A 115,343-nucleotide genomic window follows, 5' to 3' on the forward strand; every position below is an offset into this window, starting at 1 on the left:
TTGCTAATCCTTTTTCCTTTGCAGCTTCTGGACCTTGTTGTTTATAGATGGTACCAACCTCTGCTCTTTCTTGATCAGAAAAGAGCGGAATATTAATACTGCCAGGGATTGTAGCTTCCTGAAATTCCTGTGGAGAACGTACGTCTACAATCACCTGCTTGTTAGTTTTCTTTAATTGATACAGGTCTTCTGCCTGAATATCTTTCACCATATTATGACAATCCTTCCTATGTTGATCCTAAACGACGGAAATAAATCCTGCTTTACCTTCTGTAACCTCACCAATGATAGCTGCTTCCACCTTTTGATTTTGTAAATCTGCTAGCAGCTTGTCAGCTTGCTCTTTGTCAACGGCAATAAGAAGACCACCTGATGTTACAGCATCTGCTAAGATCCACTGGTCAATCTGATCTAACTGTTCTGCAAAAGTTACCTTGTCTTTTATATGATTAAAGTTATTCTTGGTTCCGCCTGGGATCGCACCATGCTCCGCTAATTCCCTTACTCTCGGTAAAATCGGAACCTGTTCCTTTGTAATACGAATTTCGACATTACTTTCTTTAGCCATTTCCACGGCATGTCCCAGCAGTCCGAACCCTGTCACATCTGTACAGGCATGCACCTGATAGTTATTCATCGTTTCTGCTGCTGTTTTATTTAAAGTGGCCATCACTTTTGACACACGATCGATTTCTTCTTTAGTTAAAAGTTCACGTTTAATTGAAGTTGTCGATATCCCAACGCCAATCGGTTTGGTTAAAATTAACCGGTCACCTGGTTTTGCACCTGCATTTGTTTTGATATGATCTGGATGAACTGTACCTGTTACAGCTAAACCAAATTTAGGCTCCTGATCATCAATTGAGTGTCCACCGACTAACGTTACACCAGCTTCAGTCAGCTTATCACTGGCCCCCCCACGCAAGATATCAGCAAGAATTGATTTATCCAGTGAAGAAATAGGGAAAGCTACAATATTTAAAGCTGTAATTGGCGTGCCACCCATTGCATAGACGTCACTAATTGCATTTGCAGCAGCAATCTGACCAAAACTATATGGATCATCCACAATTGGTGTAAAAAAGTCCAATGTCTGCACTAATGCAGTGGTCTCATTTAACTTATATACCCCCCCAGCGTCATCTCCAGTTTCCAATCCTACCAATAAATTAGGATCAGCCTGAACAGGAGGAAGCATTTTTAACACCTGATCTAAATCGCAGGGCCAATCTTACAGCCACAGCCACCTTTAGTAGTTAAAGAAGTTAATTTTACTGAATTCGTCATTTTATCCAACACGTCCTTTCGAAAATAACCTTATATAAATAGTGTATCATAGCCAATTGGATTAGTGGATTCTTTTCATTGGATGAATAAATTTGTATTTTTCAATAATAGGGAGTTAAGGAGGGCTTTGAGGATAAGTTCTTTGGCTCAATAAAATAGAACTATGAAAATCGACAGGCGACTACTAGCACCTGTCGAAGAATAAAGCTAATAATTCTGATTCTCATTTACACTTTGGTATTGGGATTTAATTTTGTAAATAGCTTCATCATGCTTAAATACCATTTCTTTAAGTTAATTAAAATCATCTTTCGTTGCCTTGTTGTTTAATTTTTCGATAATTTCTGCATGAAATTCACTTATTTTAGCTGTTTGCTCTTGGATTGCATCTGTTTTTTGTTCTAAACGGTTAAAATGATCAATGAAAGTATTATTTTGCTGCTCAAATCGTTGATCCATTGCATCTATACGATGATCTGTAGAATCTAGCTGTTTATTCATTATGTCTAGCCGTTGATCTGTAGAATCTAGCTGTTTATTCATTATGTCTAGCCGTTGATCCGTAGAATCTAGCCGTCTATTCATTGTGTCTAGTCGTTGATCTGTAGAATCTAGCCGTTTATTCATTATGTCTAGCCGTTGATCCGTAGAATCAAACCGTTTATTCATTGTGTCTAGCCGTTGATCCGTAGAATTTAGCTGTTTATTTATTATCTCTAGTCGTTGATCTGTAGAATCAAACCGATGATCCATTTCACCTAGACGTTGGTTTGTTTTTGTCTGTTCACCTTTCATCACTTTGATCTCATCTAAAATCTGCAATAAAAGTTTTTCCGTCATATTACAGCATCTCCTTCAAATGATATTTTTAATTATAGCATACTAAATATATGTTTGGACACAGGGCTGGAAAGTGAGTACTTGCTAAATTGTACTGTTTAGTAGGAAACAAAGGAGTCTTTTAGAGGATGATTTAAAGGGAATATATGTTCTTATATAAGGATAATATAATAGACAAATTAAATCAAGTATTTTGCAAGGAATTATTCAAAAAAATGTTCACTTGGCATGTTTTGTAAAAAAAGGAATTTCGATAAGTGACAGACCCCTGTCTTCAAGTAAACCATTTGAGTATGCTATAATTCATTTATTATTCATCAATAAAAAATGGTCATAGGTAGGCCTCATTATTTAAGATATAGGAGTGACTAAAATGGGTGCAAAAGTAAAATTAAATGCAATTATAGATGGAATAGAGATGCAAACAGAAGAATTTGAGTCTTATTTAAACAAGGAAAAAGGTGAGGTTGTTTTCGTTTCAAGTAAGGCATTGTTAGCGGCAGAAGATGGAGAGGATTTTGATCGCCTCGTTGATTGGGAGCAGGAAGAAGAAGATATAGCCAATGACATTGTGGAACATGATGATAAGTATGCTAATCTACCATCAGAAGATGATATAGATGAGTATGATATGATCGAGAGGTTTTGTTACAGTCTGGAGGATGATGCAATACAATCAGCCTTGCTAAATGCCATCAGAGGAAGAGGTGCGTTTAGAAGATTTAAGGACAAGATTATAACCCTTGGAGTGAGGGACGAATGGTTTGCATTCAGGGATAATTGTTACAAGCAAATAGCGATTGATTTTTGTGAAGAGGAACAGATCGACTATGTAGAATAGGGAGTCCATCAAGGAATCTGAACAATTTTGAAAAAAATATTAATGAGATAATTGTAGCTCGAGGCAAGGATTATTATGAATGGCAGCACGTAAACGACATTCATGAAAGAAAACAAGGACATTTTACCACTATCGTCAGAGATTCTGAGGACTATCTATATAAGGATATGAATGATATGGCAAAAAAGAATAAAATACTGGTACCAGCAGAACAACACGTCTCACTTAATCAAAGGTATAATGGGAATATAAAAGCTAAAGATGCTGGAAAAATAGGTGGACACATAGGTGGTAAGATGGTCCGGGAATTAGTGAAGGTGGGGCAACAACAGCTTCAGCAAAGTCATAACGATACTAATTAATCACGAAGTAATAAAAAGGAGTACAAAAATCGCATAGCGTTTTGCACTCCTTTTGTTATTGATTAGCAACGCTTATCTGTTTTTAACACCAAGTTTTACATAGTAAATAGTAACCTTTTTAACAACTGTATATAAATTTATGTACAGTTGTGCATTTAAAGTGTGATATGTGATGCAGCTAATGATGAGTTGATTTATTTTTAGAAAGGATTTATGGGATTTTATGTTAAAATAAATATGTGAGAAACGAAAATGCATGTTCAACGAAGAAGCAGATTACCACAATCAGTATTTTTGATTCGTTACATCAATGATTTGATATGATATGATAGAAACAAGAAAATCAATGGTGGTGAATTATTACTATGGGAAAAATTCAATCTTCAGAAGAGCTTATGAAATATATTTCGAATATGAATAGTGATAACTCTGTATTCCAGTTTTCTATTCCTGGCAAAGGAAAATTTACACTTGTTCTACAAGAAGAAGATGAAAAATCCATACAATTTGAAGCAGAAGAAAACCCTGAACTTAAACAGATGTTAAAGGAAAGTCAGGAGCAGTATGAAAATAAACTTGGTATGAGTACCTCAGAATTATTAAATTCCTTATCCAAGAAGGACTTTACGTAATGTATGACCGAAATGTTATTTGGTCACCAGTTGTTAGAGAAAAACTAATTCATTTTAGGACTGAAAGGTATACTCCTGAAGAGACTCTCGACTTTATCTCTAATTTCATCATCGAAACTGAAGATCTTTTAAAAAATCGTATAATTGGAAAAACGTACACTGAAGAGTTTGGCAAATACAAAGGGATCACAAGGGTGGTTATTAAAAGGTTTAGAGTCTATTATAAAGTAATTGAGAATGATGTTGTTATCTTAGCTATCCTTTTTCCAGGTGAAAAATAAACCAAACTTATGCATGAAATCATATGACTATATTAAAATTGATATGGTCTTTTTTTATTTATATTTATTGTTCAACCTTAGCAGATGAATGTTTGTGAAACTAAACACTTAAACTATTGGATGGCAAAAGTGGAACAAGGAGTTGTTGATGATTCCGCCCATCATTGCTGACATGGTTGAACAAAGTAAAAAGGAAAACACAATTAATGCCGTGTTTTCTTTTTACGCTCACAACAGAGTTACTATATTTTGATGTAATAATAACAACAGTTTTTATTTAAAAAAGTGACTGACCATTAATAAAATAATATCATATCATTACTACATATCACCTTTATTTAATACCCCCCCAATCACTTTCCCATTTATCAACACATCATCAGCATTCATCTGTATCGGTTCATAATTCGTATTTGCTGGCAGCAGGAGAATTGTACTACCCATTGGTGTATACTTTTTCATTGTTGCTTCCTCGTCAATTACAGCAATAACAATATCACCATTATTTGCCGTTTGTTGTCGATGAACTAAAACTAAATCACCCGGTTGTATTCCCTCATCGATCATACTATCACCTGTCACTTGCAATGCGAAGGTATCCCGTGCTTGAATCAACCAATCTTCAGGAATAGATAGTGTATCACGATAGTCTTCTACAGCCATTGTTGGGATGCCAGCTGCCACATTCCCGACGATCGGTACTTGAATGGCATTATTCATGTCTTTTATTAAACCTGTAGATTGATCGACAACTTCAATCGAATTAAGGTCATCTTTATCCTGTAAATAATCGTACTCTTTAAGGTTTCTGAAGTCCTTATAATTACTTTTATATTTTGTTTCTGGCAAAAAGTGTGGCTGACATTTCGGTATATCGCTAACTTCCTCACCATTTCTATCAATGATAGATATATCGACTCCATCGGTTGCTACACCATATCGAACATGATTCGATGTATTCATATAGCTTTTCACTTGTTCCTTCGCGTCGATAATTCCACTTCCATAGCTTTTTGTCTCTATAAAAATATACGGTAATTTCTCCCCCCCGTTTACATGGATCATCACAGCTAGGTCCACATATCCATACTTGGAAAATTGTTGTACTTCATATTCGACTTCAATTAAATCTAAAGGATAGTGGAACGTATTCATCAGCTGTTGAATCATCCATTGGCGGACCATTTCTTCTTTGGCGTTCACATCGATAATCTGCTCGACAAATCTATATTCAGATATGGCTACTCTTTGAAACGGCCTTAAGGATGTATCACGCTTGAAACGCAATTGATTCGGATCTATTTCTTTTAAGAATTTGGAAGGTTTTTTCACAGAACTCATATACAATAGTTCATTTGAACGAGTCATCCCAACATATAATAATTTTCGTTCCTCAGTATTCACGGTTTCTTCATCTTCGACATCTACTTGTGCGATATTGGGCAAGACACCGTCATCTAAATGTGCTAAGAAAATCACTTTGAATTCTAATCCTTTAATGGAGTGCATCGTCACCAAATTAACTGCTTCTTTACCGAAGTCAGGTTTATTTTGATGCAAAATTTCAGTTGGAATACCTTCCTTCTCAAGGTTCATCGCAATATCCTCAATTAATCGTTTTTCCTTTGCTACAATACAGATGTCTTCCAAACGGTACTCTTGCCTTAATTGATTTATTTCATCTGTAAAAAATTGCAACTGTAGCTGATTATTTAAGAAGAAACGATAAATAGGAGCATGTCCATGTCGATCAATTAATGATGGTTTGACAAAATCGACGTTCCCCCCCATGATTTCTTCATCATGCTCAATTAAACCATAAGCTGCTTTTGAAATTTCCGTTGTCGTTCGATAATTCTTCGTTAAGACTCGTGCCTTCCCGCTCATATCGTACCCAATGGTTGTATACGGTCTACCTTTACCTAACCATGAATGTGAGTAAATGCTTTGGGTATTATCTGCTACAAAAGTAATCGAACCGTATGACTTGTCAGCATGAATCGCTTTGAGAAAATGCAACTGGACTTTTGTTAGATCTTGACTTTCGTCAATTAAAATATGTGTATATTTTGTTTTTCCTACTTCCTGCGCTTGCTGTAATGCGAGTAGATTCATTGTTTTAAAATCTACCAATCCTTTTTTCTCCAAAAGTAGATCATACTGTTCTTTTAATTGATAGATTGCTTTTCTCGTCTTTGAATTTTTCGTTAATTTTTGTGGTGTGTTTCGACTACCAGTAGAACGTCCGATCCGATCAATTTGTTGATAGGTCTCTTCATCGGGAATTCCACACGATTTGATCCAAGCTATTTCATCTAATAAAAAGCGACTATATTTAGGAGAAAGTAACTTGATTTCAACAAATTCCTCTTTTAATTTCATTATCGCTTGTTGAATGGTTTTGAATGTTGCAGGTCGATCTGCAATTTGAAGCTTTAGCTTATGCCGATTCAAATAGCTCATAAAATAGTTGTACATCAGTTTATCGATCGTTTTGATGACGACATCACTATCGCCACTTAACCAATTTTCGATGTCTCCTTTTTCTTCATCTTCAAGTTTTGAATATTGGTAATGGATATAATTAAGCAAAGTTTTATTAAACGTAACGAGTAAAATATGATCGTCTTCTTCTAAACAATAATGCATTTGTAGAAATGAAACCCTACGTATCGCAACAGTTGTCTTTCCAGAACCTGCTACACCTTTAATCAACATATGACCATTCGGTTCCAACTCCACCATTTTTCGTTGTTCGACATTTAATTTCATAAAAATGTACCTCCGGCTACAAGATCCAATACTTAATAAACATTTTACCATAAATAGGATGAGTAGAAAGAGGGAATGTGTAGATTATTGGAGTGGGTGTTTGTTTCTATATGTAGAAGGTTGAATTAAAGGACACGGGGGGGACAAGCACCGTGTCCCGTTCTGATATAGATAGGGTGGGACAAAGAACCTGTCTCTCTGTCCCATGATTACAACAGTGTTACTTTATTTTACATTTAGAAACAATAGAGGGAAAATAAACTCATTATGATTTTATAATAAACCTATCAAAATCGAAGAAAGCAGGTGCGCTCATGCCAAATAAAAACAAAACCTTGGACGAATTACTAGAAGAAGAACAAACACTTCTAACAGCAAAAGAAGAAGACATAGATGGTGTGTTTCCCAAGCTGATTAAGGTCTATGAAATGCTATATAATCAAATAGTCAAAGATCCAGCAAATGAATATTATGATAGCCTGGAAAAAATCAAAGAAAGCCTCATTTTCTACTTAGTAGAGTATGGAACCTATTTAAAAACGGTTTATCGAAAAGAAGAAGGTCCTGAAGCAGAACGAATGTTGACAAAGGCAATAAGTAAAAACGAGCATTTACCTATTGCCCATTATCGATTAGGTTTTCTCGCTTATCAAAAGGAAAATTATGCAATGGCATTAGCTTATTTACAAGATGCTCTTCATCAACAACAAATTGCCACAGAACCACGGTATAGAATGAATCAGCAACAACTTTATAACTGTCATTTATATCTGTCAAACTGTGGTCTATTTATTGCAACCAATGCCAATGAGTCGTTAGAAAAAATGAAAGCTGATGTTGATGAAGAAGCTGTACCCAACTATAAGCTTTCACCTCTTTACCATATGATTTATGAAAATAATCATCAATTAGCTGCTCATGCCTATCAAATGATTACGCCAGAAAAGAATCAACTGTGTAGCAAAGAAGAATGCGAAGAAGCATTGGATCAACCGAATATGCTCATCCTTCATTTAAGCAATCGGGAGAATCAACTTCTTTTTCATTCGAATGACATCTATTTATCAAAAGATGAAGTAGAAATGCTTCGGTACTTCCTTCTGAAAAGTGAACAAAATTATCCTCTCACAAAAGATCACTTTTTAGACATCATCTCTAGAAAAGATGCAAACAATGATGACACTTTGAAAAATACATACTCTCAAAAGGTGAGAAGGTTAAGAGTAAAATTAAAGAAAGTCGGAATGGACTCTGTCATTGAAAATAAACCAGGACATTATCAGACAGCGTATTATTATAACCACCGTTATCCTTATCTAATCATCCAAAGAAGTGACGAGAGTTTTATTTTAGGTGAATGACAGGGGGGGTGTCATCGCCAATTTGAGATACTAGCATCATCAAACAAAAGGGAGATGATGTTAGATGAAAACATGGAATCAATTATTTATCCGTCATGGCTGGTTTCTGACAATGAAAGAGGAGAACATTTTTGATTATACAGAAGAAACAGAGGGAAATATGCAGTTTCTGTTACAATGTCTGGAAAAAGCAAATGTGATTTATCGAATTGAAAATGGATTATTGTATGTACCAACTGGAACATTTATCGAAAAGAAATGGATCGCAGCTATCGATTATCAGACGAGAGGCAGAGGTGGCGACTTATGGTTTGATGCTTACACAGATGCCGCTAAAGTATATGAACTGGATACTTATATCTGCGGGATCGTACGGCAATTAAACAGAATCGGTATTCGCACATTCGGTTCCTGTGATGGTCATGGCAGACGCGTTGCACATGTACTTATTAGAAAGGATTATAACAAAGAAGATCTCTCCGTATTATTGCAAGCACTTTGTCCGAAGCGGATATATTTAAGAGAAAACCGCAACAGCTATCAACTTCAGCTCCCTCTCAATCGAAGTGAGCTGCTCGACTTTGCAGAAAACGTAAGTAAGGCAAAAGAAAGCTGGTTAGGTCAAAGCTTTAACGTTATAAAGGAACAACTTTTTTACTCACTATTGGAGGAACTGTTAAGTATTCCGGGTGCAAGTGAAAACGAAGGATTAGTTAAGGAATTGGTTATTGAAAAAATGAAACCATACGTCGATCATCTAACTATCGATCGAGCTGGAAATGTTATAGCTGAAAAAACGTATCGAAGTGGTAATGGACCAACTATTCTACTCAATGCACACTTAGACATAGTACAGGAATTAAAAAGCGGACGTAAAATTATCAAACAAGGTAATACATGGTCTAGTACCAAAGGTATTTTAGGAGCTGACGACCGTGCTGGTGTAGCTGTTTTGCTTCATATGGCAGAATACCTGTATCAAAATAAACGATTTAATGGAAAAGTTAAATTTATTTTTACGGTGGAAGAAGAATGTGGTCTAGTCGGAGCCAGTCAGGTGGATGACCATTTTCTATGGGGAACCGATGCAGCTATCGTAGTAGACAGACATGGAACCGGTGATGTTGTAACGTCCTGTAGAGGGTATATTCCATTTTGTCATCCATCATACGGTAGTTTTTTTGAAAAAGTTGCAAGCGAGGCAGGTCTAAATGGTTGGGCTACAACAGACGGTGGAAGCAGTGACACCAGAATTTGGGCAGAATATGGCATTCAAAGTGTGAATTTGTCTGTTGGATATGACCATGAGCACACACATCAAGAAAGTTTAGATGTAAAGGCTTGCTATCGAACAGCGAAGTTATTGGAAGCTGTATTTTGTAATAACGGAGAGTTAAGGAAAGTATTGCGTGAGATAAAGAGGGAAAAGAGAATACCGGTTATTGAATAACTGTACTTTGTTTGTTCCCTCTGACATTTGATGCAAATGAATATAGGCTCTATGATATCCTAACGGTAATATATGTGGAAATTGTACAGGATGAGGGATTTAACGCTTTAAAAAGTGAATTGATAAAGATCGTTTACATTATCCATCTGACGAAAAAATTAAGGAATTAAATGAGAAATACAATGCTGAACAATTTTTCGACAAGTGACCACTATGTTCTAATCGCTTCGTCCTGTCACAGAAAGAATCCTCTACATGTAAACATAGTAGATTCTTTCTTAAATATATATATACTATTGATTATTTTTCTTAATAAAAACTTTCATCAAACGATCAGTTTCTTCTCTCTCTTCCTGTGACTCATGAGGATAGGCATATATACCATTATGGTTTTCAACAATACAGCGAGTTGTTTCCTCTAATGTCTGCTCTTTATAAGGGTAGTCATGCTTCAACATAGTATCACTTCCCTTTCCTATAGTATACGTAACTAGCTTATAAAAGCCAAAGTTATCGTTCCAGAAAAGTTAAAAAATGAAATAAAAAATGAAATAGAACAAATGTTAGAACGATATAATGGAACTAAAAACTAATAAAAGGATCAGTTCAACCATAATTCTTGTATACACATTCGTCTAAAAAAGGAGAGAGATTCATGTTTGAACAAATCATTTTCTTTAGATCTATTTGTTATGGAAATTGTCCTGAATTTGAATTGATGGTACAAAGAGATGGTAATGTAAAATGGCTTGGTGGCATGCATGTTAAGCGGTAGGGAGAAATAGGATTCACACTGGATATTGACAAAATAAAGCAATTAGACCAGTTGCTACAATCATTTAACTTTAGTAATTTCAAATATCCTACACCTACGATATTTGCTACCGATCTACCATTTTGTACAATCTTGGTAACCTATCAAGACGGAGTTGTGAAAGAAGTGAAACATTATTTAGGAGATTTCGCAGAAGAAGGGTCACAAGCATACGAACATTTCAGGCGTTAGAAGAGCTTGAAAATAAGATGGAAGAAATAATTGGATTAGAACGTTTCATTGAGGCGGAATAATGTTGTAGAACAGAAAATCTGAGTAAGTAATATACATCAGAAACCGCATAATATACCGCTAAATATGTTGTAACACGATAGACTTGCGGTGAAAGATTTGCAATTATACAATTATACTAGCAGAATGATTATTGAACAGAGATGGAGGATTATCTTCATCTTTTTTAGTTTGTTTTAGCATGGAATGAATAGTCAGCTAGGTGATTATTGTGTAGAGACAGGTATCAAATATAGAAATCTATTTTCGAGGTATATAGTATAAGTTCCTCGACCTCCCTGGTTAAGAAAATTATTCGATAATATGAACAGCGGTTTTACAGAAACAGTTTAGCATCATTATTATATATAATATAAAAATATTCCAAAAATAGTGTTTATTTGGTTGGAATGGGTCGATTGATGCGGTATAATTTTATTAAAATATTAATGGTTTATTTTGTGATTTTTCGTAAAACTTATTGTTAACAAAAAGCATATTTTTACTTTATATATCGTTACATTTAGAGAGAAATAAATGAAGGAGAAAATATGATAAACTATTTTTTTATCACGCATTAATGCAAAGTGAAGTGGAAAGTGAATTTAATGATGGAGAGCTTAAAATGAATGTAAGAATCGACTAAGAAACACTGTTACCAGATCGAGAACTTAAAATTTCTCTGTGAGTCAAAATATAAATGATAGATTAAATATGTACAGAACTATAAATATAAATTAATAGGAGAGAGTATAAACGCTACGTAAGGAATTTTAAATTAATTTATTAAATAATATTTAAAAAAGAGTCCCTTAATGTTCTTCAAAAAATACTATTGGTTTAAAGGCATCTTAATTTGTTTCTTAAGAATTTAAATTCTAATTTGCATAATGATAAAAAATTTTAAATTATACATAAGAAGTACGACAATAATTAAACATCATTATAAACATTTGGAAGGAAGGGGGGGAATAAATGTATAAATATACCCTTTTTGAATTTATGAAAAGTGTGTCTAACGACTATTATGAATTAGCAGTCCAAATTGAAAGTCAATTGTATGAACATCCGGAGACAACGCTAATTAAAATTCGACTATATTTTGAGCAGCTGGTGAAACGCATTAGTGAGCAGGAAGGTATTGAAGAAGTATACCCATTAAAAAATTCGGAGAGAATACATAAGCTTTATCGCCAAAATGCCATGGAAGAAGAAATATACTTGAAACTGGAATGGGTCAGGAAGAAAGGTAATAAGGCTGCCCATAATATAAATACAGTGGACATACAAGAAGCTTTAAAAGCGCATCGGTTTTTATTTGATGTTAGTGTTTGGTATATGCAAGTGTATATTAGTTATGATTTTGAGACTCCAATTTATCGATTACCTAGAAAGGTATTTAACCAAACTGCAATCGATTCTAAAGATGTGGATAATTTAATCAAGCCATATATCGATCAAGCACTTAGCAAAATAGATAATATACGGGCAGAAATGAACCAGGAACTGGAAAGACTGAAAAAGGAAAAGGAGCAAGAGCAAACTTCAGATAATACTAAACCAGAAAAAGCTTCTCAGAAGCCTTTTCCTATAATCGATTACTTGGGAAAAGCAGAGCTGAATTACATAGATAAGAGGGATAAAAAAGGTGCGTTGTGGGTTCTAGGTGACTGGTCTCTCAATGAGAAATTAATGCCACTTAAAAAACACAAAATTTATTTTCGCTTTACAAAAAAAGGTGGAAGAGCAACAAATTATGAACCAGCATGGTTTTTATTGAATAAAAACTTGCCTTTATTAGCTGAGTTTGACGAAACAACTAACGGCAAAGATACTGATGTAATGTCTGAGATTAATAGAAGCGTTGTTCAAAATAACGAATCACATAAAGAACAAAATAATCCGCCAATTCTATTAGAAAAAGTATCTAGTAATTATTGGGCGGAAAAAGGACAGATTCTTCGCCCACAACATCTAGTGCAGAAATCCATGAATGACAGCCAGCTAAAGGGGGGGATTATATTTTACAGGAGGGATTGGGCTACATTATTACGGGGGGGAAATAACTGAAGAAATTTTGAGGGATGTGTATAAACAATCGCTTTCGTTATTTTACCAGGTAATGGAAGACTTATATTTACTGGGATTCCGATTTACCGATAAATTATCTTCATTGCAGTTAGGTCCAACGATTATGAACGATATTCAAATTATAGTAGCAAATAATGTACAGGAAACGCTGGATCAATTATTCCCATATCATAGCATCCAACGTTTAAAAATGTTTCAAATTAATTCAGTAAATGTTCTTGACAAGATGTTAATTAGTTCGATTGCATGGTTGTTAAGAGAAGATTATGAACAAATATTCACGCTTTTTAAGGAACGGGGTGCAAAGAAAGAAAATGAATCAGAAAATCTCTTGCAGCTTGTACAGGAGAATTCATTTATTAATGATGAAGTATCACAGAGTTTAAATGAAAATTCCATATCTAAAAGTTCATCTTCTAAAGAGGATAGCGACGTACTGCTGGAACCGCGAAAGGTACCAATAATCAATGATGATAAGGATGAACAAATCACATTAAATTTTAAAGAACAGAACTTGAGTATTAACATTGGTTTGGCAGGTCAAGCAATTACAACGCTCAACATTGAGGGGTGCAACCATTTGATTAGAAGCTTGAACCAAATTGGAATTAAAACATTAAACGACTTATCTAGGCAATTATTTGGGTTACATGAACAATTAATTGGTGTTGGACCAAAAGCAGTTGAAAAATTTTGGAACAGCTAGTGGAGCTGGGAGAAACAAGAGAGAATAGAATATACAGCGAAAATGAACTTGAACATGTAATTGTCTACCAAGATAAAGAAGTAATCGTACCACAAGAAATTTTTCATATGGAATTTGGTCAAGAAGATTTTTTTGGAAATATGAAAACGATTGAGGAAATGAGAAATTATGGATATCGAACATTTGGTGAACTGCCGATAGATTTCCAGCAGCTTGAACAATTAAAAGGGGGGGTTGGCACAGTAAAAGTTGAACAGATCTTCGCCACATTGGAAACAGTTGTTGAGTCTATGTTAGAAGATAATAAGCTAAATCAAATGGCAGATGATGAACGGTTAACTTATAAGTTAAATCAGTTTGTTAATTGGTATCACGACGTAAGTAATTTGGATCAACCGTTAATAAGTCAAAGAATATCGGCAAAATATTTTAAATTTGTTAAGAAACGCTATTCGGCTTATTTAAATGGTAATCATTTGACTTTGGAACAGTTAGGAAATAAGGAAGGAGTTACAAGAGAACGGATAAGGCAAATTCTAAAAAAAGGTGATGGACAATTAATAGAGAAATGGAGAAAAATACATTCACTTCTCCAAAATAAATTGCGCGAAAACGGTGGAATTATCCTTGCGGAATGTCTAAACAAAGAAAGTGAAGCATTCTTTATGCTGCTGCATGCATTTGAGACAGAAGGAATTTATTTCGATGTAATCAATCATACAGCCATACTTACAGTTAAGGATAAACATGAATTAGAGAGTTATGTAGAAACGATCCAGCAAGAAGTCCAACGGGCATTTTCACTTCATGTCATTACAAACGAAGAACTTAAAACATATAGCAAGGAACGTTCAATCGTAGATCATGTCAACGTTAAGATTATTTTTGAAATTGCTTTAGATGCTGTCAATTGGCTATCGGATGACCAAGGGGTATTGAAAAATATGACGAAATCAGATGCCGTTGAAATGGTCATGCTTCAGTATCCAAATGGGGTTGAAGTGTATAAGCGGGAAGATGAGTTAATAAACAAAGCAAACGATTTAATGCCTAACAGTTTCCATGGGGAGCGTTCTTTTAATGCCATTATTGGTAGGGAAGATAATCAAGATCGGTTTGCTTTATGGGGGGCGTGGTGAATATATTCATCGGAAATTTATAACACACGACAAAGAATGGATTCATACTGTTCAAGATATTGCTGCATCTTGGATTGAGGAAGAAGAATATATTCACGTGGCTAAATTGTATAAAGAGGTCAAAGACGAGGCTGAAAAACGAAATGTACCTAATGAGTATGCTTTGTATACACTTATGCGTCAATATGACAAAGGACTATTAGCCTTTCCACGTTTTCCGGCAATTCTACCTTATGGAAGCGATCGCATTGAAAACCATGAGTGGATCAGGGAATACATTTCCGGTAAAGGAGGTCCTGTTTCGATCAAAGAATTGAGCGATGAATTTGTGAATAAAAAAGGGTGGAAACGATTTACGCTAGAGTTTAATTTATCCAATTCAGATGAAATTATTCCCTATAGTCATGGCTATTATACGATGCTATCGCGCTATAAATTGTTGCCAGAAAGACATCTTGCGTTTATAAGCTCAAAAATCATTCCAATACTTACCGAAAATTCAGTTGTTCACATTCAAACATTTTTTGAACAGAATAAAATGTATTTTAAAAGTGATGGGATTGATACAGAATACGTGTTGTATTACCTGCTAAAGAAAGAAGGCATACCTGGAGGGGAATTTCCTCGATTCCCATATATTGTATCAGAAAACTTTTCCGGTGAGTCATTAGCAGCACGTCATCTTGTTGAAGAATTTATTCGGGAGAAAGGGCGTATCGTTGCACGTGAAGAACCATTAAACTGGCTAAAAGAATGGCTTGGTAAAGAAAATCGCATCCTGGATTTGGCACTTATTCATTCCAATGACATTATGTATTATTCACGCGGCCGATATGGAGAATACGTCCATCGGGATACAATCGATATGGATGAAGCAAACGAAAATTATATTCATGATATTGTAAGCAAACGTTATAATGAAGTGAAATCCGGATATGGAAGGGACTATGTTTTGCTTGAGGAGCTTTATCAGCCGGATCAATTGCCGATATTACCTAATCATATTCCATGGAGCATGGAACTATTGGGAGATATTCTGAAAAAGTCGGATAGATGGGTCATGGTTGGTTCCTATGACAAAATTGTTGTCAAGCGAGGTGAATTAATAACAAATGAGGTTGATCTAGTTGATTATATTTTACGGCATCAATTTAATGGAGCGATAAAGCTTACGAAAATGGAACAATACCTTAATAATATTCACTACTCAAAAGACGGCAGTTTGTTGAAGGACGTATTAGATGCTATAGAAAAGAATATAGCACCATTTATTATTGAAGGAGATGAACTTATTCATAATCAGTTGAATGGAGGAATGCGAAATGAATGATAATATGCTTCTTGCAAAATTATCATCACTGCTGGAGGATGAAAATCCATTTGTTAGCGAGTTGATTTTGGAAACAGTAAAAGAAGTAGAATTGAGAGCAATTTCAGTAGATGCACACGCTAAAAAGATCGAGCGTATTCTTGATATGAAATTACAGCGGGTGGGGGGGGATGAAGAGGAATGATTATCCAAAAGTTGACAATGGAAAACTTTCGGCAATATTATGGCCGTCAAACCATTGAATTTGCCAAATCTGACGGCAACCAGATCGTAACAGTAATTTGCGGTGAAAATGGACGCGGAAAAACAGGTATTTACCGGGCTATCATGTTGGCTCTGTTCGGAGATGTAAAACTGGATCAAGATGCTAAGGAAGCTGACATATACCTTGCGAATGTTAAAGCAGTTGAAGAACAAAATTGTGATGGTCATGGTGCCTTCTGTTCGGTTAAGCTTTGTTTTACATATCATGGTGACACTCATACTATTGAACGGAAATATTTTGCAATGAAGGATGCGGCTGGCAAGCAAAAAGAACAATTGCACGAGGTGAGATTAGTAAATGAAACATCAGAAGAGGAGTGGCGTTCTGAAAAAGATATTCGGGAAATTATTCAACAAATAGTTGATGAGCGTGTAAAGCATTATTTCTTTTTTGATGGGGGGGAAAGAATCGAGCGGCTCACCCGGGTATCCGCACAGCAAAAACAAGAAGTTACACTCGGCATAAAAAACTTATTAAAGATTGATCAAGTTTTAAAATCACGGGATGTACTTAAAAAGGTTTTGTCAAAGGTAAATAAGGAACTTGAAAAGAATTCGACAGGTGATTATAAGAAAGCACATAGGGAAATGGTGAATCTTCAAGAGCGTTTGGATAAAATGGAACATAGTGAAGAAGTATTGGAACAGAAGAAAATAGAGAATAATGCCCGGCTTGCACAAATAGATGAAGCATTAAGTGCATTTGATTCCATGAAAGCGGATATGAAAGATCGGGAGGTTCTAGAAATGAAATTGGGGGCAGATTGAACAGGGAATCGAAGCAAAATTTGAGCAATCACAACGTCTCAGTAAATATCTGCCATTAATGGTTGGAGAGGATGTTTTTCAGCAAGGGCTGGTAAGATTATCTACGGAGCTTTCTGAAAGATTGGAAACCGGTATTACCTTGGAATTTATCAAAGGGCTGCTAACAAATCTCCGATGTATTTGCGGTACAACAATTGATCAGGATTCGATTGAATACAGGAAATTGGATTCGCTCGCTGATTCGGTAAAACGATATGAGGAAAATCAAGAACTATATACGCTCAAAAATGAATTAAATCAACTCGTTTCTTATCTTGATGGACGCAACGAACAAATAAGCCAAGTATGGAATGAAACAAAACAGTTAAACTCCCAAAAAGATCATGTTCAATATATGCTAGAAGAAATCAATAAACGTCTGGGGGGGCAATCAAGGGAGCACGAAGTCAAAGAATTAAGTCAAGAACGTAAACATATCGTTACGAACAACGTTAAGATAGATTATGAAAAGAAAAACAATAAAGACGAACAAGAGGAATACTTGGAAAAAATTAAAAAAGTGCTCGATCGAATTAAAGGAACTAGAAAAAATGAGTGGGTTACATAAACAGCTACTTAAAAAGCATCAGTTATTAAACCAATCCATTGAATTATTGAGCAATGTGATAAAAAAATTTGAAGCAGATGTCATGGATGAATTGGAGCTTGCCACAAAGCAAAATTTCTTTTATCTACTTGACGCCTCAGGGCTAGCTATCCTAAAGGATGTGAAGATTGCAAGGGACTATACGATCGAAGTGTTAAATAATTATAGTCAGCCATTTCTTGCCAATATTTCACAAGGCCAGCGCCAAGTATTATCACTTAGTTTTATCACTGCGCTTGCACAAGTAGCAGGCGGAACAAAAGCTTTGGAAATACCGTTGTTTATGGATACTCCATTTGGGCGATTATCAGATCAACATCAAGAAAATCTAATAAAATATCTTCCGCAAATATGCTCGCAATGGGTCCTGCTAGTAACCGATAAGGAATTTGGTCCGTCCGAACAAAATCAGTTTCTCGAGTCTGGCGCAATAGGAAGGTTTTATGAATTGATTTCTAAAGAAGCAGGTGTAACAGAAATTCACGAAGTTCCTGAGTATGAATATAAGAGTGGGGGGGTGGAGCATTATGGTTGAAGCAGGCCAGCTAAGGGTCTATGTATCAAAAAAATACTTTCCGATTTTTCAAGAGATCAGCGGAAACAATCTGTTTTCACAGAACAGTCAATTTTTTATTTTAAGTGTTTTTGTGGGGGGGGAAAAGCACAATCTTTTAATACCATTGGAGAAAAAAAATGAATTATGTAGAGCTGCAACATTGTCAGAGTACGATAAAACATCACTTAGAGCACTATATTTAAAGAAACACATGGAAATGTCAACTTTAAAGGAAATAGTGGAATATGCTGAAAAATATGCGAATGGAGGCATTAAATATTTGCTAGAGAATATCCTGCAAGATATGGTGTTGGAAGATACAGAAGGGAATTGGCAGTTTAAGCAGAAATCGAGTAAAGAATTGCAGATGAAATTATTCGAATATGTTTTGGCAATGACGGAAGAGGTTCCTTTTTAGCTAATAAGATCAGCCCTCTTTTGCTGAAAAAAAATGGATATATTCAATCTATTCTCATCGATAAATTATTGTTTTCTTAAGGTTCAACAGTAAGATAATAACCCTTTTTTTATCTTTTCATGTTGATCCTTTGCGTAGTGTATAAATACTTCAAATAGATACCAAAGGTTTGGAATCTAGCTTTATTTTATTTTTAATCAAATAGTCATGGATTCATACTGCTTGAAAGAGATACCATTTGTGATGTCCCTTTCAAGTATAGCTATTTTTATATGATTTTGCCTAATTGAATGTAGATGGAAAAATAACAATCATTGCCTAGGATCGTCACAATTCGTTATACTATGAATGGAAAACGAAAAGAACAACAATATATAGTGCAAAAATCAAAGGAGAATAATACATGGTGAACTTTCAAGATAAAATTAATTTTTTATGGACAATTGCAGAAATCTTACGTGGACCTTTTAAACCTGAGGACTATGGGAAAGTGATTCTACCAATGGCGGTCTTACGTCGTTTTGATAATGTCTTAGAAGATACCAAAGAGGATGTTTTAAAAGGCTACGAGCAATACAAAAACTTGCCAGAGGAAGCGCGGGACGAAATCTTAAACCGCAAATCACAACAACGCTTCAACAACACGAGTAATTATGATTTTAATAAGCTCTTGAATGACTCCGATAATATTGCGGAAAACCTTCGAGATTACATAAATGGTTTTTCAAAAGTTGCACGTGAAATTATTGAGTATTTTGATTTTGATAAGCAAATTGAAAAGTTGGACCGTAATGATCTGCTTTACCTGACAGTGAAACGATTTGCAGAAGTCAATCTACACCCAAATGTCGTCTCCAATCTTGAAATGGGTTATATTTTTGAAGAATTAATCCGTCGTTATTCTGAACACGCTGAAGCTGGTGACCACTATACGCCTCGAGAAGTGATTCGTCTCATGGTTGGCCTGATGTTTAATGATGCGGATGATATCTTAACCAAACCTGGCATTACCCAAACCCTTTATGACGGGTGTGCCGGTACAGGAGGCATGGGATCCATTGCCCAAGAATATTTACAAGAACTGAATGACTCAGCTGAATTAGAGTTTTTTGCTCAAGAAATTAACGAAGAATCGTTTGCGATGTGTAAAGCAGATACGCTCATTAAAGGCCAAGAAGCCCAAAATATACGCTTTGGAAATACATTAACAAAAGATGCTTTTCCTACAGAGAAATTCGATTACCTAATTTCTAATCCACCATATGGTGTCGAGTGGAAACCGGCTGAAAAAGTAGTACGGGAAGAACACGAAGATTTAGGGATGAACGGTCGTTTTGGTGCAGGATTACCTCGTATCGGTGATGGTCAATTGCTGTTCTTGCAACATCTTGTATCAAAAATGAAGCATGTTAGTAACGAAAATCCGAAAGGCTCGCGCTTGGCAATTATTATGAATGGATCGCCATTGTTTACAGGTGATGCGGGAAGTGGGGGGGAAAGTGAAATTCGTCGCTATATGATTGAAAATGACCTTGTGGAAGGCATTATCGCGATGCCTACAAGTCTTTTCTATAATACGGGTATATCGACATACATTTGGATTTTGACCAATCATAAAGCAGAGTGGCGTAAAGGAAAAATACAGCTCGTCAATGCGGTGGATTACTATCAAAAAATGCGAAAGAGTTTGGGAGAAAAGCGCCATGAAATTACGTTCGATCAAATCAATGAGATTATTCGAATCTATGGTGAGTATAAAGAAACAGACAATGTAAAGATCTTTGATAATGAAGACTTCGGTTACCAAAAAATCGTTGTCGAAAGACCATTGAAATTGAATTTCAAAGTGGACGATGAACGGATCCAACGTTTGTATGACCAAAAAACCTTTCAAAACCTTGTGAAGTCCAGGAAAAAGGGTGAAGCAGGACTGAAAGAAGAAGAGGCTGGTAAGCAGCAGCAACAAGTAATCCTTGATGCATTAGAAATGTTGAATGATGGTACGCTTTATCAAAATCGAGAAACATTTACAGAGAAACTAAAGGAAGCATTGAAGAATGCAGGAATTGATCTGAAAGCTCCTTTGCAAAAAGCGATTCTCGCAGCGTTATCGGAGAAAGACGAAACAGCCGACATATGTGTGAAAAATAAAAAAGGTGACATGGAACCCGATCCAGATTTACGTGATACCGAAAATGTACCATTAAAAGAGAATATACATGATTACTTTAAACGGGAAGTCTTACCACACGTGCCTGATGCATGGATTGATGAAGAAAAAACAAAGATCGGTTATGAAATTCCATTTACAAGACACTTCTACAAGTATCAAGAACTTCGACCGTCAGGAGTAATTAAAGCAGAAATTCAGGAGCTTGAGGAAAGTATTTTAAAGAAGTTAAAGAAGGTGATGGTCTGAAAAAACTTGCTGAAAACTATGCTTGGATAACTAATAAACCCCCCCATAATTGGAATTTAATTAAATTGAAATATTTAGTTAACATAGCAACCGGGAAATTTGATACACAAGATAAAAAAGAAAATGGAATATATCCTTTCTTTGTAAGATCACCACAGATAGAAAAGATTGATAAATATTCTCATACTGGTGAAGCAGTAATGACCGCAGGAGATGGAGTTGGTGTAGGCAAGGTGTTTCATTACTATAATGGTAAATTCGCGGCTCATCAAAGATTATATGTATTTAATGACTTTAAAAAAGATGTTTTTGGAAAATATATTTACTATTCAGTAATGTCAAATCTAAAATTTGAGGTATTACAAGGCAATGCAAAATCAACAGTAGATTCATTAAGATATTCTATGCTAGCACATTTTCCGATTTTACTACCAAATTATGATATTCAAATTAAGGTGGTTAATTTCCTTGACCAAAAAACCACTGAAATCGACGACTTGATTGCTGACAAGGAAAAGCTTATTGAGCTGCTCGAAGAAAAGCGCCAGGCGATTATTACGGAAGCGGTCACGAAAGGACTTGATCCGAACGTGAAGATGAAAGACTCTGGCGTGGAATGGATTGGGGAAATTCCTGAGCATTGGAAAGTTAAGAGGTTAAAATACTTGTTTCAAATTAAAAAGCGCATAGAAGGCTTGAAGAATCCTAACATATTATCTGTTACTCAAAAAGGGATTAAAGTAAAGGATATTACTACAAATGAAGGACAACTCGCTGCAAATTATGACAAGTACCAGACTGTGAACGTAGGGGATTATGTTATGAACCATATGGATTTATTGACAGGGTTTATTGATGTTTCTAAATACAAAGGCGTTACAAGTCCAGATTATAGAGTATTTGCCATTAAAGATGAAAAGTTTGATAGACAGTATTTTCTTTACTATTTTCAAATGAGTTACTATAGGAAAATATTTTATAAATTTGGGCAAGGCGTTTCCAGTTTTGGAAGGTGGAGACTACCAGCTGATGAATTCTATAATTTTTGTGTTCCTGTACCTACTATAGAAGAACAAAAAGAAGTGGTTAAATACATTTCTAGTCACGTAGAGGATAGTGAAAATGTTATCGAACAAACAAAATGTATAATTAAAAAACTCAAAGAATACCGCCAATCCCTCATATACGAAGCTGTAACAGGCAAAATCGATGTTCAAGAAATAGTGAATGAAACTGAACCGGAGGGGGGGTGACTTCGTCGTGAGTATAGACACGAGTGAAAAAGGTTTTGAAGAGAACATTGAACAAGAGTTGATGCAATCGGGATATCGTCAACGAGTGCTGACTGGACCTTCTCTTGTGACCTTTCAGAAGTGGGCGATCGATCAAGAAATACTCTTTAACTTTTTAGAAACAACCCAACCGAAATCGATGGAACGGTTAAGAAAAGCTTATAAAGACGAGATTCAGTATAAAGTGATGACCCGGATTGATACAGAACTTAAACGCCGAGGTATGATTGACTGCTTACGTCATGGTGTGAAAGATTATGGCGTGACACTACAACTTGCCTATAACAAGCCACCGACAGACATGAATCGAACGCTTATTGAAAATTATCAACAAAACATTTTTACCGTAAGTCGTCAAGTCTATTATAAGGTTGGAAGTCACAAGTCGATAGATATGATGCTTTCCATCAATGGGTTGCCGCTAATCGTGATGGAGTTAAAAAACCAATTAACAGGGCAAACTGTCGAACATTCGATCAAGCAGTTTATGAAAGATCGTGACCCTAATGAGTTACTTTTTCAATTTAAAAAGCGTGCGGTCGTCTTTTTTGGTGTCGATACCGATCAAGTGTATATGACGACAGAGCTAAAGAAAGAGAAAACGTTCTTTCTTCCGTTCAATCGAGGTAACAATGGAGGGAAAGGCAATCCCGTTGTGGAAGGAGATTATCGCACATCATACCTCTGGCAGGAGATTTTACAGCCCGATAGCTTAATCGATATTCTTTTTCGTTTTGTTTATATTCAGAAAGAGAGTATTCGTGATAGCAACGGTGATCTCATTGACGAGAAAGAGATTGTGATTTTTCCTCGTTATCATCAGCTTGATGCGGTACGAAAAATTGAAACCGATGTGACGAAACACCGAGCAGGAAAGAATTATTTAATTCAACACTCAGCAGGCAGTGGTAAAACCAACAGCATTTCCTGGTTGTCCCATCGCTTAGCTAAACTTCATGACAAAGAAGAACAGCCTGTCTTTGATAGCATTATCGTTATTACCGATCGACGAGTGTTAGATAAACAACTGCAAGATGCTGTATATCAATTAGAACATAAAGCAGGTATGGTAGAGAAAATTGATGAAGATTCCAACCAATTGGCGAACGCGATCCAAAACAAAACAAAGATCATCATTACAACACTGCAAAAGTTCCCGTTTATTCTTGATAAAGTAGGAGAATTTAACCGTGGAACATATGGCATTATCATTGATGAAGCACACAGCTCACAGGGTGGGAAGGCTTCATCAGCGATGACTGCGTTACTCTCTGATAAAACATTAGAGGAAGCCTATGAACTGAGCATGATGGAGGAAGGCGAAGCAACCGATGCGGAAGAACGGATGATTGAGGAAATAGCCAAAAGTGGCGACCAGTCGAATATTTCCTTTTTTGCCTTCACCGCCACACCGAAATCTAAAACCGTTGAACGCTTTGGAACACAAAGAGACGATGGTACCTATGAGCCATTCCACCTCTATTCCATGCGCCAAGCGATTGAAGAAGGATTTATTCATGATGTCTTGAAGAACTATGTCACCTATCAAACGTTCTATCAAATTGAAAAAAGCATTGATGATGATCCAGAATTAGCAAAAAGTAAAGCGAGCAAGCAAATAGCACGTTACGTATCTCTACACCCGCATAACATCGCTCAAAAAGCCGAAATTATGGTGGAACACTTTCGAAGCGTTACACGACATAAAATCAATGGACGAGCAAAAGCAATGGTCGTTACAGGGAGTCGACTTCATGCAGTTCGCTATAAACACGCCTTTGATAAATACCTGAAAGCGAAAGGCTATACTGATTTAAGGACTCTCGTAGCATTTTCAGGAACTGTCGAAGATTATGGATTATCCTATACGGAAGCAGGCATGAACGACATTAGTGAAAAAGAATTGCCAGAGAAATTTCATTCTGATGATTACCAGGTCTTAATTGTTGCTGAGAAATATCAAACTGGTTTTGATGAGCCTTTGCTTCATACGATGTATGTCGATAAGCCACTCGATGGGATCAAGGCGGTTCAAACTCTGTCACGGTTAAATCGAACGTGTAAAGGAAAAGATGACACATTTATATTAGATTTCGTTAACGATCCAGAAACAATTCAGGCTGCCTTTCAAACGTACTATGAGGTAACAGGCCTAGGTGAAACAACGGATCCAAATATTCTTTATGATGTTCAACATGAACTTGACGCGATGCAAGTGTATACCGAAGAGGAAGTAGATACTGTTGCAAATCTCGAATATAGTGATCAACCGTCAAAAAGTGCACGTTTCCAAGGGAAATTAAATGCAGCCCTTGATCCAGCAGTACAAAGGTTTACGAAAGAATTGGATGAAGAGATACAAGCTCATTTTAAATCATCTGCCATGAAGTTTGTTAGAACGTATGCATTTATCTTACAGATTGGACCTTTTTCTGATGTGGATCTTCATAAGCGGTTTATTTATTTAAGTTCATTATTGAAGAAACTCCCAAGAAAGGCTGAGGACCCAGTCTATCTCTCAGATGATGTTGCCTTAGAATATTATCGTAACGAAAAGACATTCGAAGGGAATATTTCACTAAACGAAACGGGTGGTGAGTATCTTACACCTGGTCAATACGGGAGCGCAGCAGGAGGCGAAGAAGAAAAGGAACGTCTTTCCTCCATTATCGAACGGATGAACGATCGCTTTGGTACCAACTTTTCAGAAGCGGATAAATTATCGAGAGATCAAATAGTTGAAGATATGAAAGCAGATCAAGATCTCGCCCAAAAAGCCCAGAGCAATACAAAGGATAATTTTAAATTCAGTTTTAATCGCACTTTCATGGATTTTGTCGTGAACCGCATGCAAAATAACGAGCAATTCTTCATGAAAATCCTAGAAGACTCCGAATTCAAAGAGTTCTTAATGGAAGATATGGTAGATGAGGTTTATGAAGAGTTGAGAGTGCGGAATTGAAAAATAATCTTTTGAAATTTTTTTATTGATGGTGAGGTATGGATTTGTCCCTTAGATACGTTCGTAGGAACCATTTGAAGTATAATGAAATATTTTTTAAAGAGTACTTGTTTAAGCGTCTAGCACTAGTGGATAAATATATATATTAATTCTATCCAGTTGATGGTTTCGAGAAATAATCTTAATTTTGGAATTCATCTATTAATTAGGATTGAAGGAGAGTGAATTTTAGATGAAAGCAAGCGAGACAAACTTACTAGAAATAATAGAGGGAAGTAAACAATATATAATTCCAATGTTCCAAAGAACATATACGTGGAGAGAAAAACATTGGAAACAACTATGGGATGACATAAATGAATTATTTGAAGATGATATAGATATGACACATTTTATAGGGTCTATTGTTACTATCCCCTATAATATGACGAACCATGGTGTACAGCCATTTTTAGTTATTGATGGTCAACAAAGGTTAACAACGCTTTTATTAATGCTAGTAGTTATTAGAGATATTGCAGAAGAAAGAAATGAAATGAATTTACATGGAGAAATACATAATACACTTCTTATTAATATGTATAAATCTGGTGAAGATCAGTACAAACTTTTACCTACTCAAATTGATAAAGAATGTTTTAAAAAAATAATGAATAAAGAATTAGCAGATGAACATGAGGAAGCTTTAATTTTAAAAGCTTATAATTTTTATTATAAACTCATTAAGAAAATTGAAAACTTAAATGAAATAAAGAAATTAGTTACTTCAAAACTATCAATTGTAAGTATTATATTGGACTCTGATGATAATCCATATGTTGTCTTTGAAAGCTTAAATGCAAAAGGTGAACCATTAACAGAGGCTGATTTGATCCGAAACTATATATTTATGAGAATTCAACCAGATGAACAGGAAGATTTTTATTCAAGGTATTGGCTTCCAATGCAAAAAGAATTGGATGATGATCTTACTGAATTTTTAAGACACTTTCTTTTAGGGATAAATATAAATGTGAAAACAAATAATATCTACATGAATTTTAAACACTTAATAAGTAATGGAAACGTGAAAGAAATGTTAGTAAAGCTATCAAATTTTGCCTCTTATTATAAAAAGTTTTTAGATCCATTAAAGGAACAAGATATAAAAATAAGGATGTCTTTGCAGAGAATTAAAGAGTTTGAAGCTAAGACTGCTTATCCTTTTTTATTATATATTTATAATGATTACAAAGAGGGTAAGTACAGTCAAAAACAAATGTATAGGAGTATTTCTTTTATAGAAAATTACTTAGTAAGGAGATATGTTTGTGGGATTGATTCAAAACCTTTAAATAAAATATTTGCAGCAATGTACAATCAAATTAGCACATATTCTAGCTCTGATTCAATCGAAGAAATCATAGCATATCTTCAAAATAGAGGATACCCTAAAGACTATGAAGTTAAAACAGCTTTAATTTCGAATAATTTATATGGACAAAGTGATCGCAGAAAAAAAGTGCTGTTTTTGCTGAAATGTATAGAGTATTCATTTTCTCATAAAGAAATGGCCGATCTTTCTAATGTTACACTTGAACACATAATGCCTCAAACTCTAACAGAAAAATGGATAGATGAACTAGGAGAAAATTATGAAGAAATACATTTAAAATATCTTGATACTTTAGGGAATCTAACATTAACAGCTTATAATTCAGAATTATCAAACGAGCCTTTTATTGTGAAGAAGAAATACTATAAAGATAGTAATATATTATTAAATAAAGAGCTTACCAAAGTATCTGATTGGAATGAAGATAGTATTGTACATAGATCAGAAGAACTAACAAAAATATTTTTGAGTATTTGGCCGTATTTTGGTAAGGCAGAAAATGAAGAAACAAAAATTACTGGTACTTCTCCAAGACTTTTATACATTTTAGAAGATACTTTCTCCGTGAAAACGTGGAGAGAAGTTATGAAGCAAACTGTTATATATATTTATGAAAATTTTCCTCAAGAATATCAAAATATATTAGTAAATAATCAAAGAATAATTAGTGAAAGTGATAAAAATTTAAGAAGGCCGTTAAAATTAGTGAATTCACATTATATAGAGGGAAATTTAAATGCAAAAGCAATTAATAAATTCTGCATTCAAATAATTAAAGATGTTGGATACAGTGAAAATGAATGGGGAGTTGAACTAGAAGTAAAATAAACATTTACAGTTGTATTTTTTGAAATGCAAGTACAAACTAAGAGTTTTGCAATCTAATTTTTTTTACTGCAAAGTAAGTTATTTTAAAATTCAAACGAAAATGGTGATTAAAATTCATAAAAAAATTTATTCCGCCATCGAAGAAGTTTGGTTAAATGATATTAGTAAAGATTATAAAAATAATCATCTTCTCAAAGAAGATTCGCTAAAGAATGCTTTTTATTATCATGTTAGAAATAGGTTAGGTGAAGATTTTCTTGAAAAATATAACTTAAGAATTTTTACGGAGTATTTTGTTGATGGTGAAAGAATTGACTTAGTAATTGTTCAAATTGACCCCTTTAGAGCCAAAGAATCATATTTAGGAGATTGTATAACAGAGATAATTGTAGCGGTAGAAATGAAATATAAAAATTCATATACTAGTGATAAAGTATTTCTTCAAGATGTAGATAAAGTATTATCTTTTATTAGAAATTGGAAAAGTAATACAACAACATTTTATCTTGCATTTATACATGAAAAATATATGAATTCTCAAGAAAAAATGAGTTGGATCCATGATAAGCATATAGAGATAGTCAAGGGAAAGGTAACTGAGTTAAATGCATATTGGGATGAAGTCAGTGATGAAACAAGATGGATAATATATGATCATTAGTAAAGAAATAGTGTGGTACATGTAGCAAAAAAAGACTGGCTAATAAGATTGTTGAACAAGTGCTAGGTACTATCAAATCCTAATAAATATAGACGTGATATCTCTTTTTCAAAAAAATGAAAATCCGCTTAGGCTAAAATTATATGAACAGTTAATCTATATAAAACTAAGAACATCATAAGAAGCAAATCCCATGATAAGAAGGTTTTAACTAAATGAGATTATATAATGTACAATCTAAAGGAGGCCATTACATGAATCTAATCGAAAAAGCTATCATTGTTGCAACAAAAGCCCATCAACATCAAAAAAGAAAAGGAACCGATATACCCTATATTACCCATCCATTTGCGGTTGGGATGCTTCTGCAGCAAGCAAAATGTTCAGAAGAAGTTATTGCTGCTGGAATCTTACATGATACTTTGGAAGATACAGAAGTAACCTATGAAAATTTAGTAGAATCATTTGGAGAAGGTGTAGCAAATTTGGTTCGAGCAGCATCTGAACAGGATAAAAGCCTGCCATGGGAAGAGAGAAAACAGCATACAATCGATATGTTGGAGTCTACATCGATAGAGGAAGTTCAGGTGATTGTTGCTGATAAATTACATAACTTGAGATCAATTCATCATGATCTGGATGCAAACGGTGATATGATTTGGCAACGCTTTAAACATGGGAAAAACGCTCAGCATTGGTATTATGCTAGTATTGTGAAAGTTTTATCACCTCGAAAAGAAGAGTTTGAACTGATTAATCAATTAGAACAGGAAGTGAATGCTGTATTCGGCTCAATATATTATAATAAATAGTAAAAAGGATGAGGATAAATGACGGTTTGTACCGTATGTAATGAAAAGGAAGCAAAAATTCACATGACGATAGATGATAAACAAATAGCAATTTGTGAAACTTGCAATAATCTTGAGATGTCTCAACTTTTGGGACACAATTTTGAAAAAGAAATAGAAGAAATTACTTTACCTGATATTTCAGGTAAGTACCATCACTTCACCATTGAACAGCTAGTGTTACCAGTGGGAGTAAGACTAGAAGCAATCGAATCAAAAAATGATGGTTATCGTATTGTGGTAGATGGAGCATTCGACACTGATTTGCCAGCTCTATATCAAAAATTAGTAGAAAAGACTAAACAAACTCTTTCTAAACTATATGTCGAAAAGGGTATATTCCCAAATGGACAATCTTATGTAACGCTTCGAGATTACGAACTTGTCGGTCAGGTTCAGTCAAGTGAAGATTTAAATGAACCAATGTTGGTTATTGATGGAGAACCTATACATGGGAACAAGTAGGAAAAATGGTTAGTTCATTTGAAGGGTTTGATATCAAAATAAAAATGAAGGATTCAACAGATGATGATTTTTGACGAAATGTACAATACTATTATGGCGAAAGTACATAAATATAATTGCTAATGAGCAGAGAGATAGTGGAGATTGAATTTATCAGATTAAAGAACGTTACGGCGCTATATGTTTCACATTGATCATCAGCTTACAAAAAGTGATTTTCATGATATGATAAAGTATATTGAAAGTTCTTATTCTTAAAGGAGTTAAATGGTAGAAGTACTTGAAATAACAAGCCACAAATGCTGTGGTTTTTCTTTTTATTGTGAAAAGCAATAGGTTTCCTGTGATATTAGGGTAAACATACTAGTATGAAGTTACTTTTATCAAAATCATTTCCATCATTTAACCATAACTCATGGACGATGGTAAGACGGGATATTTAAATTTTGCCCCCCCAATATTAGCTTGGTGTAGCACAATTTTTCAAGGAGGTATTAGATATGGAACAGTTAAGTGGGAAAACAGCTATTGTAACTGGAGCTAGTAGTGGAATTGGTGCAGCTATCGCTCGAGAAATCGTGAAAGAGGGTGGGAATGTAGTTCTCGCCGCTAGACGTACAGAAAAATTAGCCGAATTGGAAAGGGAATTAGTCAAGTACGGGAATAGCAAAGTACTTTCGGTTCAGACAGATGTTACGAAAAACCATGAGGTTGAAGCATTAGTAAAGCAAGCGGAACAGAAATTCCAACAAATCGATTTTTTCATAAATAACGCTGGACAAATGCTAACAGCTCCAATCCGATCAGGCAAAGTAGAGGAATGGGAAACGATGATAGATGTTAATATTAAAGGCGTGATTTTTGGTATAAACGCTGTATTACCAACTATGATTGAACGTTCAAATGGTCATATTATTAATGTTTGCTCTGTGGCAGGATTTGAAGTAACAAAGGCAAGTACAGTCTATAGTGCTACAAAATATGCAGTAAGAGCCATTTCTGCTGGGCTTGAAAAAGAGTTAGCGAGAACAGGAGTTCGAGTTACCAATATATCCCCTGGGATGGTCGACACATCGTTAACTTCCAATAGCGGAGGGCACAATGAAAGAAAAAAATTAGAAACAAAAGACATCGCAAAAGCAGTTATCTATGCAGTAACACAGCCTTCATATGTAAATGTAAACGAAATAACGGTTCGACCAGTTTAAACAAAAAAGATTTAGGTAAAATAATAAATAAGCTATTTTAATTGTGATCAAAAAAATTTCTTGAACTGATTAGTCCTCACTAAACTTACTGGTGACTGTATAATCTGACTATTCAAGATGATCATTAAACATAGCTGATATTAGTACAGAGATTCAAAAAAAGCTTTCTATAAGATTTCAATCTTTAGTAAAACAATCAAATGTAAAACCTGAAATGACGAGTACCTCACACTCAAATGACTCGGTTAAAAATCATAGAAATCTGATATTTTATTAAAATGTACAAATACTACTTCCATAATTCTTTTATGGAGGTATTTTTTTATGGACATAAATAACCCATCTCAAACAGAAGAAATAAATATGCAGCAAATAAAAGAACATCAGAAAAACAAAAAGTTAGCAGCATCTGAGATTGGTGATTTGTTCGCCAATTATCTAGGAGATTCTATGTTCCACTGTGTATTTAAGCATCATCTTCAAGTGGTGGAAGATGATGAAATCCGTGATTTTATCATGTTTGCTTCAGATATTTCAAAGAAACACTTAGATAGGATGAAAGAGATTTATACAAAGGAAGATATTCCAATTCCTGTTGGATTTGGTGAACAGGATGTTAGAAACGATGCACCGCGACTCTTTAGTGATATGTATATGGTATTTTATATAACAGAAATGGCCAGAGCAGGGTTAATTACTTTTGGAAGTGCTTTATCTTCCTCAGGCAGACACGACATTGTTAGTTATTTTGAGATGTGTATTCAAGATACAATTAATATCTATAAAAAAGGAATATATTTATTACTCTCTAAAGGAATGAATATTATTCCTCCTAGCATTCCTTATCCTAAAAAAAATGACTTTGTTGAGAATCAGTCCTTTATATCTTTAATTGCAGGGAAATCGCGACCAGTAACTGCGTTAGAAATTAAACATTTACAGATTAATATAAACACAAATACGTTAGGGAAAGCTTTAATGATCGCCTTTAGCCAGGTTGCGTCATCGGATAAATTACGGAAATATTTTCAGGAAGGAGCAACATTAGCAGGGAGTCAAATAAAACAGTTAGGAGAACTTTCATGAATGAAAACCTACCAACACCAAAACTAATGGATGCCCATATCACCGATTCTACAATTTCTCCTTTTTCAGATAAGTTGATGCTCTATCATACTGTAATGTCTAACGGCATTGGCATACAAAATTATGGTTCCGCTGTTTCTAAAATCATGAGACATGATATACATCTTCAGTTTGGAAGGTTAACAGCAGGGATTTCTAAATTTGCTAATGATGGAATGAACATGCTAATAAATAAAGGATGGTTAGAAGAACCTCCTACAGCTGCTGATCGTAAGCAGCTTTCTAATCAGTCAGCTGGTAATAATAATCAGTAACGGATATAAATAAATTATTCTTATCAGTTACTGCCAATAATGACGGTTAATTTTGGCTTGGATGTAGCACTAATTCCTGTGGTTTTTATGATTTTGTATCAGTGGATACTGAAGCATAATAAGAACTATTATTTATACTTTGCTGTGTTATGTCTGTTTCTTTCTTTTGTGTTTAAACCAATATTAGTTTGGTTAAATCTATTTGAGTTATCAAAAGGTGCAAACTATTTTCATTTGTTTTTAGGATACATGGTCATAATGCTTGTATCGAGATGGATTACTAATTTATTTGTATATTTCGAAAAGAAATAAACTTACTTTTTGCGGTAGTCCTGTTTTTACTTTTGTGATCTTCCTTGTTAAGAATGAATGAGCACAGATTTAAAATGGAATATAAATATAAATTTTACGGAATAATAAAAAATAAACAGGGTATTTCTGAAGGTGACTCTTTATGGACAATTATACCAATGACAACACAGCAAGACGATATAAAGCACATGTCAGTATATTGGGAACAACTCAAATACATTTGAGAAACCCATATATTATTGCATGGTGGAGTGCAGCCTTTCCTGGATTTGGACATCTGCTTCTTTCAAAATATCTTCGTGGTTTTGTTTTATTCGTTTGGGAAGTGGTCGTGAATGTTCATGCTAATGTAAATTTAGCAATGGTTTATTCCTTTCAAGGTGAGATCGAAATGGCAAAGAATATATTAGATACGAGATGGCTGCTGATTTATATTCCAGTCTACATCTTTGCGATTTGGGACAGTTATCGTACAACGGTTGATTTGAACAAAATCTATCTTTTAGCAGAACGAGAAGAACATCCGTTTAATACATTTAGCATAAGTCCACTCGAAATAAACTATCTTGATAAACGCAATCCAATATTGGCTGTTATTTGGTCCTTATTTGTCCCAGGACTCGGACAGCTATATATTCATAGAATTGTCACGGCCTTTTTTGTAATTGTTTGGATCGTTGCATTTTCGTATTACTCCTATGGATTACAGGCAATTTCCCTTCTTTTTTTAGGTGAGATTCAGAAAGCTACATCAGTTTTAAAGCCGGAATGGCTCTTATTCTTTCCTTCCATATATGGTTTCGCCATTTATGATTCTTATGTCAACACAGTAGAAAATAATAAACTGTATGAAAAGGTTCAGCGGAAATATCTTAAAGTGAATTACCAGGACCCGACATTTAAAATCCTAAAAGGACAAAAAGTGAAGTGATTATATGCAACTAATATCAACGTTTGAAAATACTGTTTTTTTGGAAATTGCTGTTTCAATGCTTGAGAAAGAAGGAATAAACAAAGAAAATATTTTTGCTGTGCCGTTGGATAATCGTATGGAAGAACGAAAGGTGTTTGATACCCTGCACCGTTCTGATGGCATATCTCTGATTGATATTGGAATGGCACTCGCAACCGCTTTTTCAGTTGTTGGTGCAAGTGTCGGGTTTAAATTGGCCTGGGGTCCGATTTACTGGGGACTTATTGGAGCAATTGTTGGTTTTATGCTCGGATTCGCTATTCGGCTTTTTACAGAGATCGTTTTAAAAAAGAAGAGAAGATTATTAAAAGGAAAGCAAGCGGAGGTCGTTTTAATTATCGACTGCGCTGTAGAAAAATCAGAACTGGTTGAAAATATTTTATGGAATCACTTTGCACTTGGAGTGGCTAAAGTAAAATAATCTGTAGGAAGGTCAATATTTTGATTAAAAGTCTGATATCTACCCGTGAGCATGATTGAATTATTAGAAGCAGAAGGGATTTTGCGAACAGTTTACTCTCTGATCAATGATAAAGTATTGACATTATTTTGGAATACATACAAGATAGATTTATAGATGTTAGATAGCATTCGTTTTTATAGAACTCACAAGTTAAATATATGTAGTAACGAATGGTATAGGGAGGGAAAAATTTGTCTTTTTCATTTATTCATGCAGCTGATATTCACTTAGATAGTCCATTAAAAGGCTTAGAAAAGTATGAAGGAGCGCCTGTAGAAGAGATTCGAAATGCTACAAGAGTGGCATTTAAAAACTTAGTGAATCTAGCGATCGAAAAGCATGTTGCCTTTCTTGTAATTGCGGGCGATCTCTATGACGGAGATTGGAAAGACTATTATACTGGTTTATTTTTTATAAGTCAGATGACGCGTCTGCAAAAAGCAGGAATAAACGTATATCTAATTCGAGGTAACCATGATGCCCAAAGTTTAATCACGAAAGAACTAAAGTTACCGGATAATGTCAGGGAATTTTCTGTACATCAACCTGAGACAGAGGTGGACGAGCAATGGAAAGTTGCCGTTCATGGACAAGGATTTGTCTCGAGGTCTGTGACAGATAACCTCGCAAAAGACTATCCAGAACGACTTGATGGATATTTGAATATTGGAATATTACATACAAGTGCAACAGGTCGAGAAGGACACGAGAATTATGCGCCATGTTCCATAGAGGAGCTTGTTTCAAAAAGATATGATTATTGGGCATTGGGCCATGTCCATTTACGTGAAGTGTTGCATGAACACAATCCTGCGATTGTATTTCCCGGTAATATACAAGGTAGACATATTCGTGAAACAGGTGATAAAGGCTGTACGATTGTACATGTGAAGGACGGTCAGATTGAATCCTTTGAACACCGATCATTAGATGTACTTCGATGGGAAATTTGTGATGTTGATGCATCACTGTCTGAGACGATGGATGATGTGATGGAGGAGGCCCGCCTGCAACTGGAACAACTTCAGCAAACAGCGGATGGAAGATTGTTGGCGGTAAGATTTCATATTATAGGCGCGAGCCCGGCACACCAATCATTAACCGTTGAGAAAGATCATGTCATTAACAATCTTCGTTCGTTGGCATTAGAAATTGGCAACGTCTGGGTTGAAAAGGTAAAGATCAAAACGACTCGTTTAATTGGTATCGATCATTTACAGGAGCAGCATACTCCCGTAGCAACGATCTTATCCTTTTTAGAAAGTGTGAAGGAGGACGAAGATACGTTAGAGTTGTTACTTGATGAATTTAAAGACATCCAAAACGCATTGCCTTATGAATTAAAGAATGGTGAAGACGGTTTTGATTTTACAGAATCGGAAACGATAAAAGCTAGATTAAAAGAAGTAGAGAATCTCATTTTGCATCATATTCAAACGAAAGCAGGTGTCTAATAGCATGAGATTTGATTATTTACACTTAGAAGCGTTCGGTCATTTTACCAATTATGAATTATTATTTGAAGAAGACAAAAATTTTCATATTCTCTATGGACCAAATGAAGCGGGAAAAAGTACGATTCTGCGTTCTGTGTCTAACCTGTTATATGGGTTTCCACAACAAACAACGGATTCTTTTCTTCATAGCAATCAGAAATTACGTGTTGGCGGTCGTTTGACGAATAAACATGGTGAAACACTATCATTCTATCGGAGGAAAGGTCGTAAGAATACCGTACTTGATTGGGAGAATCAGCCCTTAGATGAAAAACGAGTTCAAACGTTTTTGGATGGAATGTCTGAGCAGCAATTTGTAAATATGTTTGCGCTCGATCATGTTCGTTTACGTGAGGGTGGCGCAAGTCTGCTGCAGAGTGATGGACATGTAGGAGAAAGCTTATTTTCTGCTGCATCTGGCATTAGTGTGCTTCGGCGGGTATTAGACGAGTTAGAAAACAATTCTCGGGACCTTTATTTAAAAAGCGGATCAAAGCCTGTGATCAATCAGGCGATTAAAGAAGAAAAAGAACTCACCAAGCAAATATCGGACAATCAATTAAAAGTTCAGACCTGGAAAGATTTAGAACAAAGCTACTTAGATGGTGAAAGAAAAATAGCTGAGTTGAAACAGGAATTAAAAATGTTAAGTACCGAAGAAACGAAATACCGTCGCTTAAAACAGACATTGCCTAAGATTGCTCTACGTAACGAAATGATTGATAAACGAAAAGAATTAGAAAATGTACCTGAGCTGTCTGAAAATGCAGAAGAGAAAAGAAAAGAATGCGTGCAAAAATCTCAGCAGGCAGAGGACAAGCTTACAGATCTAACGAAAAGAATCTCACAAATAGATAATGAGTTAGCGAAAGTGACGATTCCAGACGGGTTAGTGGAACAAGAAGTTCAGATCGAAGGCTTAAATCGAGAAGTTGAGGGTTATCGTAATCATCGCGAGCAAATTCCCGTATTAGAAGGAAGACACCGGCAGTTAGCACAACAGGTTCATACTGCATTGAAAGAACTCGATGTCAGCGAAAATAGCATGGAGCAGATTGAACGCTATCGAATGACTGCTGCCAAAAAGAAATCAATTCGTGAGCTATGTGATCAATATCCGCTGTTAGAACAGGAAAGAAAAACAGCTAACAAGGAATTTGATACAACTGGGAAGGATGTTGATAAGCAATCTGTTTTATTAGATCAGCTCGGTGAATCAATCGATGTCGATACCCTTGAACAAGTAATCAATCAGGTGAAAGAAGAAGGCAAGCTGGAAGCACGGATTTATGAAACACAAATCAAGAACGAACAGTTAAAGGAAGAAATTGCTGAGGCTATTAACCGTCTTCCCTTATTCAGTGGTACAAGTGAAGAATTGATGCAATTACAGGTGCCAAGCTTAACGAATACCGTTAAAAAATATGACAAGAAACAACAAGAGCTAACTAAAGAGTTGCGTGAAATACAGGAAAAAATTGATGGTGAAAGGGAATCGAAAGCATTAAATAATAAGCGGATTCGTGAGCTTGAATCAGTTGCGGATATTCCTACTGAAGACCTTTTACAAACATTAAGACAGCATCGCGATACAGGATGGTTGGTAATTCGAGACAAATTAAATGATAAAGTAGTTGATGATCAAACACTTCAAGCATTCACGCAAGGACTTCCTCTTGATTTAGCGTTTGAAAAGAGTATCAGCGAATCAGATGATACAGCAGACACGATGCGCAGAGAAGCTGAAAAATTAGGAGAGAAGAATAAACTCATCTCTGATATTGAAGTAAGTGAACAGTCTCTGGTTACACTTGAAAACAAATATACGGATATTGAAGCAGAGCTTACGAGATGGAAGGAAGAGTGGGTGAACGAGTGGAGCCCTGCCAGGATAAATCCCTTAACACCTGAAGAAATGATCGAATGGCTCGAGGAATTTAAGCAGATTCGAGCACTAATTTTAGAAGAACGTGAGATAGTAGAAGAACGAAACAGACTCATAAAAACACGCGATCAATTATATCATCTATTAAAAAATACCTTAACAGATTTAATTACTATTTCACCAGCTGACAGTCTGGCAGAACTTGTCGATCAGGCAGAAAAAACCAGAAAAGAGTTATCCGCAAACGAAAGTCACAGACATCATTTGCAGGCAGTAATGAACGACTTACAAGAAAAACTCAAAAAAACATCAGACCGTAAAGAAGAAGCAGATAAGCAAATGGAACAATGGAACGAAAAGTGGGAAAAAGCATCCCGGGAACTTTCCCTGCCTGTTGATACATCTCCGGCTGTTGCCAAGGAACTGATCGAGATGTATGAAGATTGTGTTCGTACGTATGATGAGATGAAACAAGTGGAAAATGAGATAAAATCGATAAATGAACGAATAGATTTTTTCCATGACAAAGTAAACAGTCTGGATCAATCGTTTGTTCAGGCAACTGAAAATATGGCTGTGGATGTGGTTGTAACGCAACTGTATCAAGCGTTGAATCAGGCTAAGCAAGATAAGGTGAAGCTTGAAAATCTGAAACAACAAAGACAGCAATTACAACAGGAGAAAGAATTAGCTAGACAGACAGGTATGGATGCTAAAGAAGAACTTAACGAGTTATTGAAGCAAGCAAACTGTGATACGTTAGAGGAACTGGAAAAAGTAGAAATAGCGTCGAATCAAAAAAGATCCTATAAAGAGAAAATCAGCCAAATAGAAGAAGATATAGTAGGAGTGGGGAATGGACTGACATTGGAACAATTGCTCGTGGAAGCGGAAGAGACAGATATCGATTTAGTTGATCATGAACTAGATGAGTTAACCCATAAGCGTGATGAATTAGATGGATTCCGTTCTGAGTTTGAGCAGGAACATGGGTCGTAAAAAGAGAATATAAAGAAAAAATTGAAGGAACCAACTTCGTGTCTGTTCAAGCTGCAGAAGAAAAGCAAAGTGTACTAGCAAAAATCACTGATTTAACAGATCAATATGTTAATCATAAGTTAGCCGCACTATTACTGAAAAAAGGAATTGAATACTACCGTGAACAAAATCAAAGTCCAATTATTAATCGCGCCAGTGAAATATTCCATCGCCTCACCTTGTCATCGTTTGACGGTATTACAGTAGATTTTGATGAAAAAGATCAACCAGTCATCATGGCTACTCGTAACGAAGATGAAAAATTAACTGTGTCTGGTATGAGTGACGGGTCAACAGACCAGCTATACTTGGCATTACGGATTGCAAGTATAGAAAAATATGTGTCTGAAAATGAACCAATCCCGTTTATTGTTGATGATATTCTTGTTCATTTTGACGACGAACGATCTAAAGAAACGTTACAAGTCTTAATGGAGTTATCCAAGCAGACCCAAGTCATCTTCTTTACACACCATAGCCGACTCATCGAACTGATGAACGAAATAGCAACCGAAAAAAACTACCAACAAACAGAAATCCAATCAGGATGGGACATGGAGACAGACTCTTTGTCCCAATCATTACCGCAGATGATAGGAAGTGTGTAACAACAAATGAATAAGCCGTCAAATCGTATTTACTTTATATTATTATTGGTACCTTTGTTTTGGGGGAGGTGCCTTTGGTGCAGCGAAACACGTTATCACAGAAATATCCCCCCCAATCACTGCAGCTACGATAAGGTTCGGCTTAGCTGGAATTATCCTATTAGGCTTAGTCTTCCTTAAATCTGCATGGAAATGGCAAGTAATTAAACAAAAATGGCGTAGGGTTAGGCGGGATGGCTTTGACTGGTATTTTTGGCTATAATGCCTTGTTCTTTATTGCCTTAGAACATACCTCAGCTATTAACGGCTCTTTAATCATGGCCACAACTCCCGTATTTCTTACATTAGGCACTGTGTTATTTTTTAAAGAAAGTTGGAATGCTAGAATTGCTATCGGACTTTTTCTTTCATGGTTTGGTGTTTTTCTGGTAATTATTAAAGGGTCATGGCATATATTAATATCTTTATCTTTTAATTTAGGTGATTTATTATTTCTTGCGGCCCTTTTTTGTTGGGTTATTCACGGATTAATTGGCAAAGTGGTCATGAAGGATATAACCCCCCCATTGCTAACAACTACAGTAACCACCATCATTGGTTCTGTACTTTTGTTGGTTTTATCGATGACAGAAAATTCATGGGGAAAGGTTGGAGATATGTCCACTCAATCCTGGCGCGAGATGTTTTTTATGATTATTTTTGCATCAGTGATTGGTTTTGTATTATGGAATAAAGGAGTATCTCATATTGGTCCGAGTAAAACAGGTCTGTATATGAATTTAGTTCCAATCAATGCAACATGGATTGCGTTGGTATTATATGGCGAAAGGATAACCTGGCAACAGATAGTAGGGATGTTGTTTGTAATTATTGGTGTTTATACCGTTACCGCGAGACAAAAGCGGAAAATAACTACAAACCAAACAAAAACAGCCTAGATTAAGAGGTAATGAGTAGATTATGGTAATTAATGATAATTTTGAAAGTTAATTTATAGTACTTTTTTCATTTGAGGTTTTTTATGAATTCAATACTTAAAAAAAGAAAAGACTAATGTGAGTGAAACTATTATTCCTTCATAAACGTAATTAGTTTTAGTACAAGATATTAAGGAGGAAATATACATATGAGCCAAAAACGGTGGATTGCATTAGTTGTTGCCGCAGCGTTATTTTTAGCATCTATAACCCTTCAGTTTTTCTCAAGTATAGCAACAGCTGATTTTGAAAACTTATTTAATTTTGAAGATCCGAACCAAAACTTCAATGAAAAAGTTGTAGAAACTGGTTCTGGCAACAATAAAATCGCTGTCCTTCATTTAAATGGTGTTATTCAGGATACAGCACCAAGCTCGTTAATTAATACGAATTCATACCACCATAAACGTTTTTTAGATATGCTGGATCAAGCTGGTGAAGATCGGCAGGTTGATGGCATTATCTTACGTGTGAACACACCTGGTGGTGGAGTTGTAGAAAGTGCAGAAATCCATGATAAAATTTTGGAGATTCAAGAACAATACGAAAAACCAATTTATATCTCAATGGGTAATACAGCAGCTTCAGGTGGCTATTATATTGCAGCGCCAGCAGATAAAATTGTTGCGCATCATGGAACTCTTACAGGATCTATTGGTGTCATTATGGAAAGCTTTAACTTTGCAGAATTTGCTGATGAACATGGGATTGATTTCAACACAATTAAAAGTGGAGAATATAAAGATATTATGTCGATGTCTCGGGAAATGACAGATGATGAACGTGCAATTTTGCAAACCATGATAGATGATATGTATACAGAGTTTGTGCAGGTTATTGTAAATGGCAGAGATATGACGGAAGAGCGTGTCCGCGAGTTAGGCGATGGTCGTATCTATACAGGAGCTCAAGCACAAGAAGTAGATCTCGTTGATGAACTTGGTTCGTTAGATGATACAATTGAAATGATGCGAACAGAACATGAGTTGACAAAAGCACAAGTTATTGAATACGAACCTGGCTTGAATTTCAATCAATGGATTGGTGGTTCGGTACAAATTATGTTAGGTGCAGAGTCAGATTTAATTGGAATTAAAGACTTATTACGAGAAAATAATGCTCCACGTGCAATGTATCTTTATTCACATTAGGGAGGTATAGGTATGACTAACGAAATAAACACTGCTCTTACTCCAACATCAAGCATTCAGTATGCAGGATTTTGGATGCGTTTCTGGGCATACTTAGTCGATTTAATTATTGTATTAAGTATTAATGGTATCTTGCTTGTACCTTTTCATTTTATGGAAAATGGTTTTAATATGGATATTGGGTTTTGGACGGTCACAGGAGCAATAAGCTCGATTGTTTTTTATCTTTATTTTCTGCTGATGACAAAATTTTATAATCAAACCTAGGTAAAATGATTTTTGGTTTAAGGGTAATTCGTGAGGATAGTCAATCTCTTAGTTGGAGTGATCTACTCTTTCGTGAGGTGATCGGCAGGTTCATTCATCGTGTGTTCTTTATTGCTGTCTTATTGTACCTGTTTGTTGCGTTTACTACTGAAAAACAAGGGATTCATGACATGATTGGAAATACCCGAGTTGTGATAGAAAAATAGTGAAAAAGTCTTTGGAATTCCATAGCACTGGAGTGTCCGGGGGGGAATTATATATTCAGAATAGTTTTAATTATTTTTGGCAAATCTAATCATGCAGCTTGTTCTTAAAATGAACGCTGACACTATTCTGAAGCGGAGGTTTTCTCATGACAAAGGATTCCTATGCCCCCAAAAGAAAAACTTCATGGAAAAGACAAGAAGCCAGATGAGCAAAGACGAGGCAAAGCATCTTCATCCGCAAGAAATGTAGATAATTAAACGTAATTGGGACACGATAGCTGTGTCCCTTTAAAATTAGGATTATCTGTACATCTTTCGCTTGATCATCTCTCATGAGTTTTTAGAACATATGCAATCTTTATTTTCATCTTTTACTATCTCTAAAATTTAGTGCGAACATACTTGCTTATGTCTTCATATGTATTATAATTTAAATGACATAAGTAGTTGAAATTACATGGCGGGACACAGAGCGTGTAACCATGTCCATGTAGGACAGGCTCTGTGTTCCTAGAGAGAAGGGATGTTTATGACTTTACAGCAGTTGAGGTATGTGATTGAGGTGGTGAGGAGTCGCTCGATTAATAAGGCGGCTCAGCGTTTGTTTATTAGTCAGCCTAGTCTTTCGAATGCGTTAAAGGAGTTAGAAGAAGAGATTGGTATCAAGATTTTTTCGCGAACAAATAAGGGGGGATTGTTGTTACGCAGGAAGGTTCAGAGTTTTTAGGTTACGCACGACAGGTGGTCGAGCAAGCAGAGTTGTTAGAAAACCGCTATAATAAAAGTCGTTCGCCACAGCAAAATTTTTCCGTTTCTACACAGCATTATGCGTTTGCGGTTAGTGCTTTTGTCCGACTTTTAAAAGAATATGATCGGGAAGAATATGAATTTACATTACGGGAAACAAGGACCTACGAAATTATTGATGATGTAAAAAATTTGCGTAGTGAAATTGGCATATTGTATGTAAATGACTTCAATGAAAAAGTGATACATAAGTTTTTACGTGAAGAGAAACTCACCTTTCATTCGTTATTTGTAGCAAAACCGCATGTGTTTATTAGTTCTACGAATCCATTGGCAAACAGACAATCGGTTACATTAGCGGATCTAAATCCGTTTCCATATCTGTCCTATGAACAAGGTGATTTTAATTCGTTTTATTTTTCTGAGGAAATATTAAGTACCTTATCACGACCAAAAAATATTCGGGTAAGTGATCGTGCAACATTGTTTAACTTGTTAATTGGTCTGAATGGTTATACGATTTCTACTGGTGTGATTAGCCATAAATTAAACAGTAAAGAAATTATAGCGGTGCCGTTGGAAGTAAACGAGAATATTCATGTGGGTTATATTACACATAAAAATGTTACTAATAGTACATTGGCGAATATATATATCCAGTATTTAAAGGAAAATATTGAAGAAGAGCTAACTTTGTTATAGTTTTAAACTATAACAAAAGATAGATTATATGTGTTACCTTATAAGGATTTACAATGTTACACTAAAAATAGATTAATAAACTAATCATTCAACAAAAGGAGCATATTTATGACAAACACAAATGTACAGGCACCATTTAGAGCAGATCATGTAGGAAGTTTATTACGCACGGAGCGGATTCATAATGCAAGAAAAGATTTTCAGGAAGGAAATCTTTCAGCAGAAGAACTTCATGAGATAGAAACGGAAGAAATTACTAAAATAGTAGACAAGCAGATTGAAGTAGGTCTTCAGGCTGTAACGGATGGAGAATTCCGTCGTCGCTTTTGGCACACCGATTTCCTTGAGCATTTAAATGGCGTGGAAGGGTATATTCCTGATCATGGCTATGCGTTTAAAGGAGAAGAAACAGAGCGATATGATATACGTGCGATCGGCAAAATTTCGTTTAACCAGGATCATCCACATGTTAAAGAATTTATTCAATTCAAGGAAATTGTTGGTGACCGAGCTGTAGCGAAACAGACGATTCCAAGTCCAAATCAATTATTTAATGCAGGTATCCGTAATGAAGATATTTACCCAGATATTGAAGAATATGCAGACGATGTTATCCAAGCATATCAAGATGCTGTTCAAGCATTTTATGAAGCTGGTTGCCGATATCTTCAGTTCGATGATGTATACATAGCGGCACTAAATTCGCCAGACATTACATTTACAGATAGTGAATTTCCACGTGAGAAGTTGATTGATTTAGCGTTACGGGTAGTAAACGGTGTATTAGAAGTGAAGCCGGATGATATGATAATTACCACTCATCTTTGTCGAGGAAACTATCGCTCAAAATGGGCATTTGAAGGAAGCTATGCTACAATTGCACCCACTCTATTCGCAAAAGAAAAAGTTGATGGCTTCTTCTTAGAATATGATGATGACCGTTCCGGAGATTTTACGCCTCTTGACCATATCCCTAATGGTGGCGCACGAGTAGTACTAGGTGTCTTCACATCTAAACATGGAGAGCTTGAAGATAAAAACAATATCTTAGCACGTGTGGAGGAAGCAACAAAATATGTTCCATTAGATCAATTATGTATCAGCCCACAATGTGGATTCGCATCAACCCATCACGGAAACATTCTAACTGAAGAAGACCAATGGGCAAAACTTAAATATATAGTAGATATTTCAAAAGAAATCTGGAAATAAGACAAAGGGACAGGCTCACTGTCCCTTTTTTGTTTATAGATTTTTATTACTTCAAACTTGTAAAATAATGATATAATGGTAGAAATTGATAGTTGTAATTTCGATTGACATGAAGGATGTGGTCTTCATTTTAAAATCTGAACGATAAAAGATTGTCGTACAGAAATGGTAAACTTATATTATAAAGGATATCTCAGTGAAAAAGAGTTCATGCAAATTAGGGAGTGCGGGTATTTATTAGTGGCAGGTATTATCTTCATTACCATTGCAAGCTATAATGAATGGAGCAAGCAAAGGGAATCAGAAGGAAAATTAATTAGCAAAATGAAACAGCTAGTGAAACGCTTGAAAGAATGGAACTAAGAAAGAAAAGGGGACAGAAACTTTGTTCCAAAAGGGGGGGGACATTACAGATGAAATTGTCATCCTTAAGCCTAGTTTTAAAAAAAGGATTGCTGCTCGGACAAGTGTGAAGCGCCAATTGGTACATAGAACAGGGCTAAAAATGCCAAGAGGATATGGTTGGATTCGAAACCCAAAGAAATATACTTATAACAAAGTCTACCAAAAAACTTCCTTTGATATTTTTAAACTTAGAAAGAAATTGTTAAAATAAGTCAGCGTCTGATCGAGAAATAGCTTCCATCTTGAAAGATTCAGCAAAAAAACGTTTATTTTAGTTTTTTCTCTGTTGCATACTAGTTATCTTTTTTTGTCTCAATCACTTGAAAAATGGTTTGATAGAAAGCATAACTTCTTGTTACTAATAGACCGGCATCTGTAATTAATTGTTCTGTATCGCGATTAAGATGACAGCCTCCTGCAATACGTTTCCAAACTGGTGTTAATATATCCTGGATTGGTCCAATCACAGGATGACCCACGCGCACGTGTTCGAAAAAAAGAGCCTTTCCGCCTGGCTTTAATACACGCAATATTTCTGTTAACGCTTGTTCAGGGTCAGAAATGGTACAGAATACTAGGGTGGCAACCACTGTATCAAAGGACTGATCTTCAAAAGGTAAGGATTGCGCTTTTTCATTATGAATGGTAATTTGCCGATCGCCAATTCGTTTAAAAGCTAGTTGTCGCATTGCTTGATCAGGTTCAATGGCTGTGATTATACAATCTTTTTTGTAATATTGAAAATTAATGCCTGTTCCTGCTCCAATTTCCAGTATATCGCCTGTTGCCTGTCGAATGAGGTTCTCTCTTACCTTTTTAAATCGATTCTTTTCAAACGGTTGCATGATGGTGTCATATGCGTTGGCCATCCATTTCGACATAAAATCGTCTCCCTTTCTTAGAGTACATCAGAATGATAAGGTTCTGTTAGTTTTAAATAAAATGATAAAAAGAAGACTCTCGATCACTATAAAACCTTCTTAAATTAGAAGAGATCTTATTAGAGAGGCTGAGTAATCTTATCATTCCTTCTGACAGTCATGATAAAAATAATTAAAAACAAAGCACTAACTAAATAAAAGAAACTTATCTGTGATAGCAATTGAATGTATAAGCCACCAATGGATGGACCTATCAGACTCCCTAAACTAAAGAACACACCGCAGAGTAAATTACCTGTGGGTAGTAATTCTCTTGGCATCAGGTCAGTCATATAAGTAATACCTAATGAGAACATCGATCCCACGAACATTCCAGCGATAAATAAACAAGCAAACAAGGCAATAAACGTTCCTTCTATAAACCCAGCTATCAAAAAACAAACGAATCCAAGAAAAAGAACAGCCGTTAAAATCTTTCTCCTGCCTAATTTATCACTTAACATTCCGAGTGGTAGTTGAAATACAATTGCACCAATTGCAAATGCGAATAACAAGGCTGATACATTTCCAACTTCCATTCCTATTCTTAGTGCATAAACCGGAAAATTTCCATTTAAAGAGGTTTCCAGAAAGCCATAGGCAAATGGAGGTAAAAAAGCTATCCATGCATATTTCCATGCCTTTGCAAAACGCTGAAAGGTATTACGAAATGAGCTCATTTGCAAATTTTGCTCGGGCCACTCATTTTTCAAAGTAAATAGAAATAGCCATCCTAACAGGGTAAGACATGCTGAAATAATAAACGGCAAGCTTTCGTTTATTTCCACCAGCGAAACCATTAAAGGGCCAACCGCGAATCCAATCCCGAAAAACAATCCATATACTGCAATGTTACGTCCTCGTTTATGATCTGGCGAAAAGGCAGTAATCCATGTTTGTGCCCCCCCGAAGTTTAAGGCGTGATCTCCCATTCCTACCAGCAATCTTAAACAGAACCAAAACCAGAATGATTGCCATAGGGGGGGAAATAAAGCAAGAGAAACTAAAACTAGAAATCCTCCAGTAATAATAAGCGGTTTATAGCCATATCTACGTAAAGGCAGTTCCATAAAAGGTGAAGCTAATAAAATTCCGATATATAGAGCAGTTGCGTTTACTCCATTTAAAAAGGAAGATACGCCACTATTTTCAAATATAACAGCGATTAAAGGTAGCAACATCCCCTGGCTAAAGCCAGAAACAGCTACAATACTCACTAAAATCCAAAAACGAAATCGATTTGCACTCATGATTGATCTTCTCTTTCTGTCTGTAATCTAAGTTGCCATTCCTGTGTTCTTTGCAACAGAAGATATTATAAACGATTGCGAAAGGAAAGAGAAGAAATGTGATATATTGAATTTTCTAACTTGCTGGAAAGGCTCTTGAATCTAAGCTCTATAATTTTAAATACTAGCATCCGCTGCTTTTTTTGTTGTATCATATAATTATTGTAATAAACAGGAAGCAATGAGGGATATGATGAAAGATATTGGATTAGTATTAGAAGGTGGCGGAAGCAGAGGCGTTTATACGGCAGGCGTCCTCAGATATTTGATGGAAAACGACACTTTTTTTCCATATGTAATAGGTGTATCTGCAGGTGCCTGTAATGGTTCCTCCTACATTTCAAAACAGATAGATCGTAATCGTATTACGACGATAGAGTATGTAAACCATCCTGAGTATTTGTCGTTTAGAAATTGGCTAACCAAACGGCAATTATTTGGAATGGATTTTATTTTTGATACACTACCTAATCAATTGGTGCCATTTGATTATGAAACATTCAACAGTGCACCTGAAGAATTTGTAGTTGGCGTAACCGATTGTACCACTGGTGAATCATTATTTTACCGGAAATCAGAATTTGCTGATGATATGATTACTTTATTACGAGCGTCGAGTTCATTACCATTGGTTGCTCCAATTGTCCATTTTGACGAAAAAGCGTTGATGGATGGTGGAATTTCTGCGCCAATTCCAATTAAACAAGCTATCAGGGATGGATACGAGAAAAACGTAGTAGTTTTGACTAGGAATAGAGGTTATTATAAAAAACCACAGTCCATTAATTGGTATATGCAGAAGAAGTATCAACAATATCCAGGCTTATTAGCAGCATTAAAGAAACGTCATCAGGAATATAATGAAACCATTAATTTCTTGTACGAAGAAGAAAAGAAAGGGAACGTGTTTATTATTTCGCCTACAGAAAAACTAAAGGTAGGACGGGTAGAAAGAAATAAGAATAAGTTAAAGGATCTATACCATCGTGGTTATCAGGATCTGGAGCAATTAAATGATGCATTAAACGAATTTTTACAAACATAAGGAGGGGGGGAGAACATCATGCAAACTATCGTATTTGATGTCGATGATACACTGTATGATCAGGCACAGTCTTTTCATCAAACAGTTCGTGAACAGATTAGTCAAGACTTTACACCTGAGGAACTTGACAACCTATACAAAAAAAGCAGAAAATACTCAGAACTTTTATTTGACGAAAGTGAACGGGGGGGTGAAATTACTACTTTTGAATGGCAAACCGGCAGATTTATTAAGGCATTTGAAAATTTTGGCATTTCGATGAACCAGGAACAAGCAGCAGATTTTCATTATTCATATAAAGATGCCCAGGCAAATATCACGCTATTTCCTGAAATAGTAGAATTATTGGAGCTGCTAAAGAATCAAGGGAAACAACTAGCTATTTTAACAAACGGGGAAGAAGGCCATCAATCGATGAAGATTGAACAACTTGGCTTAACACAGTGGATTTCTGAAGATCACATTTTTATATCTGGAACACACGGTGTAGCAAAACCAAAAAAAGTAATATTTGATATTGTCGAAAAGAAATTAAATCTTAATCCAACTGAAACCGTCTATATTGGCGACTCCTATGAAAAAGATATCATAGGTGCCAAGCAAGCGGGATGGAAAGCAATTTGGGTTAATTATCGCAACAAGGAAATACCAGAAGACTCCAAGATACGTCCTGATCAAGAATTACATCATCCAAGCCAGCTGCTAACATATTTCGCTAGCACTAGCTAAGAAAGTTATCTGAGCATAGCGCAAAAAAAATCATGCATACTTATTAGCACCGAAGGGTATGCCAGTAACAGGAGGTGTGCGGCATGAAATATGTTATCATAGGCGGGGGTTGCTGCTGGTATGAGTGCAGCAATGGAAATTGTGAGAACAGATAGAACAGCAGATATCACTGTTTTAGAGAAAGGAAAAGATTACTCTTATGGTCAATGCGGTCTACCATACGTTATTGGTGGGTTAGTGCCATCAACAAATGATGTAATTGCGCGTTCTGTTAACACTTTTCGAGAAAAATATGGAATAGATGCTAGAATACATACTAACGTAACGAAAGTTGATCCGGATCTACAGCAAGTGAGTGGGATAAATCTGGAGGATGGAAGTTCCTTTATGATAGAATATGATCGATTACTAATTGCGACAGGTGTAGATTCACTTGCTCCTGATTGGCAGGGTATCCATTTAAGCGGTATCCATTCTTTAAAAACATTACAGGATACGAAACAAATAAAAGAAGATTTAACCAAAGAAATAAATGAAGTAACTGTTGTTGGTGGAGGTTATATTGGACTTGAAATGGCTGAAAATTTCGTCCATCTTGATAAGAAGGTCCGATTGATCCAACGTGGCAAACAACTTGCTCCGATTTTCGATAAAGATATGGCAACAATTATTGAACAAAAAGCGAAAGAAAAAGGTATAGAAATTATTTTAGAAGAAGAAGTTCAATCATTTAGGGGTAACCATCGAGTAGAAGCAGTTGAAACAGATAAACAAACATATACAACAGATCTAGTATTATTAAGTATCGGGGTGACGCCTAATACTTCTTTCTTAAAGAATACCGGAATTCATAGGAATGATAAAGGTGCATTAGTGGTCAATCGTTACATGCAAACGTCTATTCCAAATGTGTATGCTGCTGGAGATTGTGCAACACAATACCATATTGTAAAACAATTAGATGATCATTTCCCGCTTGGAACAACAGCGAATAAGCAAGGGCGTATTGCGGGTGCAAATATGGCTGATCATCGTTTAACTTTTAAAGGAATTGTGGGGGACTTCTATTATTAAATTTTTTGATTTAACTCTAGGTCGGACTGGCTTAACAGAACAAGAAGCCAAAAATCTACAAATTGCATATGCTGTAGAAACGATCACAGCCTCTGATCATGCGGGATATTATCCAGGAACTGAAAAAATGGACATCAAACTTGTATATCATAAGGAAAACAATCTATTATTAGGTGCACAGATCATTGGTAAAGCCGGCGTAGATAAACGAATTGATGTGTTGGCAACGGCTTTATATAATAACATGACAGTAGAACAATTGACAGATTTAGATCTTGCATATGCACCTCCTTATAACGGAGTTTGGGATCCAATTCAACAAATGGCAAGAAAAATATAAAATGTTAAAAAACCTCTCCGATCCAATATGGATGGAAGAGGTTTTTTTATACTTTTAAATAATCAAGAAACAATTCGACAAACTCTTCATCCCATTGTGTACCTTTTCCATCTTTTAAAATGGCGATTGCCTTCTCTTGTGTAAAGCCTTTTCGATATGGCCGATCTGATGTCATAGCATCAAAAGCGTCTGCTACTGCCATAATTCTTCCAAACAAGGGAATATCGTTACCTTTTAACTGATCAGGATATCCTTTTCCGTCATAACGTTCATGATGATGGCGCACTCCATTTAAATATGGTTTAATACTAGAAATCGGGGTAACCTGTTTTAAAATTTCATACCCATAAATCGGATGTTTCTTAATTTCTGCAAACTCTTCATCCGTTAATTTCCCATCTTTTAATAAAATCTTATCTGGAATACCGATCTTCCCAATATCATGTAGCAGCGCAGATTTGCGTAAATTCGATATTTGCAGTTCATCAAGATTTGCTCGTTTTGCAATTTCCACTGAGAACATTGCGACACGTTCGGTATGACCAGCTGTGTAGGAGTCTTTGGCATCTAAAGCTGCTGCAAGAGTGGTGATCAGACTCTCTGATAAATTAATATTTAATTGATCTCTTTCCTTAATTCCATCTACCATTTGATTAAAGCCTAATGTTAATCTGGAAAATTCATCTGAATAGATTTCATCCGTTTTCTTTAAGCTACCGGATTGTACGGAACGCATATCATCTTTTAATTGTTCGATTGGTTGCTCTATTCCTTTGTATAATAAGTAAGAGGCAACAATTGCAAAGACAATATTAATCACCATAACCACAATTGCCCATTCCCAATATTCACCCAAGGTACCATTGGAGATTTCCTGAAATCGGATTTGAGATGCTAAGCCAAATAAAAGTAATGGAAAGATGCCAATGAAAATGCTACTTATTTGAAACTTTCTTTTTAATGAAATAACTATTCTGCCTTCTAAAGAAAGTTTCTTATTATATTTTTCTTCTGCCAGCTTCACTATTTCCTTCATCACAGATTGAACTGCAGTTGTCGTAAGGAAAAATTCGATTAATGCATGCATTCCCGCTACTAAAATGGCGCCAATTACAGCCAATAAAATATAGTAAGCTGGAATCGTTAAGTCACCTGTATAAATAAGTATGTTTGTAAGCAAGATTGCCGGAATGCTAAGTCCTAAAAGATGAGGACCAAAAATACGCTTCATCGCAAAGATCGGAAATTTATTAGCAGTTTCGAATCCTTCCTGAATAGTGGAATAGGATAGTTGTGATTGCGAGAATATTGCTTTTATCGGTTGAATATCTTTAGTGAATTGTCGATATTCCACTGTAAACATAATAATTAATGAAAAAAGTAAAATTGCTGTCAGTATAATAATATCCTTTTGACTTAAGGATAATGTGTGAAAAATAAAAACACCGCCAACACCTAAAACAGCAAGCAATGAACCTATTATATAATTTCTCAGTAGGATTTTAATGAAAGATTGATAGATTATCAATGATGATACCCCCCTTTTGTAAAAATGATCAATTCTTGTTGTACTAAAAAGATACCATATTATGATTAAAAGTAATAGAACTATTTATCTAATTTATCAAAATATATTGAAATGAAGTATAATTTCATAGTCAATATACCTATTTAAATCATACCTTTAGCGATAGCTGCAAACTGGAGTTTTTCTATCGATTGACAATACTGTCTGGTCATGTCAGTCTGTAAATCTTTTTCATGCTTTTTCAAATAGCCGATTACTTGCCATTTAGAAAACCAATCGCCATTTTCAGCAGCAACTTGAGTGGAATTAGGCCACGAGCTGGATAGTACTGGACTATAAATACGTGCTGAAGCAGATATTACTTTACAGTTCTCGATCATAGGGTTTTGAAGTTTTCCTGGTAAATTTTCATTGATTGGATGAAATAATTGAGGCCAAAAGTCAGATCTTGAACCAGTATGTGTGTGATTTTTTGCCCAATCAAAGATGGTTAAATAGTACATGTTATCGAAGACTATTTGGTATAATCGTTTTCCTAACAAAATTCGTTCCTCTAAAGATGCAAAGTGATGGACCGATTGACCTAAAAGTTTTATTTTTTGCTTATCATGATATGGAAAAAGGATCTGATTTAACTGCAGGAAATCCTGTATTTTAAATTCAGCTGATTTTAAAATCGATTTTTGATATGTTGTATGCTGAATCACTCTTTTTTCGATATAGCTTTGCTCATTAATAATTAGAGCAGTCGATAATAAATATTTATTTCGATAGTGATAAAAATGATTCCACAATACTTCCATAAAATAAGAAACACCACATGAAGTCAACAAATGAAAAAGATTAGTTTGTTGTTGTATGCTTTCTTTGTATAATAAAAGTTGCGGGTAAGCATCTTGAAATATTAACCAATTAGCACGTTCTAAGAAATTGAAAAATGTTTCTTTCTCTTTATCTGTAATTAAAGCAGATAAAAAACTTCCTTGTAAATCTGTCATATTCCAGCCGGCATTTCTAGATACTAAATGTGCTAAAAAAGCCCATTCAATCTCGGGAAATTCTTTGTAAAATTCGAGATATGCCTTTGTCCTTGTAATATTGTTAAGGTTTAATCTACTTGTTTTTCTTTTTGTTTCTTGAATGATTTCGCGCTCTTTGCTATTAATAAACACCTTTTGAGGAGTTTGTTTAAGCTTTTCTTTTATTTCTAATAATGCAGGGTCTCTATTTATAAATGTAAAAATATTCAGCACCTCCTAAACCGGATAGAAATACGCTATAGTGTTTGTTTCTTTTATGCGGAATATTCTATTTTTCCTATAGTAGTGTAGGAATAAGTTAAGTTGCGAGCATCGTTATTTACATCGGTTGTAGAACTATAGTATAATTTTATAGTGCGTAAATCATCATTTATTGTATTATTTTGTCGAAAAAGTTTATTTTAAAAACAAGAAAATTCATGTTTCTTTGAATTAGAGAAAGAATAGGTGAGTATTATGTACAGGCAGGGAAGAATGGCAGCAGTAATAATTACTTTACTATGCATAGTGCTTCTTCTTTACAACTATTTTATGTTTAACAGTGTGGAAATATCATCGGTTGTTGTATATGTATTGATCATTATGATTGTTTGGTGGATAGGCGGCAAATTTGATGACACGATAAATAATAATCTAGTTCTGGAAAGTAGTAAAGCAGATCTTACACGTGAAATGAAGCAGGTTACAAAAGAGCTACAGGTATATGAGCATTATTTTAAGTCATTTGAAGGTGGCGCCTTGTTTACCTATGATTTAATTGAACGGGATACTAGATGTTCTATAAGGATCGAACAGTTATTTGGCTTTACCCAAAATCAATTTAATTCTAATGTAGAATTATGGAAAGATCTTGTGCATCCTGATGATATGGATTGCGTTCAGGAAAAAGAGTCATTGTTGTATAAGGGAAATAGTGTCGAAATGGAGTTTAGAGTAGTACATCCTTCTCAAGGGGAAAAATGGATTAGAAAAATTTCAAATCCAGTGACCAACCCTTCTGGAGAAGTTACTAGAATTAACGGTCAATTTATGGATGTAACTAAGCACAAGCAACTTGAAATTGAACTACGACGAATGGCATATTTTGATGATTTAACAGACTTGCCTAATCGGAAGATGTTAGATCGTCATATTCAAAAAGCATTAGCAAGATCCAAACGTCATAACTATAGTCTTTCAATAATGTTTATTGACATAGACGACTTTAAAAAAGTGAATGATACCCTTGGACACAGTGCGGGTGATCATTTATTAAAGGATGTTGTACAACGATTTAGTCAAAGTACGAGGGAAGAAGATTTAATTGCCCGAATAGGTGGAGATGAGTTTATTGTCGTACTCGAAGAAACGAGTAAGGATGAGATAGAAGATATAGCAAATAGACTAATAGCAAATATCATTAAACCTTATACTATAGATGGCAAAGAAGTACAAATCTCGGTAAGTATAGGGGTTAGCATGTATCCTGAAAACGGTGATCATAAAGAAGAGCTCATTCAACGTGCAGATAAGGCGATGTATTATGCAAAAAATAATGGTAAAAATAACTATAAGCTGTATACAGTAGATTTGCAGGATGTCACATTGAGTGATGAAAGTATTTTTTCGAGATGGTTTAATAGAATCCAACATTCCTTAAAATCATAAATAGACGAACACTCAGTGGAAACATTTTCACTTATTTGTTTAGTTTGCTCACTGACCATAATAGGGTCAGTGAGTTTTTAATGTTTATACATATTTTCATTTAACATAGAATTATTTCTCGGGTATGCTTGTTCTGATTTTTTAACACACTTCTATATTTTACGAAAATTGTAAAAATAAAAAACAATTTTAAATGAATGTGGTAGGATGGTAGTAGAAGTCTACAAGAATGAGGTTGAATATATGAAAAGAGGAATAAAATATATGATCTGGATTGGTTTTATCATCTTATTATTAAGTTTACTATTAAAAATTTATCACGATACCAATTATTTTAAAGTGAAAACTCTCATGATCACATCTGATCAAATACAAGAAAATCAATCAATTTCTATTTTACATCTGACAGATTTACATAATAAGCAATTTGATGAGCAAAATCAACGATTATTGAATAAAATTAAATCGTTACAGACTGATATTATTGTAATAACAGGAGATGTCATAGATCGAGATACAGAACAGATGGATGATGTCTTATCTTTCATAGAGAAAGTAGCAGCTTTCAATCCAGATACGTATTATGTCACAGGAAACCATGAATGGGGTAATCCTTTAAGAGAGAAATTCTTTGAAGGAATTTTAAAAAGTGGCGTTCATTACTTAGATAATAAAAACGCAGCCATTGAAATAAACAATGTTCTCTTTCAATTAGCAGGTATAGGGGGGGATTCTTCTACAGGGCACTCAGATATGGAAGCAGCGTTAAGAGGCTTAGATGATCGCTACTTTACCATTCTTTTAGCACATGCACCAGAAGTAATCGTGAACCATTACCCACAAAAGGTTGATTTGACTTTAAGCGGCCACACACACGGTGGCCAGATTCGCTTGCCGTTTATCGGTGCAGTCATTGCGCCTGGTCAGGGACTCTTTCCTGAATATGATCAAGGATTATTCCAAATAAATGAGCAACAGCAACTATATATTGATAGTGGATTGGGTACCAGTACGCTTGATATACGCTTATTTAATCAAAGTCAAATGACCTTGATTACCGTTAAGGGTGAAAATGGATGAAACGTTTAATAATATTAGTAATTTTGGCTTGTATAACAATGGCGTGTGTCGAATTATACTTAACTCCTAATTATATGTTAAAGTCACTAATTAAACTCGTTATTTTTTTAGTGCTGCCTTTTGTGTTTATTCGATTTGTAGTAAAAATTTCCTTTAAAGAATTATTCTCATTAAAATTCAATGATTTAAAAGTAGCTAGTCTATTAGCAACTGGGGTATTCCTCCTTATTTTAACAGCATATTTTTCATTTAATGGTTTTTTTGATTTTTCTAAAGTTACCGTTATGTTAGAAAATAATATTGGAGTCGATAAAACAAATTTTATATTTGTCGCTATCTATATTGCCATCGTTAACTCTTTATTAGAGGAATTTTTCTTTAGAGGCTTTGCATTTTTAACATTATTACGATTTTCCACAAGACGAATAGCGTACCTGTTTAGTGCAGGTATGTTCGCCATTTATCATATTGCGATGATGACGGACTGGTTTTCCATTTGGTTATTTGTGTTGATTTTGATCAGTTTATTTATTGCAGGCTTATTATTCAATCGTTTAGACGAAAAAGCGGATAGTATACTGCCTTCCTGGATCGTACATATCAGTGCTAATATATCCATTAACCTGATTGGTATGATGCTTTTCGGCATCATATAATTGATCAATGAAATTAATGACTAAGAATTTATTATTTTGAAAAAAGTAAACTGACATTTGCTTATATTTCAATACGTCTTTAAACCTTTAAATAAAAACTTTAAAAAAATTAGTAGATAATGCAGGAAAATAGGGATATATATCGAATATTACTTTTAAGAAGATTATTTATAATTCCCGTAAATTCATGAAATTTATATCTGCTCATGAGAAGCAACATTTAACTAAATGAATCAGCTGGATAAGATGAAATCTTTTTTCACTATAATACTCTTAGGGTAGAATAACGCCTGCCTAAAGTAATTTTTAAGGTTTGTTCTTTTTTGACGAAAGTAGGTCGTTTTATGCGGTTTCCCGGGTAATATTTGTTCTGAAGAAAGTATAATAACTGAAATAACAGATGAAAGATCACAGCTGTTATTTCAGTTTTCAAGTCATTAATGATTAATTTTGGCAGCGATCATTTCCTTATCTTCTTTAAATTTATGATGTGTTTGTTGAATTAATTCTTTAAATAAGCCATCCATATTCTTTTCCATAGAAGCAATACCAACTCCGGTAACTCCACCTTTAACACAGACCTTATCAATCAATTCATTTAAGGTGAAATGATTTTCGGCAAGTAATTTCCCAAACCCGATAAACATCTTTTCCATAAGTAATGTTGCTTGCTCTGGGGGGGAAACCTCTGTTAAATTAATTGCTTCCTGAATGTAGTTTTCAGCTAAAAACGCAAAAAAAGCTGGACCACATGACACGATATCAGAGGCTATTCTCATAATATTTTCCTCAATTTCAAGCGGCTCTGAAAAGTAATGACACCTCTTTAAAAATAGTTCTTTTTGATATGAATCGATTGTTTGACCAAATGTTACTAAGGTAACACCTGCTAATGCATAGTTTGTAATGCTTGGAACCATTCGTGCCACCTGGCAATTTACGATTGATTCGATATCACATATCGATAATGCACTAGTAATGGATACTAATAAATGCTCATCTTCTAAAATAGGCTTTAATTCATTTAAAACATCGATCATATCAGCTGGTTTTACACATAAGAAAATGGTATCAACCTCGTTAATTAATTCAAATATATTTTCTTTGACATGAATGCTTGGATATTTCTCTTGGATCGCATACGCTTTAGCTATCGTTCGATTGGTAATATAAAGGTCTTCTTGCTTCAATAATTCAGATTCTAAAAAAGCGGTGATTAAGACTTCCCCCCCCATGTTCCCCCCCGTACCGATTAAACCCCCCCATTTCATTTTGTTCGCCTCCTTCGATAATTTCTTACCAATATCCTATGAACAACTTTACTATTCTATGATAAAGGAATGATTTTGATGTCTTGGTTAATTAAAAACTGGTATATTCTCTTAATAGCAATTGCCATTGTAATTTGGCTTACGGTGGAACCGACAGCTGAGAATCTCGAGCAGTCATCGATAGATTTAACCGAAGAAACTGATTTAGGAAATACTATAGAGGAAGAAATAGAAGAACCAAAAAAATTAATATATATGGTTGATATTAAAGGAGCAATCAAAAATCCTGGGGGTATATCAAGTAAATGAGTCAGATCGGGTCAAAGATGTAATCGAAACTGCAGGTGGTTTCCTTGAAAATGCTGAAGCGGAAGCGATTAATTTAGCGGAACGAATATATGATGAAATGGTAATTTACGTTCCGACTGCAGGTGAAGATAAAGCTAATATAGAGCTTAACAGTACAAGTAATGATACTAATAAAATAAAAATTAATACGGCAACTGCTGAAGAAATCCAAACCATACCAGGGATAGGGGAGGTTAAAGCAAATGAGATCGTGACATATCGAGAAACATATGGACGATTTGAAAAAATGGAAGACTTAACAAATGTCTCCGGGATAGGTGAAAAAACGGTGGAAAAAATCGAAGCTTATGTGAGGATTCCGTAATTTATTGACGCAAAGCTTATCTATCGGTACAATTTCACTATATTGTTTGAAATAGAAAGGTTGAGGATATATGGAAAGAATTTCTTGGCACCAGTATTTTATGGCTCAGAGTCACTTGTTAGCTTTACGGAGTACGTGCCAACGACTAATGGTAGGTGCGACAATTGTGCGCGATAAAAGGATAATTGCGGGTGGGTATAATGGAAGTGTATCTGGAAGTGTTCATTGTATTGATGAAGGCTGTTATATTATTGATGGTCATTGTGTGAGAACCATTCACGCAGAGATGAATGCATTGTTACAATGTGCTAAATTTGGAGCGTCTACAGATAAGGCAGAGATTTATGTTACCCATTTTCCTTGTCTTAATTGCTGCAAAGCCATCATACAAAGTGGCATTAAGACAGTCTATTATGCAGAGGACTATAAAAATCATCCCTATGCGATAGATTTGTTTAAAGAAGCAAATGTGCAAGTAGAGAAAGTTGAATTAGATCAACATTATATAAGTTTAAAACCATAAGAATTCTCTAAGAAAAGAGGAGGTGATTCATTTTTGTATCAACAATTACATTGGTTTGTAATCATGTATATGTTAGCATTTCTATTCAAAGACATAGAACCAATTATATTTGCAGTAATAATGTTTGGAACTGCTCTTTATTTTTATCTAATTCGACAATATTCGATAAGAATAATTACCTCTCTTCTTCTCTTTAGTTGCCTCTCATTCCATTTTATACCTTCCCTGTCAACCGAAGAAAACCAGCATGATACAGATCAAAGGATAATTTCAGGTGAAATAGTCTCCGCTATAGATCATAATGATAGTTATATCCGTTTTACCTTAAAATCGCAGAATCATCAGCGGCTTGAAGTAACCTACTTCTTCGATGATACGAAATATAATCTTTCCTCTTTCCGAACGGGCGCAATTTGTGAATTAAATGGTTCATTTCAAGATATTCCCACCTCACGTAATCCAGGCCAATTTGATTATAAACATTATTTGTTAACGCAAAACATTCAAGCGCAATTTATGATAAACTCAATAACTGAAAGTAAATGTGAAGGGCAATCATCACTGCATAAAATACATCAATTGCGAACTCAATTAATAGATAAAATAGAAAATATAGTAAGTCCTCTTACCTCAGCATGGTTAACCGCATTATTATTTGGAGATCGAGATTTATTAGATGAAGATGTAATCAAGCTGTTTCAAACGTGGAATTTGTCTCACTTATTAGCTATTTCAGGATTACATGTAGGATTATTGCTGGGGATTATTTATTTTGTGCTTTTGTTTATTTTTCGTATAACAATTGAAAGAGCTCAATTACTATTAGTAATAACATTACCACTCTATCCATTATTGGCTGGAGGAGCACCGTCCGTGTGGCGGGCAAGCTTGTTAGGATTACTCGTCATCATTCTTGCTAAAGTACCGATTCGGTTTGCAGGCACCGATATATTAAGTATTGTATTTGTGTTAATGGTGCTGTTACATCCATATGTGATTTATTCGCTCGCTTTTCAATTTAGTTTTGCCGTAACCTATGCAATTTTGTTGTCTCGAAATATAATCAATCAGTCAAAGCTAGGTTATAGTTGGATACTTTTGAGAATTTCGTTAATCAGCATGCTTGTCATTCTACCCATTCAATTGCATCATTTTTATCAGTTTCAGCCATTATCAATTTTACTCAATCTTATCATAATTCCTTATTTTACCTTATTTGTGCTACCGATATTATTATTAATTTTGGTCATTTCATTTTCAACTTCGATCGTGACCGTATTAGATACGCTATTTATTAATGTACAGACATATATGCTTACATTTATTCAGGAAATTGATGCGATAATGCCGTCTGCCTGGTTGATAGGATCCTTTCCTGTTAAATTTTATTTACCCTATTATCTCATGTTATTTTTGTTTCTTTATTTTTTTGATATAAACCATATTAGAAAAGCATTTCTGTATGGTATATCTATTGTTTTAATCCTTTTTTTGGTTAGCATTAAGCCATATTTAACTCCACATGGTTACATTACTGTTTTAGATATAGGACAAGGTGATGCTATTGTGATTGAATTGCCTTTTCGGCAAGCTGTTTATATGATAGATGCTGGAGGAACTATGTCATCGGATTTCACTTCTGGATCTGACAAAATTTTCGAGCAAGTGATCGACCCTTTTTTGAAATCAAGAGGAATCGGCGAGATTGATGCTATTATATTGTCACATGCTGATCACGATCATATTGGTAGTGTGCCCTATTTGCTTGAAGCATATCAAATAAATCATATTATTACCAGTCCATATTTTGATGATCGTATGTTAAAGGATTATAGAAAAATTAATCAAAATTTTTCTCACATAACATGGCGAGCTGGTCAATCTTTTCAACTTCATAATCAGGAATTTTATGTACACCTTCCAAATCGTAAGCATGACAGTAAAAATGAGAATTCACTTGTTTTAAGTAGTAAGTTTGGGAATAAAACATGGCTTTTTACTGGTGATATTGGAGTAGTGGGGGGGGAAGAAGAGCTGCTAAAACAGTTTCCATCACAAAAGATAAATATCCTTAAAATTTCCCATCATGGAAGTAACACATCAACCTCTGCTGAATTCTTAAAAATAATAAACCCTCAACTCGGACTCATTTCAGTTGGTCAAAAAAATCGTTATAATCATCCGCATCCAGATGTGTTAAAGCGTCTTGAAGATCATAAGACGAAAATCTTGAGAACAGATCAAAATGGAGCAATTATTTACAAATTTTCTAAAGGGAGTGGAACAGTCTCACCTTACTTACCATATGATGTAGTACCATAATCATTCTCATTCAGCAGTTATATAAAAAACAACGAGACTAATCTGGTTAGCCCCCGTTGTTCTTTATGAACCAATCGCATCGAAAATGACACCAATAAAGAAAATAATCATAAAAAATACAAATGAAAAAATAAAACCAAAACCAGCATCAAATAAGTCGTGTCGTTTGGATTGAACTTCCTTTTCAAATTCATTCATAGCTACTACCTCCTTATTAAGTTAGGTAAAACCTTCTAAATAAAAGAATGATGTAATAACGTTTCTCAGGATTCCCTTACTTAGCAAGAGTTAACACCTATATTATTTGTGTAAACAGGTCAATCTATATATAAGAAAATATCGCAGCATAATTAGTTACCTAGGCTGATGAAGTTGCGTTGATATAGATTGCGGAGGGAAGTGATAGACTGCTTCCCTCTTTCTTATTGCTTAGGAAATTATAAAATGTTCTACTGTGGATTATTCGGATTCCTTTGTTTAGCCACGTCCAGCTCCGAGCGCCAAAAACTATGCAACTTCACGAATCGCCCTACGATAAGTCATCATCGGTTCGTAAACTCACCGTGATTCCTTTATCTCAGGTGATTCGCTCCAGTCGCTACGTTTTTTAACGGCGCTCTGCGCTTTTGTTCTGTAACATACATGTTAAAAAAGTATTTTGAATACTTTTCAAAAAGTGAATCTTACTATACAATAAAACATAATTGATTTTTTTTCAACTTTTTATTGTGATCTGTATTATTTATTTAAATTTTGCATAAAAAACGATGTTAAAAATTAGTAAATGTGTATTAATACATAAGGTTACGGAGTGAAATACATGAGCTATATAACCATAATAGAAGAGATGAAAAAGAAAAAGTTTGCACCGGTTTATTATTTTCATGGTTCAGAGACATATATGGTCGAAGCTTTAAAGCAAGCGTTAATAACGAATGGGATCGAGCAGGATGAGCGAGAAACTAACTTATCAATTTATGATTTGGAAGAAACTGCGATACAGGAAATAATTTCAGATGCGGAAACATTTCCTTTTTAGGTGATCGCAAACTTATTTTTGCTTCGAATGCAGATTTTCTTCGAGCAAAACCTGCTAAAACTGAGATTATACATCACCCTGAAGTGTTAGTGAATTATTTAGATAATCCTGCACCCTATTCTATATTAATTGTAATTGCACCATATGATAAAGTAGACGAAAGAAAAAAAGTCGTGAAAAAGTTAAAAAAAGTTGCTAAAACAGTAGCATGTGAACCACTTAAAGAATGGAATATTAAAGAAGTTATTCAAAAAGTTGCAGAGGAGCATGGAGTTCGCATTTCTGATGAAGTTATCGATTATTTCATAAGTGAAATTGGTACTAACTTAATGATTATCCATTCAGAAATGAAAAAACTTGCATTATATGTCGGTGAGGGCAATACCATTCGAATGCAGGATGCTGAGATATTGCTGTCCAGCCAAGAGAATAGTTCTGCGCTAAAGCTGGTTGATGCGATTATGGCAAATAACTTAGCAAAAGCAATTGATATTACCAAGGATTTAGAAAAAATGAACGAAGATCCAATTGCTTTAATTTCCTTAGTTGCTTCCCAATTTCGATCCTTATTACATGTAAAGTTACTGAAAGAACAAGGCTACACCCAACAACAGATGGCAGGACAGCTTAAAATCCATCCATATGTTGCTAAACTGGCAATGACTAGACAGACCAAGTTCTCAACTAACGAATTAAAAGAAGCAATTAACTTGCTTACGGAAACAGATGTGCAAATTAAAACAGGTAAAATGGAAAAATCACTCGCATTTGAATTATTACTTTATCAATTAATTAAAAAAAGGCAAACACTTATATAATGAAATACTTAAAAAAACCGCAACTGCGTTATCACAGTTGCGGTTTTTTACTATTATGCACTAAGTCCGTTAACTTTTTTTGCTAAACGAGATTTTTGACGATCACCTTTGTTTTGGTGAACAAGTCCTTTTTGCACAGCTTTATCAATTTTCTTTGTGGCAGTTTGAAGTGCAGCTTTTGCATTTTCTACCTCTTTGTTTGCTACTAATGCTTCCACTTTCTTAATATGGGAACGCATATCTGTTTTTACAGATTGGTTTTGTAAACGGTGATCTTCGTTTGTACGTACACGTTTAATTGCTGATTTGATATTTGCCAATTCTTTCACCTCCATCATACATCATAGCCCTATCTTTATATTAGGTCAAATGACATTGTACCAAAGCTTGCGTGACTTTTCAATAAAAAATGATCCGGTGGCAGATTTAACATCCGCGTATCATTTTAAAACACAGGGAAATGCTAAGAAAAATTAGGTGAGGAGTGATATAGTGGGAAAAAATCATTTGATGTTCGAACAGATTTAGCAGTTGAGGCAAAAGAAATGTATGTGGAACAAGAAGAAAGAAAAGACACAAAAATTGAAGGCGTCACAATTCACGAGACGCGTATTGGAAATATTGAAGTAACTACTGTTGAAGTGGATCAAAAAGGTGCAGAACATATCGGTAAAAATCCTGGATCCTACCGAACGATTTATTCAAATGCGATTAAAAGGCAAGATACAAAATCACAGGAAGAAACTGCAAAAGTTGTAACAAAACAATTGCTGGAATTAATGAAAAAAAATAAAATTCCAAAAGATGCTTCTGGATTAATAGTGGGTCTCGGAAATCGAAATGTTACACCAGATGCCTTGGGCCCACTTGTAATAGATAAAGTACTTGTCACGAATCACCTGTTTGTTCACGAACCACAGTATGTAAAAGAAGGTTATCGGAGGGTAGCCACAATAATTCCGGGCGTGATGGGTTTAACAGGCATTGAAACAAGCGACATTATTAAAGGAGTTATCGATAAGTATCAACCGGGATTTTTGATTGCAATTGATGCTTTAGCTTCTCGTTCAATGGAGAGAGTGAATGCAACGATTCAGCTTTCTGATTCTGGTATCCATCCTGGTTCAGGTGTAGGTAACAATAGAAAAGAACTTAGTGAAAAGACGTTAGGGGTACCCGTTTTTGCGATAGGGGTACCAACCGTTGTTGATGCGGTCACTATAACAAGTGACGCCATCGATTATGTACTGAAGCATATTGGAAAGGAATGGAAGGAAAAAGATAGACCTTCAAAATCTTTAACACCAGCTGGTTTAAATTTCGGCGATCGTTCCTTATCTGAAGATGACTTACCACCCATTGAGAAAAGAGAGAAAATTTTTGGAATGATTGGTGCATTAGACGAACAGGAAAAAAGAGCATTAATGCAAGAAGTATTGACGCCACTTGGACATAACTTAATGGTTACTCCTAAAGAAATTGATGGATATATTAAAGATCTCGCTCACTTATTAGCAGAGTCACTAAATGCTGCCTTACATGAAAATGTAACGATTAAAAACTTCAGTCAATATACACGATAAAATATGTTCTACTTTCTATCGATTCCTCATAACTATTAATAGAGCTAATAGAGGAGATAGAAGGGAGAACATTATGAGACGTACCAATCATAGACAAAAAAGAGTCTTTTTATTCACCCAGTATAAATTAGTAATGATTATATCCATTTTTTTAAGCGGATTTTTTGCGATGTTTATATTAATAGGTGTTTTAACAAGTTTGGATCCAAATTATAGAGTTTCTTCAAATACAGTAAAAAAGTGGACGACAAATATTAATGAAGTTCATTTTTTGTCTTTAATGATGATGGAAAATCGGATGTTTAAAGAAGCATTACCGGAGGATAAACCTCCGATCGATATATGGAAAGTTGTATTTGAATTAGGAACAAATGTGAGAATGCATGATGTTCGCAGTTTATTAGGCAGAGAATTACCTGGTTTTGAAATGTATGATCGTCAAATTCTTATCGCTGGAGAAGGAACAGATTACACCAATTTAACGATGGAATCGACGCCACCACTAGATATTGTCTTAGAAGAAAGAGAAGCGACGACTCCTGAGGAAAAAGAAGATAAGGGTCCTGTCAAAGAAGAACAAAAGCAAACGACAGGCAATCGTAACATTGTATTTTTATATAACACACATAATCGAGAGTCCTTTTTGCCTTATTTACCTAACACAAATGACCCAAATGATGCTTTCCATAATAAAGTCAATATTACCAATGTCAGTGATCAATTGGCTAAAGACTTAAAGCAATTTGGTATTGGTGCAGAAGTTGATCATACGGATATTGGTTCGATACTGAATGATAAGGGCTGGGATTATTCCGCAGATTCCTATACTGCCTCAAAAGAAGTTGTCGAAGCTGCTTTAACTAAGAATAAGGATCTGAACTACGTTTTTGACTTGCATCGTGACAGTGTAAGAAAAGATATTACTACGATTAAACTTGGTGAAAAATCGTATGCAAAGATTATGTTCGTAATTGGTGGAGACAATCCTAATTATGAACGAAATTATGCTTTAGCGAAAGCTTTACACGAACAACTTGAAAAGAAATATGCCGGTCTGAGTCGTGGGGGTTGAAAAATATGGAGGAGCGGGACGCAATGGTGTATACAATCAGGACGTTTCCAATAATGCTTTAACGATTGAATTCGGTGGCGTTGACAATACGATGGAAGAGCTATATAACACCTCAGAAGTGTTTGCAGAAATATTTAGTGAATATTATTGGGATGCCCAAAAAGTTTCTGGATCAAATTAGGAGGTAATTATAGTGAAATATTTCTTTTATTTATTATTGTTAAGCTTTATTTTTTCGTTGGGAATGTATATTGGTATTGATCGCAGCAGCACTGAAATGATTAAAGAAATCTCAGAAGATTTGCCCGCAGAAGAAACAGTTATTAATCGAGATAAAATTATAGAGGAGATAGAAGAGAATCAACAGCAAGTAGTGGCAGCAGCGGACATTGAGCCTTCTATTCTGCATTCGGTGGCGAATGGTGGAGAAAAGGTGGTCAAAAAAATCTGTGATCAAGTGATTGAAGTTACGTATTCACTTGTAGATGGCATTTTTTAGAGATTACATTGGTATCAAAGCAATCGCAGCAGAACCTTCTTTCTTGATCTCGTTATCTTTCTGTTGAACATACACGTGTTCACTGCTATAATCAATGCTAGGATTGTGGTCAAATATAGGAGTTGAAGGACATTGACGAATACTAGAGATCAGAATAAAGTAAGAAATTTTTCGATTATTGCACATATTGATCACGGTAAATCAACGCTGGCAGACCGAATATTGGAAAAAACCAAAGCGTTAACGGCACGTGAAATGAAAGAACAATTTTTGGATGGTATGGACCTGGAACGTGAGCGTGGAATTACAATTAAATTGAATGCGGTTCAGTTAAAATATGACCGAGGCGATGGGATGAGTATCTTTTTCATTTAATTGATACACCAGGACATGTCGATTTTACATATGAAGTCTCTCGAAGTCTGGCAGCCTGTGAAGGCGCTATTCTGGTAGTAGATGCTGCTCAAGGGATTGAAGCACAAACGTTGGCAAATGTTTATTTAGCAATGGATAATGAACTGGAAATTATTCCTGTTATTAATAAGATTGACTTACCAAGTGCTGATCCTGAGCGGGTCAAGCAAGAAATTACAGATGTTATAGGTATTGATGGAGAAGAAGCTATATTGGCAAGTGGAAAATCAGGAATTGGCATTGAAGATATTCTCGAACAAATTGTTGAAAGAATTCCGGCACCTGCGGAGATCCTGATGCCCCCCCATTAAAGGCACTGATTTTTGACTCTTTATATGATCAATATCGTGGGGTCGTGGCATATGTGTGTGTAAAGGAAGGCACTGTAAAATTAGGCGATAAGATTAAAATGATGGCGACGGGTAAAGAATTTGAAGTGAATGAAGTGGGTGTCTTCAACCCAAAACCTACCAAACTTCAAGAGCTAACAGTTGGTGATGTCGGCTATTTGACTGCTTCCATTAAGAATGTGGGAGATACACGTGTAGGGGGGGATACGGTTACATTAGTAGATAATCCTGCATCAAATCCATTACCAGGGTATCGAAAATTAAACCCGATGGTATTCTGTGGGTTATATCCAGTTAATGCAGATAATTATAATGATCTGCGTGAAGCGTTGGAAAGATTAGAATTGAATGATTCTTCGTTACAATATGAGGCAGAAACTTCTCAAGCATTGGGTTTTGGTTTTCGCTGCGGCTTTTTAGGACTTTTACATATGGAAATTGTTCAGGAGCGAATTGAGCGGGAATTCTCAATAGATTTAATTACGACAGCCCCTAGTGTTATTTACAGTGTGATTAAGACTGACGGTGAGAAGGTTACCATTGATAATCCATCTTTTATGCCTGACAATCAATCGATCCAGGAAGTGCAGGAACCATATGTTCGTGCAACGGTAATGGTGCCGAATGATTTTGTAGGTCCGGTGATGGAAATTTGCCAAAAAAAACGTGGTGATTTCTTAGACATGCAGTATTTAGCTGATAACCGCGTGAATATTGTCTATGAAATACCGTTATCAGAAATTGTGTATGATTTCTTTGATCAATTAAAATCGCAGACGAAAGGCTATGCTTCCTTCGATTATGAAATGATTGGATATAAAACCTCTAATTTAGTTAAAATGGATATTTTATTAAATGGTGATACCATTGATGCTTTATCATTCATTGTTCATCGGGATTTCGCTTTTGACCGTGGCAAACAAATAGCTGATAAATTAAAAACATTAATACCAAGACAGCAATTTGAAGTACCAATACAAGCAGCGATCGGTAATAAAATTGTTGCAAGAACTACCATCAAAGCAATGCGTAAAAACGTCTTAAGCAAATGTTACGGCGGCGATATTACTCGAAAGCGTAAGTTGTTGGAGAAACAAAAAGAAGGTAAAAAACGAATGAAAATGGTTGGTTCTGTGGAAGTTCCGCAAGAGGCCTTTATGGCAGTATTGAAAATGGATGACGAATAGAACTATTTAAACCCTTGTCTATTGGCAAGGGTTTTGCCATACGATGAAGGAGGAAACTAAATGGTATCATCAGTTTATATACACATCCCTTTCTGTGAGAAAATTTGTCATTATTGTGATTTCACTAAGTTTTTTTATGAGGAAAAAATGGCAGATGATTATTTAATTGCATTAGAAAATGAAATAAAGACAAATATTGTTTCACCAAATCAAAAAATGAAAACAATTTTCGTTGGGGGGGGAGGTACCCCCCCAACAGCTTTAAACAATCGTCAATTAACAAAATTAGTGAAAATAATTGACTATTATTTCGATGTTGCTGGAGTATCTGAATACACTTTTGAAGCGAATCCTGGAGACTTAACAAAAGAAAAAATAAAAATACTTCGAGATAATGGGGTCAGTCGTATTTCAATGGGTGTTCAAGTATTTGATGATGATATGTTAGAGCAACTTGGAAGGTTACACCGGATTAAAGATGTGTATCAAAACATCAATGATCTTATAAATGCTGGCATTACTAATATCAGTATCGATTTGATGTACAGTTTGCCGAATCAAACAATTGCTCACTTTGAAAAAACACTACACGAAGCATTACAATTTCAATTGCCACATTATTCGGCATACTCTCTGCAAATTGAACCAAAAACAATATTTTACCAACGTTATAAAAAAGGAACGCTGACCAAGCCACCAGAAGAAATTGAAGCAGATATGTATGAAATATTAAGAAAAGAAATGAATGGCAAGGGAGTTTTCCAATATGAAATTAGCAACTTTGCAAAACCAGGGTTCGAAAGTCAACATAATTTAACTTATTGGAATAACGACTATTATTATGGCTTCGGTGCAGGCGCACATGGTTATTTGCCAGGAGAACGTATTGTTAACATTCGACCTTTTCCGGCGTATGTAGAAGAGGCAAACAGATCTGGTAAACCAATATTGCATGTTGAAAAAATCAGAAAAAAAGAACAAGTGGAAGAGGAAATGTTTTTAGGCTTGCGCAAATCAGAAGGAGTATCTATTGATGATTTTGAAGCAAAATATCAATTGAAGCTTAAGAAATTATATAAAGAGGAACTACGAAATCTAGCACAACGTGGCTGGATTGAATATGATCAGCGATTCGTCAGGCTTACAGAAGCGGGTAAACCATTCGGTAATGAAGTATTCCAATCCTTCTTACTTGATCATGACCTATAAATTTTACTGAACATTAATTGGTAAATATGCTACAGACAAAATTATAAATTTCTATGTTTCTTTGTTGACATTTTCTTATCTATTTGATAATTTATTATTAGATTTAGCACTCAAGATCCCAGAGTGCTAACAGAGGTGATCATCGATGCTTACAGAAAGACAAATATTAGTGTTGGTAGTTATAATTGATGAATTCATTCAAACGGCACAACCGATTGGATCAAGAGCCATTGCGAAAAAGGCAGAAATTACATTTAGTCCTGCTACGATTCGTAATGAAATGGCAGATTTAGAAGAGTTAGGATATATTGAAAAAACACATACTTCTTCAGGTCGAGTACCATCTGAAAAAGGCTATCGTTTTTATGTGGATCATTTAATGTCTCCATTCCGATTATCAAAGCAGGATATGTTGACCATTCAACAAACGTTTCAAAAGGAAATGATTGAGTTCGAGTTATTGGTGCAAAAATCTGCCAGAGTTCTGTCAGATATAACGAACTATACCTCGATTATTTTAGGACCTGAAGTGTTTGAAACGACGCTTAAACAAATTCAAATTATTAGTTTGAGTGATCATACCGCTGTAGCTATTTTAGTTACAAGCACAGGACATGTTGAACATCGACACTTCAATGTGCCACCAACGATGCAGACGTCAGATTTGGAGAAGTTAATTAATATCTTGAATGATCGATTAGTTGGAGTGCCTATTGTTCAATTGCAACAAAAGCTGTATGGAGAAGTTTCTCAACTGTTACAACGATACAGTTCAGATTTTCAAACAACCTATTCTTTTCTGAAAGATGCTTTGTTAGATAAGCAACCTGTAAAGCTCTATATGGATGGCAAAACAAATATCATGTTACAACCAGAGTTTAATGATATTCATAAAATTCAATCTCTCTATACTGTGATGGAAAAAGAAGATAAGATGGCCAATATATTGAGAACTTCTGGTAAAGGTATCAAAGTATCAATTGGACAGGAAAACGAATTAGATGAAATGCAGGATTGCAGTTTAATTACAGCGACTTATACGTTGGGGGGGGAAAAACAATTAGGTACCATTGCTCTTCTTGGTCCAACACGCATGGAGTATTCTAAAGTTGTAACTTTATTAAACATTTTATCACAACGATTAACAGATACGTTTCATTCGTGGCGTTAAATCGCATAACTTCTATCCTTTTAGTTGTATAACATTTGATCTTTTATAGAAAGTATGTTTAGCTATACATTGGTTTTACTGCCATTAAATAGGTTTATAAGCATGTTAATAGGGGGGGGTGACAGGAATGGAAGAAAAAGACTTAGAAAAAAATGAGCAAGAGGAAATAACTGAAGAAATTGTAAATGATGCAGAACAAGAACTTGTCACAGAAGAAGAGAAGGAAGAACAACAATCAGATAACAAGGAAGTACAACAATTAAAAGATGAAAATGATGAATTGCAAAATCGTTTGCTACGAGTGCAAGCGGAATATGACAACTTTAGAAAAAGAACAAAAAAAGAAAAAGAAGCAGATTTAAAATATAAATCACAATCGATTGTAACAGAACTATTGCCGGTTTTAGATAACTTTGAGCGTGCTCTTCAAGTAGAAATTGAAGATAAGGCTGCCAAAGGTGTTGTAGAAGGATTAGAGATAGTTTACCGTCAGTTAAAAACTGTGCTTGAAAGTGAAGGTGTCGAGGCAATTGAGACAGATGGTCAAATCTTTGATCCAACTTTACACCAAGCTGTTATTCAAGTAGAAGAAGAAGGTTATGAATCAAATCAAATTGTTGAAACAATGCAAAAAGGTTATCAATTAAAAGGTCGAGTAATTAGACCAGCAATGGTAAAAGTAAATCAATAATTACATATGTTAAGAAGGAGGAAGTTATAATGGGTAAAATTATAGGTATTGACTTAGGTACAACAAATTCTTGTGTAGCCGTAATGGAAGGTGGCGAAGCAAAAGTAATTCCGAATCCTGAAGGGAATCGTACAACACCTTCTGTGGTTTCATTTAAAAATGGTGAACGTCAAATTGGTGAAGTTGCAAAGCGTCAAGCAATAACCAATCCAAATACCATCCAATCAATCAAACGTCATATGGGAACAGATTACAAAGTGGATATTGAAGGTAAGGAACACACACCTCAGGAAATTTCTGCAATTATTTTACAGCACTTAAAAGCTTATGCTGAAGATTATTTAGGGGAAAAAGTAGAAAAGGCCGTTATCACTGTTCCTGCCTATTTTAATGATGCAGAACGTCAGGCGACAAAGGATGCAGGTAAGATTGCAGGCCTTGAAGTAGATCGTATTATCAATGAACCAACAGCAGCAGCGCTTGCTTATGGAATTGATAAAGCTGATCAAGATCAAACAATTCTTGTTTATGACCTTGGTGGTGGTACTTTTGACGTATCGATCCTGGATATCGGTGAAGGTACATTTGAAGTAGTTGCAACGGCTGGTGATAATCGCCTTGGTGGTGATGACTTTGATGAAGTATTAATCGACCACATGGTAGCTGAATTCAAAAAAGAAAATGGTATTGATCTTTCTAAAGATAAAATGGCGCTTCAACGTCTCAAAGACGCAGCTGAAAAGGCGAAAAAAGACTTATCAGGTGTAACACAAACTCAAGTATCTCTTCCATTTATTACAGCAGGAGATGCAGGTCCATTACACTTAGAGATGAATATCACTCGCGCTAAATTTGATGAATTATCTGCAGGTCTTGTAGAAAAAACAATGGGACCTACTCGCCAGGCATTAAAAGATGCTGATCTAAGTGCAAGTGATATTGATAAAGTAATACTTGTTGGTGGGTCTACCCGTATTCCGGCCGTACAAGAAGCAATTAAAAAAGAAATTGGTAAAGAACCTTCGAAAGGTGTAAACCTGATGAAGTTGTAGCTTTAGGTGCAGCGATCCAAGGTGGGGTACTTCAGGGTGATGTGAAAGATGTTGTATTATTAGATGTTACACCACTTTCATTAGGTATTGAAACAATGGGTGGCGTAACAACTAAACTTATTGAACGTAACACAACAATTCCAACAAGTGCTCAGCAAGTGTTTTCAACCGCTGCCGACAATCAGACAGCAGTGGATATTCATGTGTTGCAAGGAGAGCGGGAAATGGCACAAGACAACAAAACACTTGGTCGTTTCCAATTAACAGATATTCCATCTGCACCAAGAGGTATTCCACAAATTGAAGTATCTTTTGATATTGATGCGAATGGTATCGTAAATGTTCGTGCGAAGGATCTTGGTACTAATAAAGAACAATCGATTACCATTAAGTCTTCTTCTGGTTTATCTGATGAGGAAGTTGAAAAAATGGTAAAAGACGCAGAAGAAAATGCTGAAGAAGATAAAAAACGCCGAGAAGAAATTGAACTTCGTAATGAAGCAGATCAACTTGTCTTCCAAACAGATAAAACCTTGAAAGACCTCGGTGATAAAGTAACAGATGAAGAAAAACAAAAAGCAGAGGCAGCAAAAGAAGATTTGAAAAAAGCACTAGAAGATAATGATCAAGAACAAATTAAAGCGAAGAAAGAAGCATTAGAAGAACAAGTTCAGGCATTATCAGTGAAGCTTTATGAACAGGCTCAACAACAAGCACAAGCTGAAGGTGAAGCAGCTGGTTCAGAAGCTCAACAAGGTGATGACGACGTAGTTGATGCTGATTACGAAGAAGTTGATGATGAAGACAAGAAAGACGAAGATAAGAAATAGTAAGAGTTAGATAGGCAAAAGAAAAAGTCAAAGTCAGAACCAAATGGCTTTGGCTTTTTCCATGAATAACGAACTATTACAATCATCATACATTGAACAAGGGACACGAACTGTGAATTACTTCGCAGTTTAGATGTTTTGTCCATGTGGTGTTAACCATTTATAATGTTTGCTTATCTTTAATGAACAATGTTATGATAAATGTTATGCAATAAACGAGCGGGAGTGTGTATATTCAGTGAGTAAAAGAGACTATTATGAAATTCTTGGGATATCGAAAGATGCATCAAAAGATGAGATAAAAAAAGCTTATCGAAAACTAGCCAGAAAGTATCATCCAGATGTGAATAAAGAAGAAGGTACAGATCAAAAATTTAAAGAAGTAAAAGAAGCTTATGAAGTATTAGGAAATGAACAGAAAAGATCCCAATACGATCAATTTGGTCATGCAAATCCACAGGGTCAGGGTGGATTCGGCGGAGCAGAAGATTTTGGAGGATTTGGAGATATTTTCGATATGTTCTTTGGTGGTGGACGTCGAAGAGATCCAAATGCCCCCTCGTCAGGGTAATGATCTACAATATACGATGACATTGGATTTTGAAGATGCTGTTTTTGGTAAAGAAACAGACATTCAAATTCCTAAAGAAGAAGAATGTTCTACATGTAATGGTTCAGGAGCAAAGCCGGGCACATCACCTGAAACATGTAGCCATTGTAAAGGTAGTGGTCAATTAAACGTTGAGCAAAATACCCCCCCATTTGGCAGAGTGGTAAATCGAAGAGTATGTCATTATTGTCAGGGAACAGGTAAAATAATAAAAGATAAATGTACTACTTGTGGTGGACAAGGAAAAGTACAGTCACGCAAGAAAATTCACGTTAGTATCCCGGCAGGTATTGATAACGGTCAACAGATACGAGTAGCTGGACAAGGTGAGCCAGGTGCGAATGGTGGACCAGCAGGTGATTTATATGTGGTCATTCAAGTTAAATCTCACGAGTTCTATGAACGTGAGGGTGATCATATATTTTGTGAGATGCCAATCACCTTTACACAAGCTGCATTAGGTGATGAAATTGAAGTGCCGACTTTACACGGAAAAGTTAAATTGAAAGTACCAGCAGGTACGCAAACCGGGAAAACATTCCGACTGAAAGGTAAAGGCGCTCCAAATGTTCGAGGATATGGTCAAGGAGACCAGCATATTAAAATCCGAGTGATTACACCAACGAGCCTGAATGATCGTCAAAAAGAGCTGCTTAGAGAATTTAATGATATTAGTGGAAACCAACCTACAGATGAACATGAAAATTCATTCTTTCAACGAGTTAAAAGAGCCTTTAAAGGTGAGTAGTCCATAATTTAAATCTATAACAAAGTGAGTTGATCTGGTTGAAGTGGACAGAGCTAAGTATCTTTACAACAAATGAAGCAATTGAACCTATATCTAATATTATTCATGAAGCAGGTGCTGGTGGAGTAGTCATTGAAGATCGGCAAGAGCTAGAGAAAGATAGAGACACACCATATGGTGAAATCTATGATCTCAATCCAGAAAATTATTCCGAAGAAGGCGTTCGGTTAAAAGCGTATCTTCCTGTGAATAGTTTTTTAGGTGAAACGGTATCTGAAATTAAACAAGCGATTAATAATTTATTAATTTATGATATTGATATTGGTGCGAATCGCATTACGCTAAGTGAAGTAAATGAAGAAGAATGGGCAACAGCTTGGAAGAAATATTATAAACCAGTGAAAATCTCTGAACGTATTACGATCACACCGACCTGGGAAGATTATCAGCCTGTTTCCACAGATGAACTTATTATTGAATTGGATCCGGGAATGGCGTTTGGTACTGGAACACATCCAACCACCGTTCTTAGTATTCAAGCATTAGAACGATTCATAGAAAAGGGTCAAATAGTTATGGATGTTGGTTGTGGATCTGGTGTATTAAGTATTGCATCGATATTACTAGGTGCAAATAAGTATTAGCCTATGATTTAGATGAAGTAGCTATTCAAAGCACTAAACTTAATGTGAAGGTAAATAAAGTTAATCAACAAGTTGTTGTTAAACAAAATAATTTGTTGGAAAATGTAGAAGAAGAAGCGAATGTTATTGTGGCAAACATCTTAGCTGAAATTATTTTGCGTTTTGAGCACGATGCCTTCAAGTTATTAACGCCAGGCGGTTATTTTATTACTTCAGGTATCATTCAAAAGAAAAAAGATGCTGTAAAACAAGGTTTGGAAAATGCTGGTTTTCATATATTGGAAGTGAATCAAATGGAAGATTGGATCTCGATAATCGCACAAAAGCCTGAAGAGGATAGATAATCATATGCAACGATACTTTATCAGTAAAGATAACTGGCAGGACCACTCACTTCAGGTTTTAGAAGATGACTATCATCATATCGTTCATGTCATGAGAATGACAATTGATGATCAGTTTATTGGCAATCGCTATGATGGTCAGTCTGCTGTTTGTAAAATAATTGCTATTTCAGATGATGCAGTGGAAGCTATCGTGATAGAATGGCTAACAGAAACGACAGAATTACCTATTTCTATTACTATTGCACAAGGGTTACCTAAAGGAGATAAATGGGAATTTATTCTTCAAAAAGGAACAGAATTGGGAGCTAAACATTTTATTCCTTTTCAATCTAGCCGTAGTGTTGTAAAATGGGATTCGAAAAAATTGAAAAATAAATTACCGAGATGGCAAAAGATTGTTAAAGAAGCTAGTGAACAAGCTCATCGAACGAAAGTACCCACTGTTGACTCTGTTCTTTCTATCACTGATATAATCAATGCCAGCTGTGATTATGATTGGAAATTCTTCGCATATGAAGAAACCACACGTGCGTATCATGCATCTAAGCTTTATGATTATATATCTAAAGTAAATAAAGGTCAGTCGGTACTGGTTTGTATAGGACCTGAAGGGGGCTTTAGTGAGAACGAAGCCTCGCAATTAAAACACGCAGGATTTGATGCAATCCGACTTGGTCCTAGAATATTAAGAACAGAAACAGCACCTCTATATGTGCTAGCTAATTTATCTTTTTACTTTGAAGAAATGAGGTGATGAAATGCCTTTAGTGGCTTTTCATACATTAGGATGTAAAGTTAATCATTATGAAACAGAAGGTATCTGGCAAAAGTTTCAATCTGCTGGATACGATCGTGTTGAATTCGATCATCATGCAGATGTCTATGTCATTAATACATGTACCGTTACGAATACAGGAGATAAAAAAGTCGTCAGGTTATTCGTCGTGCCATTCGAAGTAACCCAGATGCAGTAGTTTGTGTAACAGGTTGTTATGCACAGACATCACCTGGAGAAATAATGGAAATTCCCGGTGTTGATATTGTAGTCGGGACACAAGACCGTGGAAAAATGCTTACATATATTGAAGAACATCAAGAACACCGTCAACCAATCAACGGTGTCTCCAATATTATGAAAAATCGTGTATTTGAAGAAATGGATGTTCCACAGTTCACTGATCGCACACGTGCATCGTTAAAAATTCAAGAAGGCTGTAATAATTTTTGCACATTCTGCATTATTCCATGGTCAAGAGGACTTTTACGTTCAAGAGAACCGGAAAATGTTTTGAAACAAGCAAATCAGTTAGTCAATGCAGGTTATAAAGAAATTGTATTAACAGGTATCCATACTGCCGGATATGGAGAAGACATGAAAGATTATAATTTTTCCCAACTGTTACGCGATCTGGAAACAAAAGTAGAAGGATTAAAACGAATTCGTATTTCTTCAATTGAAGCAAGTCAAATAACGGATGAAGTGATTGAAGTATTAGATGCATCTGAAAAGGTGGTTCCACATCTTCATATTCCATTACAATCTGGATCTGATTCAGTTTTAGAAAGAATGCGCCGTAAATACTCAAAAGAATTTTATAAAAAACGTGTAGAGAAAATTCAAAAAGCACTGCCAAATTTGGCAATTACTTCAGATGTTATTGTTGGTTTTCCAGGAGAGACGGAAGAAGAATTTCAAGAAACCTTAGATTTTGTTAACGAGATTGGTTATTCTGAATTACATGTCTTTCCCTTCTCAAGAAGAACCGGTACACCAGCTGCACGGATGAATGATCAAGTTGATGATGAAGTGAAAAATGAACGTGTGCAAACCCTAATCAAACAATCTGATCAACAAGCATTGGCGTACGCAAAGCAATATCAAGATCAAGTAGTTGAAGTAATTCCTGAAGAAACTTTCGATGAACATCACCCTAACATGTTAGTTGGTTATTCTGAAAATTATTTAAAGGTCAAATTTGAGGGAACCAAAGATATGATTGGTCAAATTGTTCGTGTAAAAATTACGAAAGCTGGTTATCCGTATAATGAGGGACAATTTGTCCGTGTAATGAGTGATGCAGCATTATCCGTTTAATTGTTTTGGGAAAAATCTAGTCTATTTTTATTTCTAAAACGGTTGACCTATATTGGCCGTTATATTATAATTGCAAAGAGACATATCCATCATTGTATATGTCAGATTATTTTTTTGTATGCTTCGGAGGGAGGGAAATTGCATGTCTAACACAACTCGCGTTCGTAAAAACGAGTCACTTGAAGATGCTCTTCGTCGCTTTAAACGTAGTGTATCAAAATCTGGTACATTATCTGAATATCGTAAGCGTGAATTTTATGAGAAACCTAGTGTTCGCCGTAAGAAAAAATCGGAGGCAGCTAGAAAGCGTAAATTTTAAAGAGGGTGTAATAAACTAATGGCAATCGTTGAACTTTTGAACCAAGATATGAAGCAGGCGATGAAGAACAAAAATAAATTAAAATTAGGCGTAATTCGCATGGTCAAAGCCTCGATGCAAAATGAAGCCATTAATTTAAAAAAAGATGCATTGTCTGAAGAAGAAGAATTAACGATTTTAGCTAGAGAGCTAAAACAAAGAAGAGATTCCCTCCATGAATTTAAAGAAGCTGGACGCGAAGACCTTGTAAGCCAATTAGAAGATGAAATTAAAATAATACAAGCTTATATGCCTGAACAACTATCTGATCAGGAATTAGAGCAAATAGTTGTTGAGACGATCGGGGAAGTTCAAGCTCAATCTAAAAAAGATATGGGAAAAGTAATGAGTGCGCTTATGCCAAAAGTAAAAGGTAAAGCAGAAGGCTCACGAGTGAATCAATTGGTTCAAAAGAATTTATCATAATCAGAACAAAATGATATCATTCAAAGAAGGAAGGCACTTAGCTAGCAATAGCTGAGGGCCTTTTTTTTAGTCTAAAATCAAACTTCTTTATATTTTACTCATTCGTTTATATTTTTGGCTATCTTTACAGTCTGTTAATGTGATACACTGTATTCGTTAATAAGAGAATTATTGTAGTAAATTTGAAACCTTTTATACATAATATACGTATGAAGAACTAGATGTACTTTTTTTCATATAGAAGGGAGGTCGTGAATTGAAACGAATCTTCACATGGTTTCTATTATTTTCCTCTGCGTTAATATTCTGTTCTATGACGTTTGTTGATCAGGCAAAGGCAGATACTAATGGGGGGGAAAGAAAACTGGTTTATATCATCCCAATTGAAAATAATGTGGAGAGAGGATTGGAAGCGTTTCTAAAAAGGACAACTTCAGAAGCGACAGAAGAAAATGCCGATCACATTGTTTTTGAAATTAATACACCAGGTGGAAGAGTAGATGCAGCCGAAAATATTGCTGAAATCTTACAAGACTTAAAAATTGAAACAACATCCTTTATCACGGTAAAGGCTTTGTCAGCAGGCTCATATATTGCCTTAAATACTGATAATATCTACATGAAACCTCAAGCAAGTATGGGAGCTAGCGGTGTGATTAACGCAGATGGCACAGCTGCTGCGAAGAAGGCTCAGTCAGCATGGATTGCAAGTATGAGAGGGGCAGCTAGTTCAAAAGGACGAGATCCTTTGTATGCGGAAGCTATGGCAAATGCTAAACTTGATTTACCTGAATATGGTGCTCCAGAAGGAGAATTTTTAACGCTTGATGGCAATTACGCAATAGAAGTTGATTATGCGGCAGGCATTGTTAATCACCGAACAGAGTTATTAAATGAGCTTTCCTTATCAGAAGCTAAAATAGTGGAAACTGAGCCAACTGCAGCGGAAGGAATAGCTAGATTTTTAACTGATCCAGTGGTAGTTCCTATCTTGTTATCTTTGGCAAGTATTGGTTTAATCGTTGAAATATTCTCTCCAGGTTTTGGAATTCCAGGCTCAATCGGCTTAATTTCGTTAGTTCTATATTTTTATGGTCATATTGTAGCAGGACTTGCTGGATATGAAACGATTGTATTATTATTGATTGGAATTGTACTAATCATTATAGAGATTTTTGCCCCCTGGAGGGATACTTGGCTTCATTGGATTAGGTGCGATAGTAGCTGCATTATATATGTCAACAGAGAACGTTGGTCATATGACCTTAAGTATTGCTATCGCACTAATTTCAAGTATTATTGTGGCCATCTTTTTGTTTAAAACAATTGGTCTTGAGAAAGGTGCCTTTCGACATTTTATACTAGAGGATTCTACACGAACAGATCTAGGATATGTCTCGACAGTTAATCGATTAGAACTAATTGGCCAAGAAGGAGTAGCAGTTACACCATTAAGACCAGCAGGCACTGCAGAATTTGCAGATGAGCGACTCGACGTTGTAACGGAAGGTGCGTTTGTGGACGTGACCAGTCCGATTAAAATAATAAAAGTCGAAGGCTCACGTATAGTAGTAAGAAAAATATAATTAGTATTTAGGAGGATGAATTATGTCACAAGAATTAGATATTATTTTTCCGATTATTATAATCGGACTTATAGTAATTGTCGTTGCAATTCTTTTTACTTTTATTCCTGTTATGTTATGGATAAGTGCACTAGCTGCAGGGGTTAAGGTAGGTATTTTTACACTTGTCGGAATGCGATTGAGAAGGGTTGCACCTTCACGTGTGATTAACCCGTTAATTAAAGCACATAAAGCTGGTGTAGACGTTACTACTAACCAGTTAGAGAGTCATTTCTTAGCTGGTGGTAACGTAGACCGAGTGGTGAACGCTTTAATAGCGGCCCAAAGAGCTAATATTGAATTGAGTTTTGAACGCGCCGCTGCCATCGACTTGGCAGGTCGTGATGTATTGGAAGCAGTGCAAATGAGTGTTAATCCTAAAGTTATTGAAACACCTTTTATTGCAGGTATTTCTATGGATGGTATCGAAGTGAAAGCGAAAGCACGAATTACGGTTAGAGCGAATATTGACCGATTAGTCGGTGGTGCTGGTGAAGAAACAGTAATCGCACGTGTTGGTGAAGGTGTTGTCAGTACAATTGGTAGTGCTAAAAATCATAAAGAAGTTTTAGAAAATCCAGATTCGATTTCACACAATGTATTAAATCGTGGATTAGACGCGGGTACTGCATTTGAAATTCTCTCAATTGATATTGCAGATGTAGACATCGGTAAAAACATTGGTGCAATCCTGCAAACGGACCAGGCAGAAGCAGATAAAAATATCGCGCAAGCAAAAGCGGAAGAACGTCGAGCGATGCTGTCGCCCAAGAACAGGAAATGGTTGCCAAAGTACAAGAAATGCGCGCAAAAGTTGTCGAAGCGGAAGCAGAGGTTCCACTAGCATTGGCTGAAGCATTACGCTCTGGTAAAATGGGTGTTATGGATTATATGAATTATAAAAATATTAACGCAGATACAGATATGCGTGATTCGATTGGAAAACTTACAGATACAGATAATGATGAAGACAATAATTAGTAATAATCCTATAAGTTTATCTCTATGAAAGTGATAAGCTAGAAAGGAAGATGTAGATGCAAGATCTGTTTGGTTTTATCATTCCAATACTTGCGGTGGTTTTTTGGCTATTCGGACTTAAGAAAACAAATGAGGAAGAAAATAAACAACAATCATCCAGCAGCCAACTCAGCAAAGAACTATCACTGTGGGAGAGACTGCCTCAACCACGACACAAACAGCTGATTATCAGCCAATGGAGACAATGACAGATCCTAATCAACCAACTTTCTCACAGCAAAAACAGAAACAAATGAAGAATCTGGAAGAGAAAATTCAACGAGCTGAGGCTATACGTGAGAAAACTCATGATCAGGAAATGGGTATACATGATGCAATAAAAGATGGTTCAATGCCAAATTATTATCAAAAAAATGATAAAAAAGCAGTATTGATATCTGTTAAAAATAATTTAACACCAAAAGGAGTAGTACAAGGGTTGATTATGTCTGAAGTGTTAGGCCCTCCTCGTGCTTATCAAAAAAGAAAAATTTACAGAAGATATAGATCATAGAAAAAAGCCGAATGGATCCATTCGCTTTTTCTATGAATGATTGTTCTTATTTCCTCAGATTTTCATACAATAAATTTGAAGGGAGGCATAGGATTAGTGAACAAATTTAGAGAGAAATTGCTAACTGCTTTCACACGCACATTTGATCTTCCTTCAGAAGTAACACTACAACTTCCACGAATAACAATGATCGGAGCCATCCATGCCTATATCGAGAATCATCAAGGTTTGCTCATTTTTACTGATTCTGAATTGTTATTAAAAGTACATCAAGGAAGAGTTCGTATAAATGGTGATAAATTTGTTTTAAAAATGATGATTGATAAAAATATTTTATTAGAGGGAAACATTAAAGTCGTGAGATTTGAACAAGAGTAACGGCGTAATCGGAGGGAAAGCTATATGTTCTTCTATAAAAAAAATTGGTTAACAGGTTATGTTACAATTAAAGTAATTGGGCCTTATCCAGAACGTTTTTTCGATTTGTGCGCTAGGTATCAAGTTCCTTCGTGGGATATTATAAAAAAAAGTTCGACAGTAGCAATAGGAAAAATAAAATTATCCGATTTGTCAAAGCTAAGAAAAGTCAAAAAAAAGAGCATTCATAAAATTTATTTTTCAGGAAGATCAGGACTACCTTTTGTCATAAAAAAGTTAGTTGCACAAAAGCCGTTACTAATAGGTATTACGATAGCTTTTATTATAATTTTCATGTTGTCCAATATAATCTGGCGAATTGACGTTGCCGGGTTGGATCGGGAAATAAAACTTAAGGTATTAAATCAGGTCGAAGAATATGGGTTAGAGAAAGGCAATTTTCAATGGAATGTGGAGTCACCAGCAACATTGCAAAAAAAAATATTGGAAGATATACCAGAATTATTATGGATTGGTGTAAAGAAGAATGGATCTGCCTTTCACTTAAAAGGAGTAGAAAAACTACGGTTGAAAAACAGAAAGAGAGTGAACCAGGGCATTTAATTGCAGCAAAAGAGGGAGTTGTGGTTGATCTATATGTTTCAAAGGGACAACCCCCCCTAGTACAACCAAATGATGTCGTATATAAAGGAGATATTTTAGTGTCAGCCTTCTTAAATCACAAGGAAGAGGAGGAGCAAGAACATGATAACAAAAAACCTCTAGCTGCAGAGGGAGAAGTAATCGCTGAAGTCTGGTATAAAACAGAAATTACAGTTCCTGTGAGAAATAAATATCAGGTATTAACTGGAGAAGCACAGCAAAAGCATTATTTACATTTTTCTAATTTCTTATTACCAATCTGGAATTTTAGAAATCCGGAATATCGCCAATATCAATTAGAAACAGAAGAAAAAAATTATTATTTTTTAAAGTGGAAATTACCGATAAGTTATCTGGAACAAACTATTTATAAGGTAGATGAAATCACAGAAAAACTGACAAAACAAAAAGCAAGGCAAATAGCATTAGAACAGGCAAGACGGGAATTACTGAGAGAATTACCGATAAATGCAAAAATTACAGAAGAAAAAAGTTTTGCACGAAAGTGAAGAGAGTGGTAAAGTTAAATTAACTTTATATTATACTGTGCTAGAAAATATTGCTAAGAAACATCCACTTAGTCAAGGAGATTGATTATGACAGAAGATCTGAAAATGATTGATTTACAATTAGAAAATTCAAATGAAGCATTAAGTCTTTTTGGAACGGAAGATCGTCACTTAAAGCAGTTAGAAGAACAGCTGCAAGTCTCGATAACATCACGCGGTGAACAGATTAGTGTATCAGGAAGTGATGTAGACGTTACCGTTATACAGGAAGTCTTACATGGTTTATTAACCGTTATTCGTAAAGGAATAACAATCACTGAGAGAGACGTTATTTATGCCATAGATCTCTCAAAAAGGGGGGGAAAAATAAATCATTTAGAGGCACTATTTGAAGACGAAATAACTAAAAAACGCGAAAGGTAAATCAATTCGTGTTAAAACATTAGGGCAGCGTCAATATTTACAGACTATGAAGCAAAATGATCTTGTATTTGGTATTGGTCCAGCTGGGACAGGGAAAACCTACTTAGCAGTTGTAATGGCTGTGCATTCTTTGAAAAATGGAAAAATTAAAAAAATCATTTTAACTAGACTGCAGTAGAAGCAGGGGGGGAGAGCTTGGGTTTTCTTCCAGGAGATTTAAAAGAAAAGGTAGATCCATATTTACGACCATTATATGATGCATTACACGATGTCCTAGGTACAGAGCATACCATGCGTCTAATCGAAAGAGGTACCATTGAAATTGCACCATTAGCATATATGCGAGGACGTACATTAGATGATGCTTTTGTAATATTAGATGAAGCACAAAATACCACAAATGCTCAGATGAAAATGTTTTTAACGCGCTTAGGCTTCGGTTCTAAAATGGTAATTACTGGTGATATTACTCAAATAGACTTACCAGGTGGCGTAAAATCAGGTCTAACTGTGGCTAAAGATAAATTGGCAAATATGAAGGGTATTGGAATTGTTCAATTAGCACAGTCAGATGTTGTGAGACATCCAATTGTACAAAAAATTATTGAAGCATATGACAATTAAATAAACAGCAGGAAACTAACGGAAACTTGGCTATTAATTGGCCAAGTTTTCTTCGAATAAAAGAATATTTTCTGATGGGTGGGGGGGATAGGGTATGAAAAATAGTAAATGGTCATTAAAACATTTTATCACATATTATAATCATCGTATTGTTCAGCTTATAACAGCATGTATCGTCATAATGATTGTTTTCTTTTTGGTTAGCTTTCAAAATGTTTCTACGGAGACATATGAGATCGAGAAATTCTCGGCAGCGAATCAGACCATCCGTTCCCCCAATCACAATTGAGAATGTAAAGGAAACAGAACGAAGAATAAGAAATGTAGTCCAGTCTGTAGAGGATCATTTTGAAATATCTGAAGAGGTTGCTGAAGAGCAAATTACATATATTACTGAAGTTTTTGAAGCTATAGAGCAAATTGAAACAGGCAAAATTGAGCTTGATTCTAATGCGGAAAAGTTAGTTTCTATCACAGATAAAACGAAGTATCTTGAAGAGATAGTGCATGATGATATTCTTATGGAAGTAAATAGTGATACATTCAAATCATTATTTCAAGTTAAAAGAGATGAAAGAGTGTTAGCAAAAGAGCTGATTACAACTGCACTTTATGCTTCGTATAACAGTGGAGTTAAGGTGGAAGAAGTCGATCAAACCATTAAATCGTTACAACAAAAATTAGCTTATTCCACACTGGATTATTCTTTTGTTCAGTCGTTACATCCCCTGATTGCTTTTAGTGTGAAGCCAAATGCATTCTTTTCAGCTGATCAGACTAATGAAGCACAACAAAGGGCTCGTAACAGCGTAGAACCGGTGATGATTAGAGCTGGCGAAGTCATTGTTGAAGAGGGACAGTTAATTACAAATGAAATTTATGAAGAAATGGAATTAACAGGATTATTAAATGAAGAACGTAATTTTTATCCGATAGTAGGTCTTTTGATATTGGTCTGTTTAATAGGTTTATTTTTGTTTATTGAATTACAGTTTCAAGCGAAAAAATCAGACTTTCATTTTCGAAAACTGATAGCCATTACCGTTCTCAGTGTGCTAATGGTAGTCTTAATGAAAGTAGTGAGTTTTTATAGCACAACGGTTAATCCGTTATACTTAGTGACACCAGTAGCTGCTGTTTCTATGTTACTGAAAATATTGGTGAATGAAAGATTTACTATTGTGTTGTCCATTTTTTACGGTGTCATTGGCAGTGTCATATTTAATGCTAATATCCCAGGATTACTAAATATGGAGGCAGGAATATTTATCATATTTTCACAACTTGCAAGTATTTTCTTCATGGCTACAGTCAAAGATAAAGGATCGATAATAAAAAGCGGCTTAGCTACATCTGGAATTAATATTGCAACGATATGTTTATTTTTATTCTTATCCTTTGAAAAATATACCTTATTCGATTACTTAATGTATGGCGGGTATGGGTTTTTATCTGCCATCATCGCAACTGTTTTAACACTGGGAATGCTTCCCTTGTTCGAAACAGGACTTGGGATTTTGTCTGATATCAAATTATTAGCGCTATCCAGTCCAAATCGTCCATTATTACGTAAACTGTTAATCGAAGCGCCAGGAACTTATCATCATAGTATAATGGTAGCAAATTTAAGTGAAGCTTCCTGTGAGGCAATTGGTGCAAACGGACTTTTAGCACGCGTTGCTGCGTATTATCATGATTTGGGAAAAACAATCAGGCCCCATTATTTTATAGAAAACCAAATGGGAATGAAAAACCCTCATGATTTTATAGACCCCTATCAGAGTGCAGAAATAATTTTGCAACATCCAACAGATAGTGCTATCTTATTAAGAAAGGAAAAGTTACCTAATGAAATAATTGATATTTCATTACAACATCATGGTACTACTTTGTTAAAGTATTTTTATTTTAAAGCGAAAGAGCACAAAGATAATGTTAAAGAAGAAGATTTTCGCTATATCGGTCCGAAACCTCGTACCAAAGAAGCTGCGGTTGTTTCCTTATGTGATTCTATCGAAGCAGCCATCCGTTCATTGACGAATCCTAATCAGCAGGAAATAGAAAAAATTGTCTCATCCATTTTCGAAGATCGACTGCTTGATGGTCAATTGAATGACAGCACCTTGACATTTAAAGAATTAGAGCAAATGCGTTTGGTGATTTGTGAAACATTAAAAGGCATCTATCATACACGAATCCAGTATCCTAAAGATAATAATATGAAAGAGGCGAAATAAATGGAAATCGATTTTCAAGATGAAACAAAACGAGTAACATCCGCCCATTTAACATTAATTAATGATTTGTTGAATTACACAGCAGAAAAAGAGTTGGTTGCTTCTCATGCTGAGCTTTCTATAATATTTGTAGATAATAAAGAAATTCAAAAATTAAATAATCAATATAGAAATATTGATCGACCAACAGATGTTTTGTCATTTGCTTTGGAAGAAGATGTAGATGGAGAAATAGAGATTAGTGGTATAGATTTACCGCTGATATTGGGTGATGTTATTATTTCTGTCGATAAAGCAGAAGAACAAGCTGAGGAATATAATCATTCCTTCACCAGAGAATTAGGATTTTTAGCACTACATGGATTTCTACATTTGTTAGGTTATGATCACATGGAAAAAGAGGATGAAAAAAAGATGTTTGGAAGACAAGAGGAGATTCTAAATGGCTTCGGATTATCGCGGGAAGAATAAGCTGCACTTTGGTTTTCGTTATGCGCTTAGCGGATTAAAAGTAGCAATTTTAACAGAGCGTAATATCAAAATTCATTTTATCGCAATGACAATAGTCTGTATTATGGGCTTTATCGTTGGATTGACAAATCTCGAATGGGCGATATTATGTTTAGCAATCGGTGCAGTAATAAGTATGGAAATGATGAATACGGCACTTGAACGAGCGTTAGACTATGTAGAGCCAAAACATCAACCTGCTGTTGGAATTGCTAAAGACATATCTGCTGGAGCAGTGCTTGTCACAGCTATAATAGCTATGGTGATAGCGTGTTTGTTTTTTTACCTAAACTGTTGGCATAAAGAATGGTAAAAGCAGTTTTTAAAGAATATCACTAGTTTTGTCGAAAATATGAATTATTGCTGAATATATAGTATTATTAATATACAATAACAACAGGATAAATAGCGGAGGAAAAGTTATGCATAACAATTTCAAATCAGGATTCGTAGCAATTATTGGACGTCCAAATGTAGGTAAATCGACATTCATGAATCATGTTATAGGTCAAAAAATTGCAATAATGAGTGATAAAGCTCAAACCACTCGAAATAAAATTCAAGGTGTTTTTACGGATCAGAATAAGCAAATTGTTTTCATTGATACGCCTGGTATTCATAAACCAAAACATAAACTTGGCGATTTTATGGTGAAAATAGCTGAAAACACATTAAATGAAGTGGATACGATATTGTTTATGATAAATGCGGATGAGGGATATGGCAGGGGGGGTGATCAATATATAATGGATCGTTTACAATCGATTCACAAGCCAGTTTTTTTAGTTATAAATAAGATCGATCTTGTACATCCAGATCAGTTACTTCCGCTAATTACTCAATATAAAGACAAGTATCCATTTGAGGAAATCGTGCCAATCTCTGCACTTGAAGGAAATAATGTCAATCGATTAATGGAATTGATTACAGAGCATTTACCAGAAGGGCCTCAATATTATCCAGAAGATCAGGTAACAGATCATCCAGAACGCTTTATTATTAGTGAACTTATCAGAGAGAAAGCTCTTCAATTAACTAGAGAAGAAGTACCGCACTCTGTTGCTGTTGTGATCGATAAGATTGACAATCAAAATGAAGATGAAAAAGTATTAATTCAAGCTACAATCATAATCGAAAGAAAGTCTCAAAAAGGGATTATAATTGGTAAACAAGGGAAAATGCTTAAAGAAATTGGTAAAAGAGCAAGAATGGATATTGAACGATTATTAGGTTCTAAGGTATATTTAGAATTATGGGTAAAGGTTCAAGAAAATTGGCGAAATAAACCCCCCCATCAATTACAGGAATTTGGTTTTAATCAAGATGAATATTAATAGCTAATTAAGTATATCTCTACCTATGTATATGTTACTGTAATGTTCATTTGATACATGGTAAATATTATTACTAATTGAATTTTCGTTTCGGGAAAATCTATTATAGAACACAATGAAAGATTACCACATAGAAAGGTGAGGTTTATTGTGATCGACGTGCCATGGAAAATATTTAGTCAAACTGGTAATATTGAAGCATACCTATGGATGAAAGAAGTAGAAATAGGGGAAGATCAAGAATTCGAAGTTGATATAGAGGAAAATTTAATAGAAGATACACATTTTTAAAATTGAAAAGGAACGGTGAAGCTGGTGTTTGAAAAAGTGGAAGGCTTCATTTTAAGGTCACAGGATTATGGAGAGACACATAAAATTGTTACGATGCTGACGCCAACTATGGGTAAAATTGGTGCAATAGCCAGAGGTGCAAAAAAAACAAAAAGTAGAATGGCTGCTATTACGCAGCCATTTATTCATGGTTCTTTTTTAATTCAACCTGGTAACAGCTTAGCTACGATTCAACAAGGTGAAGTTCTCACGTCTTTTCGGAAGATAGAGAGGATATTTTTAAAACAGCTTACACAAGTTATATAGCAGAATTAACAGACAAGCTGATTGATCAAAAGAAATATAATCCATTTATTTATCAGCAATTAATACATACTGTAGAATTAATTAATGAGGATAGAGATGCGGAAATTCTCACGCTGATTTATGAATGGAAAATGTACAAAGAAGCAGGTTTTGCACCTGTCGTTACACATTGTGTTTCATGTGGTAATCGGCAGGATTTGAAGGCCTTTTCGATCGCTAACGGTGGAATGTTATGCAGAAACTGTCTGCATATAGATGAAAATAAAATAGCTATTCCCGAAAAAGTTGCTAAACTGATGGCGTTATTTGCTGGGTAGAAGTAGATCGTATTGGGAATATTTCAGTAAAACCGGAAAATAAACTAATATTACAACGAATTATGGACCAATATTATGAAGAATATGGTGGCTATTATTTGAAATCGAAACGTTTTTTAAAACAAATGGATCTGTTAAACGATAAATTTTAATTGACAAGTGTTGCAATCTTTCGTATCATTTAGAAATGAATAGGATATGCATTGCGTGGAAAGAGAGTAGTACTAATAGTCACAAACTAAAAGCGAGTTCAGGATGGTGAGAGCTGAACAAGTATGCTATTAGGAAGGCACTCTGGAGCAATATGGTCTATAAAAGTGGTCATTATGGTTGATGATGACAAATAGGGTGGAACCGCGGGATAAACCCGTCCCTATGCTTTATCTAATCGATAAGGCATAGGGACGGGTTTTCTTTTGTCTATAATTATGATCACTGGTAACATAATTTCATTGCTGTAATGGTAAACGATGTATATATAGAGGAGGATGATGGATGAATATTCAAGAAATGATATTAACATTACAAAAGCATTGGTCTGATCAAAATTGTATTTTGATGCAGGCGTATGATGTTGAAAAAGGTGCAGGAACCATGTCACCAATGACATTGTTGAGAAGTTTGGGACCTGAACCATGGAACGTGGCATATGTAGAACCATCAAGACGTCCAGCTGATGGACGCTATGGTCAAAATCCTAATCGGCTTTATCAGCATCACCAATTTCAAGTAATTATGAAACCATCACCAGATAATATCCAGGAATTATATTTAGAGTCATTAAAGAAATTAGGAATTGATCCGACATATCATGACATCCGATTTGTTGAAGACAACTGGGAAAATCCTACGTTAGGTGCCGCTGGACTTGGATGGGAAGTATGGTTAGATGGGATGGAAATTACACAGTTTACCTATTTTCAGCAAATAGGAGGCTTAGAAGCAAAACCGGTTGCAGTAGAAATTACTTATGGTATTGAACGATTAGCATCTTATATTCAGGATAAAGAGAATGTATTTGAATTAGAATGGACGACAGGGGGGGTTACTGTTGGTGATATTTTCTATCAACCTGAATATGAGCATTCTACGTATACCTTTGAGACATCAAATACTGAGATGTTATTTGACTTATTTACTACGTATGAACAAGAAGCAAAACGAACAATGGAAAAAGGCCTTGTCTTTCCTGCATATGATTATGTGCTCAAATGCTCTCATACTTTTAATTTGTTAGATGCAAAAGGGGGTTATTTCTGTTACGGAACGAACAGGTTACATCGGTAGAGTCCGCAATTTGGCTAGAGAAATTGCCAAACTATATGTAGCTGAGAGAGAAAGACTTGGATACCCAATGTTGAAAGGAGAAAAGACTAGTCATGAAAACATCTAATGTTTTGTTTGAAGTTGGTTTAGAAGAAATGCCAGCGCGTTTCATGAACGACACTAAAAAACAGCTTAAGCATAAAACAATCGAATGGTTAAAAGAAATTCGTTTGGCTTATAAGCATGTTTCCACTTTTATTACACCAAGAAGATTTGCGGTTATTATTGAAGGATTAACTGAAAAACAAGTGGATCAGGAAGAAGAAGCAAAAGGACCAGCTAAAAAAATCGCAATAGATGAAGATGGTAATTGGACAAAGGCTGCCATTGGCTTTGCTAAAGGACAAGGTAAATCCGTTGACGACATTTACATAAAAGAAATGAACGGAACAGAATATTTGTTTATAAATAAGTATATTGAAGGTAAAACGCAAGATCAATTATTACCTCAATTCAAAGATATTATATTAAGTTTAAATTTTCCAAAGAATATGCGGTGGGCTGAACAAAATCTGCGTTATGTTCGACCTATTAAATGGTTAGTTGCTTTAAAGGATAATACTCTGATACCGTTTGAGATTGCAGGGGGGGTGGTAACAAGTAATGTCAGTTATGGTCATCGTTTCTTAGGTGAAAAATTTGTTATAAATAATCCTTTAGATTATGCGAAACTTTTAGAAGCACAATATGTGATTGTTGATACGAACCAGCGTGAACAATTAATAGTAAATGGTATTAAAGCGTTGGAACAAAAAAATGATTGGATCATACCAGTTGAGAGAGACTTATTAGAAGAAGTTACAAATCTTGTGGAATATCCTACTGTGTTTAGTGGTTCATTTAGCAAAGAATTTTTGGATATACCACAACAAGTTTTGATCACATCCATGAAAGAACACCAACGATATTTTCCAGTCCAGTCAGGAAAAGGTGACTTATTACCTTATTTTATTGGCGTTAGAAATGGCACTGCAGAGCATATTGATACGGTTTCAAGAGGCAATGAAAAGGTATTGCGGGCACGATTACAGGATGCACAATTTTTCTTTGAAGAAGATCAAAAACAAACGATTGGACATAATCTCGAGCAATTAGATCGCATGGTATTTCAAGAGAAACTAGGAACTATTGCAGACAAAGTAAAAAGAGTTGTAGCTATTGCATCTATTATCAGTTCAGAATTAAACATTTCGAATCAGGAACAGGCACAAGTTGAGCGAGCTGCTACTATAAGTAAATTTGATCTTGTGACAAATATGGTAAATGAGTTTACTGAACTTCAAGGTGTGATGGGGCGAAAATACGCTGAAATATTTGGGGAAGACGACATCGTTGCACAAGCAATTGAAGAACATTATATGCCGAGAAATGCGCATGATGAGATGCCTCACAGTATCGTGGGATCCATCGTCAGTATTGCAGACAAAATAGACACAATTGTTGGATGTTTTTCTGTTGCACTAATTCCTAGCGGTTCTCAAGATCCATATGCATTAAGAAGACAAACGCTTGGTATTTTACAGATTATTCAGCATCACCAATTAGATATAAATGTTATGGACATCACTCAAAAAGTGTTTTTAATATTTGAAAAAAATAATATTCCCACTGCTGAAAAATCTGAAGTATTAGAACAATTAGAATCATTTTTTAAACAACGTGCAGCATATATTATGAAAGAAGCGAACATTGAATCTGATATTATTGAAGCAGTATTGGTTAATACACTAACAGATTTTTCTTTTATATTCGAAAAAGCAAAAACTTTAAAACAGAAAAAGGCTGATAGTAATTTCAAAGAAAAACAAGAAGGATATGTACGTGTTCTTAATTTAGCAGCAAAAGCAAAAGATAGTCAGAAAGTAGATGTGTCACTTTTTATAAATGAGGAAGAAGCAAGTTTAAATCAAGCATATTTACAAGTTAAAAATAAATATAACGAGGCGATAACTAATAAAGATGCAGCAGCAATTGAGATATTAACTCCTTTGGTTGATCCCATTCATCGCTTCTTTGATCACACCATGGTTATGGATAAGGATGAGAAAATTCGTCATAATCGATTAGCACTACTGCAACTGATTGCTGAGGATGTAAAAAAATATGCGGATTTAACCAAAGTCCAGTGGAAACAGTCTAAAGCTTAGGACTGAGGAGGATACTACGCACATGGAAAAAGCGATTATTTATGTGGTTTCAGATTCTGTCGGTGAAACCGCAGAATTTGTCATAAAGGCAGCTCTCAGTCAATTTATGAATGAAAAAGAATATGATTTATATCGCATTTCATATGTTGAAAATCTCGAAGTTTTGCGTGGTGCAGTCTATCACGCTCAACAATTAGGAGCGATGATTGGTTTCACATTGGTCAATCCGGAATATAGTCAATTTCTAAAATATGAATCTGCAGACAAGCATGTGGAATGTGTTGATATTATGGGTCCAATGCTACAAGCAATGGAGCGTAAGTTTGGAAGAAAGCCAAAAGAAGAGCCCGGACTTATTCATAAATTAGATGAAGATTATTTTAGAAGAATTGAAGCGATAGAATTTGCAGTAAGGTATGATGATGGTCGCGATCCAAGAGGTGTTTTACAAGCAGATATCGTATTAATTGGTGTGTCACGGACATCGAAAACTCCACTTTCCCAGTATTTAGCACATAAACAATTAAAAGTTGCAAATGTACCTATAGTGCCTGAGGTCGAACCACCATCAACCTTATTTGAAATACCTACCAATAAGTGTATTGGTTTAAAAATAAGTTCTGAAAAACTAAATGGAATTAGAAGAGAAAGATTAAAGAGCTTAGGTCTAGCTGATCATGCAATCTACGCAAATATGGAACGAATTGAAACGGAATTAGCTTTTTTTGATGACCTTATCCTGCAATTAGGATGTCCTGTAATTGATGTTTCTCATAAAGCCGTTGAAGAAACCGCTAATATTATTATGCAAATGATAAATCAGCCATATTGGAATCTTGATCGGATAGATCATAAACACGAGTAAAGATGTTGGCATTTAAGTTAAAACTATATTATAATAAATATTTGCAGAAAAGTGTTTATAATAGCAATAATTGGTGAATTACTAATTAATATATTATCAATTTCATTAATAAATAATAGAATGAAGCAGGATATTGCCTATTTTTGTAGAATTATTAATAGTGAATACTTATAGTATTCGACAATATGTTAACTTTTGATCATAAATTTTGTATATATTGTGTTTATAGCAATTCCAATGGAGGGTATTACATTATTAACAAGTTAGTTATTATAAAGCTATTTTTTATTGGGAATTTCGAGAAAAATGTCGAAAATTTCTTTGGTAATAGGAAGATATGGTGATCACAAATGACCAATCACGTGTCAGATGAAATAATTGAATCTATTCGTCAAGCTAACGATGTGGTGGACGTTGTTGGAGATTATGTACAGTTAAAAAAACAGGGTCGAAATTATTTCGGACTATGTCCTTTTCATTCGGAAAATACACCATCATTTTCTGTAAATCAGGATAAACAAATTTATCATTGTTTTGGTTGTGGAAAAGGTGGTAATATATTCACTTTTATTATGGAAATGGAGGGTTTTACCTTTCAACAAACTCTCCATTATTTAGCTGAAAAATCCGGTCAAATCGTACCAGACTTAAAACAATCTGATCACAAGACTCCGAGTAGTGAAGAACAAGCCATTTTAGAAGCCCATCAATGGTTGACGAAGCTCTATCATCATTTATTAAGACATACCAAAGATGGAAAACAAGCCTTAGCATATTTACATGATAGAGGATTCTCAGATGAAGTTATCAACCTCTTCCAAATTGGCTTTTCACCACTCTCTAGGGATTTTGTTGCGCAATTCCTAGAAAAGAAAGGCTTCCACAAACAAGTGATGGTTAATGCTGGATTACTTACTACCAATGGGAACGGTGAATATTTTGATCGTTTTCAAGGAAGGGTAATTTTTCCGATCAGAAATCCCATTGGGAAAACGATTGGATTTGGTGGTAGAACAATAACTGATCAAGAACCTAAGTATCTTAACAGCCCTGAATCCTCTTTATTTAGAAAAAGCAATTTACTGTATAACTTTGATATTGCGAGATCTGAAATTCGGAAAAAGGGTGAAGCAATTCTTTTTGAAGGTTATGCGGATGTAATTGCTGCACATCAGGCTGGCGTGCTAAATGGTGTTGCATCTTTAGGAACATCTTTAACAGAAACACATGCCTCGCTTTTGAGAAGATATGTTGATACGGTATTAGTTTGTTATGATGCGGATAATGCAGGGCTTTCCGCAACATATAAAGCCATAAAGTTATTAAAAAAAGTAGGATGTACGATTAAAGTTGCGGCTTTACCTTATAAATATGATCCAGACCAATTTATCCAGGAATTTGGAGAAGTTAAATTTAGAACACAAGTAATTGAAGTAGCAAATACTGAGATGTCATTTATAATGAAATTCTTAAAAAAAGATTTTAATTTAAATCTTGAAGGAGATCGGCTTCATTATGTAGAAAAAGTAATAGAGGAGATAGCACTCCTGCATAGTTCAGTTGAACGAGATTATTATCTTCGTGAATTGGCAGACGAATTCAAACTATCGTATGATGCCTTAACACAAGAATTAATGTCTCAAATGCGAAATGTTCAAAAAAATGATGATAACCAACAAAGGTTTGGTAATACTAAGGGTGGTAATCAGCAGAATTATCCAGTAAATAAGAAAAAGCAGTTGCCGCCAGCTTATAAAAATGCAGAACGGCAGCTATTGGCATATATGCTCCAAAACGTCAATATTGCAGAAAAAGTTAAAGAAACAATTGGATCTAAATTTAACAGTGAACAATATCAAATTATTGCAACACATTTATATGGTTTCTATGAAGAAGGTAATGGGGCAGATTCAAGTCATTTTATCACCTATCTAAACGATGCCGATCTTCAGCAAACGGTTGTTGAATTGTCGATGTTAGATAACTCATGGGAAATGACTGAAAAAGAGCTGGAAGATTATATTCATATTATTCAATCTCACCAAGTTAATCGTGTGAAAATAACAGAAATGCAACAAAAGATGAAACAATTAGAGAAAACTGATCCACAAGAAGCAGCTAAAGTAGCAATGGAAATTATAAAGATAAAACAGCAATCGAAAAATTGAGTTTAGTTTTTGGAAGGAGGGGGGGCACTCATGGCAGAAAATAAACCATCACGTTCTAAAGAAACAGAGTTAACAGTTGATCAGGCAAAAAGACCAATTGTTAGAAATAGGAAAAAAGCGTGGTGTCTTAGCATATGAGGAAGTAGCAGAAAGATTGTCGAATTTTGAATTAGAATCAGATCAGATAGATGAATTTTATGAGTATCTTAACGAACAAGGTGTAGAAGTAATAGGGGATTCAGATAATGATCCAACGATGCAGCAACTTTCAAAAGAAGAAGAATTTGATTTAAATGACTTAAGTGTTCCTTTAGGTATTAAAATTAATGATCCAGTGCGGATGTATTTAAAAGAAATTGGTCGTGTAGATTTATTATCTGCTTCTGAAGAAATAGAGTTAGCAAAAAAAATAGAAGAAGGCGATGAATATTCTAAGAAACGCTTGGCTGAAGCCAATCTTCGTCTTGTTGTAAGTATTGCAAAGCGTTATGTTGGTCGCGGTATGTTATTTCTAGACTTATTCAAGAAGGTAATATGGGACTAATTAAAGCGGTAGAAAAGTTTGACTTTCGTAAAGGTTTTAAATTTAGTACGTATGCAACATGGTGGATTCGTCAAGCGATCACAAGAGCAATTGCTGACCAGGCAAGGACCATTCGTATTCCAGTTCACATGGTAGAAACCATTAATAAATTAATTCGTGTGCAACGTCAGTTACTGCAAGATTTAGGTCGTGAACCAACTCCAGAAGAAATTGCGAAAGATATGGAATTAACACCTGATAAAGTAAGAGAAATTTTAAAAATTGCTCAAGAACCAGTTTCTCTTGAAACACCTATTGGGGGGGAAGAAGATGATTCACATTTAGGTGATTTTATTGAAGATCAAGAAGCAACTTCGCCCTCAGATCATGCAGCATATGAATTATTAAAAGAACAATTAGAGGATGTTTTAGATACTCTAACAGACAGAGAAGAGAATGTACTACGTTTACGATTTGGTCTTGATGACGGCAGAACCAGAACTTTGGAAGAAGTCGGTAAAGTGTTTGGTGTTACACGCGAACGAATTCGTCAAATTGAAGCAAAAGCATTACGCAAATTGCGTCATCCAAGTCGAAGTAAACGTCTAAAGGATTTCTTGGAATAATTCCTAAATTCTTCTGAAATATCTTTAAAAGTTTCACGTGCTATCCGATATATAAGGTAAAGTGCGGAAGACTTGGAGATGGTAATATGGAGGAAGAACGCAAGAAAATTATTATAAATGAAATAAATTATTGGAAGTCACATCAACTATTGCCAACTCATTATTGTAATTTTTTATTAGCCCTTTACACAGAAGGTGAAGGCATAATTGATGAAAAGCAAGAGAAAAAACAAACATCTTATTATTTGTTCTATTATTTTTTTGATACAATAATATTACTTCTTCCTGTATTGTTGTTCCAATTTAGCAATCAAATCATTTTACAAATCATAGGTATTATAGCCATTTTATTTTTAGCAGTGGGAATGATGAGGGTATTTATTCATCACACAAAATTACAAAACTCGTATGCAGTTATGATATTTTTTGCCGTGTTTTTATTTTCTACCACATTATTATTAAATGATTATATTCAAATTTGGTGGATTATTTATCCTTGGATGCTAGTTAACAGCTTATCTTGGATTGTCTTTGGGAAACTTAAAAGACAATTTTTCTTGCAAGTAGCAGGTATTTTTATGTTAATTATTATCGCAATCCTATATGGTTTTCAAATTTTTTAGACGATTTCGTGAATTATAAAGACAATCTCTTTTCTAATTGGATAATTTGAAGTAAAATAAAGATGTTTCTATGATACATAATAGTTGGAATTGTTGGATTAATATTATCATCAGGAATGGGAAATGAAGGAGGAAATGAAATGAAAAAGAATCCAATTATACCTTTTGCACTTATTGCCGTACTCGGGATTTTGGCGATGATTATCTTTTCGGTAATTGGTCTTAATGAACAAGATAAAATTGCGAGTGACGGTGAAGAAAGCAGCGAAGAAAGCACGATAAGAGAAGATCCTGAAGCTATTGTCCAAAGCTGTATCGGCTGTCATGGTGGCGATCTGGAAGGTGCTACTGGTCCAAGCTTGCAGAACATTGGTAGTAAGTATAACCAAGAAGAGATTTATGAAATCATCGTAAATGGAATTGAAGGAACTGGTATGCCCAGCGGAGTTGTACCAAATGAGGAAGCAGAGATTTTATCCAAATGGTTAGCGGAGAAAAAATAATATCAAAACAAGAGCTTTCTGTATAACACAGAAAGCTTTTTTCATCGTATTTTAAAAATAGAAAGGAAGAATAGTATGCTTTCGAATCGATTGCAACAGCTTGCTAATTATTTAGAGGATCCAATTTGCTTTGCCGATATAGGTTCTGATCATGCTTATTTGCCTTGCTATGTCTGTGTTCAACATCCAAAAGCCAAAGCCATTGCAGGCGAATTAAATGAGGGTCCATATCAAAGAGCTAAGCAAACAGTATTAGATCAACATTTAGCAGCACAAATAGATGTACGTAAAGGAAATGGACTCGAAGTTATTAGCCCAGGAGAAGTGAATCAAATAACCATAGCGGGTATGGGTGGGAAATTAATTTGTTCGATACTAAATAATGGGAAAAATAAACTGTCTGGTGTGCAGCGATTAATACTTCAACCTAATATTGATGCCCATCTTGTGCGCAAGTGGGTAATAGACAATAGCTATCGTATTACTGCGGAAGCGATTATTTTAGAAGAAGGCTATGTATATGAAATAATTGTATGTGACTTTTATACAAAACAACAAAAATTAAATAATCAGCAATTATTATTCGGTCCTTTTCTGTTAGAAGAAAAAACAGACGTTTTTCAACAGAAATGGCTGAGTGAAAAAAATAAAACGACTTAGTCTTTTAAGTCAGATGCAACGAGCTTCATTACCACCGCAAGAAAAAATTGAACAATTGGTAAAAGAGATAAACTGGATAGAGGAGGTTTTGAAAGATGACAACTGTTGAAGATGTGATAACACTTTTTGAGAAATGGGTACCAAAGCATTATGCTGAATCCTGGGACAATGTTGGATTACAAGTAGGGAATAAAAAACAAGAAGTAAAAAAACTGTTGATTAGTTTGGATGTAGTAGATTTAGTAGTGGAAGAAGCGATTAAAAAAGATGTAGATTTAATTATTGCTCATCATCCATTGTTATTTAAAGGATTAAAAATAATAGATACGCTAGAACCTAAAGGACATATCGTTCAAAAATTACTCAAACATAATATTGCTGTTTATGCGGCCCATACGAATTTAGATGTTGTGAATGGTGGTATAAATGATTTGCTATCAGAAGCAATAGAAATTAAAAATACGAGTGTTTTAATACCTACTGTAGAAGAAAAATTATATAAGTTTATTGTATATGTGCCAAGTAGTCATATCAAAGAAATAACAGCTGCGATTGGTGAAGCAGGAGCTGGACATATCGGAAATTATAGTCACTGCAGTTTTCAATCTATAGGAACCGGTGCTTTTAAACCTTTAGAGGGTACGAACCCTTTTATTGGAACGCAAGGAGAAATCGAACGAGTAGAAGAATACAAATTGGAAACGATCGTTAAAGAGTCTCAACTTTCCACTGTGCTACAAGCAGCAATAAGCGCACATCCTTATGAGGAGATGGCCTATGATTTATTTCCGTTAGCAATTAAAGGAGAAGTACAAGGTTTAGGGCGAATTGGAAAGCTAGCACATCCGATGACTTTGCAGGAGTATTGTGATTTGGTGAAAGAAAAACTTCAAATTTCCTCTCTACGCTATGTAGGAAAACCAGATAAAATGATTGAGAACGTAGCAATACTAGGAGGTAGTGGGAAAGAATATATAACTGCCGCTATGGATGCTGGTGCAGATTTATATATTACTGGGGATTTAACGTTTCATGAGGCGCAGGAGGCTGAAGAAGCTGGTCTATGCTTAATTGATCCTGGCCATCATGTGGAAGAAATAATGAAAGAGGGTGTCAAAAAATATTTTATGGATCATTTGAATGCTTTACCGGATAAGATAGATATCATCGCATCGGGCCTCTCCACAGATCCATTTAGATATAGATAAATCGATTCTTACCGATACCGATTATTATATATAAGAAAGACACTTCGCGATAACCTCTGTGGCCATTTTGAATGATTTATTAATGCAAAGCAATCATACCATTTCAAAATTTTCTCATCAGTTATGCGAATTATCTTTCTTTTGTATCATATTATTTCGCTTTGACTTTTGGCAGTATTTTATCTTTTTTTACTTTAGACGTTATATCCCATGTTTGGGGGGGATTATTTGGATCATACTGTTCGATAAATTTAATCACTTCTTTTGCGATAGGTGTCGGAGTTGATGCACCAGCAGTAACTGCCACCTTATTAATGCCTTCTAACCACTCCAGTTTTATTTCTGAAACATCGGCTATCCGATATGCTTGTGTTTCAGCTTTTTCTTTTGAAACCTGAGCTAATCTATTCGAATTATTACTTCTTGGATCACCAACAACTAAAGTCAAATCAGCGTCTTTTGCCTGTTCAGCCACAGCCTCTTGTCGTACTTGCGTAGCCATACATATTTCTTGTTCCATTTCTGTTTGAGGATATTTTTCCTGTACTTTTAGCATCACGTCATAAACGTCCCACTGACTCATTGTGGTTTGATTTGTTACTAAAATCTTATCAGCGGATAATTCAAGTGCCTCAACATCTTTCTGGTTTTGAATCAGGTGCACATGACCAGGTGCAACTCCGACAGCACCCTCAGGCTCTGGGTGGCCTTTTTTTCCGATATAGACAATTTCATAATTTTCATTTACTTTTTTTCTGATTAAATCATGTGTCCGAGTGACATCTGGACAAGTAGCATCTAACACGGTCAATCCTTTTTCTTCTGCTCTTTCTTTTACCATCGGTGAAACACCGTGTGCAGTAAAAATCACCGTGCCACTAGTTATTTCTTCTAATAATTCTTCACGATTTTTACCATCTAATGTATAAACACCTTGCTCCTCGAAGGCATTTGTAACGTGTGAATTATGAACAATCATACCAAGAATATATATGGGACGAGGTAGATTGGGATCTTTTACTGCGTTTGCAGCGATAACCATTGCATCAACGACACCATAGCAATAGCCCCTGGGCGCTATTTTAATTACTTCCATTCTCGTTCCCCCCCCTCTGTACTTTCTATTAGAGATCAAGTAAAATAAGAAATAGTGGACTCAAATTTGTCCAATACTTATATTATAATGGTATTTGGCCTAATTGACAAAGATATTTGCTAGTTAGAAGGAGATTAATATGAATAAAAATTTATTTAGACAATACGCATTAAATGATTGGATGAACGATGTTATTGAAGAATTAAAATTTTCTAAACCTACACCAATTCAGACGAAAGTTATTCCAGAAGTGTTAAAAGGAAAGGATATCATCGGGCAATCTGAGACGGGTTCGGGAAAAACACATGCTTTTTTGATTCCATTATTAAATCAATTGGATCCTGAAAAGTCAGAGACACAAATCGTCCTGACAGCACCTACAAGAGAGTTAGCGATACAAATATATGATGAAGTGAAGAAAATTATGCAATTATCTAAAAATGAAGATGTATGGCGTGCGAAATTGATTATAGGTGGTACAGATAAAAAACGAATGATAGAAAAAATGAAAGAACCACCACACATTGTAGTAGGTACGCCGGGCAGAATATTGGACTTGCTGCAAGAGAATGTCTTAAATATATATTCTGCACGATCTTTTGTTATGGATGAAACTGATCTCATGCTAGAACTAGGATTAATTGAGGATATTGATCGTATTTTAACTAATGCAGAGTCTAACATACAAGTGATGGTTTTTTCTGCTACCATTCCTGAAAAATTACAACCATTTCTAAAAAAATATTTACATTCCCCAGTATATATTAAGTTAGACGATCGCTTAGCTCCTGAGAAACTAGAACATCGCTTGGTCGCATTAAAACACCGCGAAGCAGCTGACGTTATTTTGATATATCAATTGATCCATCCATATTTAGCGATTATCTTTACTAATGGAAAAGAAAATGCTAATAAATTAGTCGAACAACTTCAGACTAAAGGTCTTAATGTAGGCTTAATTCATGGTGGGCTAAATCAACGCGAAAGAAAAAGAGTACTGAAGGAGATTCAACAATTAAAATATCAGTATATTGTTGCAACGGATTTGGCAGCAAGAGGAATTGATATTAAAGGTGTTAGCCATGTTATAAATGCTCAATTACCAAAAGAGGAGTCTTTCTATATCCATCGGGTTGGCAGGACTGCGAGAGCAGGCATGGAAGGTACAGCTATTAGTCTCTATAATGAGGATGATATTCATTTAGTCCAAAAATTAGAGAAAAAAGGATTAACCTTTACCTTTTATGATGTGTTTAAAGGAGAATGGCGAGAAGCAAAGGCATGGAACGTCAGACAAAAACGTCAGAAACAAGAAGATGATGCAGAAAGCAAGGCCTGGCAACAAGTGAAAAAACCTAAAAAAGTGAAACCTGGTTATAAGAAAAAAATGAAATTCCAACAAGAAAAGGCAAAAAGGAAAATTCAACGCAATAACTATAAGAAGTAGAGGAGATGTCGAGATATTATGTTAAAGATTGGCTCACATGTTTCTATGAGCGGTAAACAGATGTTATTAGGATCAAGTGAAGAAGCGGCATCTTATGGTGCAACAGCTTTAATGATTTATACTGGAGCACCTCAAAATACGAGAAGAAAAGCAATAGACGAACTCAATATTGATGAAGGTCAAAAGCATATGAAAGAAAATGGTATTATTGATATTGTCGTACATGCGCCATACATTATTAATATTGGTAACGCAAAAAAGAAAGAAACATTTGAACTTGGAACCTCTTTCTTGAAAAGTGAAATAGATCGGACGGAAGCGATTGGTGCAAAACAAATTGTCTTGCATCCAGGTGCGCACGTAGGTGAAGGTGTTGACATAGGAATAGCAAAGATAATTGAAGGATTGAATGAAGTTTTAGATCCAAAACAAGACGTACAAATTGCTTTGGAGACGATGGCAGGAAAAGGTACAGAAATCGGTAGAACATTTGATGAACTTGCAAAAATTATTGATGGTGTGACTCATAACGAAAAGCTTTCTATTTGTTTAGATACATGCCACATTCATGATGCAGGCTATCCAATCGTTGATGATATTGATGGAGTGTTAAATGAATTTGATAAAATAATCGGATTAGACCGATTAAAAGTAGTGCACATCAATGATAGTAAAAATGTGCAAGGAGCTGGGAAAGACCGTCATGAAAATATCGGTTTTGGTCACATCGGCTTTGATACCATTCATAAGATTGTCCATCATAAACAACTTGCTGAACTGCCTAAGATATTAGAAACACCTTATGTCGGAGAAGATAAAAAGAATAAAAAACCACCATATAAATTTGAAATTGAGATGCTAAAAAATGGCTTATTTATTCCAGATTTAAAAGAAAAAATTATAAATCAATAAATCAATCCCTGTTTCATATCATGAAACAGGGATTGATTTATTCTAATGAAAATAGTGTTCGATGCGGTATTCTTTTATTAACTTTTGGAAAAGTTGCTGACAAGCATTTGCTGTTTCCATATCGGTAATCTTTGCTAATTTTTTAAACATTTTTACTCTATCCTCAGAAATAGTGGGATCAAATTTGCTATTTTTTAAATGGTTAGTAATAGCTTGTGCCTGTGTTTTGGAAATTGTTAAATGGAACTTTTGTGAGTACTCTAACACTTCTTTTGCTGTCAATTCTTTTAGTTTATTCATCATGATACGTTTTGTGAATTCATTCATTAAACAAACTCCTTTATATAATAATACATTATTTTATGCACTTATGTTTCGTTTTGGTGCATATAGGTTATAAGAAGATAAGATGTATTATTTGCAATAAGCGATATTTTTCGCTAGCATATAGCGCTGTAGGTAAACTACATTGTCAGATGTATACCATTGACAAAAAAAGGAGTGTGTAGTTGTGATGAAAAAGATGCAATGGATTAGCATTGTATTGGTTTTAGTGATTGCGGGAGTAAGCTATTATCAAATAAATTCATATCAAAAAGAAATGCAAGCACTAAAAAAAGAAAAAATAGAATTAACAAAAGAGATTGAAACCATCGAATCTCAAGCAATGTATATTTTAAATCAATCTAACCACGCAGAAATTGATCTAACACATGAAACGTGGCCACAATATTTTGATGTAGCTGAAGTTATGGTCAAAGAAAGTGATGGTAAATTTTTAAGACCTTGGGCTATATATTTGGTAAAAGAAGCTGAAGAGTATAGGATTGATCCTTTTATTGTGTATGAATTATTAAAAGTCGAAACCGGAAACACTTTTAATCCTAATTTGGTAGGTCCAGAAACAAAATACGGTCATGCATATGGAATGGCACAATTCATGACAAATACAGCTCCATGGATTGCAGACATGGCAGACATGCCTTATAAAGAAAATCTTTTATATGATCCATATTATTCAATAAAATTATCTATAGTCTATTTAGATTATTTATATAATCAGTATGATAACTGGGATGAAACTTTAACTGCTTATAACCGAGGGATGACTGGGTTAGAACAGTATAAATTAAAAAATGGAAATGCGGACAGTGTTTATGCTAATAAAATTCAAACAAACGCTCAAAAATATAAGGAGTTTGTTGCGCTTGCTAATTAGTGGAAAGTAAATATTACCACGTAAGATTACGTAATTCTGAGACATACTATGCTTGTACCTCTAATTAGAAAGGGAGGGAATAAGCTATGCCAGATCATCAGAAAGAGCATCATGTAGAAAATGCGCCAAAAATTGATAATGGTCGTATTGATGAGTCTCCAGATACTGAGCAATTTGTAACTACTGATGAATTATATGCAGTAGATGAGGCATATAAAAGGGAAGCAGAGACATCTGCAGAACTTTCCGCAAATGATTTTAATCGGCCCATTGAAGCAGATGACCAAGAGACTGAAATGCAGACAAGCGTTAACACTGCATGGGGTTGGACAGGTTTAGTGTTAGCACTAGCTTCCTTCTTTATATGGCCGCTTATAATGGCAATAGGTGGTATTATTTTAGGATTCATTTCTAAAAAACAGGGTGCGGATACACTTGGAAATGCTGCTATTGTCACAGCGGTTGTTTCGATTTTACTATCATTGATTTTTATGCCATTCTAAAGGTCAGAATATCACAAAAGGCAAGCCATTTGGCTTGCTTTTGTGATAGTTAAATGAGTCGTATCTCTTTTATACTTCTTGAGCTTCTTTCTTTTGTTTTTCAATCATTTCTTCTGCAATTTTATCTATTTCAATCTTTAATTCTTCGACCATTGTTTCTTCAGGTACTTTTCGAATGATTTCACCGTGGCGGAATAATAATCCTTCTCCACGTGCACCAGCAATTCCTATATCTGCTTCTCTGGCTTCTCCAGGGCCATTAACAGCACAGCCAAGCACAGCTACTTTAATTGGAGCTTTGATCGAAGAAATATATTCCTCTACCTCGTTAGCGATCTTAATTAAATCAATTTCAATACGACCACAAGTGGGACAGGAAATAAGTGTAGCAGCATTCGATGCCAGGCCAAATGTTTTTAATAATTCCTTTGCAACTTTAACTTCTTCAACAGGATCAGCACTTAACGAAATGCGCATCGTATTTCCAATGCCCTTGCTTAAAATGGCACCCATACCTGCAGCACTTTTAATGCTTCCAGCAAATAAAGTACCTGATTCCGTAATACCCAAATGTAGAGGATAAGGAATTACTTCAGCAGCTTTTTCATAAGCTTCGATCGCTAATTTAACATCAGATGCTTTTAATGAAACGACAATATCGTGAAAGTCTAAATCCTCTAATATTTTAATATGATGCAGTGCACTTTCAACCATACCATCTGCAGTAGGATAACCGTATTTTTCTAGAATATGTCGCTCAAGAGAACCAGCATTTACTCCAATACGAATAGGAATGCCTTTTGCTTTTGCAGCATTGACGACAGCTTCCACTTTATCACGTTTTCCAATATTACCCGGATTAATTCTAATTTTGTCTGCGCCACCTTCAATGGCTTTCAGAGCTAACTTATAATTAAAATGTATATCTACTACTAATGGGATATTAATTCTTTTTTTAATTTCAGGTATAGCATCTGCCGCACGTTCGTCTGGGCATGCAACGCGAACAATTTGACAACCTGCTTCTTCTAAGCGTTTGATTTCTTTAACTGTTGCTTCGACATCATGTGTTTTTGTAGTTGTCATTGATTGAATAATTACTTCGTCTTTTCCACCTACAATCACATTGCCAACTCTAACAGGTCGCGTATCTTTTCGCTGGATTAAGGCCATATATAAAATCGCTCCTTTATTTCTAATTCCACATCATTATAGAAAGAACTCGAATCCTTCTTATATTACATGATGTTCCATATTTCATTATAAAGGCTAGAGAAAGAAAAGAGAAGTATCTTCCCTTACACTTTCAATAAAAAAGTTAAATGAAACTATTTAGTTCGTTCATGCGTATGTTATGATAGAAATAGAATAACCATGTGGGGGGGTGAAGAGATGTTTACAATAACTGCAGATTGGATGAGTTTTGTAATAGTAGGATTTGCAACACTTTTTTTGATCGGGGGGGAATTATTAGTAAATGCAAAAGGAATTTTTAGTATTTTAGGAATCGGATTTATTACCATTTATTTTTCCTCTTTTCTAGAACCGGGAATGTTTTTTATCATGATTATTATCTACTTTGTAGGCATTTTGTTAATGATTATTGACGGAAAAATAATTAATGATGGAACATTGGCGATAATTGGTCTGGTTTGTATGATTGCCTCTGTTGGATTTGCAGCACCGAATTGGACTGCGGGGTTATATGCGGTTATCGGAATTCTCCTTGGTGCAATGGCTTCTTTTGTCTTTTTAAAAGTCTTTAAGAAGAGACAAATGTGGACGAAGATGACATTGTTTGATCAATTAACAGATGATGCTGGTTATTCAAGTATCAATCAAACATACAAAGAATTATTAGGAAAACAGGGGGGGTCACCACTACAGATATGCGACCAATTGGTACGATATTAGTTGATGATAAATTATATAGTGCCATAACTCAAGGAAGATGGATAGAAAAGAATACCAACATTGTGGTGGATCAAGTAGATGGAACCAGAATATTGGTGAAAGAACTAAGAAAACAATCAGCAGAATAATTGCTGGCTGTTTTTTTTTTTATGACCAGACTTCAGTCGTATGATAATGTAGATTTTGTATGATTTTATATAATAATATATATATTTGGAAAAAAGTCTATCATTTTGTCCAATAGTTGTTATAATAAAATTGTTTGTAAAGGTTTTGTAAATTTTATATAAATGTCTTTACAAAACATTCAATAATCATTAATAATGGATTGGGTGAATGAAAGGAATGTCTAATTTTGTCGCAGATAGTAAGATAAATAAAAGGTAAAGATAAAATTTGACAATACTTTTATCACTTTGGGGATACTACATAAAGAAAAGTTTGTGAGAAGGGATGAACACTGTTGGATGTAAATTTACAAGCTATGATATTTGAATTCGTTGGAGGTTTAGGTATATTTCTTTTAGGAATAAAATACTTAGGAGAAGGTCTTCAAAAAACTGCTGGGGATCGCTTGCAAAGTATCTTGGATAAGACAACTAGTAATCCTTTTATGGGAGTTCTGGCTGGTATTTTTGTTACCATTTTATTACAGACGAGTACAGGAACAACCGTACTTACCATCGGTTTAGTAAATGCAGGATTTATGACATTAAGACAATCAATTGGTGTTATCATGGGGGGCAAATATTGGTACAACAATGACTGCTTTTATTATTGGTATAGAGATAAAAGAATATGCCTTGCCAATTCTAGCAGTCGGAGCACTTATGCTATTTTTCTTAAAAAGTAACAGGCTAACTAATATAGGATTAACTATTTTTGGTTTTGGTTCATTGTTTTTCGGTCTTGATTTAATGAGTTCAGGACTTAAACCATTAAGAGATATACAGATGTTCCACGAGTTGACAGTTAGCATGTCAGATGTACCTCTCCTAGGTGTTGCTATTGGTACTTTATTCACGGTAATAGTGCAAAGTTCAAGTGCGACTATTGGAATTTTACAAAGTTTGATGGCAGAGGGTGCGATTGAACTAAAAGCAGCCTTACCAGTTTTATTTGGTGATAATATTGGTACAACAATAACTGCCGTGATTGCCTCGATTGGGGCAACAGTAGCAGCTCGTCGTGCAGCATTAACACATGTTATTTTTAATGTTATTGGTACGGTGATTGTGGTAAGTTTCTTAGGATTTTATACAATATTGATTAGTAACATCCAAACTTGGCTGGACTTAAATCCAGCCATGACTATTGCTTTTGCACATGGTATCTTTAACGTTTTAAATACTTTAATTCAGTTTCCTTTCATTGGATTTTTAGCATTACTTGTAACAAAACTTGTACCCGGTGAAGATGCAACAGTAAAATATAAACCACAGCATTTGGATCCGATTTTTATAAATCAATCTCCTTCTATTGCTTTAGATCAAGCAAAATCTGAGGTAGTTCATATGGGTGAATATGCGATAAAAGGACTAGAAGAAACTAGTATGTATTTGAATAATAATAGTCAAAAAAATGCAGATATGGCTTTGCAATTAGAAGGAGCTCTGAATAATCTTGATCGAGAGATTACTTCATATTTAGTAGAATTATCTGGAAAACATTTTTCTGAAAATGAGCGCAATAATCATTCGACATTAATTAATTCGGTCCGTGATATTGAAAGAATAGGGGGGGATCACTTTGAAAATATTGTGGAACTGGTTAATTATAAAATTTCAAATAAAGTTGATATTACAGAACAAGGCATGATTGATTTAAACAATATGTTTGATTTAACGATCAGTACTGTAAAAGAAGCGATAAGAGCATTAGATGAAATGGATAGAGAAGCAGCTCTTAGTGTGATACAAAAAGAAAATGAAATTGATAAAATGGAGAGAAATTATCGAAAAAAACATATTATTCGTTTAAATGAAGGAGTATGTAGTGGTACTGCTGGTATAGTATTTGCAGATATTATTAGTAATTTAGAGCGCGTAGGTGATCATGCCGTTAACATTGCTGATGAAGTATTAGGAGAAAGACAAACACATTAAGAATAGATGCGGAAGTAGTCTTATTGACTGCTTCCTACACATTGATTTAAACATAGCTTCAAAAAAAATGGAGAAATTCCATTAAAACTATTGACGAAGTTTTAAACCTATGGTAAATTATTAAATGTCGCTTCAGTAAATACATATTATTATTCCACAGTAGCTCAGTGGTAGAGCAATCGGCTGTTAACCGATCGGTCGTAGGTTCGAATCCTACCTGTGGAGCCATGGCGGTGTAGCTCAGCTGGCTAGAGCGTACGGTTCATACCCGTAAGGTCGGGGGGGGTTCGATCCCCTCCGCCGCTACCAAATTTGATGGCGGTCGTGGTGAAGTGGTTAACACATCGGATTGTGGTTCCGACATGCGTGGGTTCAATCCCCACCGGTCGCCCCCATTAAATTATAAGAAAGGACCTTAGCTCAGTTGGTTAGAGCTATCGGCTCATAACCGATCGGTCGCAGGTTCGAATCCTGCAGGGTCCACCAAACTTTATATATTACGGAGGAATACCCAAGTCTGGCTGAAGGGATCGGTCTTGAAAACCGACAGGGGGGGTGTCAAAGCCGCGGGGGGGTTCGAATCCCTCTTCCTCCTCCATACATAATGTTTTGACAAGAAAAAAATAATATTTGGCTCGGTAGCTCAGTCGGTAGAGCAACGGACTGAAAATCCGTGTGTCGGCGGTTCGATTCCGTCCCGAGCCACCACTTAACAAGCAATTTAGATGCTTGTTTTTTTATGCAATAAAATAATAATATTTATGACAAGTCTTTTGTGAGGATTTTAAAAGTATAAAAAAATTTACAGTGCCCATGCTAAATAGTTGCAATTCATTTCAAAGTTTTGATACCATTTAATATAGAAAGGGATAAACACTTTCTATAATTTCTAATAGGAGGAATGAATAACATGGCAAACTTTACATTACCTGAATTACCTTATGCATATGATGCGCTTGAGCCACATATTGATAAGGAAACAATGAACATTCATCACACTAAACACCACAACACATATGTTGAGAAGTTAAATGCTGCATTAGAAGGTCACGATGATTTGGCAAATAAATCAATCGAAGACATTCTAGCAAATCTTGACGCGGTTCCAGAAAATATTCGTACAGCAGTTAGAATCATGGTGGTGGACACGCAAATCATAGTCTCTTTTGGACATTATTATCTCCAAATGGCGGCGGACAGCATCAGGCGAGTTAGCTGATCAAATTAATTCTGTATTTGGTAGCTTTGATAAATTCAAAGAAAATTTTGCTGCAGCTGCAGCAGGTCAATTTGGATCTGGCTGGGCATGGTTAGTAGTTAATAATGGTACTCTTGAAATCACCAGTACTCCTAATCAGGATACTCCTATTTCTGAAGGCAAAACACCTATATTAGGTTTAGACGTATGGGAACATGCGTATTATTTAAAATATCAAAATAAACGTCCAGATTACATTTCAGCATTTTGGAATGTAGTGGATTGGAATAAAGTTTCAAGTTTATATAATGAAGCTAAATAACAAATTGTCAAGAAAGAGACTACAATTAATGTAGTCTCTTTCTTTTGGTTAAAATTAAAAATTTGGATAAAGCATAAAAGTTCTTATTAAAAATGTATATCTCATGCTTTCTAGACCAAAATAAAGGTTAGATTGCAGTGAGGTGTATAAGATGGGCAAAATAAAAAACAAAAATAAACCAGTGATGCCGAATTTAAAAGATTTAAAATTGCTATTAACCATTGGAGGACTTTATGCATTAGCAACATTATCATCGAATACGTTTGTTAATATTTTTTTATGGAAACAATCTGGTGAATATATTGATATTGCTATATACAATTTATTTATTTATATACTCCAGCCTATAGCGTTTGTAATAGCAGGTAAATTTGCAAAAAAAGTCGATCGCACCCTCATCATTAGAATAGGTATATCTTTTTTATCTGTTTTTTATGTGACAGTATTAATCGCTGGGGGGGACAAGGCATCACAGTTTCCATATTTATTGGGCTCGATTTTAGGAATTGGCTATGGGTTTTATTGGCTTGCTTTTAACGTGTTAACATTTGAGGTGACTGAACCTGAATCGCGTGTTTATTTTAATGGTATTCTCGGTACTCTGCAATCATTTGGGGGTATGGTAGGCCCGTTTTTTGCCGGGTATATTATTTCTAAGTTAGATAATTTTCAAGGATATAGTATTATTTTCTTTATATCCTTTTTTTATTTTTAGTCGCTATCATTTATTCCTTCTTTCTTAGTAAACGAAAAGCAACTGATAAATTCTTATTTAGCAAAGTAGTATATGAGCGAAAAAAAAATCACGATTGGAGAAATATTTTATATGCCCATCTATTTCAAGGATTAAGAGAAGGTCTGTTTATTTTTATAATCGCCATTTGGGTCTATATTGCCACGAATAGTGAATTTGCATTAGGTGCATTTAATTTAACTTTTTCATTATGTTCATTTATTGGTTATTATATAGTTTCCAAAATAATAAAAGTTGAGAATAGAAAGAAAGCAATCTTTTTAGGTGGCTTGTTATTATATACTGGTGTATTAATTTTTGTATTCCAAACAAGCTATTGGATGCTGCTTGCATATGGAGTAGTGATTGGATTTGCTTATCCTTTATTCAATGTGCCGTTTATTTCTTTAACCTACGATATAATCGGAAAGGCTACAGATGCAAAAAATCTTAGAATCGAATATATTATAATTCGTGAATGGTTTATTAATATAGGCAGAGTTACCGCAATTCTAATTTTTATCATAGCGGTTAGTAGAATTGATCCCGTAAAGATAATACCCATTTTATTACTAACTATTGGTGGCGGTAATTTACTTGCATATTATTTTGTGCGTAAAACAAATTTGTTGATCTATTCTTCACACAAATAGAAAATCATACCTTATTCGTGTTATAATAATGACGGAGTTATGATAGGGGGGGGTAATGAGTATGAATCAACATTCTGAATTAAAAAAGAAAAAGAAAAAATTGAAAAAGAAAAAGTCACAACTACCATTTCGTTTAAATATATTGTTTGTTACCGTTTTTCTTATATTTTCCTTGCTTATTGTGCAGCTGGGAATTGTTCAAATCCTAAACGGGGGGGAAGAAGCACAACGCCAAATCAATCAAACAGAGAATACACCATCAGAAAAGCCTGTTCCGAGAGGGAAAATGTATGACAGTAATTTAGATTTAATATTAGATAACGAAGCTGTCAAATCAATTACATATACACCACCTAAAAACGGAGATAATGCAAAGGACAGATTAAAACTTGCAGAAAAATTAGCAAAATACGTAACCATTATTAAAGATGAAAATGAATTAGAAAAAAAATTCGGGAACGAGATAAAAAAGAGTATTGGTATTTGCAAAATCCGGACATGATAGCTGAACGTTTGACAGATGAAGAAAAAACGCTTGATTCGGGAGATAAATATCAAGTTGAGCTTGATAAAATTACAGAAGAAGACCTAGAACAAATAGAATGGACACCAGAATTACTCAATATGATTGCAATCAAGAAAGAATTGGATTCAGCGTTCGAATTATCTCCACACGTTATTGTGAATGAGGGACTAACAGATGAAGAATATGCGCAGGTTGCAGAACATTTATATGAGCTTCAGGGTATTAATGCAGTAATTGATTGGGAACGCCAAAAATTGTATGACGAAACATTAAGTTCTTTCTTTGGTAATTTAACCAGTTCAGATGAGGGAATTCCACGAGAAAATAGTGAATTTTATTTAACAAACGGATATACATGGAATGACCGTGTTGGCACAAGTGGTTTGGAACAAGAATATGAACATGTCTTAAGAGGCAGAAAAGAAAAAGTTCAATATACAACTACAACCAATGGAGATGTTATTAATTCTGATGTGGTAGTAGAAGGACAACGTGGTAAGGACCTTATATTAACGATCGATATGGAATATCAAGCAGAAGTTGATAAAATAGTTAAAGAGGAACTGAGAAAAGCGATCAACAATCCTGGTAGTAACAATGGCTATTTGCAAGATGCATTAGCTGTAGTCATGGATCCTCAAACAGGGGGGGATATATTAGCATTATCAGGATTTCGATATGATAAAGAGGAACAAGAATATTTAAATCAAGCATACCGAACGATATATGATTCCCATGAGCCAGGTTCTTCTATTAAAGGAGCTACAGTGTTGGCTGGTTATCAGGAGGGTGTTATCGATATTGGCACGATATTAGACGAAAGTGCTATAAAAATAAAATCAACTCCGAGATTTGCTTCTTATTCCTATTTAGGTCGAAGTAATTCTGATCTAGAAGCACTTCAAAAATCCTCAAACGTCTATATGGGTAGGATTGCTATAAAAATAGCTGGAGCTACATATCGTGAAGGGGGGGAAATTCTTCATAATTTTGATTATGCGGCATTTGATTTAATGAGAAATTATTTTAGTCAATTTGGTTTAGGTGTTAAAACAGGGGGGGTCGATTTACCATTTGAGGCAACTGGGCTTACCGGAATAAATCCTGACCAAGGGAAGTTGCTCTATATGGCTATTGGACAATATGACACATATACTACTTTACAATTGGCTCAATACGTTTCTACAATAGCAAATGATGGATATCGTATGAAACCTCGCTTAGTGAAGGAAATAAGAGAACCTGGTGGTGGTGATGGAACTCCAGGGGAATTAATTCGGTCTATTAATCCTGAAGTCTTAAATAGAGTTGATATGGATGATAAATATATCGAACGAGTACAGACTGGTTTTAGACGTGTAGTTACAAGTGGTACTGCTTCCGGGCAATGGAGTGGTTTTCCCTATGAAGTTGCTGCTAAAACAGGTACAGCAGAAAAGCCAAAATATGAAGATGGTAAGCAAGTAGCTTATACAGAAAACTTGTCGCTTGTTGGATATAGTCCTCTAGAAGAACCAGAAGTAGCCTTCGCTGTTATAGTTCCTGAGAATGGTACGGGAGATAATAGGCATCAAGTTCATCATGCGATTGGTAAACGGATCATTGAAACATATTACGAGTTTAAAAATAAAACAGATAAATCAAAAGAATAAAATTATAGTGATGAGTAATACTAAAGAAACTAGTTTAACTAGTTTCTTTTTTATATTAAATTGTCGAATTTACAATGTCTTTACATTTAATTAATAGTAGGTTAATACTTGTACGTTACGATGTAATAGAAGCTTTCAGAAGAAAGCTATTAAAAATTATCTAGATTCCATAGGGGGAAAAGCAAATGAATAAGTGGAAGTTAATCATGTTAGTTGCATTAGCGGTATTAACAATGGGAGTTTTAGCAGCATGCGGTAATGCACCAAATGAAACTGAAAATGAAGAAAAAGAAACAAAAAATGAAGCAAATGCAAGTGAAGAAACTTCTGAGGAAACAGAATTATCTGGTCCAGTAAGTATTGATGGTTCCTCTACCGTTTTACCAATTATGGAATACGTAACTTATGAATACAATCAAGCACATCCAGAAGTGGAAGCAGTTCTAAACTCATCTGGTTCTGGTGGTGGATTCAAAAAATCAACTGTTGGAGAAATTGATTTTAGTAATTCTTCTCGACCAATTAAAGACGAAGAAAAGGCTCAAGCGGAAGAAAATGGCATCACACTTCATGAAATAGAAGTAGCTTATGATGGCCTCTCTGTAGTAGTAAGTCAGGAAAATGATTTTGTTGAATCTCTTACTGTAGATCAGTTAAAACAAATTTTCTTAGCCGATGGTTCCGCAACAAAATGGTCAGATCTTAATCCTGACTGGCCAGAAGAAGACATCATCATTTACAGCCCTGGTCATGATTCAGGTACGTTCGATTACTGGAATGAAGTTATATTAGAAGAAAATCCAATGCGCGAAGGAGAAAATACAACATTATCGGAAGACGACAACACGTTAGTTACTGGAGTCAAAAGTGATCCATATGCGATTGGTTACTTTGGTTATGCTTATTACATTGAAAATGAAAATACTTTAAAAGCATTAGCAATTGATAATGGCGATGGTAATCCAATTAAACCAAGTGGAGAAACGATTCAGGATAATTCGTATTCACCTTTATCTCGTCCGTTATTCACATATGTTAATGTTGATTCTTTAAAAGAAAAACCACAAGTTTATGATTTTGCTAAATTCACTATCGAAAATGCTGGTGCAGCTGCAGAATCAGTAGGATATGTGGCGCTTCCTGAAGAAAAATACCAAGAACAATTAGATGAAATTAAAGAATTAGCAGGTAAATAAGATATAATATAAAGTGGGACAGGATCACTATATATTGAGTGGTCTGTCCCATCCATTTTGCAAGGTAAAGAAAAGGGGATTATCATGGTGAACAAACAATCTACTGCGAACATTTCCGTTCAGGACATGATTAAACAAAACAAAAAAAAGAAAAATATAGGTAACGGCATTGAAAAATTTGTACCAATATTTTTATTGTTGTGTGCAATTGTTTCTGTATTAACTACTATTGGTATTTTATTTACTTTATTACGAGAGACATTTTCATTTTTTTCTGATGTTTCTTTAGTTGACTTTTATTTCGGGACACATTGGTCTCCATGGACAGATCATTTCGGGGGGGTTGCACCACTTATTGCAGGTACATTATTGATTTCATTTATTGCGATATGTGTAGCCGTACCAATCGGATTGGCATCAGCAATTTATTTGAGTGAATATGCAACTGAAAGAACAAGAAAGGTGATTAAGCCAATTTTAGAAGTGCTGGCAGGGATCCCTACAGTTGTTTATGGT

General features: G+C 35.1%; 90 protein-coding genes, 6 tRNA genes, 25 pseudogenes and 1 other annotated feature (1 of these 122 running past the window's edge). Of the genes and pseudogenes, 106 read left to right on the top strand and 15 right to left on the bottom strand.

The window, feature by feature from the left end:
- From JCM21714_RS00005 to JCM21714_RS17830, 3 genes and pseudogenes are all read right to left on the bottom strand, one after another.
- Positions 1 to 211: rhodanese-like domain-containing protein (locus JCM21714_RS00005; RefSeq protein ID WP_035720686.1), on the bottom strand; the 211-nt coding region annotated here is incomplete at its 3' end.
- 27 nt (positions 212 to 238) lie between these two features.
- A pseudogene (selD, locus tag JCM21714_RS00010) lies at positions 239 to 1,287 on the bottom strand (selenide, water dikinase SelD).
- Between the two features lie 294 nt (positions 1,288 to 1,581).
- The gene (locus JCM21714_RS17830) at positions 1,582 to 2,127 is read right to left on the bottom strand and encodes a hypothetical protein (protein WP_052000286.1); all 546 of its coding nucleotides are present in this window, start codon (positions 2,125 to 2,127) and stop codon (positions 1,582 to 1,584) included.
- A gap of 373 nt (positions 2,128 to 2,500) precedes the next feature.
- On the opposite strand from JCM21714_RS17830, the gene JCM21714_RS00020 reads away from it, so the two are divergent.
- The 4 genes from JCM21714_RS00020 (at position 2,501) to JCM21714_RS00035 (ending at position 4,243) form a co-directional block, all read left to right on the top strand.
- Positions 2,501 to 2,968, top strand: a complete 468-nt coding sequence (locus JCM21714_RS00020; RefSeq protein WP_035720691.1) for a UPF0158 family protein — start codon at positions 2,501 to 2,503, stop codon at positions 2,966 to 2,968.
- A 176-nt stretch (positions 2,969 to 3,144) separates the two neighbouring features.
- Positions 3,145 to 3,330, top strand: a complete 186-nt coding sequence (locus tag JCM21714_RS00025; RefSeq protein ID WP_052000287.1) for a small, acid-soluble spore protein, alpha/beta type — start codon at positions 3,145 to 3,147, stop codon at positions 3,328 to 3,330.
- Positions 3,331 to 3,695: 365 nt separating this feature from the next.
- Entirely contained in the window at positions 3,696 to 3,962 is a 267-nt protein-coding gene (locus JCM21714_RS00030; protein WP_035720697.1) for a hypothetical protein, read from the top strand.
- Entirely contained in the window at positions 3,962 to 4,243 is a 282-nt protein-coding gene (locus JCM21714_RS00035) for a type II toxin-antitoxin system RelE/ParE family toxin (RefSeq protein WP_035720701.1), read from the top strand. Before JCM21714_RS00030 ends, JCM21714_RS00035 begins: the two co-directional genes overlap by 1 nt.
- 321 nt (positions 4,244 to 4,564) lie before the next feature.
- Here JCM21714_RS00035 and lexA read toward each other — a convergent pair whose 3' ends face one another.
- Entirely contained in the window at positions 4,565 to 7,015 is a 2,451-nt protein-coding gene (gene lexA / locus JCM21714_RS00040; protein ID WP_035720703.1) for a transcriptional repressor LexA, read from the bottom strand.
- Positions 7,016 to 7,329: 314 nt separating this feature from the next.
- Between lexA and JCM21714_RS00045 the strand changes: the two genes are divergently transcribed.
- Positions 7,330 to 8,376: a hypothetical protein gene (locus JCM21714_RS00045; protein ID WP_035720705.1), complete on the top strand. Its 1,047-nt coding sequence runs from the start codon at positions 7,330 to 7,332 to the stop codon at positions 8,374 to 8,376.
- A 64-nt stretch (positions 8,377 to 8,440) separates the two neighbouring features.
- Positions 8,441 to 9,826 carry a M20/M25/M40 family metallo-hydrolase gene (locus JCM21714_RS00050; protein WP_035720707.1) on the top strand — a complete coding sequence of 462 codons (1,386 nt, stop codon included), beginning with the start codon at positions 8,441 to 8,443 and terminating at the stop codon, positions 9,824 to 9,826.
- A 293-nt stretch (positions 9,827 to 10,119) separates the two neighbouring features.
- On the opposite strand, the gene JCM21714_RS20005 is transcribed toward JCM21714_RS00050, so the two are convergent.
- Positions 10,120 to 10,284, bottom strand: a complete 165-nt coding sequence (locus JCM21714_RS20005) for a hypothetical protein (protein ID WP_158413453.1) — start codon at positions 10,282 to 10,284, stop codon at positions 10,120 to 10,122.
- Positions 10,285 to 10,481: 197 nt separating this feature from the next.
- On the opposite strand from JCM21714_RS20005, the pseudogene JCM21714_RS24970 reads away from it, so the two are divergent.
- The 32 genes and pseudogenes from JCM21714_RS24970 to JCM21714_RS20625 all read left to right on the top strand — a co-directional run bounded on the left by JCM21714_RS24970 (position 10,482) and on the right by JCM21714_RS20625 (position 44,903).
- Positions 10,482 to 10,832, top strand: a pseudogene (locus tag JCM21714_RS24970) (DUF6438 domain-containing protein).
- A gap of 1,014 nt (positions 10,833 to 11,846) precedes the next feature.
- On the top strand, positions 11,847 to 12,941 hold the full coding sequence (locus JCM21714_RS00055) for a DUF4145 domain-containing protein (protein WP_035720710.1): 1,095 nt from the start codon (positions 11,847 to 11,849) through the stop codon (positions 12,939 to 12,941).
- Positions 12,942 to 12,948: 7 nt separating this feature from the next.
- The gene (locus JCM21714_RS00060) at positions 12,949 to 13,668 is read left to right on the top strand and encodes a hypothetical protein (RefSeq protein ID WP_035720713.1); all 720 of its coding nucleotides are present in this window, start codon (positions 12,949 to 12,951) and stop codon (positions 13,666 to 13,668) included.
- Complete coding sequence (locus JCM21714_RS00065) at positions 13,656 to 14,807, top strand: sigma factor-like helix-turn-helix DNA-binding protein (protein WP_035720716.1); 1,152 nt, start codon at positions 13,656 to 13,658, stop codon at positions 14,805 to 14,807. The genes JCM21714_RS00060 and JCM21714_RS00065 overlap by 13 nt, the downstream gene beginning before the upstream one ends.
- Positions 14,749 to 16,137: a hypothetical protein gene (locus JCM21714_RS00070; RefSeq protein WP_035720719.1), complete on the top strand. Its 1,389-nt coding sequence runs from the start codon at positions 14,749 to 14,751 to the stop codon at positions 16,135 to 16,137. The genes JCM21714_RS00065 and JCM21714_RS00070 overlap by 59 nt, the downstream gene beginning before the upstream one ends.
- The gene (locus JCM21714_RS00075; protein ID WP_035720722.1) at positions 16,130 to 16,321 is read left to right on the top strand and encodes a hypothetical protein; all 192 of its coding nucleotides are present in this window, start codon (positions 16,130 to 16,132) and stop codon (positions 16,319 to 16,321) included. The genes JCM21714_RS00070 and JCM21714_RS00075 overlap by 8 nt, the downstream gene beginning before the upstream one ends.
- Positions 16,318 to 17,169: an AAA family ATPase gene (locus JCM21714_RS17835; protein ID WP_052000288.1), complete on the top strand. Its 852-nt coding sequence runs from the start codon at positions 16,318 to 16,320 to the stop codon at positions 17,167 to 17,169. The genes JCM21714_RS00075 and JCM21714_RS17835 overlap by 4 nt, the downstream gene beginning before the upstream one ends.
- A 58-nt stretch (positions 17,170 to 17,227) precedes the next feature.
- Complete coding sequence (locus tag JCM21714_RS17840; RefSeq protein WP_052000289.1) at positions 17,228 to 17,776, top strand: hypothetical protein; 549 nt, start codon at positions 17,228 to 17,230, stop codon at positions 17,774 to 17,776.
- On the top strand, positions 17,760 to 18,350 hold the full coding sequence (locus tag JCM21714_RS17845) for a hypothetical protein (RefSeq protein ID WP_052000290.1): 591 nt from the start codon (positions 17,760 to 17,762) through the stop codon (positions 18,348 to 18,350). The genes JCM21714_RS17840 and JCM21714_RS17845 overlap by 17 nt, the downstream gene beginning before the upstream one ends.
- A complete protein-coding gene (locus tag JCM21714_RS00085; RefSeq protein ID WP_035720725.1) occupies positions 18,343 to 18,789 on the top strand; it encodes a hypothetical protein in 447 nt (148 codons plus the stop codon). Before JCM21714_RS17845 ends, JCM21714_RS00085 begins: the two co-directional genes overlap by 8 nt.
- 403 nt (positions 18,790 to 19,192) lie before the next feature.
- Positions 19,193 to 21,208, top strand: a complete 2,016-nt coding sequence (locus tag JCM21714_RS00090; RefSeq protein WP_035720727.1) for a type I restriction-modification system subunit M — start codon at positions 19,193 to 19,195, stop codon at positions 21,206 to 21,208.
- Positions 21,209 to 21,234: 26 nt separating this feature from the next.
- Positions 21,235 to 22,461 (top strand): restriction endonuclease subunit S, encoded by a 1,227-nt coding sequence (locus JCM21714_RS17850; protein WP_268748267.1) that lies wholly within the window; start codon positions 21,235 to 21,237, stop codon positions 22,459 to 22,461.
- Positions 22,462 to 22,468: 7 nt separating this feature from the next.
- Entirely contained in the window at positions 22,469 to 25,462 is a 2,994-nt protein-coding gene (locus JCM21714_RS00100) for a type I restriction endonuclease subunit R (RefSeq protein WP_035720730.1), read from the top strand.
- A 232-nt stretch (positions 25,463 to 25,694) separates the two neighbouring features.
- The gene (locus tag JCM21714_RS00105) at positions 25,695 to 27,665 is read left to right on the top strand and encodes a DUF262 domain-containing protein (RefSeq protein ID WP_035720733.1); all 1,971 of its coding nucleotides are present in this window, start codon (positions 25,695 to 25,697) and stop codon (positions 27,663 to 27,665) included.
- A gap of 100 nt (positions 27,666 to 27,765) precedes the next feature.
- On the top strand, positions 27,766 to 28,326 hold the full coding sequence (locus JCM21714_RS00110) for a hypothetical protein (RefSeq protein WP_035721768.1): 561 nt from the start codon (positions 27,766 to 27,768) through the stop codon (positions 28,324 to 28,326).
- Between the two features lie 254 nt (positions 28,327 to 28,580).
- Positions 28,581 to 29,138: an HD domain-containing protein gene (locus tag JCM21714_RS00115; RefSeq protein WP_035720736.1), complete on the top strand. Its 558-nt coding sequence runs from the start codon at positions 28,581 to 28,583 to the stop codon at positions 29,136 to 29,138.
- 117 nt (positions 29,139 to 29,255) lie between these two features.
- Positions 29,256 to 29,716: pseudogene (locus tag JCM21714_RS00120) on the top strand (DUF7713 domain-containing protein).
- 426 nt (positions 29,717 to 30,142) lie between these two features.
- The gene (locus JCM21714_RS00125; protein ID WP_035720742.1) at positions 30,143 to 30,850 is read left to right on the top strand and encodes an SDR family oxidoreductase; all 708 of its coding nucleotides are present in this window, start codon (positions 30,143 to 30,145) and stop codon (positions 30,848 to 30,850) included.
- 363 nt (positions 30,851 to 31,213) lie between these two features.
- Positions 31,214 to 32,250, top strand: a pseudogene (locus JCM21714_RS00130) (DUF3231 family protein).
- 39 nt (positions 32,251 to 32,289) lie between these two features.
- Positions 32,290 to 32,562, top strand: a complete 273-nt coding sequence (locus tag JCM21714_RS20615; RefSeq protein ID WP_235182520.1) for a hypothetical protein — start codon at positions 32,290 to 32,292, stop codon at positions 32,560 to 32,562.
- A 142-nt stretch (positions 32,563 to 32,704) separates the two neighbouring features.
- Positions 32,705 to 33,493 carry a hypothetical protein gene (locus JCM21714_RS00135; protein WP_035720744.1) on the top strand — a complete coding sequence of 263 codons (789 nt, stop codon included), beginning with the start codon at positions 32,705 to 32,707 and terminating at the stop codon, positions 33,491 to 33,493.
- 4 nt (positions 33,494 to 33,497) lie between these two features.
- Entirely contained in the window at positions 33,498 to 33,956 is a 459-nt protein-coding gene (locus tag JCM21714_RS00140; RefSeq protein ID WP_035720747.1) for a hypothetical protein, read from the top strand.
- A 233-nt stretch (positions 33,957 to 34,189) separates the two neighbouring features.
- Positions 34,190 to 35,452, top strand: coding sequence for a metallophosphoesterase family protein (locus JCM21714_RS00145; RefSeq protein WP_035720750.1), 1,263 nt, complete (start codon positions 34,190 to 34,192; stop codon positions 35,450 to 35,452).
- 4 nt (positions 35,453 to 35,456) lie between these two features.
- Positions 35,457 to 38,378, top strand: a complete 2,922-nt coding sequence (locus JCM21714_RS00150) for an AAA family ATPase (protein WP_052000292.1) — start codon at positions 35,457 to 35,459, stop codon at positions 38,376 to 38,378.
- A 38-nt stretch (positions 38,379 to 38,416) separates the two neighbouring features.
- Positions 38,417 to 39,025, top strand: coding sequence for an ATP-binding protein (locus JCM21714_RS17855; protein WP_052000293.1), 609 nt, complete (start codon positions 38,417 to 38,419; stop codon positions 39,023 to 39,025).
- Between the two features lie 6 nt (positions 39,026 to 39,031).
- Positions 39,032 to 39,963: pseudogene (locus tag JCM21714_RS00155) on the top strand (DMT family transporter).
- Positions 39,964 to 40,151: 188 nt separating this feature from the next.
- Entirely contained in the window at positions 40,152 to 41,153 is a 1,002-nt protein-coding gene (sppA, locus tag JCM21714_RS00160; RefSeq protein WP_035720752.1) for a signal peptide peptidase SppA, read from the top strand.
- 75 nt (positions 41,154 to 41,228) lie between these two features.
- Positions 41,229 to 41,626 (top strand): annotated as a pseudogene (locus JCM21714_RS00165) (RDD family protein).
- Positions 41,627 to 42,155: 529 nt separating this feature from the next.
- A pseudogene (locus JCM21714_RS00170) lies at positions 42,156 to 43,075 on the top strand (LysR family transcriptional regulator).
- 108 nt (positions 43,076 to 43,183) lie between these two features.
- Positions 43,184 to 44,287, top strand: a complete 1,104-nt coding sequence (locus tag JCM21714_RS00175; RefSeq protein ID WP_035720755.1) for a 5-methyltetrahydropteroyltriglutamate--homocysteine S-methyltransferase — start codon at positions 43,184 to 43,186, stop codon at positions 44,285 to 44,287.
- A 165-nt stretch (positions 44,288 to 44,452) separates the two neighbouring features.
- Positions 44,453 to 44,650, top strand: a complete 198-nt coding sequence (locus JCM21714_RS20620) for a hypothetical protein (RefSeq protein ID WP_235182521.1) — start codon at positions 44,453 to 44,455, stop codon at positions 44,648 to 44,650.
- A gap of 55 nt (positions 44,651 to 44,705) precedes the next feature.
- Positions 44,706 to 44,903: a hypothetical protein gene (locus JCM21714_RS20625; RefSeq protein WP_035721771.1), complete on the top strand. Its 198-nt coding sequence runs from the start codon at positions 44,706 to 44,708 to the stop codon at positions 44,901 to 44,903.
- Positions 44,904 to 44,985: 82 nt separating this feature from the next.
- Here the strand turns inward: JCM21714_RS20625 and JCM21714_RS00185 are convergent, their stop codons facing one another.
- Both JCM21714_RS00185 and JCM21714_RS00190 read right to left on the bottom strand, forming a co-directional pair.
- Entirely contained in the window at positions 44,986 to 45,573 is a 588-nt protein-coding gene (locus tag JCM21714_RS00185) for a class I SAM-dependent methyltransferase (protein ID WP_035720757.1), read from the bottom strand.
- Between the two features lie 119 nt (positions 45,574 to 45,692).
- Positions 45,693 to 46,862 (bottom strand): MFS transporter, encoded by a 1,170-nt coding sequence (locus JCM21714_RS00190; protein ID WP_035720760.1) that lies wholly within the window; start codon positions 46,860 to 46,862, stop codon positions 45,693 to 45,695.
- 232 nt (positions 46,863 to 47,094) lie between these two features.
- Here JCM21714_RS00190 and JCM21714_RS00195 point away from each other — a divergent pair, with 232 nt between their 5' ends.
- The 3 genes and pseudogenes from JCM21714_RS00195 (at position 47,095) to JCM21714_RS00205 (ending at position 50,089) form a co-directional block, all read left to right on the top strand.
- Entirely contained in the window at positions 47,095 to 47,946 is an 852-nt protein-coding gene (locus tag JCM21714_RS00195; protein WP_200868422.1) for a patatin-like phospholipase family protein, read from the top strand.
- Positions 47,947 to 47,964: 18 nt separating this feature from the next.
- A complete protein-coding gene (locus tag JCM21714_RS00200; protein ID WP_035720765.1) occupies positions 47,965 to 48,675 on the top strand; it encodes an HAD family hydrolase in 711 nt (236 codons plus the stop codon).
- Positions 48,676 to 48,758: 83 nt separating this feature from the next.
- Positions 48,759 to 50,089, top strand: a pseudogene (locus tag JCM21714_RS00205) (CoA-disulfide reductase).
- Between the two features lie 46 nt (positions 50,090 to 50,135).
- On the opposite strand, the gene JCM21714_RS00210 reads toward JCM21714_RS00205, so the two are convergent.
- Both JCM21714_RS00210 and JCM21714_RS00215 read right to left on the bottom strand, forming a co-directional pair.
- A complete protein-coding gene (locus JCM21714_RS00210; RefSeq protein WP_035720768.1) occupies positions 50,136 to 51,617 on the bottom strand; it encodes an HD-GYP domain-containing protein in 1,482 nt (493 codons plus the stop codon).
- 143 nt (positions 51,618 to 51,760) lie between these two features.
- Positions 51,761 to 52,870 carry a DUF2515 family protein gene (locus JCM21714_RS00215; RefSeq protein WP_084040525.1) on the bottom strand — a complete coding sequence of 370 codons (1,110 nt, stop codon included), beginning with the start codon at positions 52,868 to 52,870 and terminating at the stop codon, positions 51,761 to 51,763.
- 261 nt (positions 52,871 to 53,131) lie between these two features.
- Here JCM21714_RS00215 and JCM21714_RS00220 point away from each other — a divergent pair, with 261 nt between their 5' ends.
- From JCM21714_RS00220 to JCM21714_RS00230, 3 genes are all read left to right on the top strand, one after another.
- Entirely contained in the window at positions 53,132 to 54,304 is a 1,173-nt protein-coding gene (locus JCM21714_RS00220) for a sensor domain-containing diguanylate cyclase (RefSeq protein ID WP_052000294.1), read from the top strand.
- Between the two features lie 243 nt (positions 54,305 to 54,547).
- Entirely contained in the window at positions 54,548 to 55,384 is an 837-nt protein-coding gene (locus JCM21714_RS00225; RefSeq protein ID WP_035720774.1) for a metallophosphoesterase, read from the top strand.
- A complete protein-coding gene (locus JCM21714_RS00230; RefSeq protein WP_035720777.1) occupies positions 55,381 to 56,040 on the top strand; it encodes a CPBP family intramembrane glutamic endopeptidase in 660 nt (219 codons plus the stop codon). Before JCM21714_RS00225 ends, JCM21714_RS00230 begins: the two co-directional genes overlap by 4 nt.
- Before the next feature lie 437 nt (positions 56,041 to 56,477).
- On the opposite strand, the gene comER is transcribed toward JCM21714_RS00230, so the two are convergent.
- Complete coding sequence (gene comER / locus JCM21714_RS00235; protein ID WP_035720780.1) at positions 56,478 to 57,311, bottom strand: late competence protein ComER; 834 nt, start codon at positions 57,309 to 57,311, stop codon at positions 56,478 to 56,480.
- Between the two features lie 78 nt (positions 57,312 to 57,389).
- Between comER and JCM21714_RS17860 the strand changes: the two genes are divergently transcribed.
- The 4 genes and pseudogenes from JCM21714_RS17860 to JCM21714_RS00250 all read left to right on the top strand — a co-directional run bounded on the left by JCM21714_RS17860 (position 57,390) and on the right by JCM21714_RS00250 (position 60,829).
- Complete coding sequence (locus JCM21714_RS17860) at positions 57,390 to 57,620, top strand: hypothetical protein (protein ID WP_052000295.1); 231 nt, start codon at positions 57,390 to 57,392, stop codon at positions 57,618 to 57,620.
- Positions 57,571 to 57,984: a helix-hairpin-helix domain-containing protein gene (locus tag JCM21714_RS00240; RefSeq protein ID WP_052000296.1), complete on the top strand. Its 414-nt coding sequence runs from the start codon at positions 57,571 to 57,573 to the stop codon at positions 57,982 to 57,984. The genes JCM21714_RS17860 and JCM21714_RS00240 overlap by 50 nt, the downstream gene beginning before the upstream one ends.
- A 70-nt stretch (positions 57,985 to 58,054) precedes the next feature.
- Positions 58,055 to 58,501 (top strand): annotated as a pseudogene (locus JCM21714_RS00245) (ComE operon protein 2); the annotation flags it as partial.
- A 39-nt stretch (positions 58,502 to 58,540) separates the two neighbouring features.
- A complete protein-coding gene (locus tag JCM21714_RS00250; protein WP_052000297.1) occupies positions 58,541 to 60,829 on the top strand; it encodes a DNA internalization-related competence protein ComEC/Rec2 in 2,289 nt (762 codons plus the stop codon).
- 63 nt (positions 60,830 to 60,892) lie between these two features.
- Here the strand turns inward: JCM21714_RS00250 and JCM21714_RS18955 are convergent, their stop codons facing one another.
- Positions 60,893 to 61,027, bottom strand: a complete 135-nt coding sequence (locus tag JCM21714_RS18955; RefSeq protein ID WP_035720786.1) for a YqzM family protein — start codon at positions 61,025 to 61,027, stop codon at positions 60,893 to 60,895.
- Between the two features lie 703 nt (positions 61,028 to 61,730).
- Between JCM21714_RS18955 and holA the strand changes: the two are divergent.
- Positions 61,731 to 62,686: pseudogene (gene holA / locus JCM21714_RS00260) on the top strand (DNA polymerase III subunit delta).
- 53 nt (positions 62,687 to 62,739) lie between these two features.
- On the opposite strand, the gene rpsT reads toward holA, so the two are convergent.
- Positions 62,740 to 63,006 (bottom strand): 30S ribosomal protein S20, encoded by a 267-nt coding sequence (rpsT, locus tag JCM21714_RS00265; protein ID WP_035720789.1) that lies wholly within the window; start codon positions 63,004 to 63,006, stop codon positions 62,740 to 62,742.
- Between the two features lie 186 nt (positions 63,007 to 63,192).
- On the opposite strand from rpsT, the pseudogene gpr reads away from it, so the two are divergent.
- From gpr to JCM21714_RS00440, 37 genes and pseudogenes are all read left to right on the top strand, one after another.
- Positions 63,193 to 64,269: pseudogene (gene gpr / locus JCM21714_RS00270) on the top strand (GPR endopeptidase); the annotation flags it as partial.
- A gap of 73 nt (positions 64,270 to 64,342) precedes the next feature.
- Entirely contained in the window at positions 64,343 to 65,341 is a 999-nt protein-coding gene (gene spoIIP / locus JCM21714_RS22600; protein ID WP_268748255.1) for a stage II sporulation protein P, read from the top strand.
- The gene (locus JCM21714_RS22605) at positions 65,331 to 65,522 is read left to right on the top strand and encodes a stage II sporulation protein P (RefSeq protein WP_268748256.1); all 192 of its coding nucleotides are present in this window, start codon (positions 65,331 to 65,333) and stop codon (positions 65,520 to 65,522) included. Before spoIIP ends, JCM21714_RS22605 begins: the two co-directional genes overlap by 11 nt.
- A gap of 12 nt (positions 65,523 to 65,534) precedes the next feature.
- On the top strand, positions 65,535 to 65,840 hold the full coding sequence (locus JCM21714_RS00280; protein ID WP_035720792.1) for a hypothetical protein: 306 nt from the start codon (positions 65,535 to 65,537) through the stop codon (positions 65,838 to 65,840).
- A 132-nt stretch (positions 65,841 to 65,972) separates the two neighbouring features.
- Positions 65,973 to 67,791 (top strand): annotated as a pseudogene (gene lepA / locus JCM21714_RS00285) (translation elongation factor 4).
- A gap of 60 nt (positions 67,792 to 67,851) precedes the next feature.
- On the top strand, positions 67,852 to 69,000 hold the full coding sequence (gene hemW, locus JCM21714_RS00290; RefSeq protein ID WP_035720796.1) for a radical SAM family heme chaperone HemW: 1,149 nt from the start codon (positions 67,852 to 67,854) through the stop codon (positions 68,998 to 69,000).
- A 145-nt stretch (positions 69,001 to 69,145) separates the two neighbouring features.
- On the top strand, positions 69,146 to 70,171 hold the full coding sequence (gene hrcA, locus JCM21714_RS00295; RefSeq protein WP_035720798.1) for a heat-inducible transcriptional repressor HrcA: 1,026 nt from the start codon (positions 69,146 to 69,148) through the stop codon (positions 70,169 to 70,171).
- 127 nt (positions 70,172 to 70,298) lie between these two features.
- Positions 70,299 to 70,862, top strand: a complete 564-nt coding sequence (grpE, locus tag JCM21714_RS00300) for a nucleotide exchange factor GrpE (protein WP_035720801.1) — start codon at positions 70,299 to 70,301, stop codon at positions 70,860 to 70,862.
- 29 nt (positions 70,863 to 70,891) lie between these two features.
- Positions 70,892 to 72,744 (top strand): annotated as a pseudogene (dnaK, locus tag JCM21714_RS00305) (molecular chaperone DnaK).
- A gap of 238 nt (positions 72,745 to 72,982) precedes the next feature.
- Positions 72,983 to 74,102, top strand: a pseudogene (gene dnaJ, locus JCM21714_RS00310) (molecular chaperone DnaJ).
- Positions 74,103 to 74,140: 38 nt separating this feature from the next.
- A pseudogene (prmA, locus tag JCM21714_RS00315) lies at positions 74,141 to 75,090 on the top strand (50S ribosomal protein L11 methyltransferase).
- A 4-nt stretch (positions 75,091 to 75,094) separates the two neighbouring features.
- Entirely contained in the window at positions 75,095 to 75,847 is a 753-nt protein-coding gene (locus JCM21714_RS00320; protein WP_035720804.1) for a 16S rRNA (uracil(1498)-N(3))-methyltransferase, read from the top strand.
- Between the two features lie 4 nt (positions 75,848 to 75,851).
- A pseudogene (mtaB, locus tag JCM21714_RS00325) lies at positions 75,852 to 77,188 on the top strand (tRNA (N(6)-L-threonylcarbamoyladenosine(37)-C(2))-methylthiotransferase MtaB).
- 142 nt (positions 77,189 to 77,330) lie between these two features.
- Positions 77,331 to 77,507 (top strand): 30S ribosomal protein S21, encoded by a 177-nt coding sequence (rpsU, locus tag JCM21714_RS00330; RefSeq protein WP_018931586.1) that lies wholly within the window; start codon positions 77,331 to 77,333, stop codon positions 77,505 to 77,507.
- A gap of 18 nt (positions 77,508 to 77,525) precedes the next feature.
- Positions 77,526 to 77,972 carry a GatB/YqeY domain-containing protein gene (locus tag JCM21714_RS00335; protein WP_035720811.1) on the top strand — a complete coding sequence of 149 codons (447 nt, stop codon included), beginning with the start codon at positions 77,526 to 77,528 and terminating at the stop codon, positions 77,970 to 77,972.
- A gap of 313 nt (positions 77,973 to 78,285) precedes the next feature.
- Positions 78,286 to 79,558 (top strand): annotated as a pseudogene (locus tag JCM21714_RS00340) (NfeD family protein).
- A 22-nt stretch (positions 79,559 to 79,580) separates the two neighbouring features.
- A pseudogene (gene floA, locus JCM21714_RS00345) lies at positions 79,581 to 80,578 on the top strand (flotillin-like protein FloA).
- A gap of 187 nt (positions 80,579 to 80,765) precedes the next feature.
- Positions 80,766 to 81,131 (top strand): YqfB family membrane protein, encoded by a 366-nt coding sequence (locus JCM21714_RS00355; RefSeq protein WP_148294946.1) that lies wholly within the window; start codon positions 80,766 to 80,768, stop codon positions 81,129 to 81,131.
- 96 nt (positions 81,132 to 81,227) lie between these two features.
- A complete protein-coding gene (yqfC, locus tag JCM21714_RS00360; RefSeq protein WP_035720820.1) occupies positions 81,228 to 81,509 on the top strand; it encodes a sporulation protein YqfC in 282 nt (93 codons plus the stop codon).
- 24 nt (positions 81,510 to 81,533) lie between these two features.
- A pseudogene (yqfD, locus tag JCM21714_RS18960) lies at positions 81,534 to 82,660 on the top strand (sporulation protein YqfD).
- Positions 82,661 to 82,747: 87 nt separating this feature from the next.
- Positions 82,748 to 83,707 (top strand): annotated as a pseudogene (locus tag JCM21714_RS00370) (PhoH family protein).
- A 94-nt stretch (positions 83,708 to 83,801) separates the two neighbouring features.
- Entirely contained in the window at positions 83,802 to 83,996 is a 195-nt protein-coding gene (locus tag JCM21714_RS20630; protein ID WP_235182522.1) for a hypothetical protein, read from the top strand.
- On the top strand, positions 83,938 to 85,944 hold the full coding sequence (locus tag JCM21714_RS00375; protein ID WP_235182523.1) for an HD family phosphohydrolase: 2,007 nt from the start codon (positions 83,938 to 83,940) through the stop codon (positions 85,942 to 85,944). Before JCM21714_RS20630 ends, JCM21714_RS00375 begins: the two co-directional genes overlap by 59 nt.
- Entirely contained in the window at positions 85,945 to 86,415 is a 471-nt protein-coding gene (ybeY, locus tag JCM21714_RS00380) for an rRNA maturation RNase YbeY (RefSeq protein WP_035720822.1), read from the top strand. It begins immediately after the preceding gene.
- Positions 86,387 to 86,767, top strand: coding sequence for a diacylglycerol kinase family protein (locus tag JCM21714_RS00385; RefSeq protein WP_035720825.1), 381 nt, complete (start codon positions 86,387 to 86,389; stop codon positions 86,765 to 86,767). Before ybeY ends, JCM21714_RS00385 begins: the two co-directional genes overlap by 29 nt.
- A 109-nt stretch (positions 86,768 to 86,876) precedes the next feature.
- Positions 86,877 to 87,788: a GTPase Era gene (era, locus tag JCM21714_RS00390; RefSeq protein ID WP_035720828.1), complete on the top strand. Its 912-nt coding sequence runs from the start codon at positions 86,877 to 86,879 to the stop codon at positions 87,786 to 87,788.
- A gap of 150 nt (positions 87,789 to 87,938) precedes the next feature.
- Positions 87,939 to 88,079, top strand: a complete 141-nt coding sequence (locus JCM21714_RS18965) for a YqzL family protein (protein WP_084040526.1) — start codon at positions 87,939 to 87,941, stop codon at positions 88,077 to 88,079.
- A 93-nt stretch (positions 88,080 to 88,172) separates the two neighbouring features.
- Positions 88,173 to 88,702, top strand: a pseudogene (gene recO, locus JCM21714_RS00395) (DNA repair protein RecO).
- Between the two features lie 199 nt (positions 88,703 to 88,901).
- Positions 88,902 to 89,080, top strand: a binding site (T-box leader).
- 117 nt (positions 89,081 to 89,197) lie between these two features.
- Positions 89,198 to 90,095 (top strand): annotated as a pseudogene (gene glyQ, locus JCM21714_RS00400) (glycine--tRNA ligase subunit alpha).
- Positions 90,082 to 92,175 (top strand): glycine--tRNA ligase subunit beta, encoded by a 2,094-nt coding sequence (gene glyS, locus JCM21714_RS00405; RefSeq protein WP_035720831.1) that lies wholly within the window; start codon positions 90,082 to 90,084, stop codon positions 92,173 to 92,175. The pseudogene glyQ and the gene glyS overlap by 14 nt, the downstream one beginning before the upstream one ends.
- Before the next feature lie 22 nt (positions 92,176 to 92,197).
- Positions 92,198 to 93,040 carry a pyruvate, water dikinase regulatory protein gene (locus JCM21714_RS00410; protein WP_035720834.1) on the top strand — a complete coding sequence of 281 codons (843 nt, stop codon included), beginning with the start codon at positions 92,198 to 92,200 and terminating at the stop codon, positions 93,038 to 93,040.
- Between the two features lie 350 nt (positions 93,041 to 93,390).
- The gene (gene dnaG / locus JCM21714_RS00415; protein WP_035720837.1) at positions 93,391 to 95,208 is read left to right on the top strand and encodes a DNA primase; all 1,818 of its coding nucleotides are present in this window, start codon (positions 93,391 to 93,393) and stop codon (positions 95,206 to 95,208) included.
- A 30-nt stretch (positions 95,209 to 95,238) separates the two neighbouring features.
- Positions 95,239 to 96,357: pseudogene (gene rpoD, locus JCM21714_RS00420) on the top strand (RNA polymerase sigma factor RpoD).
- 86 nt (positions 96,358 to 96,443) lie between these two features.
- Positions 96,444 to 96,980: a hypothetical protein gene (locus JCM21714_RS00425; RefSeq protein ID WP_035720840.1), complete on the top strand. Its 537-nt coding sequence runs from the start codon at positions 96,444 to 96,446 to the stop codon at positions 96,978 to 96,980.
- A 140-nt stretch (positions 96,981 to 97,120) separates the two neighbouring features.
- Entirely contained in the window at positions 97,121 to 97,483 is a 363-nt protein-coding gene (gene cccA, locus JCM21714_RS00430; RefSeq protein ID WP_035720843.1) for a cytochrome c550, read from the top strand.
- A gap of 75 nt (positions 97,484 to 97,558) precedes the next feature.
- A complete protein-coding gene (locus tag JCM21714_RS00435; protein ID WP_369403367.1) occupies positions 97,559 to 98,143 on the top strand; it encodes a tRNA (adenine(22)-N(1))-methyltransferase in 585 nt (194 codons plus the stop codon).
- Between the two features lie 95 nt (positions 98,144 to 98,238).
- The gene (locus JCM21714_RS00440) at positions 98,239 to 99,351 is read left to right on the top strand and encodes a Nif3-like dinuclear metal center hexameric protein (protein ID WP_035720845.1); all 1,113 of its coding nucleotides are present in this window, start codon (positions 98,239 to 98,241) and stop codon (positions 99,349 to 99,351) included.
- Positions 99,352 to 99,502: 151 nt separating this feature from the next.
- On the opposite strand, the gene JCM21714_RS00445 is transcribed toward JCM21714_RS00440, so the two are convergent.
- Entirely contained in the window at positions 99,503 to 100,447 is a 945-nt protein-coding gene (locus JCM21714_RS00445) for a 4-hydroxy-3-methylbut-2-enyl diphosphate reductase (RefSeq protein ID WP_035720848.1), read from the bottom strand.
- Positions 100,448 to 100,586: 139 nt separating this feature from the next.
- Here JCM21714_RS00445 and JCM21714_RS00450 point away from each other — a divergent pair, with 139 nt between their 5' ends.
- Both JCM21714_RS00450 and JCM21714_RS00455 read left to right on the top strand, forming a co-directional pair.
- Complete coding sequence (locus JCM21714_RS00450) at positions 100,587 to 101,894, top strand: DEAD/DEAH box helicase (RefSeq protein ID WP_035720850.1); 1,308 nt, start codon at positions 100,587 to 100,589, stop codon at positions 101,892 to 101,894.
- Positions 101,895 to 101,912: 18 nt separating this feature from the next.
- On the top strand, positions 101,913 to 102,806 hold the full coding sequence (locus tag JCM21714_RS00455) for a deoxyribonuclease IV (RefSeq protein ID WP_035720851.1): 894 nt from the start codon (positions 101,913 to 101,915) through the stop codon (positions 102,804 to 102,806).
- A gap of 42 nt (positions 102,807 to 102,848) precedes the next feature.
- Here JCM21714_RS00455 and JCM21714_RS00460 read toward each other — a convergent pair whose 3' ends face one another.
- Positions 102,849 to 103,133: a DUF2624 family protein gene (locus JCM21714_RS00460; RefSeq protein ID WP_035720853.1), complete on the bottom strand. Its 285-nt coding sequence runs from the start codon at positions 103,131 to 103,133 to the stop codon at positions 102,849 to 102,851.
- Positions 103,134 to 103,320: 187 nt separating this feature from the next.
- Between JCM21714_RS00460 and JCM21714_RS00465 the strand changes: the two genes are divergently transcribed.
- Entirely contained in the window at positions 103,321 to 104,025 is a 705-nt protein-coding gene (locus JCM21714_RS00465; protein WP_035721778.1) for a lytic transglycosylase domain-containing protein, read from the top strand.
- Between the two features lie 86 nt (positions 104,026 to 104,111).
- Positions 104,112 to 104,528, top strand: a complete 417-nt coding sequence (locus JCM21714_RS00470; protein ID WP_035720854.1) for a DUF4190 domain-containing protein — start codon at positions 104,112 to 104,114, stop codon at positions 104,526 to 104,528.
- A 69-nt stretch (positions 104,529 to 104,597) separates the two neighbouring features.
- Here the strand turns inward: JCM21714_RS00470 and ispG are convergent, their stop codons facing one another.
- The gene (gene ispG / locus JCM21714_RS00475) at positions 104,598 to 105,701 is read right to left on the bottom strand and encodes a flavodoxin-dependent (E)-4-hydroxy-3-methylbut-2-enyl-diphosphate synthase (protein WP_035720856.1); all 1,104 of its coding nucleotides are present in this window, start codon (positions 105,699 to 105,701) and stop codon (positions 104,598 to 104,600) included.
- 219 nt (positions 105,702 to 105,920) lie between these two features.
- Between ispG and JCM21714_RS00480 the strand changes: the two genes are divergently transcribed.
- The 16 genes and pseudogenes from JCM21714_RS00480 to pstC all read left to right on the top strand — a co-directional run.
- Complete coding sequence (locus tag JCM21714_RS00480; protein ID WP_369403368.1) at positions 105,921 to 106,442, top strand: NfeD family protein; 522 nt, start codon at positions 105,921 to 105,923, stop codon at positions 106,440 to 106,442.
- On the top strand, positions 106,418 to 106,570 hold the full coding sequence (locus JCM21714_RS23380; protein WP_369403369.1) for an NfeD family protein: 153 nt from the start codon (positions 106,418 to 106,420) through the stop codon (positions 106,568 to 106,570). The genes JCM21714_RS00480 and JCM21714_RS23380 overlap by 25 nt, the downstream gene beginning before the upstream one ends.
- 335 nt (positions 106,571 to 106,905) lie before the next feature.
- Positions 106,906 to 108,547 (top strand): annotated as a pseudogene (locus JCM21714_RS00485) (Na/Pi cotransporter family protein).
- A gap of 153 nt (positions 108,548 to 108,700) precedes the next feature.
- A tRNA-Asn gene (locus JCM21714_RS00490) sits at positions 108,701 to 108,775 on the top strand.
- 1 nt (position 108,776) lies between these two features.
- Positions 108,777 to 108,856 (top strand) — tRNA-Met (locus tag JCM21714_RS00495).
- A gap of 8 nt (positions 108,857 to 108,864) precedes the next feature.
- Positions 108,865 to 108,942: transfer RNA gene (locus tag JCM21714_RS00500), tRNA-His, on the top strand.
- Positions 108,943 to 108,957: 15 nt separating this feature from the next.
- A tRNA-Ile gene (locus JCM21714_RS00505) sits at positions 108,958 to 109,033 on the top strand.
- 15 nt (positions 109,034 to 109,048) lie between these two features.
- Positions 109,049 to 109,145, top strand: a tRNA-Ser gene (locus tag JCM21714_RS00510).
- A gap of 34 nt (positions 109,146 to 109,179) precedes the next feature.
- Positions 109,180 to 109,255 (top strand) — tRNA-Phe (locus JCM21714_RS00515).
- Positions 109,256 to 109,457: 202 nt separating this feature from the next.
- Positions 109,458 to 110,067, top strand: a pseudogene (sodA, locus tag JCM21714_RS00520) (superoxide dismutase SodA).
- 151 nt (positions 110,068 to 110,218) lie between these two features.
- Entirely contained in the window at positions 110,219 to 110,782 is a 564-nt protein-coding gene (locus JCM21714_RS23385) for an MFS transporter (RefSeq protein ID WP_369403370.1), read from the top strand.
- Between the two features lie 308 nt (positions 110,783 to 111,090).
- Complete coding sequence (locus JCM21714_RS23390; RefSeq protein WP_369403371.1) at positions 111,091 to 111,453, top strand: hypothetical protein; 363 nt, start codon at positions 111,091 to 111,093, stop codon at positions 111,451 to 111,453.
- Between the two features lie 61 nt (positions 111,454 to 111,514).
- Entirely contained in the window at positions 111,515 to 111,955 is a 441-nt protein-coding gene (locus JCM21714_RS23395; RefSeq protein WP_369403372.1) for a hypothetical protein, read from the top strand.
- Positions 111,952 to 113,631, top strand: a complete 1,680-nt coding sequence (locus JCM21714_RS00530) for a peptidoglycan D,D-transpeptidase FtsI family protein (protein WP_369403373.1) — start codon at positions 111,952 to 111,954, stop codon at positions 113,629 to 113,631. The genes JCM21714_RS23395 and JCM21714_RS00530 overlap by 4 nt, the downstream gene beginning before the upstream one ends.
- A gap of 185 nt (positions 113,632 to 113,816) precedes the next feature.
- Positions 113,817 to 114,827, top strand: coding sequence for a PstS family phosphate ABC transporter substrate-binding protein (locus tag JCM21714_RS00535; protein WP_035720858.1), 1,011 nt, complete (start codon positions 113,817 to 113,819; stop codon positions 114,825 to 114,827).
- 84 nt (positions 114,828 to 114,911) lie between these two features.
- On the top strand, positions 114,912 to 115,343 hold the 5' end (the start) of the coding sequence (gene pstC / locus JCM21714_RS00540) for a phosphate ABC transporter permease subunit PstC (RefSeq protein WP_035720861.1). 516 nt of this gene lie beyond the right edge of the window; the window shows 432 of its 948 coding nt (coding positions 1-432); the start codon lies at positions 114,912 to 114,914; its stop codon lies off the right edge, out of view.

The organism is Gracilibacillus boraciitolerans JCM 21714, assembly GCF_000521485.1.
Taxonomy (GTDB): Bacteria; Bacillota; Bacilli; order Bacillales; family Amphibacillaceae; genus Gracilibacillus; species Gracilibacillus boraciitolerans.

Coding starts and splice junctions, on each gene's coding strand:
- JCM21714_RS17830 (WP_052000286.1), bottom strand. CDS start 2,127: ATGACGGAAAAACTTTTATTGCAGATTTTAGATGAGATCAAAGTGATG.
- JCM21714_RS00020 (WP_035720691.1), top strand. CDS start 2,501: ATGGGTGCAAAAGTAAAATTAAATGCAATTATAGATGGAATAGAGATG.
- JCM21714_RS00025 (WP_052000287.1), top strand. CDS start 3,145: ATGGCAAAAAAGAATAAAATACTGGTACCAGCAGAACAACACGTCTCA.
- JCM21714_RS00030 (WP_035720697.1), top strand. CDS start 3,696: ATGGGAAAAATTCAATCTTCAGAAGAGCTTATGAAATATATTTCGAAT.
- JCM21714_RS00035 (WP_035720701.1), top strand. CDS start 3,962: ATGTATGACCGAAATGTTATTTGGTCACCAGTTGTTAGAGAAAAACTA.
- lexA (WP_035720703.1), bottom strand. CDS start 7,015: ATGAAATTAAATGTCGAACAACGAAAAATGGTGGAGTTGGAACCGAAT.
- JCM21714_RS00045 (WP_035720705.1), top strand. CDS start 7,330: ATGCCAAATAAAAACAAAACCTTGGACGAATTACTAGAAGAAGAACAA.
- JCM21714_RS00050 (WP_035720707.1), top strand. CDS start 8,441: ATGAAAACATGGAATCAATTATTTATCCGTCATGGCTGGTTTCTGACA.
- JCM21714_RS20005 (WP_158413453.1), bottom strand. CDS start 10,284: ATGTTGAAGCATGACTACCCTTATAAAGAGCAGACATTAGAGGAAACA.
- JCM21714_RS00055 (WP_035720710.1), top strand. CDS start 11,847: ATGTATAAATATACCCTTTTTGAATTTATGAAAAGTGTGTCTAACGAC.
- JCM21714_RS00070 (WP_035720719.1), top strand. CDS start 14,749: ATGCCATTATTGGTAGGGAAGATAATCAAGATCGGTTTGCTTTATGGG.
- JCM21714_RS00075 (WP_035720722.1), top strand. CDS start 16,130: ATGAATGATAATATGCTTCTTGCAAAATTATCATCACTGCTGGAGGAT.
- JCM21714_RS17835 (WP_052000288.1), top strand. CDS start 16,318: ATGATTATCCAAAAGTTGACAATGGAAAACTTTCGGCAATATTATGGC.
- JCM21714_RS17840 (WP_052000289.1), top strand. CDS start 17,228: ATGGTTGGAGAGGATGTTTTTCAGCAAGGGCTGGTAAGATTATCTACG.
- JCM21714_RS17845 (WP_052000290.1), top strand. CDS start 17,760: ATGAGTGGGTTACATAAACAGCTACTTAAAAAGCATCAGTTATTAAAC.
- JCM21714_RS00085 (WP_035720725.1), top strand. CDS start 18,343: ATGGTTGAAGCAGGCCAGCTAAGGGTCTATGTATCAAAAAAATACTTT.
- JCM21714_RS00090 (WP_035720727.1), top strand. CDS start 19,193: ATGGTGAACTTTCAAGATAAAATTAATTTTTTATGGACAATTGCAGAA.
- JCM21714_RS00105 (WP_035720733.1), top strand. CDS start 25,695: ATGAAAGCAAGCGAGACAAACTTACTAGAAATAATAGAGGGAAGTAAA.
- JCM21714_RS00110 (WP_035721768.1), top strand. CDS start 27,766: ATGGTGATTAAAATTCATAAAAAAATTTATTCCGCCATCGAAGAAGTT.
- JCM21714_RS00115 (WP_035720736.1), top strand. CDS start 28,581: ATGAATCTAATCGAAAAAGCTATCATTGTTGCAACAAAAGCCCATCAA.
- JCM21714_RS00125 (WP_035720742.1), top strand. CDS start 30,143: ATGGAACAGTTAAGTGGGAAAACAGCTATTGTAACTGGAGCTAGTAGT.
- JCM21714_RS20615 (WP_235182520.1), top strand. CDS start 32,290: ATGACGGTTAATTTTGGCTTGGATGTAGCACTAATTCCTGTGGTTTTT.
- JCM21714_RS00135 (WP_035720744.1), top strand. CDS start 32,705: ATGGACAATTATACCAATGACAACACAGCAAGACGATATAAAGCACAT.
- JCM21714_RS00140 (WP_035720747.1), top strand. CDS start 33,498: ATGCAACTAATATCAACGTTTGAAAATACTGTTTTTTTGGAAATTGCT.
- JCM21714_RS00150 (WP_052000292.1), top strand. CDS start 35,457: ATGAGATTTGATTATTTACACTTAGAAGCGTTCGGTCATTTTACCAAT.
- sppA (WP_035720752.1), top strand. CDS start 40,152: ATGAGCCAAAAACGGTGGATTGCATTAGTTGTTGCCGCAGCGTTATTT.
- JCM21714_RS00175 (WP_035720755.1), top strand. CDS start 43,184: ATGACAAACACAAATGTACAGGCACCATTTAGAGCAGATCATGTAGGA.
- JCM21714_RS20620 (WP_235182521.1), top strand. CDS start 44,453: ATGGTAAACTTATATTATAAAGGATATCTCAGTGAAAAAGAGTTCATG.
- JCM21714_RS00185 (WP_035720757.1), bottom strand. CDS start 45,573: ATGTCGAAATGGATGGCCAACGCATATGACACCATCATGCAACCGTTT.
- JCM21714_RS00190 (WP_035720760.1), bottom strand. CDS start 46,862: ATGAGTGCAAATCGATTTCGTTTTTGGATTTTAGTGAGTATTGTAGCT.
- JCM21714_RS00195 (WP_200868422.1), top strand. CDS start 47,095: ATGAAAGATATTGGATTAGTATTAGAAGGTGGCGGAAGCAGAGGCGTT.
- JCM21714_RS00200 (WP_035720765.1), top strand. CDS start 47,965: ATGCAAACTATCGTATTTGATGTCGATGATACACTGTATGATCAGGCA.
- JCM21714_RS00220 (WP_052000294.1), top strand. CDS start 53,132: ATGGCAGCAGTAATAATTACTTTACTATGCATAGTGCTTCTTCTTTAC.
- JCM21714_RS00225 (WP_035720774.1), top strand. CDS start 54,548: ATGAAAAGAGGAATAAAATATATGATCTGGATTGGTTTTATCATCTTA.
- JCM21714_RS00230 (WP_035720777.1), top strand. CDS start 55,381: ATGAAACGTTTAATAATATTAGTAATTTTGGCTTGTATAACAATGGCG.
- comER (WP_035720780.1), bottom strand. CDS start 57,311: ATGAAATGGGGGGGTTTAATCGGTACGGGGGGGAACATGGGGGGGGAA.
- JCM21714_RS17860 (WP_052000295.1), top strand. CDS start 57,390: ATGTCTTGGTTAATTAAAAACTGGTATATTCTCTTAATAGCAATTGCC.
- JCM21714_RS18955 (WP_035720786.1), bottom strand. CDS start 61,027: ATGAATGAATTTGAAAAGGAAGTTCAATCCAAACGACACGACTTATTT.
- spoIIP (WP_268748255.1), top strand. CDS start 64,343: ATGAGACGTACCAATCATAGACAAAAAAGAGTCTTTTTATTCACCCAG.
- hemW (WP_035720796.1), top strand. CDS start 67,852: ATGGTATCATCAGTTTATATACACATCCCTTTCTGTGAGAAAATTTGT.
- hrcA (WP_035720798.1), top strand. CDS start 69,146: ATGCTTACAGAAAGACAAATATTAGTGTTGGTAGTTATAATTGATGAA.
- grpE (WP_035720801.1), top strand. CDS start 70,299: ATGGAAGAAAAAGACTTAGAAAAAAATGAGCAAGAGGAAATAACTGAA.
- JCM21714_RS00320 (WP_035720804.1), top strand. CDS start 75,095: ATGCAACGATACTTTATCAGTAAAGATAACTGGCAGGACCACTCACTT.
- rpsU (WP_018931586.1), top strand. CDS start 77,331: ATGTCTAACACAACTCGCGTTCGTAAAAACGAGTCACTTGAAGATGCT.
- JCM21714_RS00335 (WP_035720811.1), top strand. CDS start 77,526: ATGGCAATCGTTGAACTTTTGAACCAAGATATGAAGCAGGCGATGAAG.
- JCM21714_RS20630 (WP_235182522.1), top strand. CDS start 83,802: ATGAAAAATAGTAAATGGTCATTAAAACATTTTATCACATATTATAAT.
- JCM21714_RS00375 (WP_235182523.1), top strand. CDS start 83,938: ATGAGATCGAGAAATTCTCGGCAGCGAATCAGACCATCCGTTCCCCCA.
- ybeY (WP_035720822.1), top strand. CDS start 85,945: ATGGAAATCGATTTTCAAGATGAAACAAAACGAGTAACATCCGCCCAT.
- JCM21714_RS00385 (WP_035720825.1), top strand. CDS start 86,387: ATGGCTTCGGATTATCGCGGGAAGAATAAGCTGCACTTTGGTTTTCGT.
- era (WP_035720828.1), top strand. CDS start 86,877: ATGCATAACAATTTCAAATCAGGATTCGTAGCAATTATTGGACGTCCA.
- glyS (WP_035720831.1), top strand. CDS start 90,082: ATGAAAACATCTAATGTTTTGTTTGAAGTTGGTTTAGAAGAAATGCCA.
- JCM21714_RS00410 (WP_035720834.1), top strand. CDS start 92,198: ATGGAAAAAGCGATTATTTATGTGGTTTCAGATTCTGTCGGTGAAACC.
- dnaG (WP_035720837.1), top strand. CDS start 93,391: ATGACCAATCACGTGTCAGATGAAATAATTGAATCTATTCGTCAAGCT.
- JCM21714_RS00425 (WP_035720840.1), top strand. CDS start 96,444: ATGGAGGAAGAACGCAAGAAAATTATTATAAATGAAATAAATTATTGG.
- cccA (WP_035720843.1), top strand. CDS start 97,121: ATGAAAAAGAATCCAATTATACCTTTTGCACTTATTGCCGTACTCGGG.
- JCM21714_RS00435 (WP_369403367.1), top strand. CDS start 97,559: ATGCTTTCGAATCGATTGCAACAGCTTGCTAATTATTTAGAGGATCCA.
- JCM21714_RS00440 (WP_035720845.1), top strand. CDS start 98,239: ATGACAACTGTTGAAGATGTGATAACACTTTTTGAGAAATGGGTACCA.
- JCM21714_RS00445 (WP_035720848.1), bottom strand. CDS start 100,447: ATGGAAGTAATTAAAATAGCGCCCAGGGGCTATTGCTATGGTGTCGTT.
- JCM21714_RS00450 (WP_035720850.1), top strand. CDS start 100,587: ATGAATAAAAATTTATTTAGACAATACGCATTAAATGATTGGATGAAC.
- JCM21714_RS00455 (WP_035720851.1), top strand. CDS start 101,913: ATGTTAAAGATTGGCTCACATGTTTCTATGAGCGGTAAACAGATGTTA.
- JCM21714_RS00460 (WP_035720853.1), bottom strand. CDS start 103,133: ATGAATGAATTCACAAAACGTATCATGATGAATAAACTAAAAGAATTG.
- JCM21714_RS00465 (WP_035721778.1), top strand. CDS start 103,321: ATGAAAAAGATGCAATGGATTAGCATTGTATTGGTTTTAGTGATTGCG.
- JCM21714_RS00470 (WP_035720854.1), top strand. CDS start 104,112: ATGCCAGATCATCAGAAAGAGCATCATGTAGAAAATGCGCCAAAAATT.
- ispG (WP_035720856.1), bottom strand. CDS start 105,701: ATGGCCTTAATCCAGCGAAAAGATACGCGACCTGTTAGAGTTGGCAAT.
- JCM21714_RS00480 (WP_369403368.1), top strand. CDS start 105,921: ATGTTTACAATAACTGCAGATTGGATGAGTTTTGTAATAGTAGGATTT.
- JCM21714_RS23380 (WP_369403369.1), top strand. CDS start 106,418: ATGCGACCAATTGGTACGATATTAGTTGATGATAAATTATATAGTGCC.
- JCM21714_RS23385 (WP_369403370.1), top strand. CDS start 110,219: ATGGGCAAAATAAAAAACAAAAATAAACCAGTGATGCCGAATTTAAAA.
- JCM21714_RS23395 (WP_369403372.1), top strand. CDS start 111,515: ATGAATCAACATTCTGAATTAAAAAAGAAAAAGAAAAAATTGAAAAAG.
- JCM21714_RS00530 (WP_369403373.1), top strand. CDS start 111,952: ATGATAGCTGAACGTTTGACAGATGAAGAAAAAACGCTTGATTCGGGA.
- JCM21714_RS00535 (WP_035720858.1), top strand. CDS start 113,817: ATGAATAAGTGGAAGTTAATCATGTTAGTTGCATTAGCGGTATTAACA.